Below are 113,361 nucleotides of genomic sequence, written 5' to 3' on the forward strand. Positions count from 1 at the left end.
GCCGGGACGGGCATCCGGCGGGTCCGGCTCAGCAGGTCCAGCGGCGATGTCCAGCTGTTCCGCCCCGGGCTGTCCGTTGCCGAACTGACCCAGCCGGGCCAGCCCGCGCAACGGATTTCGCTGCCCCGCCGCAGCCTGCGGGACTGCCTCGCCGAAGAACTCCGCCGCCTGGATCCTGACGAAGTCTTCGGCGAAGTGGTCCGGACATTGGAGCGGCCACGCAAGAATACCGACGCCCTCGGAACCGAACCTGCCGATCGCGAACTGGCTGACATCCTGCTAGGGCGCTTAGTCCATGCCTAGCGATCCATACGACTCGGTTATCCCAAGCGACTGGCTGCAGCCCAACGACTGCACCGAAAGCAAGTTGGTCGGAACCGGCTACTGCTACCCGGGACGGAAGCTAAAGAAGGCCATCGAAGGATGGGTGGTCGGAATTCTTGGGGCCATTGCCATATTTGGAGTGATTTTTGCGTCCTTCGCGTATTCCTGCTGGTGACGCTATGCCTGCGCAGATGCGTATATCTAATTTAAGTCTCTGATATATGAGTCCTATACTAGATCTGATCCGCTGGCGGATCGATCGTTCAACTCGATGAGGAGTGGAACAGCATGAAGCAACTCGCGCACCGGCTCGAACGTCTGGGCACGGAAACCGCCTTCAGCGTCGCCCAAGCGGCGGCCGCCTGGAAAGCGAAGGGGAACCTCGTGTACCCCTTCCACCTCGGCGACATCAACATCCCGACGGCCCCGCATATCGTCGAAGCTATGAACCGAGCCATCGCCGACGGCTATGCGGGCTATTGTCCCGGCCCCGGCATCCCGCAGTTGCGGGAGACCCTCGCCGACGACCTCGGGGCCCGCCGAGGTATCCAGTTCTCCCCCGACAACGTCGTCGTGATGACCGGCGGTAAGCCCGTCATAACGAAGTTCCTGCAAGCGGTCATGAACCCCGGCCAGGAAGTGCTCTATCCCAACCCCGGCTTCCCCATCTACGAATCGCAGATCGAGTACCTCGGTGGCACGGCCGTGCCCTACGGCTACCTGCCCACGAGCCAGGGCTTCTCGATCGACCTCGACCGGGTGCGCGCATCGATCACCCCGAATACAGTCGCAATCATCTACAACGACCTGCAGAACCCCATCTCGGCCGAGTCGACGACGGCCGAGCGTGAGGCCATCGCGCAGCTCGCCCAGGAGCACGACCTCTGGGTACTCTCCGATGAGGCATACTTCGAGACGCGCTATGAGGGTGTCTCGAGCTCGATCGCGTCGCTTCCCGGCATGGCGGAGCGCACCGTGATCCTCTACACATTCAGTAAGAAGTTCGCCATGACCGGATCCCGCCTGGGCTGCGCTGTTGCCCCGATCGAGATCGCCAAAATTCTTAGCACACTCAACACCAACGATGAGTCGTGCACGACGCATTACGTGCAATGGGCCGGCATCGAAGCGCTCCGTGGCACCCAGGAACCCGTGCAGCAGATGCTCGACATCCTGCGCGAGCGCCGGGATGCCGCATGCGAACTCGTGAACGACATCTCCGGCATGCACGTCGCCGTGCCGCAGTCGACGTTCTACCTTTTCCCCGACGTCACTGAGGTCATGGAGCGCATGGGTTACACGGCAGTTGGCGATTTCGCCTCCGCAGCCCTGTACGAAACCGGCGTCTCCTTCTGCACACGTGAACACTTCGGCCGCCGCCAGCCCGGCGAAGAGCGGCAGTACATCCGGCTCGCCTACTCGGGAATCGACGTCGCCGATATCCGCGACGGCCTCGGCCGCCTGCGCAAGTGGATCGAGACGGCATGAGCCGGGTCGTCGTCACGGGACGTGTACCCGAAGCCGCAATCGAGAAGCTGCGCGCCGAGCACGAAGTCGATGCCTGGCAGGGTCCGGAGTCGATTGGCCGCGAGGAGCTCCTGCGCCGGGTGGCCGGGGCCGATGCCGTGGTGAGCCTGCTCACCGAACGCATCGACGCCGAGCTGCTCGACGCCGCCGGCCCGCAGCTCAAAGTGGTCGCGAACGTCGCCGTGGGCTATGACAACATCGACGTGCCTGCCTGCACCGAACGGGGCATCGTGGCCGCCAACACCCCCGGCGTGCTCACGGATGCCACAGCCGACATCGCCTTCGGCCTCATCCTCATGGCGACCCGCCGGCTTGGCGAGGGGGAACGGCTCATCCGCTCCGGCAAGGCCTGGAAGTGGGGCATGTTCTTCCTGCTCGGCAGCAGCCTGCAGGGCAAGACCCTCGGCGTCGTCGGCATGGGCGGCATCGGCCAGGCCACCGCACACCGGGCTAAGGCCTTCGGCATGGAGATCGTTTACCAGTCGCGAAGCGAGATCGATCCCGGGATCGCCGCCGAGCTGGGCGCCCGGCGGGTCGAGCTCGACGAGCTGCTGGCCGTCAGCGACGTCGTTTCGCTGCACTGCCCTTACGGGCCGGCCACGCATCATCTGATCGGCGCCGGGCAACTTGCGGCCATGAAGAGCTCGGCATACCTCGTCAACACCGCGCGCGGACCGATCGTCGACGAAGGAGCGCTTGCTTCCGCGCTTCGCGAGGGGCAGATCGTGGGCGCCGGGCTCGACGTTTTTGAGAACGAGCCCAGCGTGCACCCCGGATTGCTCGAGCTCGACAACGTTGTGCTCGTACCGCACCTCGGCTCCGCCACGGTGGAGACCCGGACCGCCATGGCGATGCTCGCCGCCGACAACGCCCTCGCCGTGCTCAGCGGCGAACGGCCGCCCGCACCGATTAATTAGTGGCAACGGGCGCCGACGCGCCCAGCCGAGTTTCAATGATGGCGGGCAATGCCGAGTCTGCCGCCGGCCCTCCGTCGTGCGCGGGGGCAGACGGAGCTTGTCCACCCCCATCACGCTGCGTGACGGACACCGGCGTCGGCCGCGATAGGATCTACGCTCCAGATCCCTGCCGTCGCACCTCGAAGATCACCCGCGTCGACGGCAACGTCATGTTGTGCCCGTGACTTGGAACTATGAACAGATGTTGGCCACTCACGACCAATACGACAGAACCGAACGCGGAACCGCGCGACACACCCACAGCAGTCGGAGGGCCCACAAGCCAGGACCCTGAACCCGCCCCCACACCGAATAAGCCTCGCGGCGACCAGGCCGCAGCCCGCGAACCTAGCGTCAGAGGGACGCCACCACAAACCTTGTCCACACGTTAAAGCCAAAGACCCCTCTGACGAGGGGCCATGCTGTGCCCGAGGTGGGACTCGAACAGCCTTCCAGCCCTTGCAAACTCTGGGAACTCCCGAAAACACGCGGAATCCGAGGCCGTTCGGCCAATGTACGACCGAGTCCGACGACCAAAGTGTGCGCATTGTCCAAACCGCCTTTCTGAAAGATTTTAAGCGACTCCAAGCGACTGCCGTGCCCTCCCTTCAGGGGGCGCGGCAGTTCTTTGTTGTGCCGAACGCGCTTTCGGGTCAGCGCTGCCAGCCGCTGCGGGTCCGCAGTGCAGCCGATCACGATGTCTCAGCCTTGTGCCAAGTGGAGTTGCGGCTGGCGGAGAGTGTCTTTCCGATTCCTGTCTGACCGAAGCAGATACGGATGTGCTGGCGGCGCACCGGATCGACGAATTCAACGAATCTGCGGTGCTCGAGGCCTGGGTCGCCGGGTCGATTGAACCTTCGCCGACTCACCGACAAACGAACTGCCTTCGGTAAACCCGTCCTTTAGACTGCGCGGATCGAAATGAGCTCGTAGACGATGGCCGCGCTCATTGCCGGCCCGCGGCAGGTCAGTTGGCGCGGCGGGGCGTGGCGGGCCTGCAGTTCGACGTCGACACGCGCCGGGCGAGGCGGGGTGCTGGTGATGCGGATCCGCCAGTAATCACCGTCGCGGGAGGTCTCGACCACCCTGTAGTCATTCCGGCCGGCCGGGCCGAAACGCCTGAGCGTGGCCGCGACAGCGGCCTGCTGTGCTGGGAAGAGATCCGTGTAACCGCGCAAATACTCCGCGTGGATACGGCCGGCGAGGTGCTCTTCGATCGTGACGACGGACGACTCAGCGTCCAGATTCCCGTAGTACACGCCGTCGGGCGCGACAACGACATTGCCTGCGAACCTGTCGCCGCCTACATGCGAGCATTCCCACACCAGCTCCGGCCAGCGCTCAGTCAGCGCACGTCCCACGGGCCGTCCCCACACGGCACAGCATTGGTCATGTTGACCGTGAGTGCAGACCAGGATGACGGGCGGATGGCCGAGCGTTCCGGGGAGGCTGAGGGCTCTGGCGATCTCCGCCAGATCCTCATCCTTGCCCCACGTTCCCCATTGCTGACGATAGGCACCGGAGTTCTCGTGGTGCAGTACTGCCCAATGGCTCTGCCCCTCACGGCGGCGGGGGCCGGGCCGTCTCACCAGCAGCACCCGCGCCCGCGCCGCCTTCGCGGCGGAGAGCACGAGTGCTTTGGTCTCAGGCTCGAGATCAAGCCCTTCAAAGCTATTGAGAGGCCACCGGCCCCGGTACTCGATGAGGACCCAGACGACGCCGTGGGACGCTGTTCCTGCAATCGGGTCGCCGCGCAACCGGGCGCCTTCAGAGCAGAAGAAGCGCTCCGTGGCCGCCACTGCGGCGAACTCACTGCCTGGATCACTGTTCAACGGGAACGAGGACCCCCGCGCGCAACAGTCTTTCAACAAGTTCAACGCCGAGATCACTCGCGGTGTGAATCTCCCCGTCGAGCAGGCGCGTTACAGAAGGCCGATCAGTCGCTGGGAAGTCGAGCCAACCCACGCGCGTGGTAAGGCGCAATCCCTCCAGGCGTGCTTCCAGTGCATCGCGAAGCCGGACCACAGACTTGGGGCTTAGGCCGTCGACAGCGGCGAGCTGGGCCAACGGTCCCAGCGGTGCCGGGCGTCCCTGTCCTCGCCGGGTGCGGTGGAACAGGGCAGTGGTATCAGCGTCAGCGAGGGCGGCCGCCAGTCGCCCACGGACGACGTCGATCTCCCCTTTTGGCCCGTCCACGCCCAAGGGCAACGTACGGCGCATCTCGGGATCGTCACACAGCGCGGCGAGCGCGGCCTGCGCGAGCTGTTCGGCCAATGCGTAGCGGGTCCAACTGTGGATTCCAAGCGTGAGGTGGATGGAGACCTCGCCCTGCGCCTGGGCGGCATGCAACCAGCCACGCGGCAGGTAAAGGACATCCCCTGGCTCAAGCACCGTGTCGATATAGGCCTCGCCTTTCGCGGCCTCGGCCACGGTGGAGCGGCGATCGGTCCAGGGTTGATCACGCAACGGGTCCGTGTGAACCGGCTCATGGATGATCCAGCGCTTTGTCCCCTCAATCTGCAGGACGAAGACGTCGTGGACGTCGTAGTGATCGTCGAACCCACGGTTCTGAGGCGGCGTGATGTAGGCATTGGCCTGCACCGGATGTCCGAGCTCGGTGCTCAGCCTGCTGCTGAAGTCCGTGACGGGCTCCCAGGTGCGGTGCAGTGCCTGCAGCACGAGCGTGGCACCGTCCGCGAATTTGCGCCAAAGCGCTGTGTCGTCGAGCTGGTCAGAAATGGTGGCGCCGACGCCGGCGGGTGAGGTGAATGACGAGTCGGGAAATGTAGTGCCGCCCTTGGCAACGCGGAGAAAAGGTGTGCGCAGTCCACGGCGCGAGACCAGTTCGTCGACGGATTTGGCAGAGAACAGATCGGAGAAGTCGCTTGCGCCACGCGTGAGCAGCGCCGTGCGCCCCCAGACGTCGTCGGCGAACCTCTCACGGCCAATCTTAATCAGGCGTGTCTCCAGGACCCCGCCGCTTTCCAAGGCGTCGGGGTCCTGAAAGTCCGTGCGGGTGGTGCTCAAAATTTAGATGCCCCGTTCCGCGGCTCCCCCATCGGCTCCTCCGTCAGCTCCACCGTCGGCACCGCTGTCAGCACCCCCGTCGGCACCGCTGTCAGCACCCCCGTCGGCACCGCTGTCAGCACCTCCGTCGGCTCCGCTGTCAGCACCTCCGTCGGCACCGCTGTCAGCACCCCCGTCGGCACCGCTGTCAGCACCTCCATCGGCACCGCTGTCAGCACCTCCATCGGCTCCGCTGTCAGCACCTCCGTCGGCTCCGCCATCATGCATGCCGGGGACCCCTGCCGCGCCACCGTCCGCGGGGCCTTCCTGCTGGCTCGGATCCTGCTCTGGACTGGTCATGCTTCCTCCCGAGGATCGAATCGCTAGGATCAGCACCGTTGCCGGCGCCTGATCACCCAACCGGGCGATCCTTCACCGGCACCGCCCGTGATCACCCTAACGGCACAGGCCAGTCCTGGGAACAACCTTCTTTTACAACTCAGGTAGATTCAGAACTGGGACAGTCCTATTTGGCCGGCCGGCACGGCCATCCCGTCCCCGTTATGAGATTGACTCCAGTGCGCATCGGCGCCGGGAAACACTGCTGCCTGCAAGATTGAGCAGCTGCAAAGACATCATTTCTAATATGGACTCGATACCGCCGTCGGGGCGCCGGCCAGGTCGAACACAAGCGGTGCCGGTTCCAAAGATGCGACCCGCTTGGCGTTTTCGCCCTTGAACGCGCGGTCCATGTACCCCACGGAGTCAGCCTCTGCGCTCAGGCCTAGCGCATCCTCCCGCCACTGGGAGATGGCGTCGGCAACAAGCTGCAACCGTTGGTTTGGCTGCGCCCCAACATTGATTCCGCCGCTAAAGTCCTGGACTTCTGCGGTATCAACGCCACCGATGCTCTTCTGACATCACGGGGGCGCAGTTTCCGCCCCCTGTTGCGTTGCGAGGAAATCGATGACTGGCCGGATGCCGTTACTACCGGTACTCGGAACACGACGACAGCATCCATGAAACCCCCACCCACTCCGGCATCGGCACCGCCGACTACAACTCATCCACTACTACTGTGCAGGTCTCGGTGTGCCCCGTGCCCCCGGGCGCGATTTCGAAGCTGTGGGAACTGTGCGACCTCCGCAACGACCCCACTGAGGTCCTTAACGTAGCGGACGACCCCGGATACGTCGGAATTCGCGCCGAGCTCGAGCTGAAGCTCGCCGAGTACCAGCGTCACTACGACCCGACCGGAAGCCCCAAGTGTGGACAACGTCCACAGGCCGGTGGAAGGCATCAGGAACAGGTCGTTACTCCTCACCCACCCCTCGGACATAACAAAAGGGACGGTATCGACCAGGTTGATTGGCGATGGAAGACGCTTCAAAAAGGGCTTTGCCAAGGGCCCGCAGGTTGGCCGTGGTTCGGGAAACCGCCACGAGGCGGCGCCTGCAAAGGGCGGCAAGAGATTCCCTAATCCGGGCAAGGCGGCCGAGCTGGTCGAGCGCGACGACAGTCCTGTCCGTAAAGCCGTCCTCGCCTCCGAGGACGCCATCAACAGTGCGCCAGGAGTTCGTGTACTTCGATCATGGGTGGAAATCCGTTCAGTGGTTTTCCATCCCATGTGTGCGGCGCCGTTTGCCGCCCTCCCCCAACGTCCTTTCGGGCGCAGAAGGCCGGGGCGTGTACCGGAGGGCCCAGCTCCATACACATGAAGGCAGACATTCCCTACCCCGGAAGGACATCATGAGCACCCTGATCGCACATCCCCGGCACCGTGTCACTGAACGGGTCGACCCCTCGCTGATGACCGGGACGGACCCATACGAGTTGGCTTCTGCGTCAGCGAGTACTGCAACAACGGCCGCAGCGAGATCGCCTCCTAGGAGCTGGGCAACGGGCTAAACGCATTCATCAGCTACTCCCTGGCCCGTGGCTTCGCCGTCGTCGTACGGGACCTGAACGACCGGGAGCTGTTCGCTTCCCGGGTCGCGGACGAGGCGGAAATCCGGAGCGTCCTCAGCAACTACCTCACCTAGGCCGTCCAGCGCAGGGGGCCGGTGGTCCGACCCCCTGCGCTCTCAAATGAGCTATGGCGTCAGAATGACGAAGCCCGCTGGCGGAACGGTGACACTGATCGCGCGCCCGTTCCGTGCTTCCGCCGCCACCTCCAACCCCGGCTTCGTCTGGTCGGTTGAATAGGCGTATTTGAACTTGCTGCCCACCGCGTGCAGGCGCGAGTCGATGGTCACCCAGGCCGTCCTTGATGCACCCACGTCCGTGTTGATGGCGCACACGACCTCACGGTTTGCCAAGATTCGGCTCCATGCGACGATGGTCGTCATTCGGCCCTCACCGATCCGATCCGGATACCAGAACGCGCCGCCGTCCTCAGAGATCTGCCGCATGTACTGCCGGCCGCGGCGCAGTGCGAGGTCGCCGGTCCGAACGGCAAGAATTTTGGCCAGTTCCTGGTAGGTCTGGCCTGTCTCGTCGAAGAAGTGCCTGTTCCGGCTCATGAACGAACCGAAACCGCCCCCGAACATCGTTTCGCGGATGTATCTGTCCGCCTTGTCATTGCTTTGGGGCTGCGGATTGACAGGCGTGGGGAATTTACCGTCGAAGCGCTGTTCACTGCCGTAGTAGATGCAAGGGATCCCCAGCGTGGTTGCATTCATGGCCAGGACGGCCAGTTCCAGTGCACGACCTTCCGGGTCGGATGCGAACCGCGCCTTGTGGTTCGGGCCCATACGGATAAGATCATGGTCGTCAAAGCCGGTAACCACGTGATTCCGGAACCAGGTGTGGGATGGCTTGACGACCTCACTCGAGTTTCGGAAGAGTTCGAAGTAGTTGGCCGGGTTTCCCCATCCCTTGGCGGCGTCGACCATGAACCGCTGAACGTCCGCCAAGCCCAAGGCAGCGTCGAGCCCCGTCTGGTCACGGGTCGTGATCGCATCTTGGCGGCTGCCTCCAATCTCTCCCACCAGGAAGAACGCATCCTTGCCGATGGACTGGGCGAACTCATGCACCTCGGAGGCGAAGAACCGGGTTGCGCCATGGTCCATGTGCTTGACGGTGTCGACCCGGAAGCCGTCCGGGTCGGCGTAGGCGATCCAGTACTCATAGGCCTCGGCGAGGGTTCGAAGGGCTTCCGACGGAACATAGTCAGGCAGAGGCCCCGTCCCCTGATGAATGTCTTTCAGGCCGTTGAAGTCGCCTTCAATTGCATCCAGATTACGGTCGTTCCAGTTGACGATCTCCCCCTTGCGGGTGAAGGCATCCTCAGACTGGAGCTCCTTTGGCCACACGGCGCTGTCCACGTCTGCGACGTTGACGGGATTCGGGAAGGGCAGGGTGGCCGCACCACCGGGGTCTCGCCATCCCCGAACCGGATAAGTCACCCCACTCCATGGTGGCCTGTAAGAGTGCCCGGCCGGGTCGACGGTGTCGTACTCGAAGACGTCAGCCGAATGGTTCAGGATCACGTCCAGGATGACGTACAGCCCGGCGTTATGCGCGGCCGCAACAAGGTCCTTGAAGTCCTGGTCGGTGCCGAAGTGGGGGTCGACTTCAAGGAAGTTCTGAATCCCGTAGCCGTGATAGTCATCCACGGCTTTCCGTTGCCGCAGCACCGGGCTGATCCATAACGTCGAGACCCCGAGTCGCTTCAGGTAACCGAGTTTGGATGTGATCCCTTTGAGGGTGCCGCCCAGCCATTGGGTGCCGGCCGCCTCCCACGCTTGTATGTCGGCTGGGTTCCCAACCGCGTTGCCAGTATCGGCGGGCGTGAACGGTTGGGTGGTGCCCTGGACGACGTTGCCGGCGACATCCTTGTAGCCGTTCTCTTTGCCATTGGAGAATCGGTCGACCAGGAGGAAGTAGATCACTTGATCTGACCAGTCGCGCGGCGACGGGTGGTAGTGGTTCTGTTGCAGGATTTGTGCCCACTGGATGTCTTTGATCGAAAGCATCATTGCCTCACCATCATTTGCAAGATGTTGCAGGGGGAAAGCCGGCTCACGCCTGCTTCCCAAGGGAACGGCCCGCACCTCATCGAACGGGGTTCCGCCGCGGCAGCGGCCAGGCGCGCAAGGCGCCACTCGCTGTCACACGTCCATGCAGCTCATGGTGGCTGAGCTGCGTGGAGCGGCATGACGAGCCCAAGTATGGCGAAGAAGGCCACGGTGCGGAAGTGGCTTTCAGAAAGCCGGGAGTCCGGGACTCGGGTCGCCGCCGCCAAGGCTTTATTTTCTGGGTCGAAATCCGGAGTACCTACCTTTACTGCTCCGGCCGCAGTGGTAGGAATTCGTCGACGGCGTCCTTCCAGCCGGCGGCCTCCAGGTCGATGCCGAGGTTCTCCGGCATGGGTGTGTCAACTGGTGCGACATACAGCTTGATCTCTCCTGGCGGCACCCAAGAGCTGGCGGTGACCGTCACTTCCCCGGTGAAGATGTCTTCGGGGAGGTCCAGCCAGGCCCGGGTCTGCAGCTGCTCGATGAGGTGCAGTGTTCCGATGACGGCGAGCATTTCCCGGCTGACCGTGTGCATGGCGGCCAAGTACATTTCCTCCGGGTACATCCCGCCGCTGTAGGAGCGGCGGACTGCGTCCTCGTGGAGGAGGTGCCCGTACAGCCACGCTCCTGCGAGCTGCTTGTTGGTGAGCGTGCCGCACCCCACCGCGTCTCAACACTTTGGGCGGTTTTGTCAACACCCAAAGAGGAACAGATCCCTGACCTGCGATAACACTGTGCCCGAGGTGGGACTCGAACCGCATTCCAGCCCTTGCAAGCACTGGGAACTCCCGAAAACATAGGCAATTCCAGCCAGTCCGGCCGATGTACGACCCGGTCCGAGGCCCAAAGTGTGGACATTGTCCACACCCCCATTTCATCAACCCAAGCATTTCAGCAGGCACTCCCCAAGCCGGGGGCGCGGCAGTTCTGTGTTCTGCGCCAGGAGCCTTCCGGAACGGAACTCCGGCCACCCGCAGCATCAGATGCCCTCTGCAGAGCCGACAGAACGGCCGTTATCGGCGTTAAAAACAACCGGAGTAGAAGTAGCCGCGAGAACTCCCGTTCCTGAAGAAATCGGCATTTCCCCTCGTCAGGCAGCCTTTGCGGCGACGGGGGTACGAATGACCCCAGTCGTGCATGGCCCAAAGCCGCCCTAGTTCCGCACGTTCAGGAAGCAGGAGCCTGTCCTCAGCAACGGAAACCTGAGGCGTTACTTCACTTCACTGCAGGAAAGATTTCCAAAGCATGTCGAGGTGGAGCGCAACATGTCCGCCAACCAGATCATCGTCCGGCACGCGGCGCCTACTCAGGTGCTCGAAGCTCCCCTCAAGACGCTCGTCGACCACGGCTAGTTCTACCTGCCGTCACCGGTCAGTCGCCCGAAACCCTTACTTCGCAGCGATGACCCGGTCCAGTGGCTGAAGGAGCCCCGCGTAAAACTTCGGGGCGGACCGGCCAGTGGTGGGTTCGGCCATTCTGATGGCCCATCTTTCACCGTCGTCGAATCCAAGGACGAGCGTGAGGGCCTGCGATCTCTTGGGGACAAGTCCGGCGGCTGTGAACGGAAGTGTCGTTCCGGGAGGCAAGCCCACACGGCCCCACACCATGTCCTCAATATCCTGGACATCAGCGACGTCGTCATCCTCCGCGTCGCCGGTGAAAACGCCGAGGTCGATGACGCCGATGCGCTGGGTGGAAACAGCGAGGATAACATCCGCGACGGGATCAAGGTCTTCATCCAATGTGGTGCCGAAGTAGTATTCGATCCTGTCAGGCCGCGACCCGTTCTCGCCCAGCTGCCCTGCGGCAATTTCGCGGATTCTGAGGTCGGTTTTAGCCGTGGTGTCCAGTGTTTTACCCAAGGCCGCAGCGATGCGGACAGCATCGTCATACTTGGCCAGGACAAAATCGATGATGAACCCCTGGCTTGCTCCGATGCGGATCACCGGTATTTGGCTACCGACCGCCGAGACTCTGTCCGGCAACACAATTCCGTGAGTGGGAATCAACGCAGGCGTAGGCAACTGGACTTGGACCGCGGCTATGTCCGCCTCATTCAGAACGGCGTCCAGCTTGTGCAGCTCGGGGCCAGGAAACCGCTCCAGTCCACTCCTGCAAGAACTGAAACTGCCTGAGGGGAGACTACGAGGACCGCTTTCGTGGCCTTCAAACCAAGTGCAATCCGTCCCTCAGCTGATTCCAGCGGAGCAGCTGCCAGATCCCTACGGCCGAGGGCTTCGAACTTTCGGCGAATCATGGCCGTGTCCATCCGTGCTTCCCCCTTCACAGACCACGCATCAGGCCTCGTGCGCGGCTGGGCACCATGATAGGCCTTTCTCCTCCTGGAGGGGTAGCAATTATGGTGCCTGGCCGGCCCCGTGCACGGCTCCACCAGTCTCCGTACACATGTGGCTCATGGAATCGCCTGTGAACCCCCGCCTGATGTTCTCCCACAACGTCCCCGACACGGAGCCCGCTGTGGGCACCGTTGCTGAGTTCCGGAGCGCCTTCCTCTCAGGGGCCGGCGCCGGATCCGGGATGCTCGCGAGTACCGAGCTCGGCTGGGCGGATTCACCCAGCGGCCGCGATGCGCGCAGCCGGAAATCTTTGACGGACCTGGACACCATCAATGCCGCCATCCTGAAGGAGAATCCCGCCAGCAAGGCCAACTTCGGTGCAGTCAACGTCCGCATCATCGCCCACCCGGGCAACTTCCGCACGCGCTTCGTCGAGCTGGAATCAGCTGTCTACTCGGCCGCCGAGCGCCTGGGCATCCCGACCCGTGTGTTCCGCACAGGTATCGGCACCCAGGACGTCCACCCGCCGGCCCTGAACCGTGAACTGGAATCCCAGCTCGCCGCCTCGCGAGACCGTTGCACATCCCCCACCGGGGCCGGTGAGTAGTGGAGAGCATGATCCTCCTGACCCTGATCGCGGCCACGGCCATCATCTCGTCGCAGCTCACCACGTACTTCACGAGCCGCCGGGAGGTTGAGGATGCTCCCGGTTTCGGCGCTCTCGCCCCCGTTTGGCGCGAGGGGTACGTCCAGGGCGTCGCTGACCAGGAATACGCCACCATGGCCGATTTCAGCCATGACGGCTACGGCAGGGTTGGGCCTAATCGGGCAAACCCCTACCCCGGCAGCGAGAAGGAGTCCCTCAAGGCTTGACCTCACTCCCCGCCGCTCAATCATGGTCCAGGGCATCAATTCCGGGCAGACTCTCGCCCACGGCCGCGGCGGCAAGCACTGGACCGCCCTTGCCGACGCAGACACCAAAGATATGGTCCGCCACGGCATCACCGATGAGCCCCTCGTGGGGCTGGAAGTGCAGTGCCGACGGACTAAGCAGACCGGGCGTATACGCATCCCCTTGGACAGGACCGTGCGCATCGTGAAGGAAGCCGGACCCATCGCCGCGCAGCGGGAAAGGGCGTCCCCATGATTCGCCACAACCCGGAGTACATGCTTGCCGACGGATCGCCGCGCTACTGCATCCGCACCGCCGGCGCTGGGCCCGCTCACGTCACCACCATTCCAAGCCTCGTCCGGGTCGGGCAGACGGCGGACGCCGCGGCCCTGCTTGACGCTGCCGAACTGAAGCTGGCCGTGCAGCACCGCTTCGTCCTCGACCGGGTCAACCACGCTGACGCCGAAATTATCTCCGGGCTGCGGGAAGATCACCCCGAACAGCTCAAGGAAGCAAAGGCAATCGTCGCCAAGCGACTGGGCTCCCCGTCGCTGTGGCTGCGCGGCGCGAAGACTGCCTACACCGAGGCAGTCATCGATGAGGCCCAGATGGACGGCACTCTTGTGAACCAGCTGGTTGCGTCCCTTAAGTCCATCGGCCCCTCCGCTGCATCACTGCGATCGTGGCCGGTCTTGTGGTGACAGATGCCCCGCCCCTGCCTTCGCTGGCCATCGTCATCGGCATGATCCTGGCGAGGCGCCACATCCAGCGGAAGTTGAGCCGGACGATGGACCCCGGAAGCCTGCCGACGCGGACTGACCGGGAGGACGCCCGATCCCTTTGGGAGGACCTCGTGAACGCCACCCTGGTGGCCGTTCTGCAGCGCAAGGGAATCCCGCTCGACCAGGCCACAACTAAGGTCGCCCTCCGCGGCTGGAACCACACGTGCTACGTCACTTCCGTTGCCCAGGAACTGCGCACCGACCACGCGCAGCCGTAACAGTGCGGCGTTTACGCCGACGTCACGAGGCATGTGTTGCTTTACCCCTCGCGCCCCGCTCATCCGCTGTGGCAAATGGTTTCGATGAGCGAAGCCTTGCGCGACGCCTGTCGGCAAAGACGGACGCCTTTTGCCACAGGCCGTTATGCCGAAGCGGTTAACCGCAACGATGCATCCTACGAGGCAACTAGCAATTTGTATCCCCGGCAAATCATTTTCCAGGCGGCAATCTTGAGCAAACCTTATGCAAACGTTGGCGGATTCCTGATTCGTGTGCAGCAGGATCAACGTAGCCGACTTCTGCCGGCTCTCGGGCCATCTTTTGGCAGAACGCCACAAGTCGCTATCTGCAGACAGCCGAGGCGGACCCGAGCAATGGGGAGTCCGCGACTTTCCAGCATGTGGGTAATCGCGGACTGAGAGTAAGGTGAAATGCCATGACAAGCGATGATCGTCCGTCAGGAATCTCCGAGCATGACGGAGCAGGCTCGGCGATTCCGCCCATGGGCACGCTAGTCATCCGGACATGGTACGAGCCGGGTCAGGTGCCCGCTTTCCGCGCCAGGTTAACTTATAGCCGGGGTCCGGACGGTGAACCCAACACGGTCTCCACTGCCGATCCCGACGAGGCCTTGAGTATCGTGCGTCATTGGCTCTTTGCCCAGCCTGGCTCCCCGGGCGAAGTGACGTGAGCATCCGGAGCTTAGAAGCAGCATTGCCGGAACCAGCCGCGGAACTCCCCAAGCGTTATCGTCGTCGACCGCTGAGGATTGGCTTATGGCTATGACCCCGACCCGCTGCGCGTCTACGGCTCGGGCGGCCTTGGAAACGTGTCTTTCATTCCGCTTCAGTTGCGCTGTCACCGAACGTCCGCAACAAGTCTTCGAATCACTTCCGACGGAGCAATCCCCATATCCGCCTTAAGCTGCGCTTCATACTTCTCGAAGACCCGAAGTGCAGACGCGTTGTTACCCTGCTGTCGCTCAGCCTGAATTATGAGTCCAACCGCTCTTTCGTAGAGCGGTTCAAGTTCCAGTACTGCCTCGGAGGCTTCCAATGCGACCTCGTAGTCGCAGCGCGCCAGCGACTCGCGGGCTATGACGAGCAGGGCGTGTAGACGGTCCTGCCTAAGCCTGGTCTGTTCAAAGATGACCCAGTCGTCGTACCAGCCGGGTAGCAGATCTGCATGACGTAACTCGTGAAGGCAGGAAGCAGCGTTGCCGTTGAGCCCGACTTGGCACAGTTGCCGAATTTGCGATCGGACGCGGTGAAGGTCAACGTCCGCCAGTTCGCTGAGTGAAAGCACGGCCCCGCCGTTGATTAACAGGCCCGGCACCTGTCTAGTGACGAGATGCACGCTCACACGCAGGCTTTCCATGGCTCGCGGCTCGGAATGCTCCGGCCAAAGTAGCCCGACCAGATAGCTCCGGGGGCGCGGACCGTTTATCGCCAGCGCCGTAATCAGCCGTTGTTGGCGCGGTGCGACGTAAACGATATTGGCGCCCCAAAGAAGTTGCCATGACTGAAACAGGCTTAACTGAAAATCCCCATAGTCACCGTTGCCCATGGATACCCCCAAAGCCAGTTGCTCTAGAGATCCGGGATAGATCTACGAACGAGGATCCGGAGTTTCGTGAAGGATGTCAATGATCAACGTCATCTGGCGGTTTGGCATCATTGGGAGTTCGGCAACAATTGTCGCCTACACCTCTGAACTTACGGTCAAGACTTGGTCTGTGCTCGTCGGAATCCAGCGGTTAGCGGTCCCTGTAGACCAATGGGCCACTCACCAAAGCAGTCTGCCCACCGACTTTCGGCACTCCGGCTGGCGCACATGTTTCTACACAAGAATATTGATGAGTAGCGCGGACTAGAGGACCAATGGTTCTTCGAATAGCTTCAGCGGGCGGCGCGATGGCCGCGTGTGCCAGTTGAAGGCCCACAATAGTCAAGAGGGCTACTCTTCCGACGGCGCGTTGCAGCCCTTCGGCAAGGCTGGCTACGGGCGGCCATCGATGAGGCATGCGGGGATGCACGTGCGGACGGCGTCACTTGGGTCCCCGAGCGTTTTCGAACTAATTCAGCTTGCCAAAGGCTTGCACTTTCACGGAACCAATATCACGAAGCCCGAGGGTGGAACCTCTATCTGGATAGCCAGCCCGTTCCTGGCCTGAGCCGCAGTCTGGACCCCCGTTTTGGCCTCATCGGTAGAGAAGACATACCGATACTTATCCCCGGCGGAGTGCAGGCCGGCATCAATCGTCACCCAGACTGACCGGGCTTGGTCACAGTCGGTGTTGATCGCGCATACGGCCTCCCGGGTCTGACATGATCCGGCTCCAGGCGATGATCGATGTCATCCGCCCTGCGCCTATGCGTTGGGGATACCAGAAGGAATCCCTGTCCTCGGAGATCGGTCGCAAGTACTGGCGGCCGCGACTCAACGCGAAGTCCTGCCCCCGAATGGCCAGTATCCGGGCCAGGGCTTTGTAAGTGGGGTTGTTCCGACTGAAACATTGCCGGTCCTTGCTGCGGAAAGGCCCGAATCTTCCGCCGAACATCGCTTCGCGCAGGTAGCGGTCGTTGTCTCCGGAGCCGTCAAAGCACTGCTCGCTTCCGTAATATATGCACGGAATGCCGAGCGTAGTTGCGTTCAGCGCGAGGGCGGCGAGTTCGAGAGTCGGTCCCTCCGGGTCGGCCGCGAAGTGCCGCTTTCCGTGCCAGCGCTGGGCATGGTCGTGGTCGTCATAGGAGGTGACGACATTGCCGCGGAACCACGCGTGGCTCTCCTTCTCGACCTGAATCGAATTGGCGAAAAGGCTGAAGTATTCGTTGGGATCGGTCCAACCCTTGACCGAAGACTCAAGCTTGTCCTGTAGGTGATCCAAACCAAGAGCGGCATCCAGGCCCGTGGTGCCTTCGACAAAAACAGCGCCGATGAAGTCACTCGCGTCTGCCAAGACACGCTCGCTGATGTCTCCGCGGGAGCACGAGTCCTCTACTGGGGGCAGTCCGGCGCCTCGGATGCCAAGGGTGCGGTCACAGCTCAAGCCGACGTCGAGGTACGGAAGGACGAGTTCCCGTTCGTCTGCGCTCACGTCATCCTCACAGACCCCTCGGCTTCGCCATCGGCAACGCCGGCACCTGCGCCAGGCGCGAGCTCAGTGCCATGCCCATCTTCGACTCCTGTGCCGGAGTCCACGAACACGCCTTCCGCTACAGCTGGGACCCCGCCACTCAAACCCCAGGCGCAGGCGACCAGCCTCTCGCCATCCATGTCAGCAGCGACGCAATCAGACGCAACGGGCGAGTGCCGGCAGGTAGCGCCCGCGCCAATCCCCACCCGCGCAGGTGACCGGTTCTCTTCGGTATTCGTGGACCTTAGAAATGCACCAGCAACATCGAGCCCCACGCCTTCCGCCATTCAGTAACAACCGAAAAAACAGACGCTTCGAACGGCAGTCAGAGACTCAAAATGCAGTTATCATCTCAGTCCGCTACCCATTCCCATTCAGATATCGGCCCGCGCAGTATCAAATGCTCGTTTTGAGGCCATTTGCAGATGAGCATGATGGCTGCTTGATCCGGTACGGGCGTGGCCGCCGGCTGCGAGTAGGCATCTGAGTCGGCAGTCGGTGATGTTCCGGAAGCTGCAGGCGAATCTGCGGGTGGTTTCGATGACCCCGTTGATGGCTTCGGTGGGTCCGTTGGAAGCGCCGTTGGTGTCGAGGTAGGCCAGGATGGCGGCATTCCGGGCCCGCAGGCTCCCGCCGAGCCGGGCAACTTCCCAAAGAAGAATGTCAGATTGAACCCGAGGACCCCGCCCGCAGATGTCAATCAATTGTGCAACCGAGTCGGAAGCCGGGACAGGGAAGTAAAGCCCGTGGGAACGCCTTCCGACACCGTGCAGCGCTGCAATAACGTCCCTGTAACGGCGGCAGACTATCTTCGTTGTCAGTGTGGCGCTGAAGCGCCAGAACCGAAAGGAGAGCAAGCAATGCCTGAAAACGACGAAGCTTTTATGCGGGCGAATGCCGAGGCGAATGAGGCTTTCGGTACCCTCCTGAAGATTGTGGACGAGAGGGCGGCCAAGGGGGAAGCGCAGCTGTCCGTCCTCGAAGTCGCCCGCGCGGCTGGCTTTGAGGTTGATGACAGAGTCCTCGCCGACCTGCAGCTGCCTGAGTTCGTCCCCGTGCATCCGTTCCTGCGGCCGGAGACTTACTTCCCTTGGCGACCGTTGTGGTGCTGGTGGTGGCGCAGGTATCCGTGGTACCGGTGCTGCCCGTACTGGTGGTACCGCTGTCACTGGTGGGCCGGCTGATCTGCAGCCTGAGGAGCGGTGTGCGAGTACACCATGGGCCCGGACCATGCAGCTCCGGGCGGCGGCAGCCAGGGTGATTCGCTTGGATTTACATGCGGGCTCGTCGCACTCGGTACCTCAAGACGTTGGCCCCGGGCGAACCATCGTCTCATCCGCATGGACCGATGGAAGGCACAGCCCCTTCGGTCTGAGTCGCAGCGGTGGGAGGCGGAAAACACCATTCCGGCCGCTGATTCACAACCGTATTTATTCGGGAGCTCGCTGGCATCGGTAGAACCGATTGACCTACAGGGAGGAAGGGGACGCTCGTGGGTGCATGCCAGGAAGTACGCACGTGGATAACAAGCAAAGTGCTTGTCCCGGTGACCCAATTCATCACCGAGGCGCGGGAGAAATGTGAAGAAGTTCGGCGATGGGTAGAGGAAAAGATCAGCCGCCCAGTCGATGAGTGGGTCTCCCGGCAGGAACGAAGCTGCAGGGAGCTGCCTTGGTGGAACCCGCTGCGATGGTTCTGTGAGATCGTCACGATCCTGGTCAAGATCGTGGTATGGGTCGTCGTGACGGTCGGCAAATGGGTCGTCACCCTCGTCTGCCAGATCGTCACCATTGTGGTTGGCATCATCGTGACGATGGTTCTACGCCTCATCGCCTGGCTGGTGTCGTTTTTTGTTTGTCTCTTTACCGAGCCTCTGGAGGCGCTGAAATCTTTCCGTGACCTCTGGACGATTGTTCTGGACACGGTAGAGGACGTCTTCGGCCTTGTGACAGTGCTACTTGACGATGTCATCGGCATCCTGGAGGACATCGAGCATTTGCTAGACACCCTTGCCACCTCTTTGGGCTGGCTTGGAGTGATCTTGGGTATCCTCAAGGGGATCGTTCGCTTTGCCCGTGATCTGATCGACATCGTCAAGGATGTCGTCGTGGGAGCTAAGGACATCGTGCTCGGCATATTCGGATTCAGCCTCTGCCGTTTGTTGCGCGGCCTTACCAACCTGGGCACGTCAGCTGCACGTGCGCTGTTGGACACCGGATTTGCGCCGGTTGCACTGTTGTTCGGAGCCGTGCCGCTCGCCGCGGTGCTGCTCGCCATCAGAATCATTGGCGCCGCCGCCGCCGGCGTGCGGGACACTGTTGACTTGCGGCGTCTCCAGCAGATCATCACCGACAACGTCAACTCCGCGTTAGGCGAGGGCAGCGTCCGTGCGCTCCGCGCCATACGGACCATCGGCATCGGCGCGAATCCCATGGGGCTACCGTTCACGGTAGCTGCCCGCCGGCTCTTCATCAGTTCCGATGACCGGGAATTGAACCTCCAACAAATGCACACAGACGGGATCATCAACCTGTATGCCCTGGCAGGCAAATGGTCGGACTGCAACGGAGATATCAATGAACCTGAAGGTGAGGTCGTCTACGCGGGGAGTGACTTGAAAGTGAGCTATGCGGATCTGCAAACCTTTCTGGCGAAAGGCCCAGGATCGATTCCGGAATTCCACGTCTTTGCGATTACCCGCGCTAGATTCCGGTCGCATCTCGAAACCGCACAGCGCAAAGCCCTCGCGCTTGGAGTCCAGCTGTTCCTTCCAACCGTGGGAACCCTGCGGGCGTCTTCACCTGAGCATGTGCCACTCAACGCGGGTGAAGAAGACCCACCGGGCGACACGGTGCAGCAAGTGCTTTTCAGTGCCATCGGAAGAACAGGTAAAAACGATGACCTATCAATCATTCCCGCCATCAGCCACTTCCACTATGTTCTCAGCTCCCAAGGCAAGGAACACTTCGGTTTGACCTCCTGGTTCAGACCCTCCAGCGAGGACGAGCGGATCAGCGGTGTCACGTATCGAAACCGGACGCCGGACTGGGTGTTTCGCTGGGTTCTCATTCACGAACTGGGGCACTATCTGGGCCTAAACCACAGGAATCGCGCGGAAGGAGACCGCAGCCTGGACGAGATCATGTTTGCGCCCTCAACCGGTATCGGGCTGAGAGCATCTGCGGTTTTCGAATTTCTTCTGCTGGGCGGCGAACCCCGCTTCCCGCTCGACGACGCGCGCACTGTCTGGCAGTGGATCACTACCGATGGCGCGCAGTCATTGCTGCCGTAAGGGATCATGAATACCGTCATCCGAAGTCAGTCAGAACTGCAGGCGCTGAGACGGCGCCACCTCCGGCGAGGGCTCAGGGAAATCACCCTTGATCTCCCCGGAAACCGGGGGGAAATTCGCCGCGCTGAGAGGACCATCAACCATAGTCTGCGGGCCTGTGGGTGCGGCACGGGGGCCGTCTTCATGGTTGCCGGGCTGGCGACAACCGGTCTGGTCCATTGGCTTGGACCGCCCTTTTATGCCGTTTTCTCTGTGCAGAACCTAGCGGCCACATTCGCGTTCTTGATGGCCACCACATTCGCGGGAAAGATGACAGGTCTCGCCATTGCCGACTGGAAACTGCGGGCGGCAATTGAACGGTTAAGCTAAACGCGCAACCGCGTCTTCGAGAATGCCTTTGAATGAAGCGAAGCCCGTGCTGTGCTTGCACGCCCCTTTTTTACCTAACCGAAGCGGTACTACTGTCCCGAGGCGGGGTGCGGGCAGGCTCATTGATCCGTTGCTGAAAAGGCTCCGCTTGATACCGGTGATGTACATGAACTGGACAGTAATCATTGGGGTTCCCATCGTCGTTGATTCTGCGGTGCCCCAGCCTCGAGGCACTAGGTTGCTCCGTTCTCGTCAGGGCTGTCAATGCACTCCCGGTGATTCGGGTGAGGGAGTCGCTGCGTTCCGCATTACATGAGGGGCATGAGCCATACACCTGACCCCCGCGGCACGGCATCTCCACCATCGACTACTGCGCGCTGCTCCCCCGCCGTCGCTACTCCCACGAGGCACGCGGGCTCGTCCTGCTGATGCCGCGCACCGGCCTGACCGTTGTTCCCTTCAACGACCACAAGAACGGCTAGGACGTCGTGGTCATCCATGGCCACGGCGACTCCTACCCGGTCGGCAGAGGAAAGACGGAAATTGAAGAAAAAACCTCGTGGTCGCCAGAATGTGGTCTTCGAAATGGGTTTCTTTTTCGGAGCGCCCGGGCGCGGACACGTTGCCGTACTCTTGGACGAAGACGTCGAAGAACCTGGAGACATCAAGGGGCTCGTTTACGTGTAGTGGGCCCTGTGTTCCGAGATGTGGAACCTGCATCGAGCGGGTTAAATATGCCTTCGGCATCGGTTCTCGACGTGGCTTCAGCCATCGCTTGTTGCGTAGACGAAGGCGCACGGCGAGTCCCGCAACTGCTGATGACCATCGAATTGAAGCGCTTACGGTACATAGTTGCAAGAACCGCTGGGCCGCAAGAATCCCGCATCCCTGCAGCCGGCGCATGCTCACCCGAAGAGGCGTCGCGGATCGCTAGGGATACGAGGCGTCTCGATTGACATGGGGCAGGTTGTTCGCGGCGCTGTGTTCCTACTACTCCGCGTACGATCTTGTGGCCCGCTACAACGCAGTAGTCACTGCTATTGGTGCAGACGACTCTTGAATAAATGCACGGCAGTGCACAGGACTGCTGACAACCCAATGTCAACAGTCCTGTGCACCTGCGCCGTCCGGCCGCTTGAACTGGTGCAGATGACTCCTAAGAATGACAGTAAGCACGAGTGAAGGGAGCTTTCCTGCGACACTGGAGGTTACGCCGCATGAGCTGTGAGGTACGGTTCAGCTCTCTGCCCGGCGTGTGGCTAACGCCCGTAGGGCCAAGGTTTCTCTTGTGCGCCACCCGAGACTCTCTGCGACAGTGAGAAATCGTTCAAGGTGGTGAACGGATGGGCTGGAGTCCAGGATTGCCGTTGCCATGTGCTCAAGGAGAACCCGCTGGTCGGTGTGACGCTGCCTGTTCATTATGAAGTCGACGGTTTTTTCGAGTGCGCCGTCGAGCACTTGATAGTGCGCTGGTTTGAGCGCCGCTCTCGTCGGTCCCAATAATCACCATCACCTCGGCCATGGCGCCGCCTCCCATGATAGTAGGAACACCGTACTCCTCTGACGCAACGTCGACCAGAGTTGAATTACTTCCGCTTCCCGGGCGGTGCCACGCCCTTATTTTCCTCGTAACCACCGTTCTGCAGTTCCTGGTGGTGCTGACCAGCACCACCAGGACAGGCCACTGCCCAGTCGAAGTAAGCGCATCCCTGTATTGAACAAATTAACAGCCGACAGTTTTCGAAAAGCCCGGGTTTCAAGGGGCCAGAAACAACGACACAGACCTACGTCCAGGGCTTTGGTCCCGGAGCCTGCCGAAACCCTCATTGACTATTTGGAGACGCCACTGAGGCTAGCGGGCCTCAGAGGCGCAACAAAGTACTCCGACGATTACCACTGCCCAGAACAACCCGCCTCCCTTGGCTTGGAAATCAGACTCCGTTAGGCCCATGTCTGCCGACAGTCGGCGGACCTCCGCTCCGTCTCCTGAGAGGACGGCCTGGACAATCGAACGCACTCCCTCGGGATTGTCGCGGAGCAGCGCACTGATAATCTCCAGGTCAACGTGTGCCTTACTGATTCCACTGTCTGGTAATTCAAATGGAAACGCGATGCGGCCATATTGCCCAACTGTCAGATCCAGCTCACCACTTGGATTCTTGATGCCGCCAATCCTGACGTCAATATACGGCTGTGAGCCCGGCATTTTTTTTCCTCTCAAAGGTTGACATATCAGAAATATAAAACGTTTTGTGATGAAATCCGATTCTTCCATCCGAAGACGGAGAGGCTGTTGATTCGAAAGGCTCCTGTTGGGATCCAGAGATTGGAACCGGCTAGGTTGGGAAAATCCCACAGGAAAACATGATCGGCGCTGACGTAGGAATCAATGCTGGAGACACGATTGTCGGCACTTATCCACCCCCAAAAGAGGAAGCCACAGGCGAACTTTCTGCTGTAATTAAAGGTCAGTCCCTCCCACTCTAAAATGCGCCAGGAGCAGCCATCGAGATCATCATTGGCATACAATTCGAAAAATCCCTGCCCTGGTGGAGGGCCAGCAGTCAGAGCTTGAGAGACGCTGTGAATTTCACTTTGACGCACTCGGGGCTGGTCGTTGATAGGGGCCTCGCGGGATTCCACGTATGCTGCTGCATCCCGCCGGCTGCTGAAGATGTGCAGCATCTTCCCTGCCTGGGCGTCTCCATCGACCACGGTCGTCAGGGGCTGGCCACGTAGGTCGTACACGGAGCGCGGGTCGACCTGCTGCTCGTCGATCATGGTAGGCATGCCCGGTGGCTTGTGGTCATTGATGTTGAGCTGCGGCGTCGAGGCACTGACTCCGGCGTGCATCAGGGGTGTATCTGATAGCCATGTCGTAAAACTTAGCCAGGCTTCTCGGGCGGATGACGCATTCATGTTGCTCCTTACATATCGTTGCTTGTCAATCTTCCCGATGCATGACGAGCCAACGGATCGAACGGTGGAGAAACAGTCACTTGGAAATTGCCGGGTATAAGTCTCGACGGCAGGTGTCCTTGACGCAGAGCCGAAAGTAATAGGTTGGGATCTACCGAAAAGACCACGGACTGGGGCTCGCCGGTCATGACTGCCCGATGAGCGGCCAGCTCGAAGCTGGTCAACTCGTGGAGGTACATGATTTCCTTTCCCGCAGGGCTTCCGTTGATATGAGCTACGAAGTTGAGCGCCTCGTTGGATGCCATCTCTTCTGACGGGACGGCGTCCCAGAAGTCTTCAAGGACGTCTTGTAGCCGTTCCTCCCCGAGGGTGAGAAGGAGTAGGCGCGTCGTCAGTGTCAGGGTGTCAGCGACCTTGCCTGCCCTCACTGCCCTGACAAGCGCGTGTACGACACCGATGCCCGGATCTGCCTGTAGATCTGCCGCCAGTTCGGTCGCCGGTTCGTGGCTGCCGGTCATGGCGGTTCTGACTGCTTCTTCCCAAACATGGGGCGACGGAAGCATGGAGTCGCCCTCTATATTTTCCTTAGTCTGGACCGCAAGGCTTTTTTCAGCGTGGCGTCCTCGCAGTTCCCACAGGTCGCGAAGCTCCCAGAACTGGTCCACGAGCTGACTTTTCGAGATACCGTTGGCGACTACGTACTGCGGCATCACCTCATAAATGATTGCCTTCAGGTTTGGGAGTTGCGGCACGACTCGTCGAGCGAGATCCATCAGGGCCGCGGGGACCAGGTCTGAGTGGGCATCCACCCAGTACCCGTTATAGTCCTGGCCGCCGGCAAGATGTAGCTCTATGACCCGCTCGAGCGGCAGCTCCTCGATAAGATCGAGCACCTTCTGGCGGCCATTGCGCTCGTTGGCCCAGACGTTGTGCAGGTCAAGCAGGATGCCGCAGTCAGCTGCTTCTGCCACCGCCGCAAAGTAGGCCCCGTCAGACAGCTCACCGTCCAAGGACCTTAGATAGCTGACACCTGTCTCGAAGGCAAAAGGTACGGGGAGGCGTGCCTTCAGGGCTGTGATGTTCGCGACGGCGACTGAGACACCTTGCGGACTCTGCAGCGGGGGGAGGAGGAATCCCATGTCCACGTCGACTCCGTTGTTGGGGACCCGGCTGAAGCTCAGGTGTTCGCTGGCCCATGGAGCGCCGAGCACGTTGACGGACTCAACGAAGGCTGCAACCTGCCCAGGATGCGGCGCTACCGTGCCGCCAACCGGGAATCCTACTCCATGGATCAGTTTCGGCTGTAGCAGTTGGCGAAAGTGATCGAATGCCCGGGGATCCAGTTCGTAGGCCCCGCTGCTCGACCGAGGCGGAAACCAGAAAGGCTGAGGCTCGATTTCGAGAACGTCAATCGGCGACTCCCCGAGGTCGAGCAACCCCTCCAGGCTTGGCCAGTAAATGAAGCCAATGCCCAGCTCGGGCAGGCTTTCCAAAGCATTCACTCCAGAAGGCCAGCCGGCTGAACTTGAAGATCCGTATCAACGACGAACCTTCGTGCAATATCAAAGCGTATGTCAAAGCCCGAGCAGCAGGCAGAACATCCAAGGCGGCCGAGGATTTCTTTCTGCACCGTCTGGATGCGGTCTAGGTTAAATGCAACCTCTGCCGGAACGGTAACGTGGACGGTTCGCGCCGAAAACTCGTTTGTGAGGTCTTTCTCAGGCATGACAATCCCTTTTTGTAGTTTCCTTTTATAAAGCGTCTCTACCGCGAGCCTTTATCACTCGCTGTCGTCACTGTAGCCATCGGGCGTTACAAGAGCGTTACTGCGGCCGTGTGGACCACAGGTCCTTGTGGTAATCAACCACGGCGCAGATCCCTAATCGTCAACGACTAATCGTCACCGACGTAAGCCTCCCCGGAAGGCACTGATCCAGCTCTATCGGATCATGGCGGCGCTGTGCACAGCACCGGGGACAGCAGCCACGCGAAGACGGCGACGAGGATGACCGCGACTCCGGGGATACGTAACACTGACGGGATACTCACTCGCCGTTCAGAGGTGTTCCCCTCCAGGTCGGGCACTTCCATGACGTTCAGCCAGCTCGCCGGGTCCCTCGCCAGGACAGGGGATTCACGGATCGCTTACCACGAGTCCCACGATGAGGCCGGAAATTCCGACCTGACCTTGCGCACGATCCGGGTGGCCGTCAACGACGCCGTCCTGTTCGGGCCGACCCGGGACACTGCGGAGGCGCGGGCCAGGCTGGCCGCCGGAATCAGCATGTTGTCGGCTGGCACGCCGATGTTTTTGATGGGCGAGGAGGCCGGGGCGAAGGAACCTTTCAACACAACAAGATCCTGCAGGGCCGGGAAGACATCTTGGCCGAACGCGATCAGTTTGGAGCGAACCTCTTCCGCTACTACCAGGACCTGATCAGGCTCCGCCGTTCCGGCACGGGCTTCCGATCACGAAACATCGACATCATCCACACCTCCGATGACTCCAGGGTCATCGTCTTCACACGGAACGACGGGGCCACACGTGGGATGGTGATCGCGTCCCTGAATAACCGGCCGTTTGATGCTGGCTACATCATCCAGAGCTCGCCGGACCGCCTGAGCCCGGGAGTGTGGCAAGAGGTCTTCAACAGCGACTCAACGTTCTATGGTGGATCGGACCTGGGGAACTTCGGTGCCGCGCTGCCCAGCCAAGACGGACGGATCGAGGTGCGCTTGCCGGCGAACGCTTTGGTCGTGCGGAGCAGGATGTGACGCCGGAAATTCTTTTCGTGCGGCGGTCTTGACCGCCCCATTCGGGCTCGTGAAAACACAGCGGCCGGGCAGTACCCCAGGGGTACGGGCCACCGGCTTGGCCATCGCCAGGGAGGGCACTCGGAGTTCCGCCGGCAGGAGCTCAGACACATGCGTCACGATACTCCCCGCGGATCCGTCGCGTGATCAGAGGCCCTGCGTGGCCCCAACGCTTCGAAGCTCTAGCCCAGACGATTAGGGACGCAGTGGGTGAGAAGGCGGTGTCGGTCGAGCACATTGGGTCCACGGCAGTTCCGGGCCTAGCTACCAAGCCCATCCTCGACCTCCTGCTCACGGTTATGGACGTTGAGGATGAGGCGGCATAGTCCCGGCCCTGGAAGACGTCGGGTTTGTCCTGCGAGTCCCAAAGTGGCGGCCGACCAGGAGTGCTCCCGGCCTGCTTCGCGAAGGACGCCTGTCCGGTTGGGGCATACCCCAACCTGTGTCATTTTTCGAACCCGCCTGCACAACCGGCATTCTGTATCGAAGTCGCCTGCACCCGCTGGGAGCGCGCGCGTCTGACCGTCTCCCTGTCCGCCCACACTGATCGACGCCGCCGATCTCGCCTATCCCAACCGCGGGGCGATGGACAGCCCGCTGTCGGGCACGACCATGGTCATCTAGAGAACCGAGGCCGCCCTGCCGCTGCCCTCCCCCTCTCCAGGCCGGGCTATCTTCCCGGTATGCCGGATCCAGGATGCACCCACCGGTATAGCCTGCTGCAAGTAGATCAGGAGTGGCGCAGGTGATCCGGTCCAACTGGAGTTCCCGCCGGCACAAACAACACGGAAGGCAGATTTCACACCCCGACTCCCTGCCGGACGGAGGCGCCAGCTTGGGATATACGCCACCCGACCTCAGGAAATGCCCCTATTCGTGACTGCACGGAATGTCCGAAGTGCTCTACACTCGCCGGCGCTTCCTTATGCGTAAGCTGAACGCTGAGCGGTCGCCTTCGGAAAGTGGGGCTGGTGCCGTCAGCGGCGGCGCTGTCACTTTTTCGGGCGCTCTTACCCGGGCCCTTCCGTCGCGTCTCCTTCTGGCAGGCCGAGTACCCTGACTATTCTGAGGACAGCCGCTCGGCATGGCGTAAGCGCGGGTCCGCCAAAGGGCGCCAGAATCTCTCGATGACCAGCTCCGCGCGGGGGCGCATTGGTTCGGCCGGCGTCTCTCCTTCCGAGATTCTCGGTTCGCCCACAGTCGGACGTTCCTCACCTATTTCCGTGCGGCCGACTCAGTCCCTGAGAGATGTGGCTGGTCCAAGGCACGGTATTCGCATTGATGGCGTGGGCAACGGTCGGCAACGATGCTATGACTAGTGTCTGCACAAGCAATGTATGAGCACCGCGCGTCTCGACCAATCTGATTCACCCCCTGTAACGCTCAGGTAACGCCGGGCCTTGTTCACTATGTAGTGCCGCCACTGCCGCAATAGCACGGCGCCATTACAGAGCTAGCGAAAGCATGCGAACGAACTGCGCTGCTACGACTTACACGTCGAAGCGAAGCGGTCTTAGGAGTGGACAATGACTATCAATGAGGGTTTAGCGGACGACCGTGAGTCGAGCAGGGCTAGCGCAGCGGTGTCTGCCGCAGTCAAAGTATCTGGGATCGACCGTGCAGACGTGGACGAAAGGACTGAACCCGAATTCGCCTTTGCATTGTGGTGGAATACTACGATCCAGTGGGTGATGAACGGCACGACGGGAACACTTCTCGTGCTGAACCAAGAGACACAAGATTCCCTGCGTCTCGGCCCGGGCGGGAGGGGGCTGGTTAGATGGTACCTTCCTTGGTGCAACACATACGATGAAGTGGCGAGCAAATCGATTACATTTAGAGCTCTAGCTCCCGGACAAACCGGTATGGGTGTTCGTCTCTTCTCGATATTCCAGGACTATAGAAGCGAAACGGCCATGTGGTTGCCGTCTGGTGTTACAGACTTTGCCATGCGGGCACCTATCGAGGTTGTCGCCAGCTCCGGAAATTTTCTCCCCTCGGCCGTGGTCATTAACTTGAGGCCCACAGTATTACCTACAGGGCAAATTGTTCCTGTTGCGGACAATGTAGTTCCCAGAATTTAGAGGCCGACGTTTTTAGATTACGTCAGCGGCCTGCGGCAAAAACATCACAAATTGCCTTGGCGGAAAAGGCGGGGTTCATGGCCTGTCGTGAGGTATCTACGTGGATTACTGAGAATGTTGTGCTCATGCCCGTAGAGCAGGTTGTTACCGAGGCGCGCGAGGCTTGTGAGAACGTGGCGACTTGGGTTGAGGAGGAGGTGCGGCAGCCCGTCGAAGAATGGATCAGTACGACTGAGCGCAGATGCCGAGTTCCTCCGCGAGCTGCACAACTCAAACGTCCTGGATTTATATGTCATAGCTGGCCGGTTCACCAATTGCCGCGGCAAAGCGGTCTGGGAACAGTCCGAGGGTGAGGTCGCCTACACCGGCACTCGGACCACTGTTACGAAAACCGACCTGGATTACTTCCTCGAGTTCGGCCCTACGGCGGTTCCGTCGTTCACGGTGTACCCCATCAGCCGGGATGTGTTTCTCAACCGCCGTGGATACCTGATCTGAGCCTCGGCCCACGGAATGCGTTCAAATTGGAGGTACCCGACGCAACATCAAGGCGGCGTGTCGGACCACGCCGTTCATCTCGAACTGTGACAGACGACAAGGGCGCTACTGGTACGCGGTCCAGTTGCTTGCGTGCCTCTGGCGGAGAACGGAGGAGCGATGTGGGGCTGGGTCAAGAAGGTTGGTAGGGCCGTCGCAAAAGGTGTGCGCGGCATCGTTCGAGGAGTCAGTGAAGTATTCTCTGCAGTCAGTTGGTTCATACATCGCCTGATCGGGATTCCGGAACTGATTGCCAGCCTTGCCGGTATACGGATTACCAAAAAGCTTCGCTTGAAGGTTGTGATCCTTCCAGACGCGTCCGGGAGCCCGCTCGCCACCACCGCCGCCGTGGAGGAAGTCGTCGACGAAGCGAAGCGAGTGTTCTATCGGAACAGAATGAAGGTGCGCATCATCCCGCCAGTCGACGAAGAGACCATTGTTTCTCACTTCGCCGGATCGGTTCCAGATTACGTGCGTCGCCCGCAGTGCGGTCCTCCGGGGTGGGCCGAGCGGTACAAGGGCAAGGGTCGCTGGTATGCAAGGCATAGCGCTCCATACTCCGGTCGCGGTACCGCAACCGTATTCGTCGTCGACGATGTACACGAAGGGCCCGAGGACAAAAACGGCTGCTTCCTCGGATTGGTGGATTACGGATATATCGACAGTGGCGCGTTGCGACCGCCGGCGATGCCGACCCCGGTGCCCGTTCCCGTGGTCACCGCGACCGGATCGGGTGCGGGCGCAAGTGCCGTGAGCGTGCTAACAGCAGCGGTTAAAGCGTTCACACCTGGCGTCAAGATGACGCTGGCGCACGAGCTGGGACACGCGTGCGATCTGCTTCATCGCACCAAAGGCGGCAAGACACCTGGAAACCTCATGCGACCTGGTAAGGACGAACGGACCCACCACCTGACTGATTGGCAGATCGCATGGGTGCGTTCCAGCCACCGTGTGCGGTATTTCTGATTCTGATAATGCAGACACGGTGCGGCTGTCGCACGTACGTCAGATCGACCGTATCCGACGATGTTGCGCGACGACGGCTTGACCGGCGCTCGAGTTCTGCCTCCGACTGAATGAGATGCTGAGCAGGGAGTTGCCGCCAAACCACACGGCGCACTGTCCCTTGCGTGGACACTCGGCCACGGAGTATCCCGTTACTACCTCGTTGCGGCCGGAGGCGTAGCGCGGCCGGCTGAGCAGCCCTTCCTGGCGTGCTCGCCTGATGATTCAGTCTCGTCGATTGAAGCTGCCACGTAGGTCCGCACCTTCCGCCGAGGAATACATCTGGGCATGACCGCGGCTTGAGCGGGCGACAGGGGAACCCGGCGGCGTAGGAGCCACGCGCCGGGTCCCCTTCGAACTCGAGCCGGCCGGACGGCCAGCGCAGCCATCCAACAGGCTGGCAATGAACAGATACGAACGAGCAGCCAGGCAGCAGGTACCTCACTTCGGCAACAACGCGGTAAAAAATCCACAGCGCCATGTAGTAGTCGCCGCAGGTAACCATGAACAGGTGTCGACGGAAAAACCGTCGAGCCAGGGAAGAAAGGCGCTGCGCATCATGGGCTACATGCAGGACGACGTTAGCTCCCCGTCCGGCACGGTAACCCGTGTCAGACCGATCGTGGGAGCCCGGCGGCACCGATCCCCTGGAGATTGGGCACGAGTCATGTCGCCCTCCCCGGACCCACCATGAATAAGCAGAACAGCCACCAAAAGCCGAGCAGGAAGTACCAGGTGAACACCCAACGATGCAATAAAGAAACTCGCACCGAATTTTTCCCAGGTCATGTTGGCCGATCCATGAGCGTCCATGAACTGGCAACGAACGACAAACCGTCGCTCCAAGCAAGGGAGGAGGCCGCCGGCCACAGCACCGGCCACCAATGAAAAAGGCCCCCGAAGGGGCCCCTTCACAACACAATATGTGCACACTCAGAGCCAACAAGCCCCTGAGCAGGGAAAACACCTGCCCGAGGTGGGACTCGAACCGCATTCCAACCCTTGCAAATACTGGGAACTCCCGAAAACATACGCAATCCGAGCCAGTCAAACCGATGTACGACCAAGTCCGAAGCCAAAAGTGTGGACATTGTCCACACTTTCTTTTTTCGCCTCGAAGTACCTCCGAACTGCAGGCAAACGCACGGCTATCGTCTGACCAAGTGGGCCGCAATCGTCCCCGCGCTAAGCTCCAGCGAGACGTCGCTGGCCGCCACCCCCAACGACGAGATTGAACGCCGCATGAGTGCTGACGTCATGCCGGTAGCCCTTGATCCAGAGCATCAGAACCATCAGCGTCCACGCGGTACGTTTGCTGCCGTCGATCAGCGGGTGAAACCGCGCAACCGACTCCATGAGAGCCGCCGCCTTCATCGCTAACTGCGGATAGGATTCCACCCCCATCGCGGGTCGTTTCCGTGGACGCTGACGTGTCAGTACACGTCTTCCGGCCGGCTTCGACCCGGCCCCGGACTCCGGCGCTGCTGTGGATCCACGGCGGCGGAATGCTGCTCGGCGACGCGTCGCAGGCCAGCCGCTTCTGCCGCCGGATCGCCGATCAGCTCAACACGTCGTCGTCTCGGTGGAACCGGCTCGCACCCGAACACCCGTTCCCGACGCCGCTGGGAGACTGCTACACCGCGCTGCAATGGCTCGCCCGACACCGATCCCGCACGCATCACCGTCGGCGGCGCCAGCGCCGGCGGCGGTCTGGCCGCCGCACTGGCGCTACTGGCGAAGGAACGCGGCAAGATCCGTCTGGTCCTGCAACTGCTGTCCTACCCGATGCTGGACGACCGGACCACCACCCGCACCGATATCGACCCGCGGCGGCTACGCATCGGGAGCCCGGGCAGCAACCGGTTCGGCTGGCGTGCCTACCTCGGCGGACGAGATCGCCGGTCAAGTCGGATTCGCCGGAGGCACATCGCTACGGGAACACTTGAACGCCGCCATCGGCGTCTCGCCGCTCGCCTACCGGGGCACTTTCCGTGGCGACCCGTCCTCGGCATTGAGGACCACAGCCCCTGCCGCTATGTGAACAACCGCAACAGTCAATCAGCCGGTGGGTGTGTTCCACCTCTGCGCAAGAGAACGTAGACCTGCTCGGAGATCTCAGAGAGGATCTCGTCAACGGACCTGGAGATGTTAATGGTTGCCGCCATGCTGAGAAACATGATCGCGGACACGACATGCGCCAGCCTGGCAGCGTTCCGAGGCTCAACGCGGGGGTCACGCGTCAGTACCTCGGCAATCATCTGCTCGGTCTGAACGGTCAGGGCCAGGGCGTCACGGTGGTGAGGTTCTTCGGGGTCCCCAAACACGATTTCTCGAAGGTAGGTCCGGCCGTTGTCGATCTGCTTGCGGTTGCACTCCACCACCGGGCGAACGATCGCCATCACCGCATCAAACACATCCGGGATCGCCTCGGCCGCCGTTCTGCCCGCAACCAGCGCGTCGGCGTAGCCGGAGTTCTGAACGAGCAGGAGCAACTCCCCCTTGGACTTGGCGTACAAGAACAAAGTCCCCGCGCCAATGTCAGCCTTATCGGCGATCTGCTGAGTCGTCACTTCATCGACACCATGTTCAGCAAAGAGCTCTGCAGCAGCAGCCGTGATGCGGTCAAGCTTGGCCTGCTTGTTCCGCTCACGCCGTCCGACTGATTGAGGGGCGACCGACATTACGTGTCCTCCGGGGAATAGACTCTGACCATGCTCAGTTATGAGCATAGTCACTACCGTGTGGGCTCAGTAGATTCTATTGTCCCACAGCGGCCGAAAGGGGGCCCATCGGGGTGGCCGCTAATGCCCTATCAAATGCAAAGGACCACTCTCATGACCTTGTCCTCTCTCTGGCAACCGTTCACTCTCGGACGCCTAGACCTGCCGCACCGACTTGCGCTGGCACCAATGACGCGAAGTCGTGCCGACCTGGATGGCACCCTGGGTGACCTGGCCGCTGAGTACTACGGGCAGCGCGCTTCCCTGGGATTGATCATTACCGAGGGCACGCAGCCGTCGGAGGATGGGCAGGGCTACATGAATACGCCCGGGATCTACACCCCTGAGCACATCGAGGGCTGGCGAAAGATCACCAATGCAGTGCACGCAGGTGGTGGAGCGGTGTTCATCCAGCTGATGCATGTGGGCCGGATGTCTCACCCGGACAATACTCCACATCACCGTCAGCCTGTGGCCCCCTCGGCGATCTCCGCGGACCAGGAAATATTCACGCCGACCGGTCCGCAAATAACGCCGACGCCACGCGAGCTGAGCGCTGAGGATATCCAGGCCACCATCGCCGATTTCCGTCACGCCGCAGCGTCGGCCATCGCAGCCGGCGCCGATGGAGTCGAAATCCATGGCGCAAATGGCTACCTGTTGCACCAGTTCATCTCCCCTAATGCCAACCACCGCACCGACTCCTACGGCGGGTCCGTGGAGAATCGGTCCCGGTTCGTGATCGAGCTCGCGCAGGCTTTGGCCGACGAAATCGGAGCGGACAGAGTTGGTATCCGCCTCTCCCCTGCCATGCCGCTGGGCGGAATTGACGAAGGCGACACCCAGAGTGTCCGTGCTCAGTACCGGCACCTTGTAGGAGAGCTCGCCACCCTGAACCTGGCCTACCTGCATCTTCACCACGTTGGCGACGACGAACTGCTCCGCTCACTCAGGGACATCTGGCCGTCGGCGCTGCTTGTGCTCCGCTACGGGCGAACCCGAGAGCAGATCGCCGGTGACATCGATGCCGGCCTTGCTGACATTGCCCCGCTGGGCCGTTTCGCGCTGGCCAACCCCGACGTCGTCGAGCGGCTGCGTGCGAACGCCCCGCTCAACGAAATGGACCCCACAACCCTCTACGGCGGCGGCGCAGTCGGGTATACCGATTACCCAGCCCTTGCGCACGCCTGATCAGGTGCCCTTAAACCGTCTGCTCTGACTCCCCTGGGAGCCAGAGCAGACGGCAATTCTTATCCATCTACAGCAGCCGCGCTGACCTGTACGGATGTATATCCCATGACAAGAAAGTTCGTGAAATGCCCTCACTTAATGGAGCAGTCGTCCTCGTTACCGGAGCAAACGGCGGGATCGGGACCCACTTCGTCCACGACGCACTCGCCCGCGGCGCCAGCAAGGTCTACGCCACGGCCCGCACCCCCCGCGTCTGGGAGGACGAACGCATCGTTCCGCTCACCCTCGACGTCACCGACCCCGCTTCCATCCAGGCAGCCGTCGAGGCAGCCGGCGATGTCACGATGCTGATCAACAATGCCGGAGCTAACGTGCCGAGCCCGGGCATCCTCACCCACACCGATGAGGAAATCCGCACCAATGTCGAGACGAACTTCCTCGGCCCGCTGTTCCTCGCCCGCGCGTTCGCACCAATCCTCTCGGCCAGAGATGAGTCGGTGATCATCGACATCCACTCCGCACTGAGCTGGTACGCCGTCGCAGGCATCTACAGCGCCACCAAGGCCGCCCTCTGGTCGGCCACCAACTCACTGCGCCTGGAACTCGCCCCCGAAGGAGTCCACGTGGTGGGCGTGCACGTCGGGTGGGTTGACACGGCCATGGCCGCGCACTCTACCGATCCCAAAACGGACCCGGCCGACCTCGTATGCACCGTGTTGGACGCCGTTGAAGCCGGCGAGTACGAGGTTCTCGCGGACGAGACATCCGTGCAGCTCAAGGCCGGACTCAGCGCCCCCATCGAGGCCTTATACCCACAGTTACAGGGCACGAAGTTCGGGAGCTAGCCATGACAGCCACCCGGCAGCTCGCGCTCGTAACCGGTGCTTCCGCAGGCATCGGCAGGCATCGGCAAAGCCACGGCGATCGCACTCGCCGCCTTGGTGTCAAGCAGTAGACGGCGCGGACGCATCATCATCTGCTAGCTGGCGTGGAATGCATGAGGGCCGCAGCAAGAGCTGCGGCCCTCACTCGTGTGGCTGGCTGGTGTCAGGGTTGCTGGTTGGCGATGCCGATGTATTCGCCGAGTCGGTATTCGAGGTCGATGCCGGTCTGCTCTGCAAGCGCCTGGGTTCCTGCGGCGCGAGTGAGGAATCCAGGCAGGGTGAGGGAGTGCGCGAACTCGCCGTAGGCGGCGACGAGGTCCGCGTCCGGTGGTAGTGAAGCCCTGTTGATCATGGCCTTGGCCGATGCCAGGGAGGTGCGGTCGAAGGACGCGAGCCGAGCGACGATGGCGTCGACGTAGGAATCCAGTTCGGCGTCGGGCAAGGCGCGGGTGATCCAGCCCCATTGCTCGGCGGTGGATGCGTCGTAGTCGGCGCTGGTGAGGATGACCTCCAGTGCCCGGTCACGACCGATGGTTCGCGGAAGCCGCTCTGTGCCGCCACCGCCGGGCAGCAGACCACTGCCGACCTCGGGCTGACCGAAGATCGCCTTCTCGCGGCTGGCGTAGCGCAGGTCGAACGCGAGTGCGAGTTCATTGCCCCCGCCACGGGTGCGGCCTCTGATGGTTGCGACGGTGATGTAGGGGGCCTTGGAAAGCTTAAGGACCAGGTCGGTCCACACCGGTACTGCTCCCTCGCCTTCGGGGGCGGGAAAGTCTGCCGCCGCGGCGAGATCGAAGTGGTTGTAGAAGAAGTCGGGCACACTGCTGTCGAACACGACGACCTGGACATCGGGATCGGCCGCCAACTCGTCGACGATCCCGGTGAGACGGAGGACGGTCTCGCCGACGATGAGGTTCACGGGCGGGTTCGCGAAAGTGATCTTCGCGACCTGTGGTGAGGTGCGTTCGTAGTGGATGGTGCTCTGCTTGGTCATGTTCTGCTCCAGACGAGCGATCGATATCGCAATAGGTAGGTTTCGGTGTCGGTCAGGGGGCGAGGAAGTCGACGGCGACGGGGGCGAACTTCTCGTGGTACTGGAAGATGCCGCCGTGCCCGGAGTCGGGGTAGATGATCAGTTCGGATCCCGCGATGCGGCGGTGCATATCCTCGGAGAGGATGGAGGGCACCATGCGGTCGTTGTCGCCGTTGGCGATCAGGGTGGGCTGGGTGATCTTGGACAGGTCGGCGGGCGCCGAGCGGCCCCATTTCTTGATCGCCTTCAGCTGGGTTAGGAAGGCCTTCACGCTGACCGGGGCGTCGCGGTCGGCGGTGCGCTCCTCGAGCCGTTTTACGAATGCTTTCGCGGCGGGCTTGCCCGCCGCGTCGCGGTTGAAGAAGAGGAATTCCTTGGCGTCGGACCGGGTCAGGGCGGCGCGAAGGATGTCGTAGTAGGTGGTTCCGGCGACCTTGTCGATGTCCTTGCCACCGGCGGGGCCGGTACCGGTCAGGACGAGCTTGCGGACGAGCTCCGGGTGCTTGGCAATCAGGGCCTGGGCAACCATGCCGCCGAGGGAGAAGGAGAAGATGTCGATCTTCTCGTGTCCGAGGGCTTTGATGAACGTGTAGGCGTCATCGGCCATCGCCTCGATGCTGTCGGGCACCTGGCCGGTGGAAGCCCCGACACCTTGGTTGTCGAAGGTGATGACGTGATGGTTTTTTGCGATGGGGTCGATGATGCGGGGCTCCCAGTTGTCCAGGTTCGCGGCGAGGTGGACGAAGAAGATGACGGGGATCCCGCCCGTGGGTCCCAGCTCGCGGTAGGCGTAGCTGACGCCGCCGGCGCTGATGGTCCGGGCCGGGGCTTTGGCATAGGAGGTGATGACGGGTTCATTCAAGGTGTCGTGCTTATTCATGATGGTTCTCCTGTGAAGTGAGTTGCTGAGGTGAGTCGTTGATCGTTTGGTGAAGATGGGGCGTGGTTCCACTGTGTGTTGTGTTCAGGGGTTGCTGATGACGGCCTTGCCGCGGATGCCGCCCTTTTCCACGCCCTGAAGAGCCTGAACAGTCTGGTCAAAGGGGAAAACCCGTCCGACGACAGGGCGGAGGGCGCCGTCGTCGATGAGGGCGGTGATCTGGCGCAGCTGGTCACCGCTCGCGCGCATGAACAGGAACTCGTAGCTGACGCCCAGCTTCCTGGCCTGGCGGCGGATGCCTGCGCTCAGGGCAGTGACGATCAGGCGCACTACTGGATTCATGCCCGCCTCGCGGGCAAATGCCGGGTCAGGAGGCCCGACGATCCCGATGGCCTTGCCGCCGGGCTTGAGGATGCGCAGGGACTTCTTGAGGTTCTCTCCGCCAAGGCTGTCCAGCACCAGGTCGTAGCCGCCCAGGAGCTGTTCGAAGTCCTGGCTGCGGTAGTCGATGGCGATGTCGGCGCCGAGTTCCCGCACGAACTCCAGGTTCCCGGCACTTGCGGTGGTCGCGACGGTCGCGCCGAGGTGCTTGGCGAGCTGGATCGCGATTGATCCGACTCCCCCTGCACCGGCGTGGATGAGGACCTTCTGCCCCGGCTGGACATTGCCGCGCTCAACGAGCGCCTGCCACGCGGTCAAGGCGACCAAGGGCAGGGAGCCGGCCTCCTCCATGCTGATCGATGCCGGCTTGAGCGCCAGATCTGCCTCGTCGACGGCGATCCGCTCGGCGAACGTGCCGATCCTGCCCTGGTGGGGGCGGGCGTAAACCTCATCCCCCGGCTTGAACGCGCGCACCTTCGATCCGACACGGATGACGGTCCCGGCCACATCGTTGCCGGGGATCAAAGGAAGCTTGTAAGGCAGGATCTGTTTGAACTCGCCGGCGCGGATTTTTTCGTCGAGCACGTTCAGCCCTGCGGCCTGCACCCGCACGAGCACATCCCGCTCCCCCACTGTCGGCTCGGCGACCTCCGATTCCTGCAGCGGACCCTTGTATTCATTGATGACGAACGCTCTCATGTTTCTTGCTCCTTCTAGGCGTGTGGTGAAGTTGGTTGGATTGCCGTTAGCGGCGGAGGAAATCCCGAGCAGCGTCGACGAACGCGCGCTGGTTTTGGAAGGCGACGCCATGCCCGGAATCCGGGAACACCAGGACCGAAGCGTTCGGTAGCTGCCGGGTGAGTTCGGTCGCGTTTGCAGGCGGCACCATATGGTCGCTGTCTCCGTGAACGATGAGCACCGGGCCTGTGAACTGCGAAAGATCAGCGGGCTGCTGCAGCCCCCACCGGTGCACCGCGGCCAACTGCGCCCGATAGACCCTCGGTGTGACCGGCTTATCGCGTGCGGCGGTGCGCTCCTTCAGCCGCGCCAGATACTCGCCCGCGGCCTTCTTCCCCGCGGAGGTGCGGGTGAAAAACAGCAGTGCCTTCGGATCCCTGAACGTCAGGACCGCCCGCAAGGAAGTCGAGATGGTGAAACGGGTCATCTCGGTAAGCCCAGGTCCTCCGGCGGGGCCGGACCCGGCGAGGATAAGCCGATCAATCAGTTCCGGCACCCGGGAGGCAATCGCCTGAGCGACCATGCCACCCATCGACAGGCCGAACACGTCGACCCGGTCGTACCCAAGAGCATGGATCACCGCCACCATATCCTCGGCCATATCCTCGATCGACTCACGGATGCGACCCGTCGAGTCGCCGACACCGCGGTAACCCACAGCGATCACGCGACGGTCCTCAGCCAGGCCATCCACGATCCGAGGATCCCAGCTGTCCAGATTCGCCCCGAGATGGGTCAGAACAACCAACGGGACACCGGCGTGGGGGCCAAACTCGCGATACGCGAACTCTGCGCCCGACGCCTGGATTCTCAGCGTCGGTGAATTCCGGCCCCGAGTCCTGAGTTGCTCTGACATATTCATCTCCGCTGTTGGGTCTTTCTCGGCATACCCGAGTAGACTCAATTATGAGCATACTCAATTATCCTGTCAAGGGAGAGCCATCATGAGAGGTCCAGGAGCGCCGATAGGGCGCCGGGAGCGGTCGAAACAGGACAAGCGGGAGCGGATCAGGGATGCCGCGCGGGAATTGTTTGCCCTGCATGGCGTGGGTGGTGTGACAACCCAGCAGATCGCCGACCATGCTGATGTCGCGATCGGAACCCTGTACCTGTATGCGGCAACGAAAGCGGAGTTGTTGATCATGGTGCAGAACCAGAAGTTCGCGACGGCGATCGATGACGGCCTTGCCGCGGCATCCACAGCTACAGGCACGATCGATGAGGTGCTGGCAGTGATACGCCCCGTCGTGAGCTGCCTGCGCGAGCACGTCGAGAACGGCCGCACCTATCTGCACGAACTCATTTTCGGTGACCCCACCGAACCCTATCGGCGCGAAGGACTCACTCTAGCGGCCCGCCTGGAGGGAGGTCTCGCGACTCTGCTCGCGCGTGACCAGCGGATTAACCCCCAGGATGCAGGCACGCTGGCGCGGGTGATCACTGCCATCCTCCACCTCAGCACCACCGCAACCGTCTACATGGACCGCAGCGTCGAGGAGATTCTCGCCGACCTTGGCGAACAAACTCAGTCCATCCTGGCCCAGCGCCATCGTGGGGATGAGGTCAGGCGGCTCGGGTGATGCGTAGAGGACCACCTGGTCTGGGTGGATCCTGGGGGATGCGATGCGGACCTTTGCCAGGACGCTGCCGGGGAAGTTGGCGCCTGGACAGATCGCGTCATCTTGCGCGCTCAAGGGTCCCCTTCACGCGGGCGCCAACGAAGCCGTCATGCACACCTTTGACGAGATCGGCGTCCGTCCGGAGGAATCGCTAGAGGAGGCAGCAGCCCAGGCCAAGGCCTGGATGGAACATGCGCTGGCTAACAAGAAGAAGGTGATGGACTTCGGGCACCGCGTGTACAAGCACGGCGATTCCCGAGCACGGACACCACCGTCAGTTACCGCGACCGCTACAACTGGGATGGCACCATGTCCACGGATACTGGGCCGGCAAACATCACCGACAACATCTTGGACGCCTCTGAACTGGCGGGCATGTCCGAGGAGCTTTGAACAACGGCGTGACAGAAGAGCAGATCCAGGAGGTCCTGCTACAGACTTTCGTCTATTGCGGGGCGCCAGCGGCATTGGAAGCTTTCCGGATCGCCGAGCAAACTATTTCGGCCTACAAGGAACTGGACGTCCCCTCGGCAAATGAATACGCCCCCTAGCGAATTCAGGTTTCAACCCTTGCTCCCCTGCCCGCTCCTTTCAACCCCTCGTTATTTGGGCGACTGTGTGCATCAAGCCCTCGACCAGGCCCGCGACGGCGGAGTGATCGTGGTGCACACCCTGACCGGCTGGGCCGGGCCGTCCGCGACAGCTAAACCTCATCCACGACCTTGCAGACCGCGGTGTCAGAGTCCGGAACCTGGCTGACCCGGTCCGGGTTGATTCCGCTAATCCGGAGGATCCCATTTCGCAGTTGGCAGTGGTGATGCTCGCGCTCTTCGCTTTGAAGGTGCCGTGAGGCAATGAGTAAATTCGTTTGCTCGCGGTAGATTGAAGGACATGGTTGACTACCGGGGTTATCCGAAGTGCGGGAGTGCGACGCTGCGCATCGAGGATAAGAATGGCCGCTGCGGTGTGGGCAAATGTGGGTACAAAAGTTGCGACTTCTTCAATGAAGGTGGTCGGCCAAGGCAGCCATGATCTCCTCGTAGCCGGGAAAACCTCCGGAGTCTTCCAGTGGGCCGCGCCTAACGCCGTCGATCAGTCGGGTCGGCAGGCTGTCTTTCTCCTCGGGCCGGCGGGAAACCAGCTCGAGCCGGTGAAGCCAGCTGTCACCAAAGTCGTATTCGTAGAACGCTCCGCCCGACCCCAGCGCCAGCAGCTGATCCAGGGAACAGTCCTCCTCGGGCCTGTCGCCCGGTTCTTCGCACCACTGCCTTGGAAGCCACTGCGGGACTTCCAAGAATTCGCCGTCGACCGGCAGTAGCGGAGCGAACGGGTCGCACGTTACAAACCGGTGCAGGTGCGCGTCTTTCCAGCCAAATGCTGCCTGCAGGACCTGATGTACTTGGCTCAAAGCCAGGGAGCCCCGGCCCTCGAACCGACGCCAAATGGCAGGCTCGCTGTCGACAAGCTCCACGCGAAGCTCCAGGACCGAGTCCTGTGTAGCACATATCCCGGCCTCGAATTTGTTCATGGCACCCATTTTTACAGGCCTCACGGCCCTACAAATAAGAGGGGTGACCTCTCCCCCGCTGCGGCCCATAGCCTGACGAAGGTTCATTATCGGCGTTTGAAAATGAGTGGGGGAGTGCCCGAGAAAGGGGGCTGTCTCCCACCGACCAGGCACCAGGCCAGGAACACGGACATGGAGCCAAAGTGGCTTGCCGCCCTGATTCAAGGTGATGATCGTGCGGGCGAAATAGACCGTGTTCCAGAGGACGATGTGTGGGTGAAATGATTAGCGGTGCTGTTCGAAGCTGCGGTCGTGGTTCTCTCCAAGGCGGTTGAAGAACACCGCCCGGGCCAGGGTATTCCGGGCCTAGTCCTTGTTCCAGACTCAGACTCCGCCCCGAGAGAAAGCTGTCGACCCGGCTACGAGGATCGGCTCACTTGGCGCTCCCGCATTGGCCGGTGCCCATAATAGGTTGCGTCAGGGGGTGGTGACGCGAACGAACTCCACATCCTCGTGGGCAACGAGCGTTCCACCTGCACTGACCAAGCTTGCTCGCACACGCTCTTTGCCGTCACGAGTCACTGGAAGTACGCTCAAACCTTGGTCTCGCGGGAGGTATTCCTCGCCCCATTGCTGCATTGCTATCAGCACGACCTTCAGTTCACTACCTGCTGCGGTCAGTCCGTAGCCATCGCGCGTGCGCTGCCCTGGTTCCTGGTAGGGAATCCTCTCTAGGATTCCATGCTCCACCAGCGCGTCAAGTCGCGCGCTGAGCACGTCAGTTGCCATGCCCAAGGAATCCCGGAATTGCGCGAAAGTGCGCTTGCCAAGGTGTGCCTCGCGAAGCAGGAGAAAGCTCCATGAATCGCTGAGAACCCCCAGACTGCGTGCTATGGCACATTGGCCCGTCACTGCATCCGTCAAGGCTTGCGACATTCTGGGCATGTTCAAATCCTAACTCTGGCTCTCTACGACTAATCCAAGGGCATTCGGCCACAGCAGGCGCATGGGGCACCGACTCAGCTGCCCGGCGCGAGCTGCAGCTCTCCCCTGCCGAAGGAGAAATTCTCCTTCGGCACTGGAATCAGTGCGATGAATACGTCGTCAGCACAGATACCCAGCGTGGCGACGGTATTCTCGCAGATTGCCTTCGTCAACATTCTCTTGTCCGTCAAGGGTCGCTCGGCAGTGAAGAGCACGGTGATGATGACTGCATCGCCGCTTCGATTCATCCCCATGTATCCGGGGTCCAAGTACAGCTCGTCCGGGTGGTGCGAGGTGATTGCGACGAACTGATCCTCGGCAGGAATCCCCAGAGCCTCGTTTAGCGCCCGCGGCAGCGCCCCTGCCAGCGCACGCTTCTGGACTGAGGAGAATCGATCCTCGGGGATATGAACCTGAAATACCGGCACTGTCAAAAGCTCCTCATGTTGCCTAAATTCACGCGTTACAGCCGGATCTGGGTTGCTATAACAAAGCTAGCATCAATAGGATCATATCAACTGCCCGCGTAACCTGACTTTCCTTCCGTTAAGGAGGTGATGGGTGCGCTAACAACATCGGGGCACCGGCAACATCACCAACCCCGCCGGCACTTACCAGTTCGACCAGTGGGATAAGCCGGTCGGTGAAATCCATCGGCACGGACCAATACGACCTGGCGCCGATTTGCTTATCCCCGTCGCCTGAGAATCCCGTCTCTTATCGATCACCCGGAGGAACGCTAATGACATCACCGCCCGACCCTTTGACGAACCGTTCGCGCACCATCCGCTACCACAGCCCCGAAGAGGACAAGACGAAGCTGTTCGATCGGACCGGGCTCGAGAAGTTGCGCGCACTGGCCGACGGTCGGACCCCACCGCCCCCTATCAGCAGCCATATCGGGCTGGAATTCGTTTCCGTCGCCGAGGGCGATGTGGTGATGACGGCACAGCCTGACGAGTCGCATTACAATCCGGTCGGTTCGGTCCACGGCGGATTTTTTGCGACGGTTCTTGACTCGGTGTGCGGGTGTGCCGTGCACAGCACCCTGCCTGCAGGAGTCGGGTACACGAGCCTGGAAATCAAGGTGTCGTTCCTGCGGCCGATCACCGCCGGAACCGGCGCCGTCACCGCGCACGGTTGGGTCACCCGCCGCGGTAAGACCGCCGCCTTCGCGGAGGCCGACATCCGGGACAGTGACGGCAGGGTGTTGGCCACCGCGTCGAGCACCTGCCTGATCATCCACCCGGGTCTCGCCAGATGACCCGCCTAGGCGCGGCTCTGCCGGATTCTACGTCCCCTGCCCCCAGCCGAAACCGAATGGGCAGGCGTGGGGCGTTTTGGGCGTCGGCATCCGTGCTCGCGATGGTGCTCTGGTCCTCCGGAGCCCCGAGTACGCTGTACCCGATCTACGCGGCACAGTGGGACCTGAGCCCGCTCATCGTCACCACAGTATTCGCGACCTACCCGCTCGCACTACTCGTCGTTCTTCCGATCTTTGGGAACCTCTCGGACCAGTTCGGCAGGCGATGGGTCATGATTGCCGGCGTCGTGCTTATCGCCGCCTCTGCCGTGATCTTTGCCCTCGCCCCCAACGTGGCATTCCTGTTCGCCGGGCGCGTGCTGCAAGGCGCCGGCGCAGGATTGGCAATGGGAGCCGGGACTGCGGCACTCATCGAGAACAACACCACCGGCAGCCCCCGTTTCGCCAGCTCCATGGCGACCCTGGCCACCGCGACCGGACTCACCCTGGCCCTCATAGTCAGTGGCGCGCTCGCGCAGTTTTTCCCGATGCCACTGTTCTGGAACTACATCGTCCTGCTCATCCTGTCGTTAGCATCAATCGCGGCGCTGTTGTGCGCTCCCGACGACAGGCCGCGCCATGCCCAACGTTGGCGACCGCAGGCACCTAGCGTGCCCCGGGTAATTCGACTTCGTTTCTTCATCGCCACGTTGTCCGTAGCCCTGGCCTATTGCGTGGGTGCGATTTTCCTCTCCCTCGGTGCGCACATGATCACCGAGTTCACCCACACCGGGAACACCGCGATCGTCGGTGTCCTCCTGGGGTGCTCTGCGGCGACTATCGGCATCACCGCACTTTTCCTGTCCCGTGTCCCGGCATACGCTTCGGCCTGGGTGGGTGCATCCCTGACGGTCCTGAGCCTCGGACTCATGGCCGCCGCCAGCGCTTTCGGGTCGATTTCGCTCTTCCTCGGCTGGTGTGTCGTCGGCGGGATCGCCTACTCCTTCGCTCTCACCGGCGGTCTCGGTCTCATTAACCAAGCCGCTCCCGAACGTCACCGCGGGGCGACACTGTCTCTGCTCTATTTGATCGCCTACGCTTTCCAGGCAGGCACCGCCATCGGTGTTGGCGCACTCGCGACCAGCAACAGCCTGAGCGCCGCCGTCGGCATCGCCGCACTATCACTGGCAGGCCTGATCACCTCCCTATTCGTTCTCATGATTGTCGATATCAGGATGCGAGGATCGGCCCGCGACTCATTACCCGTCTCTCCCAAACGCACTTGACCCATCCCGGCCGATGCTTCCAGGGTCGGTTCCCGGGAAGCACTCCGTCGCCACTGCACTCCGCGGCTGGTGATACCTTGTGCCAACTCGGCGCGGTACGCTCCAGCGGCGACACCCGCTCGGCCCCTTCGCTGGCTGTCCGCAATTTCTAGCGCGCGGGACCGTCCTGCGCCTTGTCCCGGCCGGCTCCGGCCCCGGCGGTGGGTTTGCAGGCTTTCGGGGCATTCTTGGGCACTTGGACCGCCTCGCTCGGGTATTTGGCCTGTCCGCGGGCCGCTGCCACACGACCCTTGATGTCCTGCTCGCTCGCGGTGCCCTTCAGCGACGTCGCAAACGACTCGTAGTGCTCCCTGGAGCCGTAGTCCGGGCCCGTGGATTGTTCGGAGGTCGCCGCGGTGACGGTCGATGGGTCCTTCAGCACCTTGTCCTCGATGTCGCGGCCCATGGGAGCGAGCCGGGCGAACAGTTCCTTCTCCGCGTTTGTGTACCGGGCTTCGATGCCGGTGTTGCCTCTGTCCGCGAAACCGCCCTCGGCCAGGGCCCTGGACTCGTGCCAGTCACGGGCCGCGGCTACGAACTCCGCATCAGCGAAATGCGAATCCCGGGTGCCCGAATAGTTCTGCCCGATTTCCGCGTGCAGCTGCTCGATGCTCGGACCGGCGATCCCGTCCTTCTTGATCAGGTGCATTCGTTCGGCCATCGCCCGATCCGCTTCCGTGGCGGCGTCGGTACCTTCGGCCTCACGGGAGGCCTGCAGGGCCGCTACCAATTCCGGGTTGGCCAGATCCTCTCGCGGCACCTGGTGGCGTTCGAGTTGGCCCTGCAGCTCGCCGGCCAACCGGTTCAACTCCTCGGCCTGCGCCGCGGCGACCAGGGCCATCGCTTCTGCGTGTTCCTTGGCCATCCGTTGCTGCTGCTCGGCGAACCGGACCACGGCAATACGGTCCTGCAGGTAGGCGCCGTCGCCGCCCGCGTCAGCGGTGTCCATGCCGTAGCGGTTCTTTACCTCTTGGGCGATCCTTTCGGAAGCGGCCAGTGCGTCCGGGCCGTGGTCCTTCCAGGCCGTGGCCATCAGGTGGGCCTGCGCGACCTGGTCCGGCTTCGCGGACGACCACCATTCGTCCTGCGTTGTCGGCACGACGACAGCGCGCATCGTGGCCCGCTCTGCCGCGATGTTGCGCTGTGCTTCCATGGCTGCGCGTTCGCCCTCATGCTCGGCCTTTTTTAGGTACTGCGGGCGGGCGCGGGCCAACTGCTCCGCCAGTTGCGTGGCGGCCGTCAGACCCTGCCGCAGCAGACCCTCGAACACGTCGTCAATGCCTTCTCCGCTCATGGGTTTCCCTTGCTCCTTTTCCGTGGTGCCTGCGGTAGTCGGCTTACCGGCCGTAGTCCTGGTCCGGGCCCTGCTTGCTGGGCTGGTGGGTGCGCGAGGGTTCCGTCGTGGATGGGACGAGGCTGCCCGGGCGTGGTGTAGCCGGGACGGGGAAGCTAAGGCGTGCCAAGCGGAGCGAATCGTGTTCCGGCGCCTGACGGGTGACGGCTCTTCCTTCGCCGGTGAAGCAGGATCCGGCCGCGGCATCTGCGCACCGAACGCATGCAGGTCCGTCGTCAGGACCCCATACAAGTTGCGGGCCTGCCGATTGTGGCTGGACTGGTGGTGCATGTCGTAGATCGCCTGGGCGGTCCGCATTAGCTGGATGAGAAGCGCGGTCTGCGCGGCGGTCTTGCTCGTCGACCTGGAGGCCAGCAACAGCATTGTGGACCCGGCCAACGAGGGCAACGGGGCCGGCGGCTCGTGCTGACGATAGTCACGTAGCTGCGCGGTCTTGGACAATTCCGCCGCTGTCGATGCCAAGGGTCACCGCCACCATCAGTTCTAGCGGGGCGACCCAGAGAGCGAGGAACGCCATGACGGTCGGCGTGAAGTAGCCAAGGTAAGCCAGCGTGTAGTAGCGGCCGGTCAACGTGCCAAGACGCAACGGCAGTGCGATACGCTGCGTTTCCAGCAGGCCTGCTACCAGCATGAGACCGTAGCCGGCCCCCAACAGCCCCGACGCCGTTAAGCCCAACCATGGGTTCTGCGTCACCGCACTGAAAACGCCCAGAATGAGCCCTGCGAGGACTATAGATAGGGCGGTCAGGATTGCACGGACGGAGCGCGCGCTATCCAGCCGCCTGGCCAGCGGCTGGACCAGCACGCCAGCCCCTAGCGTCAGGGCCACTGCCGCCGTGGTGTACAGCAGGCGTTGCCCGCCCAAATCTGTGATGAGGCCAGGGACGACGGCGAAGCCAATGGTTCCGGAATCCAAAGACCCACGGGGCCGCGGGTGCCACCACCGCCCGGAAGCGCCGTTCGTTGCCCGTGCCCGCCCCCGCGTCGGCAGAAGAAACTACCGACCCAGGACCGCAGCCGCTTACCGCGGTCATTGTCTCTGGCAGCCGTACCAAGATCCACATCAAAGGCAGACACAGCACCGCGTGCACCAGGTAGGGCAGCATTTCCGGGGCAGGGGCCCAGTTGGCCATCAGTCCGGCGGCGACCGGCCCCAACCAAAACCCCGCAGTGGCCAGCAGCGAGGCGCGGCGCGCCCCGACCCCGGGCACCGCCTGCGTGTCCCAGGGTGGCTGTGACAGCTCCTTGACCCAACTTGTGCTCGCCGCCATGGCCAGACCGGTCGCGACCCCTGCCACCAGCCGGCCGGCGAAGAGCGGTAGCGGATGGAAGATGCCAAACATCATTACTACACCTGCGAGAGCCGAAAGTCCGACAGCGACGACCGTAATTTTCCGGCGTCCGGTCCGGTCGGAAAATGGCCCTCCGAGCAGCAAGGCTGGGATCAGACCAGCCACGTAGATGCCCAGAATCGAGGTCACGGCCAATTCGCTGAAGCCCTGCTCCTGCCGCTGCCGCATCGAGCATGTCAGGCACTACCCGTCTGACCAGCTCCCAGAAGCACTGATCAACACCCCGCAGGCTGGGGGCTCGTCCACAGGCCGATCCAGCGGCACGCCCAGCCCCCAGTAACCGGGCTCGACTTCGCCGTAACTGATGACGTACCCGTCAACGCGGACGGCGGCCACTGTCTCGGCTTCGCCCTGTTGAGAGGGGCGGGCAGTCAGTAGCGCGTGCCGGCCGACCCACGGTCGATCGGATGGCGACCCCCTTGGCGGAAGGAGACCCAGCAACGGGCATTGGCCGGTTCGATTGCAGAGATCATGATTGCCGCCGCGGAGACCGGCGCGGCCATGCACCACTGCCACGTCAACAGCACCCAGTTGCGACGTCTCCTCGAGTTCTTCCGCCGTCGGTCCGGCCAGCACGGCATTGATTTCAGCCATGACGCACCTTCCCCAGTTGTGCAGGCGCATGTGCTCGCGCCCTGTCAGCTCGACCCCGTTTTTAGCACCTGAGCGAGCCTGAGGGCGGACAGTCCCATATGGCGTCACTCCACCAGGGCAATCGCGAAGCCACCACACGCGTGCTCTCTTGGTCTCGCGACCGAGCTCATGCTGTTCGAGGAGCGCCCGCGGGATCGGAGGAGTCCGGGTTCAGCTCCCGCTCGGGGCACCTACGTTCATGTCAGCAGAGCTCATTGAGTAGCGGCTTCCAAGACGTCATGCCGCCCCGCTCCCCCGCCTCCATGAACCAGTAGAAGCAACTTCGCTGTTTGTCATTCTGATCCCCATCATCGCTGGGCGGGTGCTCCACGCAACCAGGGCGCTACGCGCCGCTCACGATCCAAAGTTTCGTTCGGCGCTCCCCCGTCGCTTATTTCCTCACGAAACTTTGGACCACTCCCGGTTCCCCAAGTTGCACTCCGGACCCTCAAACCCAGCGGTGACTCCGTGTATCAGAACGACGCACACATCTGACAGACACACCCGGTGCCCGCCAGTAGCTGAAGGAGAAGGACCATGGAACCGCTCACCATCAAAACCCCAGCCGACGTCCTCAGTTTCATCGGGCACACCCTCGGCCTCTGGCCACACGAAAGCCTCGTTTGCATCACCCTGGACGCCAACCGCATCGGCGCAACACTCAGAGTCGACCTCCCCAACCGCGACGGCGGCCTCGGGTACGCCCGCACAGTCGCCGACTACCTCGCCCACGACGCCAGCGCCGCCAGCGTGCTCTTCGCCGTGTACACCTCCGAGGCCCAGAAAACCCGGACAGCCCAAACCGCACGCAGCAACCATCGCAGCACTGACCTGTGCGCTGGCCGAACGCGGAATGACCATCCGGGACGGGCTCCTCGTAGGAGACACGACCGTCTCCCCGTACGACGGCGGTCCCCAGGACGGACTGACACTTCCGCTGAAGGCGACCCAGTCCAGCCAGATCAACGCCGAATTCGTGTACCGCGGCAGCACCATCGCACCGACCAACCGCGTCACCCTGCCGGCCTCGACAAAAGAAGGCCGCACCGCGAACGCCGTTGACGACCAGGTGAAATCCATCCACGCGATGAACCCGGGCGAGGCCCTCGAACAAGCCAGGACACTCTGGGACGGCATGCTGGACGCGATCAGTTATCCCAGTGATGATGAAACCATCAGCCTGATTGCGAGCTTCCAGGCCCCCGCCATCCGTGACCAGCTCATGGCCGATATCCCGGGAATCGACGAACCCATGGACCGGGTTCTCCTGGCCCAAACAGACGGCGGGCCCCAGTGGTCGCGGGTCGAATGGGCCCAGCAGCTGCTGCTCCACGCGTACACGCACAGCAGCACCAACACTCGGCCCCCATCCTCACCGCCATCGCCTTCGTCAATTGGTGGGAAGGCCGAGGCAGCAAAGCCCACCAGTTCCTGCAACTCGCACTCGAAGCAGACCCCGCCTACCGCTTGGCCAGGATCAGCGACCTCATGATCGGCTCCGGAATGGTCGCCGGCTGGAACATGGACAGAGACCGGGCCTTCCGGCCCTGGGGCCTAGAAGCCTCGTAGCCCCGCAGGGTCATAGGGATATGGACGACGACGGCGGGACGTTCCGGAGCCAGCTCTCCACCACCGCATCCCAACCGTCCGGGCCGGAACTCCACTCCTGCGTATGCTCCGCGGAAGGGAAAGTGAGCAGCGTTGCCAGCCCGGGCGCCAAAGTCAGGCGGATCAATCACACCAGGGCTGCCCGGAAGAAGATCCGGATCCCACACACCTGCACGCTGCCGGCCGGTCGTACGCCAGCCACTGCTATACCCAAAGGCGTTGCCGCTGAACCCGGAACGCCCTAAGAAACCTACGATCCAGGCCGCAAAGTCATATAGCCTGAACCAGAAACTGCATGAAGTGGTGAATGGACCAACATGCAGGCCGAAAAGCCGCTCGTGGACAAACATGTGGACAATGTCCACCCCCCTTTGGCCGGACAAACCCGCGAGCAGCGCACGCTGCCTGGCTCGCAGAAGCAGCCATCCGCGGGAGATCCACGAAGAAAAATCGGCTTCGTCATGTCGTCACCACAACCCCCAGCCATGAAAGAGTGACGGCCAACACCTGGCCACGGGAAACAGCAAGAAGGAGCGGCACACAGCCCTAGATCCCAGCAGGCGGAGGGCCCACAAGCCAGGACCCTGACCCCGCCACCCACACAACTTCACAGGCGACCGCGGCGCCAGGCACAGGCCGGGAACAGTGTCAGAGGGACCCTACGAGGGACAACGTCCACACATTAAAGCAAAAACCCCTCTGACGAGGGGATATGCCGTGCCCGAGGTGGGACTCGAACCCACACACCTTTCGATACCGCATTTTGAGTGCGGCGCGTCTGCCAATTCCGCCACTCGGGCGCGGAGTACACGGAGTAACAATCGTAGGCTCACAACGTGATTGTGAGCAACGCAGCCACTTCCAGTGCGCGGATTTACTCTACATGCAGATAGGCTAAATTCCAGAATCGCGCCAGTGACGCCGCAACAAGCCATGCAGATCCAAGTACAGCCGCGGGCGCACCTAAGATAGTCATGTTCCCGCCGTACCTTTTCAAGGAGATCCCGTGTCAGAACCGACGGAGTCAAACAGCACGTCCCAGCCGGCGCGCCGCGTCATTGTGGCCGAAGACGAAACCCTCATCCGCCTCGACATCATCGAAATCCTGCGCGGCGAGGGCTATGACGTCATCGGCGAGGCGGACAACGGCGAGAAGGCCGTGCAGCTGGCCGAGGAGCTCAAGCCGGACCTGGTCCTCATGGACGTCAAGATGCCGGTCATGGACGGCATCACCGCCGCCGAGAAGATCGTCAAAGCCCGCATCGCCCCCGTGGTGCTGCTGACCGCCTTCAGCCAGAAGGAACTCGTGGAGCGTGCCCGCGACGCAGGCGCCATGGCGTACGTCGTCAAGCCCTTCACCCCAGCGGACCTGATCCCCGCCCTGGAGATCGCCCTGTCCCGCCACGAGGAGATCAAGGCCCTCGAAAACGAGGTCACGGACCTGCAGGAGCAGTTCGCCACCCGCAAGCTCGTGGAGCGCGCCAAGAGCCTGCTCACCACCAAGATGGGCCTGACGGAGCCGGAAGCCTTCCGCTGGATCCAGAAGACCTCCATGGACCGCCGCCTGAGCATGCGCGAAGTTGCCGAGACCATCATCAACCAGGTCAACTAGCAACCAGAACCAAACAAAAGGAGGATCCCCGCCACGCCGCAGGGATCCTCCTTTTGTCACCGCAAATTTGTTACCGCAAAATTTGTCACCGCAAAAAGCAAAAAGGGAGGGTCCCCGCCGTACGGCGGGGACCCTCCCTTTGGTCTCTGCTACTCCGCCGGAGCAGCAGCCTTCTTCTTCTTCTTTTCCGGCCACGGGCCGAGCTTTTCCTTCTTCTCCCCTGCCTCGCCCAGGCGTGAGGTGTCGGCGAGGTCGCCTACCTTGTGCACCTTCAGCGAGTTGGTGGAACCGGCCTTTCCGGGAGGGGAACCGGCAGCGATGACCACAAGGTCACCGTCTTCCACGAGCCCCATGTCCAGCAGGCTGCGGTCAACCTGCGCGGTCATTTCGTCCGTGTGGCCCACCATGGGCACGAGCACCGGCTGGATGCCCCAGGTCAGTGCCAGCTGGTTCCACACGTGCTCCACCGGGGTGAACGCGAAGACCGGCTTGATCGGGCGGAGGCGGGACAGGCGGCGTGCCGAGTCACCGGACTGCGTGAACGTACAGATGTACTTGGCCTCCAGCTGGTCCGCGATCTCGACGGCGGCACGGGTGATGGCGCCACCGCGGGTCTTGGGCTTGGTGCCCAGCGGGGGTACGCGCTCCAGGCCGTGCTCCTCGGTGGACTCGATGATCCGGGCCATCACCTTGACCGTCTCGATCGGGTACTTGCCCACGCTGGTCTCGCCGGACAGCATGACCGCATCGGCGCCGTCGAGCACGGCGTTGGCGCAGTCGGAGGCCTCCGCGCGGGTGGGGCGCGGGTTGTCTATCATGGATTCGAGGACCTGAGTGGCCACGATGACCGGCTTGGCCCAGCGGCGTGCCAGTTCAATGGCGCGCTTCTGCACGATCGGCACTTCCTCCAGCGGAAGCTCAACGCCGAGGTCGCCACGGGCCACCATGATCGCGTCGAACGCGTCGATGATCTCGTGGAGCTGCTCCACGGCCTGCGGCTTCTCGATCTTGGCGATCACCGGAACGCGGCGGCCTTCTTCGTCCATGATCTCGTGGACACGCTTGATGTCCGACGCGTCGCGGACGAAGGAGAGGGCAACCATGTCCACGCCGCGGCGCATGGCCCAGCGGAGGTCGTCCTCATCCTTCTCGCTCAGGGCAGGCACGTTGACGGCGACACCCGGCAGGTTGATGCCCTTGTTGTTGGACACCATACCGCCCACAGTCACCTGGGTGACAACCTTGACGTCGTCAACCTCGATCGCACGCAGGGCTACCTTGCCGTCGTCGATGAGCAGTGCATCGCCCACATTGACGTCTTCGGTGAGGCTCTTAAGCGTGGTGGAGCAGATCTCCTTGGTGCCGGGCACGTCCTCGGTGGTGATCGTGAAGGTGTCACCGACAGCCAGCTCGTGCGGGCCGTCCACGAAGCGGCCGAGCCGTATCTTCGGGCCCTGCAGGTCGGCCATGATCGCGACAGCCTTGCCGAGATCCGTGGCGGCCTTGCGGACGTTCTCATAGGTGCTGTCGTGCACGGAGTAATCGCCGTGGCTCATGTTCATTCGGGCAACGTCAACACCGGCCTCCAGCACCGCGAGGGTGTTTTCATAGCTGGCAATCGCCGGTCCGAACGTAGCCACAATCTTTGCGCGTCTCATATACCTACCCTATTGGTCTCTTGCATTGGTTAAGTTGTCGCGGAGGTGAATTCCACCCCCTGGCTGCGCTACAGGACGGCGATGGCCCGATCCGTCGGGGCCACCGGAGCAGGAAGAATGGTGCTTCCCATCAGGAACTTGTCCACCGCCGCGGCAGCGGCCCGCCCTTCGGCAATGGCCCACACGATGAGCGACTGGCCGCGTCCGGCGTCACCGGCCACGAACACGCCTTCGGTGTTGGTCATGTAGTAGCCGTCGCGGGCCACGTTGCCGCGCCCGTCGAATTCCGCGCTGACCTGCTCGGCGATTCCGGCCGGTTCGGGTCCGGTGAACCCCAGGGACAGGAACACCAGGTCGGCGGGAATGATCCGCTCGGTGCCGGCCTTCGGGAGGCGCTTGCCGTCAACGAATTCGGTCTCGGCAACCTTGACGCCGGTGAGCTTGCCGTTTTCGCCGACGAACTCGACGGTCGAGGCGAGGTAGGTGCGCTCACCGCCCTCTTCGTGGGCGCTGGCCATTTCAAAGAGCGTGGGGAACGTCGGCCACGGCTGGTGGCCAGCGCGCTCCGCGGGAGGCTGCTTGCCGATGGCCAGGGTGGTCACAGATGCCGCACCGTGGCGGTGGGCGGTGCCGAGGCAGTCGGCGCCGGTGTCGCCGCCGCCGAGGATCACCACGTGCTTGCCCTTGGCGTGGATCTGGTTTTCCACCGTCTCCCCCGCCACCACGCGGTTCGCCGGTACCAGGTAGTCCATCGCGAAGTGCACGCCGTCGAGCTCGCGGCCCGGGATTCGCAGGTCGCGCGGAACGGTGGCGCCGGTGGCGATCACGACGGCGTCGTAGCGCCGGCGCAGCTGCTCCCAGGTCACGTCCGTGCCAACGGCAACGCCGGTGCGGAAGCGGGTGCCCTCAGCCTTCATCTGCTCGAGCCGGCGGTCCACCTGCTCTTTTTCCATCTTGAAATCGGGGATGCCGTAGCGCAGCAGGCCGCCGATCTTGTCGTCGCGCTCGTACACGGCCACGGTGTGGCCCACGCGGGTCAGCTGCTGGGCAACGGCCAGGCCTGCGGGGCCGGAACCCACGACGGCGACTGTCTTGCCGGTCAGGCGCGTGGGGGGCAACGGGTTGACCCAGCCGTTGTCGAAGGCCTCATCAATGATGGAGACTTCGACCTGCTTGATGGTCACCGCGGGCTGGTTGATGCCCAGCACGCAGGACGCCTCGCAGGGTGCCGGGCACAGGCGCCCGGTCCATTCGGGGAAGTTGTTGGTGGCATGCAGCCGCTCAATCGCTTCCTCGCCCTTGTCCCGCCACATGAGGTCGTTCCACTCAGGAATCAGGTTCCCCAGCGGGCAACCCTGATGGCAGAACGGCACGCCGCAGTCCATGCAGCGGCCGGCCTGGCTCTTGAGGACACCCTTTTCCTGGGCCTCGTAGACTTCCTTCCAGTCCATGATGCGGACGGGAACGGGGCGGCGTGGCTGGGTTTCACGCTGACGTACTTTCAGAAATCCGCGTGGATCAGCCACCGGTCACCTCCAGGATTCGAGACCAAACTTCTTCGCCGTCGGGGTCCAGGCCCTCTTCGATGGCGCTCAGACGGGTTTGCAGGACGGCCGCGTAATCGCGCGGCAGCACCTTGGTAATGCGGGCAACGGTGTCATCGAAGTTCTCCAGCAGACGCGCGGCCAGCTGGGATTCGGTTTCCTCGACATGCTTCCCCAGCAGGCCGTGGACGATGTCGCGGTCCTCGGCATCCAGCTCTTGGAGCTGGAGTTCACCGGATTCCAGAGCCTGCTTGTTCACGCGGGTGGTCCGCAGATCCAGCACATACGCCGTACCGCCGGACATGCCCGCACCGAAGTTGCGTCCGGTCCGGCCGATGATGAGCGTCTGGCCGCCGGTCATGTACTCGCAGCCGTGGTCGCCGATGCCTTCGACAACCGCCGTAGCGCCCGAGTTGCGGACCAGGAAGCGTTCGCCCACCTGGCCGCGCAGGAACATCTCGCCGCTGGTGGCACCGTAACCGATCACGTTGCCGGCGATCACGTTGCTCTCGGCCTGGAACACGTTGGTGCGGTCCGGGCGGACGATGATACGGCCGCCGGAGAGGCCCTTGCCCACGTAGTCGTTGGAGTCGCCGTACATGCGCAGGGTGATGCCGGCGGGCAGGAAAGCGCCCAGCGACTGTCCCGCCGTGCCGGTCAGCGTGATGTCGATCGTGTCCGTCGCCAGCACGTCCGTGCTGAACGTCTTGGTCACGACGTGGCCCAGCATGGTGCCCACTGAGCGGTCCGTGTTGATGACGTCGACGGCGATCTTCACCGGGCTGCGGTCGGTCAGCGCCTCGGCGGCCATGGTGATGAGCCGCTGGTCGAAGTGCTTGTCCAGCTCGTGGTTCTGGCCGGTCAGGTTGCGCAGTGGCGCGTCGTCGTCGAACTCCAGCCCGTGCAGGATGGGGTCGAGGTCCAGGCCTTCGGCCTTCCAGTGGTTGATCGCTTCGCGGGTGTCGAGCATTTCCGCGTGGCCGATCGCTTCCTCGATGCTCCGGAAGCCGAGCTCCGCGAGGATTTCGCGGACCTCCTCGGCCAGGAATTCGAAGAAGTTGACCACGAACTCGGGCTTGCCGCTGAAGCGGGCCCGCAGTTCGGGGTTCTGCGTGGCGACGCCGACCGGGCAGGTGTCCAGGTGGCAGACGCGCATCATGATGCAACCCTCCACCACCAGCGGTGCCGTGGCGAAGCCGAATTCCTCGCCGCCGAGCAGCGCGGCGATGACGACGTCGCGGCCGGTCTTGAGCTGGCCGTCCACCTGCACCACGACGCGGTCGCGCAGGCCGTTGAGCATCAGGGTCTGCTGGGTCTCTGCGAGCCCCAGCTCCCACGGGACGCCAGCGTGCTTGAGCGAGTTCAGCGGCGAGGCGCCGGTTCCGCCGTCGTGCCCGGAGACAAGCACGACGTCGGCCTTCGCCTTGGTCACACCGGCGGCAACTGTGCCGATGCCCACCTCGGAGACGAGCTTGACGTGCACCCGGGCCGAGGGATTGGCGCGCTTGGCATCGTAGATGAGCTGCGCGAGGTCCTCGATCGAGTAAATGTCGTGGTGCGGGGGCGGGGAGATCAGTCCGACGCCGGGCGTCGAGTGGCGTGTGCGGGCAACCCAGGGGTAGACCTTTTGGGCCATCAGCTGGCCGCCCTCGCCGGGCTTGGCGCCCTGGGCCATCTTGATCTGGATGTCATCAGCGTTGGTCAGGTACAGGCTGGTGACGCCGAACCGACCGGAGGCGATCTGCTTGACGGCAGAGCGGCGCTCCGGATCCAGCAGGCGGTCCACGTCCTCACCGCCTTCACCGGTGTTGGACTTGCCGCCCAGCCGGTTCATGGCGATGGCGAGCGTCTCGTGGGCTTCCTTGGAGATGGAGCCGTAGCTCATGGCGCCGGTGGAGAACCGCTTGACGATGCTGGAGACCGGCTCCACTTCCTCGAGCGGCACGGCAGGACGCGCGCCGTCCTTGAACTTGAGGAGCCCGCGCAGGGTCATCAGGTTCTCGGACTGGTCGTCAACGCCCTTGGTGTAGGCCTTGAAGATGTCGTAGCGGCGCTCACGCGTGGCGTGCTGCAGCCGGAACACAGTCTCCGGGTTGAAGAGATGCGGCTCGCCGTCGCGGCGCCACTGGTACTCTCCGCCGCCCAGCAGCGGGCGGTGCGGCTGCTCGATGCCGCCCTCGGGGTAGGCCATCTGGTGCCGGGCGGAAACCTCGGCCGCGATGACGTCCAGCCCCACGCCGCCCAGCTGGGAGTGCGTGCCGGCGAAGAATTCATCCACGAGCTCCTGGCCGAGGCCAAGCGCTTCGAAGGTCTGCGCGCCGGTGTACGACGCCACGGTAGAGATGCCCATCTTGGACATGATCTTCAGGACACCCTTGCCGAGGCCCTTGATGAGGTTGTAGACGCCGTCCTGCGGGGTGACGCCCACGACGTCGCCGGCGGCGATGAGCTGCTCCACGGATTCCATGGCCAGGTACGGGTTGACGGCCGAAGCGCCATAGCCCACGAGCACGGCCACGTGGTGCGTCTCGCGGACGTCGCCGGCCTCGACCACGAGTGCGGTCTTGGTGCGGTTGGCGCTGCGCAGCAGGTGGTGGTGCACGGCGCTCACCAGCAGCAGCGAGGGAATGGGCGCCCACTGGGCGTTCGAGTCACGGTCGGACAGCACCACGTACTGCACGCCGCGGTTGATGGCGCCGGAAACCTGCTCGCAGATCTCGGTCAGCCGGGCGCGGAGGGCGTTCTCGCCGCCTTCGGGGCGGTAGAGGCCGCGGACCTTCATGGCCACCCTGTTGCCGTCGGCGTCCTCGATGTTGGCGATCTTCGCCAGCTGGTCGTTGTTGATGACCGGGAACGGCAGGGACACCTGGGGCTGGCGGACCTGCTTGGTGTCAAGGAGGTTCCCGTTGGGGCCGATGGCGCACGTCAGCGACGTGACCAGCTCTTCACGGATGGCATCCAGCGGCGGGTTGGTGACCTGAGCGAAGGACTGCACGAAGTAGTCGAACAGCAGCCGGGGGCGCTTGGACAGGACGGCGACGGGCGTGTCGGAGCCCATAGCGCCGAGCGGCTCGGCACCGGTGCGGGCCATCGGGCCCAGCAGGATCTTGAGCTCTTCGGTGGTGTAGCCGAAGGTCCGCTGGCGGATGTTCACGGACGCGGCCGTGTGAACCACGTGCTCGCGCTCGGGGAGGTCCTTGAGGTCGATCAGGTTGTCCTTCAGCCACTCGGCCCACGGGTTGGCCGCGGCGACCTCGGCCTTGACCTCTTCGTCGTCGATGATCCGGCCGGCCTCGGTGTCCACGAGGAACATCTTGCCGGGCGACACACGGCCCTTCTTGACCACCTTGGAGGGTTCGACGTCGATCACGCCCACCTCGGAGGCGAAGACGACGAGGCCGTCTTCGGTGATCCAGTAGCGGCCCGGGCGCAGGCCGTTGCGGTCCAGCGTGGCTCCGACCAGGTTGCCGTCGGTAAACGACACAGCGGCCGGTCCGTCCCACGGTTCCATGAGCAGGGAGTGATATTCGTAGAACGCACGCCGTGCCGGATCCATGGTGGCGTGGTTTTCCCACGCCTCGGGGATCATCATCATGATCGAGTGCGTGATGGGGCGGCCGGAGAGCCAGAGCAACTCGGCCACTTCGTCGAAGGACGCCGAGTCCGATGCACCGGGGGTGCAGATCGGGAACAGCTCTTCCGGCGATCCGCCCAGCAGCGGGTTGGCGAGCTGGGACTGGCGTGCGCGCATCCAGTTCCGGTTGCCCTTGACCGTGTTGATCTCACCGTTGTGGGCGATGGTGCGGAACGGCTGCGCCAGGGGCCAGGACGGGAACGTGTTGGTGGAGAACCGCGAGTGGACAATGGCCAGCTTGGTCTTGAAGCGCTTGTCGGACAGGTCCGGGTAGAACGGCTCCAGCTGGGCCGTAGTGAGCATGCCCTTGTAGACGATGGTCCGCGAGGACAGTGACGGGAAGTAGACGCCGAACTTGTTCTGCGCGCGCTTGCGGATCCGCCAGGCCCGGGAGTCAAGCTCGTTGCGGTCCAGCTGCTCTCCGGTGGACGAGGCAAAGAACGGCTGCGAGAAGTACGGCATGCAGGCCCGGGCCATGGCGCCCACGAGGTCGGCCACGATGGGGACCTCGCGCCAGCCGAGGACGGTGAGGCCCTCGTCGGCGGCCAGGCCTTCGATCCCTGCCTTCGCGGCGTCGGCTTCACGCTGCTCGGCGGGGAGGAAGGCGGTGCCCACAACGTACTGCCCGGGTGCCGGGAGTTCGAATTCGGTCACGGCGCGGAAGAACTCGTCCGGCACCTGCATCAGCAGGCCGGCGCCGTCGCCCGTTCCCTCGTCGGCGCCCACAGCACCGCGGTGCTCAAGGTTGCGCAGGGCGGTGAGGGCGGCGTCGACAATGTCGTAGCCGGGCTCGCCGCGCAGGGTGGCGATGATCGCAAGACCGCAGGCGTCCTTCTCCTGCTCCGGGTTGTAGAGCCCGGCTGCCTCGGGGAGCGCCGCAAACCGCTTAAACGGTGACATGGCGGCGTCCGGCTGGTTCGCTTCGGACCAGCTGGGGCTGTGAAGAGTTTGGGTCATGGGAGACGTCCTTCCTCCTGATCGTGCGTATGGAAGGGACAACGTTGGCCCCACTCAGAGCGCCGGTGTGATGGGCACAACAAAGTGTTACTTAGTGGAAATTGTAGGGCAGGGAGACCTGCTGAACTAACAGTTACGCAGGCTCCCGGCCCGGGCTTGACCGGACCGCAGCTCTATGCTGCCCGGTATTGGCCCTGATGCCACGACGCTGTGGTGTTGGGCGCTCCAAGCGGTGGCTCTTGCTGCCCGTGTGCCGGTACTGACCTAGCGTGTGCTGTCAGCTTCCGGCGCGGTTCCTGTGGCTTTGGCGCCGGATTTCCCGGCGTCCGCTTCCACGGCGGACGCGGTGCCGCCAGTAGATGCCGGTACTGCTTCCGTTGGGGCAGAAGAGCGCCTGGAACCGCTTTGGTTATCAGGCAGATTATCACGCGATTCACTATCTGAGACAACAGCGTCCGTATCACGGACGGGCTGATTCGCGGAAGTGGCGGCCGGTTCGCCCGCGGCTCGGGCGGCGCGCCGGCCGGACGGCACGGCTCCCCCGTCGGCGTCACCGACGGCGGCAGGTGCCTTGCCGCCGTCGTCGGCCGCTTTGTCCTTGCCGACGTCGTCGGCCGCTTTGTCCTTGCCGACGACGGCAGTCTTTGCGTCAGCGTCGACGGCGGCAGCGGCTTTGTCGTCAGCGTCGGCAGTCTTCGCGTCAGTGGCGGCGGCATCGGGCTCAACCTCTGCGGCCGGCGCGCGGCCCGGGAGGTAGGGGTCCTCCGGGTTGCCGCCCTTGCGGCGGCCCAGCACGATGAACACGGCCAGAGCCCCGATGAACACGAAAATGCTGGTCCAGACGTTCAGGCGCGTGGTGATGCCGAAGAGGCTAATCTGCTCCGCGTCGTCGATGCGCATGGCCTCAATCCAGACCCGGCCCAGGGTGTAGTACATGGCATAGATGCAGAAGAGCCGGCCGCGGCGGAAGTTGAACTTGCGGTCCAGGGCCAGCAGGATGAGCACGCCCACGAGGTTCCACAGGGATTCGTACAGGAACGTGGGGTGGAACAGCGTTTCGGCCGGGAAGCCCTGGGGGAAGTTCGCGTTGTCGGCGTCCACCTGAAGACCCCAGGGCAGGGTGGTGGGGCCGCCGAACAGCTCCTGGTTGAAGTAGTTGCCCCAGCGGCCCACCGCCTGGGCGAGCAGCAGTCCGGGCGCCGCGGCGTCCAGGAATGACGTGAGTTTGACGCCAGCGCGGCGGCAGCCGATCCAGGCGCCGAAGGCGCCGAGCACTACCGCGCCCCAGATTCCGAGGCCGCCGCGCTGGATCTGCGGAATCAGGGACAGGTCGCCGGTGCCGTCGAATCCCGGGCCAAAGTACGCGTCCGGGGAGGAAAACACATGGTAGAGCCGGCCGCCGATAATGCCGAACGGAATGGCCCAGATGACGATGTCCCAGACGCTGCCTTCGGGTGTTCCGCGCTTGGCCCAGCGGACTGACGTCAGCCAAAGGCCGACGACGATCCCGGCAAGGATGCACAAGGCATAGGCGTGGATGCGCAGCGAACCCCACGGCAGCGGAATGTCGAAGCCGGACCAGTCCGGGCTCGGAATGCTCGCGGGGACCATGGCGGCCGCGGTGAGGAACGTCTGCATGTTGGAGGTTACTTCCTGGTCAGTCCGGCACTGAGGTCTTTGGTGAGGCTGGCCACGGCGTCCACGCCGCCGTCCCGGATGGCGGACACGAGGGCAGTTCCCACGATCACGCCGTCGGCGTAGGCGGCGATTTCCGCCACCTGATCCGCGTTCGAGACTCCGAGACCCACGCACACACGCTCCGCGCCGGCCTCCTTGGCGGCTGCCACCACGCCCTGGGCGGCCGTGCTCACCGAGGTCCGGGCACCGGTGACGCCCATGATGGAGACGGCGTACACAAAGCCGCGGCTGGCCTCGACGGTCCGCCGCATGCGCTCGGGCGACGAGGACGGCGCCACCAGGAACACCCGGTCCAGCCCGTACTTGTCCGAGGCTTCCATCCACTCCGCAGCTTCATCCGGAATGAGGTCGGGGGTGATCAGGCCGGCTCCCCCGGCTTCGGCAAGGCGCCGCGAGAACTCGTCGACGCCCATTCGGAGCACGGGGTTCCAGTAGGTCATGACCAGGACGGCGGCGTCGGTTTCAGCCGTGATGCCGGCGACGACATCGAAGACCTGCCGGACGGAGAAGCCCTTTGCCAGCGCCTCGGTGGTGGCGGCCTGGATGACCGGGCCGTCCATGACCGGGTCAGAGTAGGGAATGCCGACCTCGATGAGGTCCGCACCGTTGCGCGCGAGGGCGATGCCGGCGGCAATGGTGTCCTCAACGCTGGGGAACCCGGCGGGCAGGTAGCCGATCAGGGCCGCCCGCCCCTCTGCTCGGGCCTTGTCAATGGCGATCGCCGATTTGCTGGTCATCTGCGCGGTGCTCACAGCTGTTCCCCTTCCTTGCCGATGGCTGCCTCTGCGGAGTCCTTGTCCAGGAGGTCGAACCATTCGGCGGCAGTTGCCACGTCCTTGTCTCCCCGGCCGGACAGGTTGACGATCACGATCTTGTCGGATGCGTTGCCCTCGGCGGCCAGCCGCTGCCCCACCTTGATGGCACCGGCGAGGGCGTGGGAGGACTCGATGGCGGGAATGATGCCCTCGGTGCGGCACAGGAGCCGGAAGGCGTCCATGGCTTCGCTGTCCGTGATGGGCTCGTAGCTGACCCGTCCGATGTCGGCCAGGTAGGAGTGCTCCGGCCCCACGCCGGGGTAGTCCAATCCTGCCGAGATGGAGTGGGATTCGATGGTCTGGCCGTCGTCGTCCTGCATGAGGTACGAGCGGGCGCCGTGCAGCACGCCGGGCTTGCCGAGCGTAATGGTGGCGGCGTGGCGGCCGGTGTCCACGCCGTCGCCGCCGGCCTCGAAGCCGTAGATCTTGACTGAGGGATCATCGAGGAAGCCGTGGAAGATGCCGATGGCGTTGGAGCCGCCGCCGATGCACGCACAGACGGCGTCCGGCAGCCGGCCGACCTGCGCGAGAATCTGTTCGCGCGCTTCTTCGCCGATGACCTCGTGGAAGTAGCGGACCATGGCCGGGAAGGGGTGCGCGCCGGCAGCCGTGCCCAGCAGGTAGTGGGTGTTCCCGACGTTCGCCACCCAGTCGCGGAGTGCCTCGTTGATGGCGTCCTTGAGGGTCTGCGAACCGTTGGTCACCGGAACGACGGTTGCCCCGAGCAGCTCCATCCGGGCCACGTTCAGGGCCTGGCGGCGGCAGTCCTCGGCGCCCATGTAGACGACGCATTCAAGTCCGAGCAGCGCGGCGGCGGTGGCGCTGGCCACGCCGTGCTGGCCTGCGCCGGTCTCGGCAATGACGCGGGTCTTGCCCATGCGCTTGGCCAGGAGTGCCTGGCCCAGCACGTTGTTGATCTTGTGCGAGCCCGTGTGGTTGAGGTCTTCGCGCTTGAGGAAGACCCGCACTCCCCCGGCGTGCTCGGCGAAGCGCTTCGCCTCGGTCAGGAGCGAAGGCCTGCCGGAGTAGTTCTTGTTGAGGTCGGCGATCTGCGCGGTGAACTCGGGATCGGCCTTGGCCTTGTCAAAGGTGTCTTCGAGTTCGTCCAGGGCCGCGATCAGTGATTCAGGCATCCATCGGCCGCCGTAGGAGCCGAAGTAGGGTCCGGGTGCGTGGCGCAGCGACGTGCCTCCCTGCAGGAATGCATCCACCGAACCTTCGTCAGAGCCGGCTGTTGGCGCTTCGGCCATCAGTCTCACCATCCTGTTCACTTTTCGCTAATTGAGGTCATGCACCATCCCGCCGCCAATCTTTGCGGTGGGGATGGTGCCAAGGTTGGGCGGAGCTCAGACCCGGGCGGCGATCGCTGCCGCCCCGGCCGCGGTGAATTCCGCGATGCGCTCCTGCGGCGTGGCGTCGCTGACGAGCGCCTCCCCCACGAGGATGGCGTTGGCGCCGTGCGCCGCGTAGTGCGCGACGTCGTCGGCGCCCCGGACGCCGGACTCCGCCACCACCACTGCCCCGGCCGGAATGCTTCCGGCGAGTGAGTCAAAAACGGAGCGGTCGACGTCGAGCGTCTTGAGGTTGCGCACATTGACGCCGATGATCCGGGCCTCGGCAGCCACGGCGCGCTCGACTTCCTCGGGCGTGTGCGTTTCCACCAGCACGTTCATGCCGAGTTCACGGCTGAGGGCACTGAATTCGCGCAGCTGCTGATCGGACAGGGACGCCACGATCAGCAGGATGAGGTCCGCGCCGTGGGCGCGGGCTTCCCAGATCTGGTAGTCATCCAGCGTGAAATCCTTGCGGAGCAGCGGGACGTCCACCCGGGCCCGGACGGCATCCAGGTCCGCGAGCGAACCGTTGAAGCGGCGCTGCTCCGTGAGCACGCTGATGACGGCGGCGCCGCCGTCGGCGTACTGCTGGGCCAGCGATGCCGGGTCAACGATGTTCGCGAGGTCGCCCTTGGACGGGCTGCGGCGCTTGATCTCGGCGATGACCTTGAGGTGCTCGCGGGTGACGGACGGGCCGTCGAGGGCGGCCCAAGCGTCACGGGCAGGGGCCGCCGCCAGCGCGCGGTCCTTCAGTTCCGCGAGGGACACGAGGCGCTTGCGGGCCTCCATGTCCTCCCTGACACCGGCATTGATGTCGTCGAGAACCGTCACGGTTAGTGGCCGGTGTTCTTCAGCTTGCTGCCGCCTACGCCGTAGCCTGCCTTGCGCATGATGAAGCCGGCCAGCAGGCCCAGGAACATGACAGCGATGCCGCCCCAGAAGATCGGTGAGTTGGCGATGACGAAGGCGATGGAGGCGATGAGGGCGCCGACCAGCATGACGATCACGCAGGTCCAGGCTGCCGGGCTGTTGCCGTGGCCCAGGTCGATGCTGTGGTCGATGCCGTGGTGGGTCTTGGGGGCCGCGGGCTTGGTACCGGAAACAGTGGCTTTGCTCATGTGAATCTCCTCAGGATCAATACTGCTTACATTCTGCCATTTTTTGGCGCGGCGTTCGGCATCGCGGACAGGCGCGCGCTTCCGTGACCCTCCTGCTCAGGTGTGGCCGCTGCTCAGGTGGGGTCGTCGCCGCGGGAGAGCCGGTCCCAGCTGTCGATCTCGTCCACCGGGCCGGACTGCGCGGTGGAACCCTGCGCGGCGGTGTCGTACTTGGTCCGGGTCTTCCAGTACCGTCCGGCCGGAATCACCAGCAGGCCGCAAAGAGCCAGGAGGGAACCGGCGACGACGGCGAGGACCGGAAACGCCGTGACACTCACGTCAGCGCTGCTCCCGGTGACGCCGGTGGCCGCGGCGATGGATCCCTGCGCGGCTGCCAGCGGATCCGCGAGGACGGTCGCGGCGGCGGTGATGATGCCCGCAGCGGCCAGGACGATGATGGCTGTGATGACCCAGCGCGCAATCCTCCCGGCGATGGACGCGGCCAGGCCTCCTGCGAGGGCAACGAGGGCCAGGGCAGTCACCGTGGTGGCGGCCTTGCTTCCTTGGACCTGCAGTCCGCCCTGCCCTGTGGCCTGGCCCAGCTGCTGCGGGTCCAGGTTGACCGTCATCCAGGTCTGCGTGGTGGTGCCGAACACGGCCAGCGCCATCGCCGCGATGAGCAGGACCAGCGTGGACTTACGGGCCCACGCCGGCGTGCTGCTGCGGACTTCGGCCTGTGCGCCGGAACCTGCCGGAACCGCCATCAGGAATCTGTCCCGGCGGGCGCCGTTCCGGTTGATCCGGCCCCGGGAACCGACTCGGGCGTGATGTTGTGCAGCGATCCGGCGGTGTGGACGGCACGGAGCGGTGCGGCCGCCTTGTTGACGGTTTCCTGTGCTTCTGCGGTTTTGACGGAATCCGCCACAATGCCGCCGCCGGCCTGGACATAGGCCCGCCCCTCCCGCAGCAGCGCGGAGCGGATGGCGATGGCCATGTCCATGTCACCGGCGAAGTCCAGGTAGCCCACTACGCCGCCGTAGATTCCCCGGCGGTGCGGTTCGAGCTCGTCGAGGAGGCGCAGCGCGCGCGGTTTCGGCGCGCCGGACAGCGTTCCTGCCGGGAAGGTGGCCTTCAGGACGTCGTAGGCCTTCGCCGAGGGGGCCAGGCGGCCCACCACCGTGGACACGAGGTGCATGATGTGGCTGAACCTCTCCACCTCCATGAACTGGGTGACGTCAACCGAGCCCGCCACGCACACCTTGGAGAGGTCGTTCCGGGAAAGATCCACCAGCATGAGGTGCTCGGCGCGTTCCTTCTGGTCCGCGAGGAGTTCCTCGGCGAGGGCCTTGTCCGCATCCACGGTCTTGCCGCGGGGCCTGGACCCTGCGATGGGGTGGGTGATGACGTCCTCGCCCGTGACCGTCACGAGGGCCTCGGGTGACGAGCCGACGATCGAGTACTCGCGCCCGGCCGCATCTTCCAGGCTGAAGATGTACATGTACGGGCTCGGGTTGGTGTTGCGCAGCACCCGGTACACGTCCAGCGGGGAGGCGCCGCACTCCATCTCGAAGCGGCGGGAAATGACTACCTGGAAGACTTCCCCGTCCACAATTGCTTCCTTGCCGCGGTCGAGGGCGGCAAGGTAGTCGGTTTCGTCCCACCGTTCCTGGACGCTGGCGGCGAAATCAAGGGCGGCAGGTTCCAGCACGGACACCGGCTGGGCCACGGGAGTGCTGACGCGGGCCAGGAGTTCCTTGACGCGGCGGACGGCGTCGTGCCAGGCGTCGTCCACCCGTTCCGAGCTGTTGTCGAAGTTGATGGCGTTGGCGATGAGCAGGACGGTGCCGTCCATGTTGTCGTGGACCGCCATGTCCGTGACGAGGTTCAATGCCATTTCGGGGAGCAGCAGGTCGTCCTCGGGCGGGCTGGTGAGCTTCTCCCAGTGGCGGACCGTTTCCCAGCCAAGGAATCCCACCAGGCCGGAGGTGAAGGGCGGCAGGCCGTCGAACCGGTCGGTGCGCAGGGCGGCGATCGTGTCACGGATGGCATCCACCGGGTTGCCGTCCACCGGAACGCCGGCGGGCGGTTCGCCGAGCCAGTGGGCCTGGCCGTCCCTGGTGGTGAGTGTGGCCCGGGACCGGGAGCCGATGAAGGAATACCGGGACCAGGCGCCGCCCACGGCCGCGGACTCCATGAGGAACGTGCCCGGCTGGCCCTGGGCCAGTTTTCGGTACAGTCCGATGGGCGTTTCGGCGTCCGCCAGCACTTTGAGCCGGACCGGGATGACACGGCTGTGGCCGGCCAGTTCGCGGAATTCTTCGAGGCCTGGGCTGATGATTCCTAGGTCCTGCATGGCTATTGGTTCTCCGTCTGTTCTGGGTTGGATCCTGGGTTCGCAGGCGCAGTGCCTGATGGTTGGCGGCGGGGGCCGGCCCGGCGCTCCCCGTCCGCCTTGGCGGCTTCAGCCACCCGGGCTACTCTGCAGAGCCGGCCACGGCGTCCAGGGCCCGGCCGTCGAAGCACGTGCGGGTTCCGGTGTGGCAGGCCGCGCCGACCTGGTCCACCCGCACCAGAAGGGCGTCGCCGTCGCAGTCAAGAGCCACGGATTTCAACCACTGGACGTGGCCGGAGGTGTCCCCCTTGCGCCAGTACTCCTGGCGGGACCGGGAGTAAAAGGTGACCCGTCCGCTGGTCATGGTGCGGTTAAGGGCTTCGTCGTCCATCCAGCCCAGCATGAGCACCTCATGGGTGTCGAACTGCTGCACGATGGCGGCGACCAGTCCGGCGCTGTCCCTCTTGAGGGCCGAGGCTATGTCGGCGGGAAGGGGTGAACCGGAAGTGGGGCTGGGGGCGGGCTGCTCAGACATCAGATCAAGTCTAGTGCCCCTCGCCGGGCCCCGGCACAAACGGCCGCGGATCCGCTCTGGGGGGAATGCCTGTGCTCGGCGTCGATCCTTTGGTTCTATGTCGCTATGAAACTTCTCGTTCTCGGAGGCACTGCCTGGCTTGGTCATGAGGTTGCCCGCCAGGCGGTCGGACGCGGCCACGAGGTGGTATGCCTGACCAGGGGTCTGTCAGGATCCGTTCCCGACGGTGCGTCGCATGTTCAGTCGGACCGGGATAACGACGACGGTCTTGAGGCCGTGTCCGCCATGCCATGGGACGCTGTTGTGGACGTGTCCCGCCAACCTGGCCAGGTGAAGCGTTCGGTGCGGGACCTGCGGTCGGCTGGCTACTATCTGTTCGTGTCCTCGGCGAGCGTCTACGCGAACCACGGTCCCCTGGGACAGGACGAGGATGCGCCGCTGTTGGCTCCGCTCGAGTCGGAGGTCATGGAGACGATGGAGACGTACGGCGAGGCGAAGGCTGCGTGCGAGAAGGCCGTCCGCGAGGGACTGGGTGCTGACCGCTGCTTGATCGCCCGGGTGGGGCTCATCGGGGGCCCCGGGGACATCTTCGGCCGCACAGGATACTGGCCGATGCGGTTCGCCAACCCCTCGGCTGAAGACGGAACGGTGCTCGTGCCGGATGCACCGTCACTTCCCGTGCAGGTCATTGACGTCCGGGACCTCGCAGCGTGGCTTGTTCAGAGCTGCGAAAGGCAGCTCAGCGGCGTCTACAACGTCACCGGCGAACGCCACTGGTTCGCCGAGCACATAGCTGAGGCCCGGGAAGTAGCCGGCCACCGGGGACCACTCGCCACGGCCGACGCTGCGTGGCTTCGCCGGCATGGCGTGGCGGAATGGGCCGGTCCGAAGTCCCTGCCCTTGTGGCTGAGTGACCCGGAGTGGCAGGGCATGAACGCGCGCTCGAACGCGCGGGCGAAAGACGCCGGGCTGGTGCTCCGCCCGCTGGCGCAAACGCTCCGTGACACGCTGGAGTGGGAAGTAAGCACGGGAATCGAGAAGCCGCGCCGGGCCGGCCTCACCCAACGTGAGGAGGCAGAACTTCTCACCGAGCTAGCGCGGGCGGCCGCCGATGGTCGAGGCGGGCTCGCTACCGGGCAGCCGTGGAAGTCCTGATCACCAGTTCCGGCTCCACCAGCACCGTTCGAACCTGGGTAGCCGGGTCCTGCGAGCGGTCCAGCAGGGCCCTCGCCGCCCCGGCTCCGACCTCCGCGTTCCGGCCGTCAATTGTCGTGAGCCGCAGCAGGTTGGCAGACGCAAGGGGCGAATTGTCGTAGCCGATGAGGGACAGGTCCTCCGGGATCCGCCGGCCCCTGTCGCGGGCGGCGCCGGCCGCGCCGAGGGCCATGGTGTCGTTGGCTGCAAAGATCGCTGTCAGCGATGGGTTCTCATCCAGCAGTTTCAGCGCCGCCTCGTAGCCGTCGGATTCCGTGGTGAGCCCCTGGCCCCTGGCGATGTGCGGCCGCAGCCCGCGCGCCTGCATGGCGGCGTCGTATCCCAGGGCGCGGAGGCGCGCTGCGCCGCCGCCGCCGGTAACGTGCCCGATGTCCCGGTGCCCCAGTCCGATCAGGTGTTCGGTGGCAAGGCGCCCGCCCATCATGTCGTCATTGGCCACGACGTCGGCGCCCGGAACGGCCATATCACGGTTTCCGGCCACCACCGCCGGCACGTCCACGGCGGCGAACATTTCCTCTGTTGGCTCGGTGGCGATCACGATGCCGTCCACGCGCAGCGACATGAGGCCGTCCACAGGTGTCCGGTCAAGGCGGGCGTTGAACGAGGGGTCCGCGACAGCCACCCGGTACCCGAGGGGTGCCAGCTGGTTGTGCAGCCCAGCCAGCAGGTCGACGAACCAGAGGTTCCGGTAGTCATCCAGGACCACGCCAATAGTCCGGGACCTGTTGCCTGCCAGTGTCGCGGCGGCGCGGCTGGGACGGTAGTTCAGCCGTTCGATGGCCTCCTCGACGGCGGCGCGGCGGGCCGGGGAAACGCCGGGCGCACCCCGCAATACCAGTGAGACCAGGGACTTTGATACCCCGGCCGCGGAGGCTACGTCGTAGATATTCGGGCGTCTGCCGATTTCTTGCGTCACCCCTCCATTGTGTCTCAGGAGTGCATTGTGTCTCAGGAGTGCCTAGGTTTGAGATATTGACAGGACAAAGTCATCCCTATATCGTGTTTCTGGAGCGCTCCATTTCTATCCCAACCTGCTGCGGCTGAGCCGCGACAGCCTCGGCTGAGTTTCGAAGGAGAAAATCAATGCCCGGAGATATCGGCGTTGCCGTCATAGGGGCGGGCATGGCCGGCAAGGCCCACGCCGCCGCTTTCCGCACCGCTTCCTCGCTGTACCACCCCGTTCTTCCGCCCATCCGGCTGGTCTCCATCGGAGACGTGAACCCGGAGTTCGGCTCCATCGCGGCGCAGCGGTTCGGTTACGAACGCAACGACACCTCATGGCAGGCAATCGCCGAAGCCGATGACATCGACGTCGTCAGTGTGGTCATCGCCAACTCGCTCCACCGTGAAGTCGTCGAGGGCCTCCTCGCCGCCGGTAAGCACGTGCTCTGCGAAAAGCCGCTGAGCGACACCTTGGAAGACGCCCGGGCCATGGCCGAAGCCGCCCGCAACGCGTCCTCGATCGCCCGGATCGGTTTCACGTTCCGCCGCACTCCCGGCATCGCCTACATCCGCGACCTCATCCGGAACGGAACCCTTGGCAAGGTGCTACATTTCAGCGGCCGCTACTGGACGGACTACGGCTTCAGCCCCGATGCGCCCATGAGCTGGCGCTATAAGGGCGGCCCCGGCTCCGGCGCCCTGGCCGACGTCGGATCCCACCTGACGTACGTTGCCGAATTCCTCTGCGGAGACATCCGGTCCATCAGCGGCGGACGCTTCAGCACCGCGATCGGCAAGCGTCCGCTCCCCTTGGGCGCCGTCATGGGCCATGACCACGCCGCGGTGAGCGACGTCTTCGAGGCAGTCGAAAACGATGACTACGCCGCGTTCTCAGCCGAATTCGACAACGGCTCCGGCGGCTTCGAGGTCTCCCGTGTCGCCGCCGGGCACGCGAACAGCCTCATTTTCGAGGTCTTCTGCGAGAACGGTGCAGCCCGGTTTGATCAGCGCCGCCCGGCGGAAATCGAGCTGTTCCTCAACTCGGGCGCCTCCTCGGAAAACGGCTACCGCCAGGTCATTCTCGGCCCCGAGCACCCCTACCTGGCCGGCGGCCTGGCCATGGACGCCCCGAGCGTCGGCTTCGGCCAGAACGACGCCTTCGGCTACCAGGCGCGGGCGTTCCTCGAGGAAGTCGCAGGGCTCGATGAGGCATCGTCTCTGCCCCGCTGCGCCACGTTCGATGAAGGCGTGCACAACATGGAACTGCTGGCCGCCGTCGCAGAATCAGCGCTCGGCTCCGGAAAGAAGGTAACCCTGTGAAACTCGGTGTCTACAACGCTGTCCTGCACGACCGGCCGCTTCCCGAGGCCCTGAAGGTCATCGCCGACCTCGGCCTCACCGGGATCGAAATCAACACAGGTGGCTTCCTGCCGCCCGTCCACGTCCCCAACATGGACCAGATCCTCGAAAGCGACGCGGCCCGGGACGACTACCTCGCCATTTTCGAAGGCACCGGGGTATCGATCGCAGGATTGAACTGCAACGGCAACCCCCTGCACCCGAACCGCACGATCGGCGACAAGCACGCCGAGGACGTCCGGCGCTCCATCCGTCTGGCCCACCGCCTCGGCCAGCACCGCGTCGTGACCATGTCCGGACTCCCTGGCGGGGAACCCGGAGCCACGGTGCCGAACTGGATCGTCAACGCGTGGAACTCGGCGGCGCTCGATGTCCTCGACTACCAGTGGGGAATTGCCGCGGAGTTCTGGAAGGAAACCGACCGGCTCGCCCGGGACCTGGACGTCAAGGTTGCCCTGGAACTGCACCCGCAGAACCTCGTGTTCAACCCCGCGGATGTGTACAAGCTCGTCGAACTCACCGGGGCCACCCACGTGGGCGTGGAACTCGATGCGTCCCACCTGTTCTGGCAGCAGATGGATCCGGTGGCCGTCATCCGCGAACTGGGACTGCTCGTCTTCCAGGCTGCGGCCAAGGACGTGCGCGTCAACACCCAAGCGGCAGCCATCTACGGCGTGCTCGACAACCGCTTCCGAAGGTTGTCGCCCGAGGAGAACCGCACCAACCTCGGCGGCGACGAATGGGCCAACGAATGGCCCAAGAACGCGGCGTGGGACTTCGTCGCCCTCGGTAAGGGCCACGACGTCGCATACTGGACCGAGTTCCTCCGCGCCCTGCACGAGGTGGATCCCAACATGCTCGTCAACATCGAACACGAGGACGTTGAGCTGGGCCGCATCGAGGGCCTCGAGGTCGCCGCCAAGGTTCTCAAGGAGGCCGACGCCGCCCTGAGCGTCTCGGCCTGACAGGCGTTGGGCCGCCCCCAAGGGCGGCCCAACGTCGACGCCGGAAGCGGCGTCCCGAGTTTCACGGAGCCTCATAAGCTATGGAAGAAGTTCACGCACGGACACACTGCGCAAGTCCCTCGGCGACGTGCTACTTTCACAAGTGATGCATTTCGTCGATCCGTCCCGAGAAGTCCTGGCCGAAACCCTGTTGGCGGCCGGTCCTGACTCCCCCACGCTCTGCAGGGGTTGGAAGACCAAGGACCTGGCAGCACACCTGTACCTCCGCGAGCGTAAAGCTGCCGTCGGGCTTGGCCTGATCATCAAGGGTCTATCCAAGGCCTCCGACAAAGCCACCGCCAAGCTCGCCGCGAAGATCAAGACCGCGGATGACTACACGGACCTGGTGAACACCTTCCGCTCCGGTCCGCCCGTCCTGTCGCCGATGAAGATCAAGGCGCTGGACGAGAGCTCCAACCTCATTGAATACTTCGTCCACACGGAGGACGTCCGGCGTGCCGTCGACCGCTGGGCACCGCGCGCCCTCGACGAGGAATACTCGGATGCGCTGTGGGACGAACTGGTCAAGCGCGCAGCCATCCTGTACCGGGGCGTTGACCTCGGCATCGTCCTGGTCTGCCCCTCGGGCCCGCGTCACGTCGCCAAACGTGCGCCGGTGTCGGTTGCCATCGTCGGCGAGCCCGGCGAACTGCTTATGCACGCCCACGGCCGCACCCGCCATGCCCTGGTCACGTTCGAAGGCCAGCCGGACGCCGTCGCGCTTCTTCAGTCAGCCGAAGTGGGCCTCTAATCCGCTTCTGAGCCCAAACGGGTCAGCGGACTTCGAACCCGGCGTCGCGGATTGCCGCCTTGACCTGGGACATCATGTCGTCCGGGCCCCAGTGGAAGATGGACGCGGCCAGCACGGCATCCGCGCCGGCCTGCACTGCGGGCGGGAAGTGCGCGGGCTCGCCGGCGCCGCCGGAGGCGATGATGGGGACCTTGACGGCGGCCCGGACCAGCCGGATGAGCTCAAGGTCGAACCCGTCCTTGGTGCCGTCGGCGTCGATCGAGTTCAGCAGGATTTCCCCGACTCCGCGGTCGGCGGCTTCCTTCGCCCACGCGACGGCGTCGATTCCGGTGCCCTGGCGGCCACCGTGGGTGGTGACCTCAAAGCCCGACGGCGTGGGCTGGGAACCGGGGCGGGTGCGGCGGGCGTCCACGGACAGCACCAGCACCTGGGAACCGAAATGGCGGGTGATTTCGTCGATGACATCCGGCCGGGCCACGGCTGCCGTGTTGATGGAGGCTTTGTCCGCGCCAAAACGGAGGAGCTTGTCCACCTCGGCCACGCCGCGGACGCCGCCGCCGACGGTCAGCGGAATGAACACTTCCTCAGCGGTGCGCCGGACGACGTCGAACGTGGTTTCCCGATTGCCCGACGATGCGGTCACGTCGAGGAAGGTCAGCTCGTCCGCCCCGGCGTTGTCGTAGCGGTGCGCGAGCTCCACGGGATCTCCGGCATCGCGGAGCCCTTCGAAGTTGATGCCCTTGACCACGCGGCCGGCATCAACGTCCAGGCAGGGAATAACGCGGACGGCTACAGCCATGACTTCTCCTGTTGTACTGCAGAGGTGTGCTTTGGACCGCCGGCGGGGCGGCGGGGAAGAAAGCGGGTCAGATGCGGCAGGCGTGGATGCTGCTGACCAGGATGGCACGGGCGCCGAGGTCGTACAGCTCGTCCATGATCCGGTTGGTTTCCTTCTTCGGCACCATGGACCGGACGGCCACCCAGTCGGAATCGCGCAGCGGCGAGACGGTGGGCGATTCGAGTCCGGGGGTGAGCGCGGCGGCCTGTTCGACGAGTTCCTTGCGGATGTCGTAGTCCATCAGCACGTACTGGCGCGCCACGAGGACACCCTGGAGGCGGCGGATCAGGACTTCGATTTCCTTCGCCGTACCGTTTGCGGCGCCGCCCTCGCCGGTGCGGCGGATCAGGACGGCCTCGGACTTGAGGATGGGCTCGCCGAAGATCTCCATGCCGGCGGCCTTGAGCGTGTTGCCGGTCTCGACGACGTCGGCGATCGCGTCAGCGACGCCAAGCCGGACGGAGGACTCCACGGCGCCGTCCAGGCGGACCACCCGTGCCTTGATGCCGCGGTCCGCCAGGTAGTCCCGCAGGAGTCCGTCGTAGCTGGTGGCCAGGCGTTTGCCTTCGAGTTCCTCCACAGTGGCGAAGTCGCCGATCGGGCCGGCGAAGCGGAAGGTGGAGGCGGCGAAACCGAGCGGAAGCAGTTCCTCCGCCTCAACCTGCGCGTCCAGGAGGAGATCGCGGCCGGTGATGCCGACGTCGAGCGTTCCCTGCCCGACGTACACGGCGATGTCGCGGGGGCGGAGGAAGAAGAATTCAATGTCATTGTCCGGGTCCATCATGACCAGCTCGCGGCTGTCGCGGCGCTGGCGGTAACCGGCCTCGGAGAGCATGGCGGAGGCGGCTTCGGACAGGGATCCCTTATTGGGTACGGCTACACGCAGCATTGGAGGTCTTTCTGGGGTTGGAAGTCTTGGGTCAGCAATCGGGCCGCGCGGACGCGGCTAGAGATGCTTGTAGACGTCTTCCAGGCTGAGTCCTTTGGCAAGCATCAGGACCTGCAGGTGGTACAGGAGCTGCGAGATCTCTTCGGCGGCGGCGTCGTCGGATTCGTACTCCGCAGCCATCCAGACTTCGGCTGCTTCCTCCACGACCTTCTTGCCGATGCCGTGGATTCCGGACTCCAACTCGGCAACGGTGCGGGAGCCCTCCGGACGGGTGGCTGCCTTCTCGCTGAGCTCTGCGAACAGCGTCTCGAAATTCTTCACGCCCTCCAGCCTACTTGCTTGGGGCCGGACGCCGCCTGTCGGCCCGTTGCATGACGGCGGGGATGTGAGCGAATACACACGGTGTGCGCTCCCCCTCCATCCCCGCCCGGCATCTCAGTGCTGCGAGGGCGTCAGTACTGTTTGAGCAGCAGCGCGGTAGTCAGCGCGGCGGTGACTGCCTCGTGCCCCTTGTCTTCGGACGAACCGGGCAGGCCGGCCCGGTCCAGGCCCTGCTGTTCGGTGTCGCACGTCAGCACGCCGAACCCGACCGGGACTCCGGTGTTGACGCTGACATCGGTGAGTCCCGACGTCGCGGCCTGGCAGACGTAGTCAAAGTGCGGCGTTCCGCCGCGGATGACGACGCCGAGTGCCACGACGGCGTCGAAGTGCGGTGCCAGCCGCGCGGCGGCTACGGGAAGCTCGAAGCTTCCCGGCACGCGGAGGACCGTAGGCTCGCTAATGCCGGCGTCCTTGGCGGCCCGGAGGGCTCCGTCCAGGAGACCGTCCATGATCTGGGTGTGCCAGCTGGCGGCAACGATGGCCAGCTTGAGCTGCGAGGTTTCCGCAGGGTTGAGGGTGGTGAGGTCAATCTGGGGTGCGCCGTGTCCGCTCATAAAGTGATCCTGATCCGTTCAGTCTTGTTCGTGTTCGAAAGTGTTGGTGCCGCTGCCGGGCACTCCTGCGGCCTGGGCGTCCAGGGTCAGCAGGTGGTCCATGCGGTCCTTCTTGGTCTGCAGGTACCGGATGTTCTGTTCCCGGGAGGGCACCTCGGTGGGGATCATCTCCACGACATTCACGCCGGCCTTGGCCAGGCGGTTCTGCTTGTCCGGGTTGTTGCTCAGCAGGCGGATCTCATGCATGCCCATCTCGGCCAGGATCTGCGCGGCGGCGTTGTAGCACCGCGCGTCAACAGGCAGGCCCAGCTGCTCGTTGGCCTCGACGGTGTCGAAGCCCGCCTCCTGCAGGGCGTAAGCCTTGATCTTGTTGGCCAGGCCGATTCCGCGGCCTTCCTGGCCGCGGAGGTACAGGAGGGTGCCGCCGTTCTCCTCAATCATCTCAAGGGCATACGCGAGCTGCTCTCCGCAGTCGCAACGGTAGGAGCCGAAGACGTCCCCGGTCAGGCATTCCGAATGCAGCCGCACCAGGGGCGCCTTGCCGTCCTTGGGCGGGTTGGGTGAGCTGACCGCGAGGTGCTCCGCGCCGGTGACCAGATCGGTCCACGCCTGCGTCACGAAGTTCCCGAACGCTCCGGGCAGCTGGACCACGGGGCCTGCACTGACGGGATGCGGGGTCCGCCCGTTGCTGCTGGCCTCGGCTGCTTGAGATGCCGTCATCGTCTCTTCCCTTCTCCGGCCGGACTCGCTTCCGGACTGCTCTTATGTGAAGATACACGGTCCGTCGCCTCCAGGTAGGCAACGAGGTCCTCAATCGAAATCAAGGGGCATCCGTGCTCGGCGGCGAAGACCCGCAGGCCGTCCAGCCGCATCATTTCACCGTCGTCGTACACAACTTCTGCGATCACGCCCACCGGTTCCAGGCCGGCGAGCCGGCATAGCTCCACGGCTGCTTCGGTGTGGCCGGGGCGTTCACGCACTCCCCCATTAACGGCACGCAGCGGAAATATATGCCCGGGGCGTGTCAGGGTTTCCGGGCCGCTGGCCGGATCGGCGATGACCCGGGCGGTGAGTGCCCGGTCCGTAGCCGAGATTCCGGTGCTTACGCCGGTGGCGGCGTCGCAGGAGACGGTGTAGGCGGTGCCTTTCGCGTCCTCGTTCACCTGCACCATGGGGGGCAGGGCCAGGGCGTCGGCCCGCGGACCGTCCAGCGGAACGCAGATGACTCCCGAGCTGTAGCGGATGGTCCATCCCATCAGGGCCGGGGTGGCGTGCTGTGCCGCGAAGATGATGTCCCCTTCGTTTTCGCGGTCCTCGTTGTCGACCACCAGAACTGGCCGTCCCGCTGCCATGGCCCGCACAGCGTCCTCGATGGGATCGAGAGTCAGAGTGCCCGATGCTGCCGGGTCAAGCCTTGCCGCCGCGCTCACTGGTGGTCCTCCGTGCCTTCGGTGCCGCGTCCGCTGAAGGCCAGCAGGCGTTCGGTGTACTTTGCCAGGACGTCCACTTCCAGGTTCACCCGGCTGCCGGCGGCCTTTGCGCCCAGACCGGTATCGGCGAGCGTGGTGGGAATGAGGCCCACCTCGAACCAGGGCGCGGTTTCGGCGGCGGGGCTGACGGCGGTGACGGTGAGGGAGACACCGTCAATGGCGATCGACCCCTTTTCCGCGATGTAGCGTGCGAGCCTCAGCGGCACGCCGAACCGAAGCCGCTCCCAGTTTCCCTGGGCTTCACGCTCGAGGAGTTCGCCGACCCCGTCGACGTGCCCTTGCACCACGTGCCCGTCGAGGCGTCCGCCGGCCGGAACACACCGTTCCAGGTTGACGGCGTCACCCGCGGAAAGTTCACCGATGGTGCTGCGGACGAGGGTCTCTCCCATGACATCCACGCTGAAATCCTTGCCGTCGATGGCCGTGGCCGTAAGGCACACGCCGTTGACGGCGATGGAGCCGCCAAGCGGCAGTCCGTCAGCGGTTCCGGGGGCGTGCAGGCGCAGCGTTGCGCTCGTGTCGCCGTTCCGGTCCACGGACAGGACCTTCCCCTGTTCGGCGATAATTCCGGTGAACATCAGTAGCCTCCCATGGCTGTGCCCGCTGCTGAACGGGCCGGTAATGAATCGGTTGAGGTTGACTGTGCCGCTGAAGGCGGCTGGATGGTTTCTTGAGGTCCGGCTGCATATTCGGGCAGCAGGTGCAGCCGCAGGTCCTTGCCGAGCTGCTGAACCGCGCCGCCCGAGGCGGCATCCCACTCCCAGCGCTGGGCCTCGGCAAGCGTTCCGATGCCCAGGCCGTTGAGGGCGGGCGTCCCGGAGCCAAGCAGCGTGGGCGCCAGGTAGACGATGAGTTCGTCCACGAGTCCTGCGCTGAGGAAGGCGCTCAAAATCCTGGATCCGCCCTCCACCATGACGTGCCGCGCCCCTGCCGCAAACAGCTGGGCCAGGGCTTCATGGGGATCGCGCGTGGGCAGGTGCAGGATCTTGCCGTCATCACCGCGCACAGCGGCGTCCGCCGGAACGTCTCGAAGTCCCATGACGGCCCGCAGCGGCTGTTGGCCCGAGGCTTCGCCGTTGGCATCCCTCGCCGTGAGCCGAGGGTTGTCCACCATGACTGTCTGCGTGCCGACCAGAATGGCGTCAATCCGGCGCCGGATGGCGTGGTTGTCGGCCAACGATTCCGGGCAGGAAATCCATTGGCTGGTTCCGTCCTCGGCCGCTATCCGGCTGTCCAGGGTCTGGGCAATGTGCAGCGTGACGAAGGGCCGTTTGGCCTCGACGGCCTGGAACCAGCGGCGATTGCGTTCGAAAGCGCGCTCGGCTGCCAGTCCGCTGCGGACACTGACACCTGCGTCGCGGAGGGTCGCAGCCCCGCCTGCTGCGGGATCATGCGGGTCATCGACGGCGTACACGACGCCGGTTATCCCGGCGTCGATGATCGCCTGCGCGCAGGGTCCCGTGCGGCCAACGTGGTTGCAGGGTTCGAGCGTGACCACCATGGTGGCGCCGTGAAGATCGATGCCGGCGCTGATCGCCGTCGCAATCGCATCGGCTTCGGCGTGGGCGGTGCCTGCTCCCCGGTGGTAGCCCGTCACCAGATGCCGGCCGTCAGGACCGACAACGACGGCCCCCACCAAGGGATTGGCACCGCGCGGCCCCTGCAGGGCAACGTCCAGTGCTGCGTCCATTGCGGCGCCTTCGGCGGCGCTGAAGGCGTGGATCGGCTGGCTGCCCACTACGAAACCGCCCGCTCCGGCGACACGGTAGGAGTATCCATGCGAGTGTGTCGTTCCTTCCCTCTAGAACCTCTATGGCTCCGGGGGTATACGACAGCGAAATGCTGCGACGTCCGTGGGACGTCACAAAATACAGCTGTACGCGCTTCTCTCATCCAGACTTTAACTGTCGGTACCGGAATTTCACCAGTTCAACCGTCCGCCGGGCTTTCCGAGGAAAACGCCGGCTCGCGGGTCGCGGACTGTCACCGCCGGTTCGGACTTACACCGACCCCGGAGCACGTAATGTGTGTTGCTATTGTGGCACAACCTTGCGGATGGCCCGGGTATTCCCAGCCATGAACTGTTACGGAATCCGTAACGTGGGCCTTCGCGGATATGGTTTGCCGGGCCGGGACCACGGCCGGGTTCCCGGCTAAACGGTTCCGGCTTTGCGCAGGCGGTCAATTGCCTCGGAGGGATCCGCGGCACCGTAGACGGCCGAACCGGCGACGAACACGTTCGCGCCGGCCTCGGCGGCCCGGAGGATGGTGTCCTCCGTGATGCCGCCGTCCACCTGGAGCGCAACATTGACGCCGGACCCCTCGATGGCGGCGCGCGCGCGGCGGATCTTCGGCAGTGTGAGGTCCAGGAAGGCCTGACCGCCGAAGCCGGGCTCCACGGTCATGATCAGCAGCATGTCCAGCTCAGGGAGCATATCCAGGAACGGCTCCACGGGCGTGGCGGGACGGAGGGCCATGCCGGCCTTCGACCCGCGTGCCCGCAGTTCCCGCGCCAGCTTGACCGGCGCGATCGACGCCTCGGCATGGAACGTCACGGAGGCCACGCCGGCATCCGCGTAGCCCGGGGCCCAGCGGTCCGCATCAGCGATCATGAGGTGCACATCCAGGGGAACCGGGCTGACAGCCTGGATCCGCTGCACCACCGGGAGCCCGATAGTCAGGTTGGGGACAAACTGGTTGTCCATCACGTCCACGTGCACCGAATCAGCGTTGCTGATTCTCTGCAGCTCGGCTTCAAGGTTCACGAAGTCGGCGGAGAGGATGCTCGGGTTGATGCAGCACTGCGGCATGCTGGGTCCTTTCGCGGGGGTGGGGAAGTTTATGAAGGTTTCTGCGGATCAGCGCTTCTTGCGGATGAGGGCAAGGAACATGGCATCCGTGCGGTGAATGTGGGGCCACAGCTGGGCCGTGAGCTCGTGGCCGGCGTCAAGGTGCCCGGTCAGGCTGACAGCATCCAGCGCGCTTCCGGCGTCCAGCAGTTCGAGGTCATCCCGCTTGCGCAGTGCGTCGGTGACCACCGCCGTGGTCTCGGCCGGGTGCGGTGAACACGTCACGTAGGCCACCACCCCGCCTGGTTTCACCGCGTCCAGGGCGGACTTGAGCAGATCCCGCTGCAGCGGACCGAGGTCGGCCAGGTCCTTGGGCGTGCGCCGCCACCGGGACTCAGGCCGGCGGCGCAGGGCGCCGAGCCCGGTGCAGGGCACATCGACGAGTACGCGGTCGAATGCTTCCGGCTGTTCTTCGCCCACCTCCCGGCCGTCGCCAGTGCGCACCATCCACACGTCGGAGGGGACGGCGGACAGAGCCTGGCTGACCAGTTTGGCCCGGTGCGGGGCCGGTTCGTTGGCGACGAGTGAGGCGCCGCGCTCATTGGCCAGCGCCCCGAGCAGGGCGGCCTTGCCGCCGGGGCCCGCGCACAGGTCCAGCCAGGCTTCGGCGGCCCCCTGAGCGCCGTTGCCCTCCGCGCCGTCGCCGGCCGTAATGCTCAGTGGCACCGCGGCCAAGGCGCGGGCCACGAGTTGGGAGCCGACGTCCTGAGCGCGCGTGGTTCCTTGCCGAACCGAGGAAAGCCGGCCGAGGTCCCCGCCGCTGGACAGCGCGGAGCCTTCGACGAGTTCGCCGGGCGAGGCGCCGTTTTCGAGGGCCTCGTCCAGGCTTCCGAGCCCGGGAAGAGCCACGAGGTTGACTACCGGGGCGGCGTTGTCCGCCTCAAGGAGATCGTTGATTTCGGTGACCGGCCTGCCGTGGGCCACGAGGGACTGCCTGAAGGCACGCACGATCCATTCCGGATGGGCGTAGCGGACCGAGGCAACCTTGGTTGGATCCTGCTCGTCGCTGAGCAGCAATTCCAGCCATTCCTCGAGCGTGTGCGCGGAGACCTTGCGCAGCACGGCGTTGATCAGGGCGGAAGGTCCCGCGCCGATCACGGCGCGGGCCAGTCCCACAGTCTGGTCGAGCGCGGCATGCGCCGGCACGCGCATGGCCAGCAGCTGGTGCGTGCCGATGCGCAGGGCGTCGAGGACGGCGGGATCCAGTTGGTCCAGCGGCCGGTCCACGCATCGCGCCAGGACCGCGTCATACGTGCCCTGTCCCCGGAGGGCGCCGTAGCTGAGTTCCGTTGCGAAGCCGGCGTCGCGCTTGTCCAGGCCGTGATGCCTGATCCGTGCCGGAAGGACGAGGTTGGCGTACGCGTCTTCGGCGGCCACTGCGCGCAGCACTTCGAAGGCGACCAACCGGGCCGGATCGGCGCGCCGGGTGCGCTGGGACGGCGCGTTCTCGGTGTAGCTGCGCTGCGGCCCGCGGTTGCGCTCCCGGCCCTGCGCGTTGCGCCGGCTGGCACCGCCGCCGCCTTGGCCGCCCTGCCCGGCCCGCTGGGGCCCTCTGCCCCGGCCGCTGCCGCTTGTCCCGGACTCGCTCATTCGAACACCACGCTTTCAAGGGAAGCCTGTCCGCGGGCCCAGTCGGCCGCGGACATCATTTTCTTGCCTGCCGGCTGCACCCGCGTCAGCTCGACAGGGTGCGAGCCGGTTCCCACCAGCACGCTCTTGCCGTCCAGCGCGACTTTGCCCGGCACCTGCGCGGCAGCCTCGGGCCGCAGCCGCACCGGCTCAAGTTTCAGGCGCTGGCCGTCGAGGGTGGTCCACGCCCCCGGCTCCGGCGTGACGCCCCGGGCGCGCCGGCCGACGGAGAGCGCCGGCGCGGACCAGTCGATCCGGCCGTCGTCGATGGCCAGCTTGGGGGCGAGGCTCACCTCGCCCTGTTGCGGCCGCGGGGAGGCCGAGCCCGACTCGACGGCGGACAGCGTCTGGGCGAGCAGCACCGCGCCGCTGTGCGACAGCCGCTCCAGCAGCGCGCCGGAGGTGTCGTCGGGGCGGACGGATTCGGTCAGGGTGCCGATGACCGGGCCGGTGTCCAGCCCCTCCTCGAGGAGGAACGTCACCGCTCCGGTGATGTCGTCGCCGGCAATGACCGCGCGCTGCACGGGCGCAGCGCCGCGCCAGGCCGGCAGCAACGAAAAGTGCAAGTTAATCCAGCCGTGTGGCGGAATGTCCAGGGCGGCACGGGGCACGAGGCCGCCGTAGGCAACAATGGCGGCCACGTCCGGACGGACGGCCGCGATTCTGGCGGTGACGGCATCGTCCACCCGCGTGGCATGGATGACTTCAAGGCCGAGCTCGGCGGCCCGCACGGCAACGGGCGACGGCGTGAGGACGCGTTTGCGGCCGATCGGCGCGTCCGGGCGGGTCAGCACGGCGACGACGTCGAAGCCGGCGGCGATCAGCGCGTCAAGTGACGGTACGGCCACAGCCGGCGTTCCCGCGAAGAGGACCCTCATCCGGCAGCGCCAAAGCTGCCGCCGCCGAAACTGGAGCCGACCGTCTTGGCGCGCTTCGCCGTCGTCCGTTCAGTGATGGAGTCGTAGTTGGCGTTGCGGATGGAGCGCAGCGCCGCCTTGCGGTCCTCGCCCTCGAGGCGGTCCGTGTAGAGAATGCCGTCCAGGTGATCGGTTTCGTGCTGGAAGCAGCGGGCCAGCATTCCCTCTGCCTCCACGGAAACGGGGTTTCCGTCGACGTCCACTCCGGTGACGCGCGTGGCGCGGTAGCGGCGGACGGGGTAGCCCAGGCCCGGGATGGACAGGCAGCCTTCCACTTCGTCAGGCTGGAAGTCATCGCTGTTTTCCAGCACCGGGTTGATGACGTGGCCCTCAACCCCGCCGATCCGGTACGTGAACACCCTCAGGCTGACTCCGACTTGGGGCGCGGCCAGGCCGGCGCCTTCCACGTCCTCCATGGTTTCGGTCATGTCGGCAACGAGCTTGGCCAGCTCTGGCCCGAATTCCGTGACAGGGTCGGCAACCGTGCGCAGCACGGGGTCGCCGATGATACGGATATTCAGAATTGCCATGTGCAGTCATTTCCTCACGGTGGGCGTTACGGATCCAATCCAGTTTAGTTGCTGCGGCCGGGACCGGCGCCGCCCGGACCGCGGCTTAGGCGAACACCGGCGGCGCCACCGGCAGCAGCGCAGGCCCTGCACTGACGGTGTCCGCAGACATCTCCCACACCCGCCGCAGCGCGCAGAATTTCCACCAGTGGTGCCGGAGCACGTCCGGATTCGCCCGCACCGGGCGCACCTCAGTTTCACCGATGGCGACGGCGAGCAGCACCGGAGAGTCACCGTGCCCCCAGGGTTCCCACTCCCCCGCCACGGCATCCACCAGGCTTTCCTCCGCCTTCATGCCCGCGACGAGCTGCATGACCACTTTGTCGTCCAGCGCCTTGACCTGGCCGTCGCGGGTGGTTCCCTTGGTCTTGTAGTCAATGAGGCAGGTCCGCCCGTTGATCCGCGCGACGAGATCCAGGGTTCCGGCATACCCCACCGTCTTGTTCCACACCGTGATCTCCGGAGCGACCGGTTCGACCCTGAACAGCTCCCACCATTCATCGAAGCGGGCCGCGAAGGCCTCTTCACCGTTGGACGCCAGCGCCTCCCGCGTTTCCTTCATCCGGTGGGGCCGGCCCAGGGCCCGCAGGGCAACCTGTTCGCAGTAGTTGTGGACGCGGTCTCCGCGCTGGGCGGCTTCGTCGCGGTAGGCCTCGGCAGCCTTGGCCGCACGGTTCACCGCCTGCCGGACTTTGGCCGGACTGCCCAGGATTTCGGGTAGCGACGGATCCTTGGCGAGCGTGCTGGCGCCCATGTAGCCGAACCACCCGTCCAGCCCGTGGGGCTGCTGGCCGATGACTGTGGTGATGGACGGAACCGAAAACGCCTCTGTGGTGGAGCGCGCGTACATCCGGCCGTATTCCGTGGCGTGGGCGAGGAGTGGATCAGTCATGGAAAGACTCTTTCACGGGGGGCTGACAATAAGTCCGGAAACAGAAAAGTCCGCTCCGCCGGGTTTTCCCGGGCGGAACGGACCATTCATCGGTGGGCGATACTGGGTTCGAACCAGTGACCTCTTCGGTGTGAACGAAGCGCGCTACCACTGCGCCAATCGCCCCGATGCATTTGAATGCTAGCCGACGATGCGGGGTTTTCGGAAATCGGAGCTCTCCCGCGGGGCTCCCGCCGGGAATCCAAAGAGAAACCATAGGGAATCCGGCTGCATGCCGCACTCCCCGGCAGCGGAATTACAGTCCTGTAATTCAAAAGTTCCCCTAGAATTCAAGGAAGTACGGGGGTTCGCATGACCGCACAGTGCCACGATTTGGAGATTCCCTGAACCTCCTATAGAGTTTTTACTCGTTGGAACGCGAGGAAATGCCACTCACGGCAGGAATCAGCGCTCCGAAATGCGGACGTAGCTCAGCTGGTAGAGCACCACCTTGCCAAGGTGGATGTCGCGAGTTCGAATCTCGTCGTCCGCTCGCAGGACACTGTCACGGCAAGGGTTCCCCGGAATCTGCGCTTACACGGTGGGTTGGCCGAGAGGCGAGGCAGCGGCCTGCAAAGCCGTATACACGGGTTCGAATCCCGTACCCACCTCGGTGAAAACCATGGTTTCCGGTCTGACCGGATGCAATGGGCGATTGGCGCAGCGGTAGCGCGCTTCCCTGACACGGAAGAGGTCACTGGTTCGATCCCAGTATCGCCCACCAGAGCAAGGAAACTTGCTTGTTGTTGAACGTCCGGCCCCGCCGGTACGGACTTCATGCGCGGACGTAGCTCAGCTGGTAGAGCACCACCTTGCCAAGGTGGATGTCGCGAGTTCGAATCTCGTCGTCCGCTCTCTTGATCCTCCGGGATCCGAACCCAGGATTTAGCCGGTCTTCCGGTTCCGGGCGATTGGCGCAGCGGTAGCGCGCTTCCCTGACACGGAAGAGGTCACTGGTTCGATCCCAGTATCGCCCACGACTGAAGCAGCTCCCCGGAGCTGCTTTTTTCTTGCCCCCGCACCGTTTGACTATTTCTGTCAAAAGCGACCTTGGCAGCCCCCGCTCTGGCGGCTAGGATCGAATGCGGAGGAGCGAACTGGCTCCGCAATTGAAGGGAGGTGCTCGTGGGACTATTTGGCGATCTAAAGGGCAAAGCTCAGGGTCTGATCCGAGGCAACGAGCAAGCCATCAAGGACGGCATCGGAAAAGCGGGCGACTTTGTCGACTCGAAGACTGGCGGCAAGTACACCAGTCACGTAGATAAGGTCCAGAATGGCGCTTCCACCTTCGTTGACAAGAACGCAGACGGAACGCCTAACGAGGCACCGGCGGGCCAGGTAGTGCCGCCGGAAAAGGCTCCGTAACCAGGATTTGCCGGGCTTTGCCCTGACACGTCAACCGAGGTGCCGGTCCCGCCGAGAGGCGGCGCCGGCACCTTTGGCGTTTAACGCCCTCGTTTTACCGCGCTACAGAGCCGGCTCGTGGTTCTGGCCTTCACGGGCCAGCGCCGTCAGGCGGGAGACTGCCCGGAAGTACTTTTTCATATAGCCGCCGGTCATCATTTCCTGCGTGAACAGCTGGTCGAACGGGACCCCGCTCGCCAGGATCGGAACGTCTTTGTCGTACAGCCGGTCCGCCAGCACCACAAACCTCAGCGCCACGGCCTGTTCGGTGATGGTCTCCACATCACGCCAGACAACGCCGTCCACGCCGTCGATGAGTTTCCGGTAGCGGCTCGGGTGGACGCCTGCCAGGTGGGCGATCAGGGTCTTGAAGTCGTCCTCCGCAACCGTCTGGCCGTCGAACTCCGCCTTCATGTGGGCGTGAAGTTCGCTGTTCCGCAGCGGCAGCGGGGCCGCGGGCAGGCCGCGGTGCCGGAAGTCCTCGCCGTCGATCCTGAGGACATCGAACTGGTCGGCCAGGACCTGGATCTCGCGCTGGAAGTCGACGGCGGCGAAGCGGCCGTCGCCCAAGGATCCGGGCAGGGTGTTGGAGGTGGCAGCCAGTTTGACGCCGGCGTCGGCGAGTTCGCGCATGAGCCGGGACATCAGGACGGTGTCCCCCGGGTCATCCAGTTCGAACTCGTCGATGCAGACAAGCTTGTAGGAACTCAGCGCCTCAACGGTTTTCCGGAAGGACAGCGCCCCCACGAGGTTGGTGTACTCCACGAACGTGCCGAAGGCCTTGGGACCCGGCGCGGCGTGCCACAGCGAGGCGAGGAGGTGGGTTTTTCCGACGCCGAAACCGCCGTCGAGGTAAATGCCCGCCCGCGATGTGTCCTTCTTGGCGAAGAGCCGCTTGAAAAGTCCGGCGCCGTCGCCCGCGCCGACACCGCCGGCGAAAGTCTCCAGGGCATGGACAGCCGCTGCCTGGCTGGGCTGCGAAGGATCGGGCCGGTAGCTTGCGAAGGACACCTTCCCGAATCTTGGTGACGGGTAGAAGCCTTTGAGGAGCTCATCCACCGACACCGCCGGCGTCCGGGTCGCAAGCTTTTCAATCTGTACCAAGGTGGTCCGTTCTGCTGGTGACTAGTCCCCAGACAGGATACCGGCATTGACGGCGCCGCCCCGATGCGGGATCGCGGGCCGTCCCGCGGCGGTGACCAAGCACACATTTCGCCTTGTTAACAAGGGGGAGCATTCCCTACAGGCCGTGGCTAGTGTTGAAGCAGTGACCGACCGTCTACTTCGGCGGTCCGACGTGACCGTTTCAGTGAAAGGCCATACGAATGTCCTACCCAGTTGAACAGAACGAAAAGTTCACCGCCTACGCCCACCCGGAGCGGCTCGTCTCCACCGAGTGGCTCGCCGCCGCCATCGAGGGCGGCGCCCTCGGCGACGGAAAGCTCGTGGTGGTGGAGTCCGACGAGGACGTCCTGCTGTACGAGACCGGACACATCCCGGGCGCGGTCAAGATTGACTGGCATACGGACTTGAATGACGAAGTGACCCGCGACTACGTGGACGGCGACGCTTTTGCCGCCCTGGCGGCGGCCAAGGGCATTTCCCGCGACACCACCGTGGTGATCTACGGGGACAAGTCCAACTGGTGGGCAGCCTACGCCCTCTGGGTGTTCACCCTCTTCGGCCACGAGGACGTCAGGCTGCTCGACGGCGGCCGCGACAAATGGATCGCCGAAGGCCGCGAGCTGACCACCGACGTTCCGGCGCCGGCTGCCGGTGACTACCCCGTCGTCGAGCGCGATGACGCGCCTATCCGCGCGTTCAAGGAGGACGTGCTGGCCCACCTCGGCAACCCTCTGATCGATGTCCGCTCCCCCGAGGAATACTCGGGCCAGCGCACCCACATGCCCGCCTACCCCGAGGAGGGCGCCCTCCGCGGCGGACACATCCCGACGGCAGCGTCGATCCCCTGGGCACGCGCCGCGGCGGAAGACGGTACGTACCGCACCCGGCCCGAGCTCGAGGCGCTCTACCTCGGCGAAGCCGGACTGGCGGCCGGGGACGATGTGGTGGCCTACTGCCGGATCGGTGAACGCTCCAGCCACACGTGGTTTGCGCTGAAGTACCTGCTCGGATTCGAGACGGTCCGCAACTACGACGGTTCCTGGACGGAATGGGGCAACGCTGTACGCGTGCCGATCGTCAAGGGCACCGAGCGCGGCTCCGTTCCGGCCGTCGCCAGGTAAGCAGCCGTAAGAAAGGGGCCCTGCGGAGGCAAATTTGCGTAAGCTGGAAGGGATGAGTACTTATGCACTTCCCACCGCGCTGGCGGAGATTGTCGATGACTTCCAGGCCTTGACCGAGCCTGACCGGCTTCAACTGCTTCTGGAATTTTCCCGTGCCCTGCCCGAACTCCCGGAGCGGCTCCGGGACCACCCGGAACTGCTGGAGCAGGTGGTTGAGTGCCAGTCGCCGCTGTTCCTGACGATTGAAGCGGAAAAGGACGACGCCGGGTCCCCCGCCGCTTTCCGGCTGTTCTTTAAGGCGCCTCCCGAGGCACCCACCACGCGGGGATTCGCCGGGGTGCTTCATGAGGGCCTCGACGGCCTCACTGCACAGGAGATCCTGGCCGTGCCGGATGACATGCCGGAACTGCTGGGGCTGACGCGGGCCATTACGCCGTTGCGGATGCGCGGCATGACGGCGATGCTGGGGCGCATCAAGCGCAAAGTGGCCGCGTCCGCCCGGCTCCAAAGCTAAACGGCCCCGTACCGGCCGTGGCGCGCAAGAACACCTCGCAGGGAACGCCTGCCACAGCCGCACTGGCTGCGGCGGGCGTTTCCTTCGTTCTGCATCCGTACAGCCACGACCCCGCCGCTGCCAGTTACGGCTCGGAGGCCGCCGAAGTCCTGGGGATTGATCCGGCGAGGGTCTTCAAAACGCTGATGGTCGACGTCGACGGCAGGCTCGCCGTCGGCGTCGTACCCGTAAGCGGAAGCCTGGACCTGAAAGCCATCGCAGCGGCGCTGGGGAGCAAGAAGGCCGCCATGGCGGATCCTGCCGCGGCTGAACGGCGGACGGGCTACGTCCTGGGCGGCATTTCACCTCTGGGCCAGCGGCAGCCCTCCCCCACGGTGATTGATGACAGCGCGCTGGCGCTGGCCAGCATCTTCGTTTCCGGAGGCCGCCGCGGCCTCGACATCGAACTCGACCCCAAGGATCTGATCCGCCTCACGGGCGCCGTCACCGCCCCTATCGGCACGGCTCCCTCCCGCACAGCGAGCGCCGGCACGGCTCCCGCCCGCACAGCGAGCGCCAGGCAGGCCAGCCGGCCGCGCTAATCCCGCAGGTCGGGTTCGGCTCCGGGCTGGCCAGGCCCCTGATCCGGATTCAGCCCCTGCCCCGGATTCAGTCTTGGCGCGAGCTGCTGCTGCAGCCAGGCCTTGACCAGGCTCTCCCAGCGGCCCGGATCAACATTCCATTCCTTCGTGTGCCGTGCCTGCTCAAATGCCTCGAACGTGACCATCTCCGGGTTCTTTTCGGCGAGGAGAGCGGAGGGCCGGTACGGGACATATTCGTCGTCCACGCTGTGGACAATGAGGGTGGGTGTCCGCAGTTCCACGGCCCTGGACACCCAGTCCATGGCTTTCAGGTCCAACGGAGCGGCCAGCCCGGTCAGGCGGCGCCCCAGCCGGTGGCCCATCATGAGCTGGCCGTACCGGCCGACGGCGGACGGGATCCGGTTCAGTTCGGCGTGGTGGGCCAGCACATTGACCCAGTCGATAACGGGCGCGTCCAGGACCATGGCCCTGATGACCGTCCGGTGCTTCGAGAGATCCGCGGTCTGCAGGCAGATGGCTCCGCCCATGGACCAGCCAAAGAGCACCACATCCTTGGCGCCGTTCGCCAGCGCGAAGGAGATTGCGGCGTCGATGTCGCGCCACTCGGTGGACCCCAGTCCGTATCTGCCGTCAGGCGCCGAGGGCGCCAGTCCGTCGTTGCGGTAAGACACCAGCAGGCTGGTGAGTCCCAGTTCGCGGGCGGCCCGGACAGCCCGGAGCCCTTCCTGCCTCGTGGCACCGCGGCCGTGGACCATGATGGCCCACGTCTCGGCGTCGGGCTCAGCCTTGATCAGCCAGGCGGGGGCGATTCCGCCGTCGACGTCGATCCCGACCTCCTTGGACGCCAGCCCGACGGCGGCAGGATCCGGATACGCGGCGCCGCTCCACCATCCGCGCCGGGCTGTTGCCAGGTCTCCGCTGTAGACCGCCTCCACCTCGCGGAGCACCGTCCGCTCTGCCGGCGAGTAGGACACGATCTTGCCGATGCGGGCGTAGCCGTTTCCGCCGTCAAAGAACAAACCGTAGACGCCGTCCAGGGTGGCGTCGGGCGTGGCCGCCAGAATGACCTGCAGCCCGCGCCCGTCCCTGATAACCGCCAGCACTTCCTGGTCAGCCGGCCGCGCCCGGGACGGGGTGAGCACGCGCCGAGCGAAGTACAGCGCCAAGGCCGACGATCCGGCGCCAAGGAGTCCGGCCGCAGCGCCGCCGGCGATCGCTCCGCCAATGGTCCATTTCGCTCTCAGTGTCGTCTTGCTGTCCGGAGTGGCCGCCGCCACCGCTTGCTGGCCGGTGGCGCGATCCGCGTGACGCAGGAGCGTTTGGGGCAGCGGGAAGGAGGAGGAGTCCATGGCACCATTCTTGCCGGAGTCGGCTCCCAAGGCACATCGGAGGCCAAATGCATGCGGGCGCGGTTCCGCGGGACTAGGCTGAGGGCATGAGCGATCCAATCGTCATTCTCACAGAAGAGCCGCTGGGTGCGGACGACCGCGTGAACATCGAACGCCTGGTGGACGGGGGTGATGCACCCCTGGTAGTGCTCGTACCTGCCAACACGGAACGGCACCTGTTGGTGGATTTCCTTGAGAACCTCTCCATGCTGGACATCGCCAAGGCCTTCCGGGAGTTAACGTCCCACGCCCCGGATCCGGACACGGAGCGGGCGGCTGCGGCGGAGACCCTGACCACATCGCTCGGTGCACTCGCAGGCGTGGGCGGCGGAGTCACGGGTGAGGTGGTTGGTGGCGGAGCCGTCAACGGCCTCGTGGAAAAGGTGAAACAACTCGGCGCCGCGCAGGCCGTCGTCATCACCAGGCCGCACGCAGTGGCGGACACGTTCCACACTGACTGGGCCAACAAGGCCCAGGACCGGCTGGGGCTTCCGGTGCTGCACCTGTACGCGGGCTCGGGATTTATCGGGGACTCCTGAGCGTTGACCAGGCTATGAGCACTCCAGAAAAAGCTGAAAGCACCACCGTAGGCGCCGAAAATCCGTCGGCCGTCCGAAAGGACGAGGACTGGCGCAGGGAACTGACGCCCGAGGAATACCGGGTGCTGCGCCAGGCCGGCACGGAACGCCCGTACACCGGCGAGTATTGGGACACCCACACGGCAGGCGTCTACCACTGCCGTGCCTGCGGTGCCGAGCTTTTCACCAGCAACGAGAAGTTCGATTCGCACTGCGGCTGGCCGTCCTTCTGGGCGCCGCTGGCAGAGGAACGCGTCCGGTACATCCACGACCGCACGCTCGGCATGGAACGCATCGAAGTCCGGTGCTCAAACTGTGACTCGCACTTGGGTCACGTCTTTGAGGGCGAGGGCTACGGCACGCCCACGGACCAGCGGTACTGCATCAACTCGGTTTCCCTGAAGCTGGTCCCGACCGACGGCACTGCTGGCGCGGACGCCTGAGGCAATGCGCCGCTACCTCTGACGGGCTTAATGTGGGCCGCGAGCATTACAGTTGCTTACGCTAATGCGGATAATGGATTAGGGACTCTGGGTGCTTGCTACGCTCGCCGTAGAAGTTCAGGCAACCAGAAAGGCGACGCCGAAGATGACACTGACCGCTACCACGGCACCCGCAACGATTTCCGCCGACCACCCCGAGTGGCAGCGCCTGAAGGCCGCAGCGGTAGCCCTGCGCGGGCTCCAGGTGCAGGATGGCTCCGTTCCGGAACAGACCGACCACGCGGCCGCGGCCGGCCACGTCGCTGCCATCGTCGATGCCGTCCACGCCCTTGCCCCGGCCTTCCCGCACGACGCCGAATACCTTGACCACCTGGGCCGCGACTTAGGCCGCTGGATGGAGGCCGGCTTCGGCATTCCCGATTTCCTGGACTCCCTGCTCGCCTTCCAGCCTCAGGTGCACCGCGAAAACGGGCTCCAGCACCTGGTGGTATTTCCCATGTACACCCAGAACGGCAGCAACAGCCGGCTGGTGGAAGCGGTACTGATCGAGGTGGTCTGGCCCGAATTCATCGCCGGGCTGGAACAGGGCGACTACTCGAACAAGCTCTTTGTACCCATCCGCTTCATTGACTTCACCCCCGGGTACGACACCAACTCCGCCGTGCTCTTTCCGGAAACCGTAGCCGTCCGCGAAACCCCCAAGTTCACGTGGGGCGCGATCTTCGCAGACCGTGAGGCTGCCCGCTTCCGCCGTGTCCTTCATGCCGCCGCCGACATCACGGCCCTGGAACTGCCGGCCGACGCCGCCGAGCTCCTCGGGGACCAGGAGCTCACACAGGAAACGTTCGTGATGTGGGACCTGATCCACGACCGAACCCACATGCGCGGGGACCTGCCGTTCGATCCGTTCATGATCAAGCAGCGCATGCCGTTCTTCCTGTATTCGCTGGAGGAGCTGCGCTGCGACCTGACAGCCTTCCGGGAATCCGTGAAGATTGAGAAGGACGAAGAGGCGGATCCGGAGGCCCGCCGGCACGCGAAACTGGTCCAGTACGCCGTCATCTTCGACCGCATCTTCCGCTTCGCCATCACGGGCAGCCGGGTGCGCAATTACGACGGACTCGGCGGCCAGTTGCTCTTCGCCTGGCTGCACCAGCACCGGGTGCTCCACTGGACCGACAGCCGCCTCAGCATCGACTGGGACGACGTCGCCGGTGTGGTCACTGAACTTGGCGCCCGGATTGACGAGCTGTACTGGCGTTCCATTGACCGGCCCAAGACTGCCCACTGGCTGGCCGCGTATGAGCTCATTTCGGGCACCGTCACACCCAGCCCGGCCTCCGTGTGGGCCAAGGGTCCCGGCGCCCTCCCCCTCGACGGACCGCCCCGCGGGCTGACCGACCAGGTGCTGGACGATGAGTTCCCGCTGTCCATGTTCTACGAGGCACTGGAAAAGAAGATGCGGGCCGTGATCGAATCGACCGCCGGCATCACCGGAACTTCGGACCCGGGCTACTCAAGCACGGGTCCTGCGGCGACGCCGATGACGGCGGGATGACCGCCGGCAACGGCCCCACGGTAGTGGTCACGGGCGGCAGCGGCCCGTCGGGAATTGCCGTGGCCGGGGCGCTGCGGCGGGCCGGCTTCGCCGTCTTCACCGTGGGTTCGGACCAGGCCCGGATTGACGCCGCCGCCGCCCAGGCCGGTCCCGGAGTCACGCCGCTCGCGTGCGATCTCGCGAGCCTCCCGGAAGTCCGGGAGCTTCACCGAACCCTCGCCCGGGACGCGGGAAGGATCGACGGCGTCATCCACCTCGTCGGCGGCTGGCGCGGGGCGCAGGGCATCGCCGATCAAAGCGATGAAGACTGGGACTTCCTGGAACGCGGCGCCATAACGACGCTCAGGAATGTCACCCGCGTCTTCTACGACGACCTCGCGGCCTCGGACACCGGCCGCTTCGCCATGGTGACGTCGACGGCGGTCAGCCGGCCCGCGGCCGGCGTCGCAAGCTATGTGGCAGCGAAGGCAGCCGCTGAGGCCTGGACCATGGCGGTGGCGGAGGGCTTCGCCCGGGACGAGGACGGAGACGGCACCACAAAACTGCACAGTGCCGCCGTCGTCTTCGTGGTGGAGGCCCTTGTTGACGCCGGCATGCGAAGCCGGCAGCCGGAACGGAAGTTCCCCGGGTACACCGACGTCGAGGACCTGGCGGCCGCCGTCGTCGGGCTTTTCGGCCGGCCCGCAGCGGAACTGAACGGCCAGCGGCTGCCGCTGACCCCTGACCAGGCGTCAATCGCCGGAACTACCTAGACTGAAAGCGTGACCAAAGCGATGACAACCACAGTTGAAACGGCCGGCAAGGGCACCACCTCCCGGCTGCACGACGCCACTGTCAGGGGATTCGCCTCCGACAACTATTCCGGCGTGCACCCGGAGGTGCTCGCCGCACTGGCGGCCGCCAATGAGGGGCACCAGGTGTCATACGGCGAGGACGATTACACCGCCCGGCTGCAAGAGCTCATGGAGGAGCATTTCGGCGAAGGCATCGAGTGCTTCCCCGTCTTCAACGGCACCGGCGCCAACGTGCTCTCGCTGCAGTCGCTGCTCCCCCGCTGGGGTGCGGTGATCTGCGCGTCCACCGCGCACATCAATATGGACGAGAACGGCGCCCCGGAGCGCATCGGCGGCATCAAGCTGCTGCAGGTTCCCACCCCGGACGGCAAGCTGACGCCGGAACTCATTGACCGTGAGGCGTGGGGCTGGGGCGACGAGCACCGCGCCCAGCCGTTGGCCGTCTCCATCACCCAGACCACCGAGCTGGGTACCTGCTACACGCCGGAGGAGGTGCGTGCCATTGCCGAGCACGTCCACGCCAGGGGCATGAAGCTGCACATGGACGGCGCCCGGCTGGCGAACGCGGCGGCGCACCTGGATGTTCCGCTGCGGGCCTTCACCCGCGACGCCGGCGTGGACATTTTGTCCTTCGGCGGCACCAAGAACGGGCTGCTGTTCGGCGAGGTGGTGGTGGCGCTCAATCCGGACGCCGCCCACGGCCTGCTCTTCCTGCGGAAGATGAACATGCAGCTGGCCTCCAAGATGCGCTTCATGTCCGCCCAGTTCATCGCGCTGTTGGAGGGCGACCTCTGGCTCCGCTCGGCGGCCCACGCGAACGCCATGGCCACCAGGCTGCGGTCAGCGGTGGATGCCATTGACGGCGTGGAGCCCACCCAGAAGACCGAATCCAACGGCGTCTTCGCCATCCTTCCCGAGGGCGTGGCGGACAGGCTGCGGAAGTCCTTCCGCTTCTACGACTGGAACGAGGCGCTCCGGGAAGTACGCTGGATGTGCTCATTCGATACCAGCGAGGAGGACGTCGATGCGTTCGTGGCAGCCATCAAGAGGGAGCTGTCCGGCCACGGTCCGGCGTCCACGGCAGGCGCGCAGTAGCATGCGGGCGATTGCATGAGCCGACGGCGAGCCTGCCGGCGGCGGCGGACTCTATTGCGTACCCTGCGAATGTGAACGCACTTGCCCAGGTTCCCTCGGATTTTCTTCACGCCTTGGGAACGCTCCGGAAAGCACGATGCCGCAGCGAGCTGCGCCTGGACGAGATCCCGGCGCCCTCACGGCTGGCGCCGTTTGCGGTAGCGCTCGGCGCCGAGGTGATTGTGCCCAGCGGCGGTGGCGATTACGCGGCCGTCCACGGCCCCGCGGCCATGGCACTGGCCCGCTCTGCGGCCGCCGGTGACGACCCCGACGGCGACGAGCTCGCCACCGGGAGGTTCATCCTGCTGTACGACCCCGACGGCTCGGCCGTCTGGGACGGTGAGTTCCGCATCGTCACCTACATCCGCGCCCAGCTCGAGGCCGAGATGGGCAACGACGAAATGCTCGGCACGGTGGCCTGGACGTGGCTCGTGGAAGCCTTGGAGACGCACCACGCGCCGTACCGCGCAGCCGGCGGAACAGCCACCCGGGTGCTGTCGGAAAGCTTCGGCACGCTGTCCGACCGGCCGGGTTCAATCGATATCGAACTCCGCGCCTCCTGGACCCCCGCGAGTGCGGACATCCAGCCCCATCTTGAGGCCTGGTCCGACATGGTATGCACGTTTGCCGGCCTCCCGCCGCTGCCCGACGGCGTCTCCGCACTGCCCCGCAGGCTCCGGACCTAGCGGCCGCCGCCTGTGCCGAATCCGTCCGCCCGCGTGCTGCCGGTAAACTAGGGGCATCATGACCCCTCAAAATCCGGAAAACACCACAGCCGGCGCTCCGGCTGCTGAAACCGCACCCCACATCACGGTCGAGGGCTTCGACAGCCTTGTCCCCGTTGTCATTGATCTGGATTCGCCGCGCGACGGCGTGCCACTGGTCATCGAGACCCAGGCAGGACTGGAGCGCTGCGCGGCCGCAATTGCAGCCGGCACCGGCCCGGCGGGTGTTGATGCGGAACGCGCGTCCGGCTTCCGGTACGGCCAGCGGGCCTTCCTGGTGCAGATCCGGCGGGAGGGGTCAGGTACCTGGCTCATCGACCCGGAACCGTTCGACGACCTTCGGATCATCAACGATGCCCTCCAGGGCGTCGAATGGATCCTGCACGCGGCCAGCCAGGACCTCCCCTGCCTTTCCGAGCTTGGCATGTGGCCGGACAAGCTGTTCGACACCGAGCTCGCCGCCAGGCTGGCGGGACTGCCCCGTGTGGGGCTCGCCGCGGTCATCGAGCAGCTGCTCGGATTCGGCCTGGCCAAGGAACATTCCGCCGCCGACTGGTCCACACGCCCCCTGCCGGAGCCCTGGCTCAGATACGCGGCGCTCGACGTCGAGGTCCTGACGGAACTGCGCGAGGAACTCATCGAACTGCTTGAGGCGGACGGAAAGCTTGAGTTCGCCGAGCAGGAATTCGCCGCAATCCTTTCGGCCGGGCTCGCGCCGCCACGCGTCGATCCCTGGCGGAAAACGTCAGGCCTGCATCAGATCCGGGACCGCCGCCAGCTCGCCGCTGTCCGCGAAATGTGGCTCGAACGCGATGCCCTGGCCCAGAAGCGGGACGTCGCTCCGGGCAGGCTGATTCCCGATTCGTCCCTCGTGGCCGCCGCCAAGGCCATGCCGGCGACCGTGCCGCAACTCCTGGGCACCAAAGGTTTCCACGGCCGGGCCGCCCAGCGAGAGGCTCCGCGCTGGCTCCGCTGCATCTCAACTGCCCGGGCACTGGAGGAACTTCCCCCGCTGCACCTCCCCACCAACGCCCCGCCGCCGCCGCGGGTCTGGGCTGACCGCGACCTTGCCGCCGCGGAGAGGCTATCCACGGCACGCCCGCTGCTACAGAAAAAGGCCGAAGAATTCGATCTTCCGCTGGAGAACCTGCTGACCCCGGATTTCTTGCGGCGCGTCGCGTGGCGCCCTCCCACGCACATCAGCGAGGCCACCATTGCGGACGAACTCCGCGGGCTGGGTGCGAGGCCGTGGCAGGTTGAACTCGTCACGCCCCTCATCACTGAAGCGTTCCTCAACCCGCAGCCGCTGCCGCCGAAGGAAGCCAGGGCCTAGGCGACGGCTCCTGATGTTGCTTGCACGCTAGGCTCCTTGCACCGGATGTTACTCACGAGTAACATTGGGTTCACTGTCGCTGGATCGCTGCTGACCTCGGTCAGGATCCGGCATCAACGTCTCAATGAGGAGCAGCACGTGAGCCAACACCGAAGCAGCGGAAACCAACGCGTGGTCCGCGACGTCGTCTTCGTGGACGGCGTGCGCACGCCCTTCGGCCGCGCCGGCGAGAAGGGTATATACGCGGGCATGCGCGCCGACGACCTTGTGGTCAAGTGCATCCGCGAACTGATGCGGCGCAACCCCGCGCTTCCTGCCGAGCGCGTCGACGAAGTGGCGGTCGCCGCAACCACGCAGACCGGGGACCAGGGCCTCACCATCGGCAGGACCGCGGCCCTCCTGGCCGGCCTGCCGCGCACGGTGCCCGGCTTCGCCATCGACCGCATGTGCGCGGGCGCCATGACAGCCGTGACCACCACTGCCAGCGGCATCGGTTTCGGCGCCTACGACGTCGTGATCGCCGGCGGCGTGGAACACATGGGGAACCATCCCATGGGTGCCGGCGCCGACCCCAACCCGCGCTTCGTATCCGAACGCCTGGTGGATCCCGCCGCGCTCAACATGGGCAACACCGCAGAAAACCTGCACGACCGCTTTCCCCGCATCACCAAGGACCGCACCGATGCCTACGCGGTGGCGTCCCAGAACAAGCTGGCGGCTGCGTACGGAGACGGGTTGATCCAGCCGGACCTTGTTCCTGTCGCCACCATGAAGCCGGGCCAGGGATGGACGGTCAACACAGTGGACGAGCCGCCGCGACCGGGCACCACCGTGGACGACCTCGCCGCCCTGCGGACGCCGTTCCGGGCCCACGGCCGGGTGACGGCCGGAAACGCCGCAGGACTTAACGACGGCGCCACCGCCGCGCTGCTGGCGTCCTCCGATGCTGCCGCTGAACTGGGCCTGCCCGTCAAGATGCGGCTGGTCAGCTACGCCTACGCGGGCGTGGAACCCGAGGTCATGGGGATCGGGCCTGTTCCGTCCACCGAGAAAGCCCTGGCGAACGCAGGCCTGGACATCGGGGACATCGGCCTGTTTGAAATCAACGAGGCCTTCGCCGTCCAGGTCCTCAGCTTCCTGGACCATTTCGGGATTGCCGACGACGACCCCCGGGTCAACCGTTACGGCGGCGCCATAGCGGTGGGCCACCCGCTCGCGTCGTCGGGCGTCCGGCTCATGAACCAGCTGGCCCGGCAGTTCGAGGAAGATCACTCCGTGCGCTACGGCGTCACGGCCATGTGCGTCGGCCTCGGGATGGGCGCCACGGTCATCTGGGAAAACCCGCATCACGCCGATTACAGCGGCGCCGGCCGTTCCGACGCCCTCGATTCCGCCGGTATCCCCGCCTCCGCCGACCCTCTCCCCGCAGACACCGCAGCCTCCACCCCGACCGCAGGAGCCGCAGCATGAGCGCCGCAGATTTCCGCAAGCTTGCCGACCTTTTCCCGGATGAGACGGTCACCCATTCCTACGTGCAGGACATCGAACTCCCGGCCGTTGGCGGCCAGCCCAGTCCCGGCCTCTTCGCCCTGATCACGCTGGACAACGGGCTGGACCACACCAAACCCACCACGCTGGGGCCCAACACCCTCGTGGAACTCGGGACAGTGCTCGAAGGACTCCGCGAGCGGGCAGCCAGTGGCGAGATCGTCGGCGTCGGGGTCACAGGCAAGCCGCACTTCCTGGTGGCCGGCGCGGACCTGTCTGCGGTGAAGTCCCTTGACAGCCGGGAGCACGGACTGTGGATGGCGCAGCTGGGTCACGACGTCTACGCGACGCTGGCCAACCTTAGCGTTCCCAGCTTCGCCTTCATCAACGGCGTGGCACTGGGCGGCGGGCTGGAGATCGCCCTGCAGTCCACGTACCGGACAGTGTCGGCCGCGGCAGGGGCGCTGGCCCTTCCGGAGGCCTTCATCGGGCTGGTTCCGGGCTGGGGCGGCGTCTATATCCTGCCCCGGCTGATCGGTCCGGAGAACGCCGTCGAGGTGATGATCGAGAACCCGCTGAACAACAACCGCACGCTGTCCGGGCCCGAGGCCTACAAGCTGGGCATCGCAGATGCCATGTTTGAACCTGCAGACTTCGTGGAGCAGTCGATCGCCTGGGCCGCGGGAGTCATCTCCGGCGACGTCACACCGGAACGGCCCTCCGCCGTCGACCCTTCCGGCCCCGGAGTGGCTGACCGCTGGGCCGGGGCGGTGGCCGCCGGCCGCGCCTTCGTGGAATCAAAGACGTCCAACGCCTCGCCCGCGCCGGCCAAGGTGCTGGACATCATGGAGGCAAACCGAACCATGAGCCAGGCGGAGTCCGCCGAGCTGGAGTGCGAGACCCTGGCAGGCCTCATGCAGACGGACGAGTTCCGGTCCACGGTCTATGCGTTCCTGGACCTGGTGCAGAAGAGGTCCAAGCGCCCCGCCGGTGCCCCCGACCGCAAGCTCGCCCGGCCGGTGACCAAGGTGGGTGTGGTGGGCGCCGGGCTAATGGCTAGCCAGTTGGCCCTGCTCTTCGCTCGCCAGCTCAAAGTTCCGGTGGTCATGACCGACATCGACCAGGCCCGCGTGGACAAGGGCGTGGGTTACGTCCATGCGGAAGTGGACAAGCTGCTCGGCAAGGGGCGCCTCAGCCCGGATGCAGCGAACCGGACGAAGGCCCTCGTGACGGGGTCCGTCTCCAAGGAGCCGTTCGCGGATGCGGATTTCGTGATCGAGGCGGTGTTCGAGGAACTCAACGTCAAGAAGCAGGTTTTCGCTGAAGTCGAAGCCATCGTCTCCCCCGACTGCATCCTCGCGACCAACACGTCGTCGTTGTCCGTGACAGCGATGGCCGAAGGCCTGCGGAACCCGGAACGGCTGGTGGGCTTCCACTTCTTCAACCCGGTGGCCGTCATGCCGCTGCTGGAAATCGTGCGCGCGCCAAAGACGGACGATGCCGTGGTGGCCACGGCTTTCGAGCTGGCCAAGGGGCTGAAGAAGACCGCGGTCCTGGTCAGGGACGCCCCGGCGTTCGTGGTCAACCGGATCCTGCTTCGGCTCATGGGCGAGGTCACTGCCGCCTTCGACGAGGGCACGCCGGCGGACGTTGCGGACAATGCGCTGCGGCCGATGGGCCTGCCGATGACACCGTTCGACCTGGGCGCGATGGTGGGGCTTCCCGTGGCCCAGCATGTCCAGGAATCGCTGCATGCGGCGTTCGGCGACCGCTTCAGGGTTTCGCAAAACCTGCAGAAACTGATCGACAACGGGGTGCGGTCGCTGTGGTCTCCGACCGCAGACGGCGGCAAGGAAATTCCGGCATCCACGCTGGCCCTGATGTCTTTCGGAACGTCGCCGTCGACAGGGGAAGAAGTACTGCGCCGGACGCAGGACGCCCTGGCCGAGGAGATCGCGCTGATGCTCGAGGAGGGCGTGGTGGACGGGCCGGAGGACATTGACCTGTGCATGATCCTCGGGGCGGGCTGGCCCATGTTCCTCGGCGGCATCACCCCGTACCTCGACCGCACGGGAGCATCCGAGCGCGTCACGGGCAAGAGGTTCCTCGACCCGGGTGTGGCATCCCGGGCATAGATTCTGCTGCAGCCGCACTGCCAGGCGGTGCCGGTCCCGTCACCCGAAAGTGACGGGATCGGCACCGTTTTGACGGCAGGCACTAGGCCTTGCGGGAAGCCAGCCACCTGGCTGCCGATCGGCGGACCGCCGCGCGCGGTCAGTCCGCGAAAGCTGCCCGGAAGGCGGCGAGCGCTGCGTCACCCGCCGGCAGGCCCTGCCCGCCGGACGCGCCCGCCTCCAGACCGATGACCCCCGAGTAGCCGGCTTCCCTGAGGGCCGATGCAACGGCGCGGTAGTTGATCTCTCCGGTGCCTGGTTCGAACCGCCCGGGGACATCGGCCACCTGGACCTCTCCAATCCAAGGCAGCGCGGCCCTGACGAGCTCGATCAGGTTTCCCTCCCCTATCTGGGCGTGGTAGAGATCCAGCATCATCTTCACGTTCGGATGGTTCACGGCGGAAACCAGAGCCATGGTGTCCTTGGCCCGGGCCAGCGGTATGCCCGGATGGTCGAGGATCGTATTCAGGTTCTCGAGGGCAAACGTCAGCCCGTGATTCTCCCCCAGGACGGCCAGCCGCTGCAGGGTGCGCAGGCCCGTCAGCCACATCTCGCCGGTGGAACGGTGAATCGGCCGCACCGCGCGGCCACCCTCGCCGAGTTCGGCAGGGTGGACCACCATCCGCTCCACGCCAAGCTCCAGCGCGGCAGGAATGAGCTTCTCCGCCGAGGCCAAAACCTCGTCAGCGCCGTCCGGATCAATGAGGCTGCCGCCGAAGTAGCCGCTCATGGAAGAGAAGCGGGCACCGGTGGCGGCCAGGGCGGCGATGTCCCGGCCCCGGGTGTCCCACAGCTCCACCTCGAAACCCTGCCCGTGAATCCGGTGCACGCGCTCGATCAGTGGCAGCTCTCCGTAGACCATTTCGGCACAGACGGCCAGACGGAAGCTCATGCGCCGTCCCCCACCGGGTGGAGCTCGGGTTCGGCCGCCCGGAGTTCGGCGACCGAGGCAACATCGACCGGAAGCCCGGTCTCAGCTGAACGCAGGGCGGCCAGCGCCACCGCCAGGGCATTGCGGGCGTCAGTCCCGCCCGGCCCCGGCGTGGCCGGGCCCGGCACGCCGTCGCGGCGTGCTTTCACGGCGTCGACGAAGTGAGCCAGCTCAGCGGTGTAGGCGTCATGGAAGAGATCAACATTCAGCCGCACTGTGTCGGCCCCGATGCCAGCCGCGGTGTAGCTCGTCGCACTGGTGGCCTGCGGTCCGCCCGCCGTGACCATGCCGGCGGAGCCGAAGACTTCGCCGCGCACGTCGTAGCCGTAGAGGGCGTTGAAGTTCGCCTCCGCCACCGCGATGGCGCCGTTGCTGTAGGTCACGGTCACAACTGCAGTGTCCAGGAGACCCCCGGCCTTCGCATCCGGGGCAACGAGGGCGTCAGCGACCGCGTGGACGCGGACCGGAACGGCGCCGGGGTTGAGCCAGTTGAGGGTGTCAAAGTCGTGGATCAGTGTCTCCAGGAAGATCGTGCCAGGCGGAATGCGGTCCGGATTGGAGATCCCTGCTGCAGTGCCGGGGTCCCGTGTCAGAGACCTGAGAAGCTGCGGCACTCCCACGCTGCCGCCGTCAATGAGCTTGCGCGCCGCGGCGAAATCCGCGGCGTAGCGGCGGTTGAACCCGAACTGAACAACGATCCCGGCCGAATCGGCTGCCTCCAGGGCTTCATCGAGCTCCTCAATGGTGCGCCCGCCAGGCTTTTCGCAGAACACGTCCTTCCCTGCCCGTGCTGCGGCGGCGATCAGGCCGGAATGGAACCGTGCCGGGGCCGCGATGAGGACGGCGTCGATCTCCGGATCGCTGATCACGTCGGCCGGGTCGGCGCTGATCTTGCTGACCCGCAGCCTGCTCGCCAGGGTTTCGACGGCGGGAAGGGCCGGATCCGCAATGGCGGCGAGGCGGGCGTTGGGTATGCGGTGCGCAACAGACTCAGCGTGGAAACTTCCGATCCATCCTGCGCCGATGAGGGCGACGCGGACGGGCCGGTCTTCGCTGACCGGGTGCTGAAGGAAAGTCATGAATACTCCTGTGCTCGGCGTCTAGATCGTTCTAGTAACACCATGCTGGCATGAGATTCCCGGCCTGTCTAGATCGTTCTATACACTTGGAGCGGACGAGGAGGTTACATGACGGAACAGCAGCGCCGCCCAACGGTGATGGACGTGGCCCAGGCGGCCGGCGTCTCACGGGCCCTGGTTTCCATCGTGATGCGCGGCGCCCCCGGTGCCGCGGAATCCACCCGGCAGAAGGTCCTCGAGGCGGCGCGGGAACTCGGCTACAGGCCGGACAGCCGCGCCCGCCTGCTCCGCAGCAGCCGCACCAGGCTTCTTGGCCTGAGTTTCTTCAGCGCGCACGCCTTTCACGCCGAGATTGTGGATGCCGCGTACGCAGCAGCCACGTCGCGGGGGTATGAACTGGCGTTGAGCGCGGTGGCCAAGGGCCGACCAGAGACCCGGGCCATTGAGTCGCTGCTCGATTTCGGCTCCGCAGCGCTCATCCTGATCTCGCCGACCCTCAGTGCCGAGGAGCTGGCCGGGTATGCCGGCCAGGTGCCCGTCGTCAGCCTCCTGCGCGACGACGTCGGCGAACCGGTGGACTCGGTCAGCAGCGACGACCACGCGGGCATCCGCATGGCGGTGGACCACCTGACCGGCATCGGTCACCGCAGGATCGTTCATATCGACGGCGGCACGGCAGTTTCTGCAGAGCTGCGCAGGGCGGCGTTCCGCGCCGAGATGGACCGTCTCGGGCTGCCGGCCCGAATCATCCCCGGCGGACCCACCGAAGAGGACGGGCTGAGGGCCCTCCGGTCACTACGCGCGGACCTCCCATCCGCCGTCATCGCCTTCAATGACAGGTGCGCCCTGGGTGTGGTCGAGGGCCTCCGGGCGGACGGGTTGAAAGTGCCTGACGACGTGTCGGTGCTGGGCTATGACGACAGCCAGTTTGCCCGGCTCAGCTACTTGCAGTTGTCGTCCGTCAGCCAGGACGCGCCATTGCTCGCTGCCGCAGCCGTAGACCGCGCCATTGACCGTATTGAGGGAACGCAAGCCCCCGCCCACGTTGTCAGCACCCCGCATCTGGTGGTCCGCAAAACCTCAGCCCCTTTGCGCGACGATCTGCGGGAATCTGTAAGACTTGCCCCATGATTACTGAACACGCGTTGCTTCCCGTCATTCCTGGTCTGGAACGGGATTTTGAAGCGGCGTTCGACCGGGCCCGTTTGATTATTGCCTCGATGCCTGGCTTTGTCTCGTTGTCGCTCTCGCGTTCGATCGAAACTCCCAGCACGTACCTACTGCTCGTGCAATGGGACAGCCTTGAGGATCACACCGAGGGTTTCAGGGGATCCCCGGAGTACCAGCAGTGGCGTGAGTTATTGCACCGCTTCTATCAGCCGTTCCCCCTGGTCGAACACTACGAGACCGTGCACTCCGCTTCGAGATAGCGCCCGTTAGTCTCGTCGCCGGTCGGTCGTGTCAGTCACCGGCTGCCAGGACACCGTTCCTCAGCTCCACCAGCCGGTGGGCATGCGCCCGCGCGAACGCGAGGTCATGCGTCACAAGGACGACGGCGGCGCCGCGGCCGGCGGCCGCTGTCATGGCGTCGGACAGCCGCCTGAGGCCATGGGCATCCAGCGCGACCGTTGGTTCGTCCAGGGCCAGCACCTCCGGCTCACGGGCAAGGACGGTTGCAAGCGCCAGCAGCCGCTGGCCAGAGCCGGACAGCTCGTGCGGGTGGACGTTGCCGGCCGCGCTCAGGCCCACCGACGCCAGCGCCTCAGCCGCCCGGACGGGCGCTGAGGCGCCGAACCTGCGGTCCAGGCCGAAGAACACCTCGCGAAGCACGGTCCGTTCGAACAGCTGGTCGTGAGGATGCTGGAAGAGCAGCCCGAGCCGCTGGGCGATGACGCCGGTGGGAACCCCCGCTATGGCCTCGCCGCCAATGCGGACCTCCCCGCGGAGCGGGCTGAGCAGCCCGTTGAACAGGCGCAGCAGCGTCGATTTCCCCGCCCCGTTCGGACCCGTCACCGCCACGATCTCCCCGGGCCACACGTCCAGGACCACATTCTCCAGAAGGAGCGGACGGCCAAGGTATTCCGTGCCGAACCCGAAGGACACCCGGTCCAGTTCCAGCGCCGGCACACTGTCCTTGGCCGGACGTGCCCGGGACTGTGCCTGAGCAAACTGCTGTACCTGCCCTGAGGGCGCTCCGGACGGCTCGCTGACAACAACGCCGGAACTGGCCAGCTCCTCACCGGCGAGGATCCGGTCCGGCGGTCCGGCCGCTGTTGCGGCCCCGTCCTCCAGCACGAGCCAGGGTTCCGCCAAGCGCGTCAGCAGGTCTGCGCTTTGGCTCAGCACCACGACGGCGGTCCCCCGGGCCAGTTCGGCGGCCACCAGTTCCGTGAGGGTCCGGGTTCCGTCCGCGTCGAGGGACGCCAGCGGCTCATCGAGGATCAGGACGGCGGGATCCGCCACGATGGCACAGCCGACGGCCAGGCGCCGCAGTTCTCCTCCGGAGAGGGTTGCGGGGTCGCGTTCGAGCAGGCTGGCGAGGCCGGTCCGGCGGGCTGTCTCGGCGACGATCCGCACCATCTCGGCGCGCTCCATCCCCCGGTTTTCCAGTCCGAAGGCAAGTTCCTCTTCCACGGTGGCGCGGACAGCCGAGAGCATGGCGGCCGGATCTTGCGGGACATATCCCACCTGCTCGGCCCAGGCGGCGGGATCGATCTGCGGGTCACTGTCCGCTCCGAAAAAGACCAGCGGTCGCCAGGCCTCCTGCTGTCCGACGGATTCCAGCTCCAGGCGTCCCTTCAGTTTCCCGTCCCGTCCGCCCGCCAGCCAGCCGCCGAGCAGCCGCCCCAGGGTGGATTTGCCGCTGCCGGAACCGCCCAGCACCGCGATCAGCGATCCCGGTGCGGCCACGATTTCCACGTCGCGCAGCGCCGGACGGGCGTCGCCGTGGAACGCGAAGGATTCTATGGCCGCCCTGAGCGTGACCGCAGCTGATACCTGACCGTTCATGCCTGGCCTCGGGACAGGGACGCGGCAATCCGCACCGCCACGGCAGCCGCGGCCAGCAGGACCGCAACAATCCGGAAGCCCCGCTGGGCCGGCGAGTCTCGGACTTGCGTGTATGTGGTCCGGGGGCCGGTGCGCCTGAACCCCCTCGCGTCCAGTGCCTGCGCTCTGATGCCGGCATCGTGGACCAGCCCCAGCACCAGCGGCACCATCTGCAGCCGCACCGCCCCAAGGCGGTTTCCGACTCCCTTCCCCACCACCAGGCCCCGCGATTCCTGCGCCTGCCGGACCTTCTCCAGCCGGGCGGCGATGATGGGGGCGAGCATCAGCGTGGACGCCAGCACATAGCCGAACTGCGGCGGAAGGCGAAGCGTGGCCAGGGCGGCGACGAGTTCCGGCACCCTGACACTGAACGAAAACAGCAGCAGGACCAGGACAAACGCAGACGTACGCAACCCCATGTCCACAGCGAATCCCAGACCTTCCGTAGTGACCCGCGCCGGTCCCCAGCTGGCGAGCACGCTGCGGCCCTCGGGGAAGAAGAGCCCGTGCATCACGAGGAGCGACAACCAGAACGGCGCCAGGATAACGCCAGCGGCGAGGAACACGCGGCGCGCAGCGCCAGTGACGCCAGCCAGCAGCACCGCACCGGCTGCAACGGTGAGGGAGACCACCCAACTGGCGGCCGCCGTCGTGATCACCAGTACGGCTGCGGCCGCCGTCAGGGTGGTGAGCGGGTTGAGGCGGGGCGCCACGGTCAGGCGTTCCGCTTAGCCGGCTCCTTGCCTGCGAGGACGTGGTAGCGGCGGACGAACGGGAACTGGAGCGTGGTGCGCCGCGGAAGGGCGTAGACCAGCACGGCCGCGATGGTAAAGACGATGGCCTTGTCCATGGGGTCGGAAATCAGGGCCTGCTTGGTGATGGCGGCCAGCAGGGTGTCGCCCATTGCGCGGAAGGCACTCACGATCGCGCCGGTTCCGGCTCCGGAGGTTCCCCCGAACACGAAGGCGGCGATGGGCGCCGAGACGACGCCGGCCACAATGCCGGTGAGGAAACCGGCAACGGGCGCGAAGTAGAAGCGCCGGAACAGCCCGTAGCGGGCAGCGGTGCCCGCGAGGAAGCCGATCAGCGCCGCGCCCGCCGCGAACGGCAGCACGGTGGGATTGATGAGGGACCAGACAATGCTGCTCAAGGCACCGGTGGCGGCGCCTGCCGCGGGGCCGGCCAGGACGGCAATCAGCACCGTGCCGATGGAATCGAGGTAGAACGGGAGGCCGCTGGTGCCCATGAGCTGGCCGAGAACGATGTTCAGGACCAGCGCGACCGGGATGAGCACCACCGTGGAGGTGGGAAGGGTGGGAAGCACGCCCACAATCAGCAGGACCGCGCCGAGCAGGAACCCGCCCATCGCAACGAGGGCCGAGACGCTGCCGAGCCCGCCGGCGATATCGGCCGGCTGGGTGAGCACCAGGTAGATGAACGTGGCTGCGATCGCGGCGGCCCCCAGGATTTCGAGCAGCCGGCGGTTCCGGCCCGCCTGCTGACCGGGGGTGGGGAGAGTAAGGGACGGCTGTGACATGGTGGTTCCTTAGGCTGACGACGGCGGGTCCCGCACCTGTGGCGTGATGTTCCGCGTACTCAAAAGTGGGGCGCCTATGTCACCTTGGCGCGGCTACCATCCTACCGACCGCCGGCAACGCCTGCTACGCAGTGTCCCGGCCGCTTGGCGGTGTCCTTCCTGCTTCGCAGTGTTCTACCTGCTTCGCAGTGTTCTGCCTGCTTCGCAGGGGCCTAGCTGCTACGCAGGGGCAGGGAGCGCGCCAACGCGCCCACGGAAGAGATCAGCTCGTCGAAGCACTGCCCGGGATCATTGGAGGTGACGATCCGTGCGTTGGCCGGCTCTTTCCAGATGCCGCGGAAATCTGCGACCGTGGTGCCGATGAGCCGCGGCGAAGCGGTTTCCACATGGACGGTCGCGGGCCGCGTCCCGTAGGGCGTACGGCCGACCGCGACGGCGGCAGCGAAGGCGTCATGCATGTGCGCAACGAACCCCTGATCATACAGCCGGTGGAATTCCATGTAGAAGCGGATGGCGTCCGACAAGCAGGCCACGAGCGGATTCCCTGACCGGCTGCGCTGCCCTTCCGGCTGCTCCGGCAGCACGAGCTCCGGTTCAGCCTCCCCGGCCGCCTCGGCCAGCCGCTGCAGGTGCTCCGGCCGCAACTCGATCCGCTCGGTGGTCTCCAGGGCGCACACCACCGGCAGGCTGTCATGCGGAAGGCCGCTGTAGGCGGCGAAAACCTCCTGCGCCGCATGCGGATCCACGGACACGTTCCATTCCGCCGTGGGCGTGGTGTTGCCCAGGTAGTTGAAGCATCCGCCCATGATGACCAGACCGTTCAGCAGCTTGGGCAGGTCCGGCTCGCGGCGCAGGGCCAGCGCGAAGTTGGTCAGCGGGCCGGTGATCAGCCCTGTGATCTCCCCCGGATGTGCCCGGACCGTCTCCACCCACACGTCAACGGCATGCCGCGGCGATATCTCTCCTGCCGGCGGCGGCAGTTCCGCATAGCCGATTCCCTGGGGGCCGTGGGTCTCCTCGGTGGTCACCAAGGGGATTTCCAGCGGCACCTCGGCTCCGACTGCCACTTCCACGCCGGCGCGGCCGCAGAGTTCCAGAAGGGCGAGGTTGTTCAGGGCCACCTGCCGGGCACCCACGTTGCCGGCCGTGCACGTGATGGCCTGGATGGCGACCTCCGGCCGGGAGAGCAGGTAGACCAGTGCGAGGGCGTCGTCAATCCCGGTATCGACGTCCATCAGGACGGACTGCATCAGAACAGGGCCACCCTGGGCGTCTGCGGGAAAATGGCGTCCAGCTCGTCCAGTTCGGCGTTGTCCGGCACCCAGGCGACGGCCTCGGCGTTCTCGCGGACCTGCTCGGGCCGCGTGGCGCCTGCGATGACGCTACTGACGGAGGGCTGGGCCGCCAGCCAGGAGAATGCCACCTGCACTTCGCTGAGGTCCCGGGCAGCCGAGAAGGCACGGAACTGCTCCAGCTGCTGCCAGTCGGCATCGCGAACCAGGTAGGTGCGGGTGTGGCTGAGCCTCGAGCCGGCAGGTGCCTGGTCCGGCGCATACTTACCGGTCAGGAGCCCGTTGGCCAGCGGGAAGTATGGCAGTACGCCGATCCCGTAAGCCTCGGCCGCTGGGGTCACCTCCAGTTCGGCGCGACGGTCCAGCAGGTTGTAGTGGTTTTGCGACGAGATGAAGCGCGAGCCGCCCTTGGCGCGGGCCACGAATTCGGCCTCCGCGATCTGCCAGCCCGCCCGGTTCGAGTGGCCGATGTACCGCACCTTGCCGCTCGTGACCAGCTCGTCGAGGGCGTCGAGGGTCTCTTCGATGGGAGTCAGCGGGTCCGGGACGTGGAACTGGTAAAGGTCGATCCAGTCCGTGCCGAGCCGGCGCAGCGAGGCCTCCGCGGCGCGGATGATGTAGCTCCGCGAACCGCGGGCATTGAAGTCCCTGCCGTTGGCTCCGCGCATGTCCATGCCGAACTTCGTGGCCACGACCGCTTCCTCTCGCCTGCCGCCCAGCGCCTTGCCGAGCATCGTCTCGCTTAGTCCGGGCTCGCGGCCGTAGGTGTCGGCGACGTCGAACAGCGTCACACCGGCTTCAAGTGCGGCATGAACGACGGCGTCAGTCCCCTCCTGCGACTCCGTCGCCGTATTGGCCCGGCCAAGGTTGTTGCAGCCAAGCCCGACGACGGAGACAGTCAATCCGGATTTTCCAAGACGGCGGTATTCAGTCATGGAAACACCCTATAACGGCGCCGGCGGCCGCCCTGGGCACAGCTCAGGCGGACTGGAATTCCAGCCCGTGCTCATCCAAGGCATCCTGAAGCTGCGCCAGGGTCCTGGCGCACATGCCCGGGAGCGCCGCCAACTGGCGTAGCCCCAGCTGCGCCACCTGTTCCAACGTCTCCACCCCGGAGTGGGCGAGAAGCCGGCGGGCCGGCGAGGCAATGCCCCGCGGAAGCGGTGTTCGGCCTGGTTGGACTGACTTCGGTGTCATGACGTCCTGCCTTCCATCTGCTGGGAACTGCTCTTATAGGCTGAAGCTGGCTGCCTGCTTCGGTGAGTGCTTGAGTTTCAACGCAGTCGGGTCGCTGAACGGAGCCGCGCCGATGCTGAGCTTGGTGAAGTCCAGGTCCTCGCCGCGGATGCAGACCTTGATAGCGTTCACGGCCTTGTTCACGTCCGGGCACAGGCAGAAAATGTTGAGCTTGGAGTCGCTGAATTCCGAGCGGTCCACAACGCCCAGGCCGCGCCAGGCCAGGTGGCTGATCAGTGCGTCCTTCGCCTTTTCCTCAAGGTAACGGTCACGGCTGGTGCCTTCCTTGGACTTCAGCGCGTACTGCGCCACCACCCAGAACTGCTCCTCCTCCGGAATCTCGGCGTAGCCGTCCTCCGCACACTGCACCGCGAAGGCGTCCATCAGCCTCTCGGCGGCCTCGGCATCCGGAACGTCCGTCTCCTCGGTCTTGCTCTGGTGCCCCACGGCCCCGTGGTTCATGATGAACTGGCTGTAGTCCTCGTCGAACCAGGCCTCCCTGAACTGCAGGGCCCCTTCTTCATCACGCTTGTAGACCCGGATAATTCCGCTCATGCCCGTCCTTTCCTAAACCATTCACGGTCTGCGCCGTCGAACGGTGGCTGTTGTGCCTTTACGGCCTGGTAGAGCTCATCGGATGCCGGCCGGATCACAACGGGGTCCATGCCGATCACGATGCCGGGCCGCCCTGCTTCAGTCCGTGCGGATTCCTCACAGAATCGGCAGGCTGCCGGTGCTGGGATGTTCCTGCCCGGGCAGGGGGCGGGCGAAGGGCACCTTGGTTCCGAGAACCTGCGCCACGACGTCGTGCGTGATCTTCTTTGCGGTGAGGCCAACCCGTTCGAGGACCTGGCCGCGGGTGCCGTGGTCCAGGAAGTCGACGGGGAGTCCAACCTCGTTCAGCGCGGTGTCCACTCCGGCGGCGCGCATCTCCTGGCGGATCCGCGAGCCTACTCCACCGGCCCGCACGCCGTCTTCGATGCAGACCACGAGGCGGTGGTGGGAGGCGAGGGCCACGATGGACCGGCGCACGGGAAGGACCCACCGGGGATCCACCACGGTGGAGCTGATCCCCTGGGCACCGAGCCGGTTGCAGACGTCCAGCGCGAGCTCGGACATCGCGCCGACACTGACGATCAGGACGTCGTTTTCGGTGGAGCCGGCGGGACGGCGGGCGAGGACATCGACGCCGTCGCTCAGCCTTTCGAGGGCCTCGACTTCGGCGCCGACGCTGCCCTTGGAAAACCTGACCACGCTGGGAGCGTCTTCGATCGCGACGGCTTCCCGGAGCTCCTCGCGGAGGCGGGAGGCGTCGCGGGGTGCGGCGAGGTGGAGTCCGGGAACGATCTGGACCATGGCCATGTCCCACATGCCGTGGTGGCTGGCGCCGTCGGGTCCGGTGACGCCGGCCCGGTCCAGGACGATCGTCACGCCGGCCTTGTGCAGGGCCACATCCATGAGCAGCTGGTCGAACGCCCGGTTGAGGAACGTGGCATAGATGGCCACCACCGGGTGCAGTCCGCCGAAGGCCATGCCGGCCGCGGACGTGAGGGCGTGCTGCTCGGCGATGCCGACGTCGATGACCCGGTCGGGGTGGCGTGCGGCGAACTTGTGCAGCCCCACCGGTATCAGCATGGCCCCGGTGATGCCGACAATGTCCGGGCGTTCGTCCGCGATGTCCGCAATTTCGTTGGCGAAGACCGAGGTCCAAGACTGGGCACCGGCGCCTTCGGTGGGTTCGCCGGTCTCAGGATCGATGATGCCGACGGCGTGGAACTGGTCAGCCTCGTGGGCGCGGGCCGGGGCGTAGCCGTGGCCCTTCTCCGTGATGGCGTGGACGATCACCGGCCCGCCGTACTGCTTGGCCCGCGCGAGCGCGTGCTCCATGGCGTGCAGGTTGTGGCCGTCCACGGGCCCGATGTACTTCATGCCCAGGTCCTCGAACATGCCCTGAGGTGCCCACCAGTCCTTGATGCCCTTTTTCATGGCATGCAGGCTGCGGTACGTCAGCTGGCCCAGCGGGCCGCCGTTCTGGAGCTTGTGCTTCCACCAGTCCAAGGTGCCCTCGTAGGCCGGCGCGGTCCGGAAGGAATCGATGGTGGGGCGCAGCGAGGCAAGATAGTCGGCGAAGCCGCCCACCGTGGGCGCATAAGAGCGGCCGTTGTCGTTGACGACAATGACGACGCGGCGCTTCCTGTCCGCCGCGATGTTGTTGATGGCTTCCCATGCCATGCCGCCGGTCAGGGCGCCGTCGCCCACCACCGCAATGACGTAACGGTCGCCGTCGCCGGTCAGCTGCCGGGCCCGTGAAATGCCGTCAGCCCAGGACAGCGAAGAGGACGCGTGCGAGCTCTCCACGATGTCGTGTTCAGACTCGCTGCGCGCCGGATAGCCGGACATGCCGCCCTGTTGGCGCAGGGTGCCAAAGTCCTGCCGGCCGGTCAGGAGTTTGTGGACGTAGGACTGGTGCCCGGTGTCAAACACGATGCTGTCCCGGGGCGAGTCAAAGATGCGGTGCAAGGCCATGGTGAGTTCCACGACGCCGAGATTAGGTCCGAGGTGTCCACCGGTCTGCGAGACGTTGCTGATCAGGAATTTCCGGATATCGGTAGCCAGCTGTTCGAGCTGCGCTGCGGACAACTTGCTCAGGTCCTGCGGGTTCCGGATGGTCTCCAAGATTCCCAACGGCCCCTCCTTCGGTGGTAGACGTGCCTTTTAACTCTAACGCCTTTGCCGCGGCAGTCGCGCCGGAACGCGAAGGCCCCGGCCGGTCTGTGACCGGCCGAGGCCTTCTCTGCGCTACCGGAACTGGCCGGCGACTCGCCTAGTTCGTGGAGATCTGGCGCAGGACGTACTGCAGAATGCCGCCGTTGCGGTAGTAGTCGGCTTCGCCCGGGGTGTCGATGCGGAGCACGGCATCGAACGACTTGGCGGTGTCGTCCTCGGCGGTGGCCGTGACCTTGAGGGTCTTCGGCGTGGTGCCTTCGTTCAGGGCGGTGACGCCCTCAACCGCAAAGGTTTCCGTGCCCGTCAGCCCCAGTGTGGCAGCGGACTCGCCGGCCGGGAACTGCAGCGGAAGTACGCCCATGCCGATCAGGTTCGAGCGGTGGATGCGCTCGTAGCTTTCGGCGATGACAGCCTTGACGCCCAGCAGCGCGGTGCCCTTGGCTGCCCAGTCACGGGACGAGCCGGAACCGTACTCCTTGCCAGCCAGGACCACCAGCGGAGTGCCGGCGGCCTGGTAGTTCTGGGCGGCGTCGTAGACGTAGGCCTGCGGGCCGTCCGCCTGGGTGAAGTCGCGGGTGAAGCCGCCCTCCACGCCGTCAAGCAGCTGGTTCTTGATGCGGATGTTGGCGAAGGTGCCGCGGATCATGACCTCGTGGTTGCCACGGCGCGAGCCGTACGAGTTGAAGTCCTTGCGCTCCACGCCGTTGGCCAGGAGGTACTGGCCGGCCGGGGTGTCCGACTTGAAGGACCCCGCCGGGGAGATGTGGTCCGTGGTGACGGAATCGCCGAGCTTGAGCAGCACGCGGGCACCGGAGATGTCAGTGACGGGCTCCGGCTTGGCCTTCATGCCCTCAAAGTACGGGGGCTTCCGGACATACGTGGACTTCTCATCCCAGGCAAAGGTGTCGCCGGCCGGGGTGTCGAGGGCCTTCCAGCGGTCGTCGCCGTCGAAGACGCCCTCGTAGCCGCGGGCGAACATTTCCTTGTCGATCGAGGAATCGATGACCTGCTGGACCTCGACCGGGTTCGGCCAGATGTCCTTCAGGAAGACCTCGTTGCCTGCTTCGTCCTGTCCGAGGGAGTCGGTGTCGAAGTCGAAGTCCATGGAACCGGCCAGGGCGTAGGCGATGACCAGCGGCGGGGAAGCCAGGTAGTTCATCTTCACGTCCGGGTTGATCCGGCCTTCGAAGTTGCGGTTACCGGACAGCACGGCGGTGACGGAAAGGTCGTTGGCCTGGATGGCCTCGGAGATTTCGGCGTCGAGCGGGCCGGAGTTGCCGATGCAGGTGGCGCAGCCGTAGCCCACGATGTAGAAGCCGAGCTTCTCCAGGTACGGGGTGAGGCCGGACTTCTCGTAGTAGTCGGTGACTACCTTGGAGCCGGGAGCCACGGAGGTCTTGACCCACGGCTTGGAGGTCAGGCCCTTGTCCACGGCGTTGCGCGCCAGCAGTGCTGCGGCGAGCATCACGGATGGGTTGGACGTGTTGGTGCAGGACGTGATCGAGGCGATGGACACCGCTCCGTGGTCCAGCTCGAACTCGCGGCCGTCTTCGGTGACAACGTGCACCGGCGTGGACGGACGCCCCTCAGCGCCGTTCGCGGCGGAGACCACGCGTGCGGTTTCCGTGGTGTGGGAATCAGCGTGGGTGAACGAGGGCGGATCGGAGGCCGGGAAAGACTCTTCCAGGGACTCGTCCACGCTGCCGTCTTCGATGCTCACGTAGTTGTGGATGTCCTTGCGGAACTGCTCCTTGGCATCCGTGAGCTCGATGCGGTCCTGGGGACGCTTCGGGCCGGAGATGGAGGGAACAACCGTGGACAGGTCCAGCTCGAGGTACTCGGAGAACTTGATCTCGTGCGAAGGATCGTGCCAGAGGCCCTGTTCCTTCGCGTAGGCCTCCACGAGCGCGACGTTCTGCTCGGAGCGGCCGGTGAGGCGCAGGTAGTCGAGTGTGACGTCGTCGATCGGGAACATTGCCGCCGTGGA

General features: G+C 64.7%; 108 protein-coding genes, 7 tRNA genes, 5 pseudogenes and 1 riboswitch (1 of these 121 only partly in view). Of the genes and pseudogenes, 52 read left to right on the top strand and 68 right to left on the bottom strand.

The window, feature by feature from the left end; genetic code table 11:
* The 4 genes from CXQ90_RS14170 to CXQ90_RS14180 all read left to right on the top strand — a co-directional run.
* On the top strand, positions 1-303 hold a 303-nt coding region (locus tag CXQ90_RS14170; protein ID WP_181038567.1), incomplete at its 5' end, for an OpcA/G6PD domain-containing protein.
* The gene (locus tag CXQ90_RS22665; RefSeq protein ID WP_146068899.1) at positions 296-499 is read left to right on the top strand and encodes a hypothetical protein; all 204 of its coding nucleotides are present in this window, start codon (positions 296-298) and stop codon (positions 497-499) included. The genes CXQ90_RS14170 and CXQ90_RS22665, both read left to right, overlap by 8 nt.
* Positions 500-612: 113 nt before the next feature.
* Positions 613-1,812 carry a pyridoxal phosphate-dependent aminotransferase gene (locus CXQ90_RS14175; protein ID WP_104140021.1) on the top strand — a complete coding sequence of 400 codons (1,200 nt, stop codon included), beginning with the start codon at positions 613-615 and terminating at the stop codon, positions 1,810-1,812.
* A complete protein-coding gene (locus CXQ90_RS14180; protein ID WP_104140023.1) occupies positions 1,809-2,768 on the top strand; it encodes a D-glycerate dehydrogenase in 960 nt (319 codons plus the stop codon). Before CXQ90_RS14175 ends, CXQ90_RS14180 begins: the two co-directional genes overlap by 4 nt.
* Positions 2,769-3,709: 941 nt before the next feature.
* Here the strand turns inward: CXQ90_RS14180 and CXQ90_RS14190 are convergent.
* The 7 genes from CXQ90_RS14190 to CXQ90_RS14225 all read right to left on the bottom strand — a co-directional run bounded on the left by CXQ90_RS14190 (position 3,710) and on the right by CXQ90_RS14225 (position 11,778).
* The gene (locus CXQ90_RS14190; protein WP_308470553.1) at positions 3,710-4,639 is read right to left on the bottom strand and encodes a sucrase ferredoxin; all 930 of its coding nucleotides are present in this window, start codon (positions 4,637-4,639) and stop codon (positions 3,710-3,712) included.
* Positions 4,629-5,795, bottom strand: coding sequence for a cupin domain-containing protein (locus tag CXQ90_RS14195; protein ID WP_104140172.1), 1,167 nt, complete (start codon positions 5,793-5,795; stop codon positions 4,629-4,631). The genes CXQ90_RS14190 and CXQ90_RS14195 overlap by 11 nt, the downstream gene beginning before the upstream one ends.
* A 35-nt stretch (positions 5,796-5,830) precedes the next feature.
* Complete coding sequence (locus CXQ90_RS14200; protein ID WP_181038569.1) at positions 5,831-6,097, bottom strand: hypothetical protein; 267 nt, start codon at positions 6,095-6,097, stop codon at positions 5,831-5,833.
* Between the two features lie 357 nt (positions 6,098-6,454).
* Positions 6,455-6,646, bottom strand: a complete 192-nt coding sequence (locus CXQ90_RS14205; protein WP_104140027.1) for a hypothetical protein — start codon at positions 6,644-6,646, stop codon at positions 6,455-6,457.
* A 1,260-nt stretch (positions 6,647-7,906) separates the two neighbouring features.
* Positions 7,907-9,793 carry an alpha-amylase family glycosyl hydrolase gene (locus CXQ90_RS14215; RefSeq protein ID WP_219816687.1) on the bottom strand — a complete coding sequence of 629 codons (1,887 nt, stop codon included), beginning with the start codon at positions 9,791-9,793 and terminating at the stop codon, positions 7,907-7,909.
* Between the two features lie 304 nt (positions 9,794-10,097).
* Positions 10,098-10,496: a hypothetical protein gene (locus CXQ90_RS14220; RefSeq protein WP_104140030.1), complete on the bottom strand. Its 399-nt coding sequence runs from the start codon at positions 10,494-10,496 to the stop codon at positions 10,098-10,100.
* Positions 10,497-11,220: 724 nt separating this feature from the next.
* Entirely contained in the window at positions 11,221-11,778 is a 558-nt protein-coding gene (locus CXQ90_RS14225) for a hypothetical protein (RefSeq protein WP_104140032.1), read from the bottom strand.
* Between the two features lie 469 nt (positions 11,779-12,247).
* On the opposite strand from CXQ90_RS14225, the gene CXQ90_RS14230 reads away from it, so the two are divergent.
* Genes CXQ90_RS14230 through CXQ90_RS14250 form a run of 5 tightly spaced genes read left to right on the top strand, consistent with a single transcriptional unit; the run spans position 12,248 to position 14,021 of the window.
* Positions 12,248-12,736 (top strand): hypothetical protein, encoded by a 489-nt coding sequence (locus CXQ90_RS14230; RefSeq protein WP_146068900.1) that lies wholly within the window; start codon positions 12,248-12,250, stop codon positions 12,734-12,736.
* Positions 12,737-12,744: 8 nt separating this feature from the next.
* A complete protein-coding gene (locus CXQ90_RS14235) occupies positions 12,745-13,002 on the top strand; it encodes a hypothetical protein (protein WP_258064539.1) in 258 nt (85 codons plus the stop codon).
* Positions 13,003-13,024: 22 nt separating this feature from the next.
* Positions 13,025-13,276: a hypothetical protein gene (locus tag CXQ90_RS14240; RefSeq protein WP_104140035.1), complete on the top strand. Its 252-nt coding sequence runs from the start codon at positions 13,025-13,027 to the stop codon at positions 13,274-13,276.
* Positions 13,273-13,722, top strand: a complete 450-nt coding sequence (locus CXQ90_RS14245) for a hypothetical protein (RefSeq protein WP_104140036.1) — start codon at positions 13,273-13,275, stop codon at positions 13,720-13,722. Before CXQ90_RS14240 ends, CXQ90_RS14245 begins: the two co-directional genes overlap by 4 nt.
* The gene (locus CXQ90_RS14250; RefSeq protein WP_181038570.1) at positions 13,719-14,021 is read left to right on the top strand and encodes a hypothetical protein; all 303 of its coding nucleotides are present in this window, start codon (positions 13,719-13,721) and stop codon (positions 14,019-14,021) included. Before CXQ90_RS14245 ends, CXQ90_RS14250 begins: the two co-directional genes overlap by 4 nt.
* 859 nt (positions 14,022-14,880) lie before the next feature.
* On the opposite strand, the gene CXQ90_RS14255 is transcribed toward CXQ90_RS14250, so the two are convergent.
* From CXQ90_RS14255 to CXQ90_RS22985, 3 genes and pseudogenes are all read right to left on the bottom strand, one after another.
* Entirely contained in the window at positions 14,881-15,588 is a 708-nt protein-coding gene (locus CXQ90_RS14255; RefSeq protein WP_104140039.1) for a bacterial transcriptional activator domain-containing protein, read from the bottom strand.
* A gap of 718 nt (positions 15,589-16,306) precedes the next feature.
* A complete protein-coding gene (locus CXQ90_RS14265) occupies positions 16,307-16,981 on the bottom strand; it encodes a hypothetical protein (RefSeq protein ID WP_146068902.1) in 675 nt (224 codons plus the stop codon).
* A 551-nt stretch (positions 16,982-17,532) separates the two neighbouring features.
* Positions 17,533-17,814, bottom strand: a pseudogene (locus tag CXQ90_RS22985) (transposase); the annotation flags it as partial.
* A gap of 890 nt (positions 17,815-18,704) precedes the next feature.
* On the opposite strand from CXQ90_RS22985, the gene CXQ90_RS14275 reads away from it, so the two are divergent.
* Both CXQ90_RS14275 and CXQ90_RS14280 read left to right on the top strand, forming a co-directional pair.
* Complete coding sequence (locus CXQ90_RS14275) at positions 18,705-20,450, top strand: hypothetical protein (RefSeq protein WP_146068903.1); 1,746 nt, start codon at positions 18,705-18,707, stop codon at positions 20,448-20,450.
* A gap of 6 nt (positions 20,451-20,456) precedes the next feature.
* On the top strand, positions 20,457-20,819 hold the full coding sequence (locus CXQ90_RS14280) for a hypothetical protein (protein ID WP_104140046.1): 363 nt from the start codon (positions 20,457-20,459) through the stop codon (positions 20,817-20,819).
* A 308-nt stretch (positions 20,820-21,127) separates the two neighbouring features.
* On the opposite strand, the gene CXQ90_RS14285 is transcribed toward CXQ90_RS14280, so the two are convergent.
* On the bottom strand, positions 21,128-21,325 hold the full coding sequence (locus CXQ90_RS14285; RefSeq protein ID WP_104140048.1) for a hypothetical protein: 198 nt from the start codon (positions 21,323-21,325) through the stop codon (positions 21,128-21,130).
* Between CXQ90_RS14285 and CXQ90_RS23215 the strand changes: the two genes are divergently transcribed.
* Complete coding sequence (locus CXQ90_RS23215) at positions 21,318-21,506, top strand: TIR domain-containing protein (RefSeq protein WP_104140049.1); 189 nt, start codon at positions 21,318-21,320, stop codon at positions 21,504-21,506. The genes CXQ90_RS14285 and CXQ90_RS23215 overlap by 8 nt on opposite strands.
* Positions 21,507-22,671: 1,165 nt before the next feature.
* On the opposite strand, the gene CXQ90_RS14295 is transcribed toward CXQ90_RS23215, so the two are convergent.
* From CXQ90_RS14295 to CXQ90_RS14315, 5 genes are all read right to left on the bottom strand, one after another.
* The gene (locus tag CXQ90_RS14295) at positions 22,672-23,094 is read right to left on the bottom strand and encodes a hypothetical protein (protein WP_146068904.1); all 423 of its coding nucleotides are present in this window, start codon (positions 23,092-23,094) and stop codon (positions 22,672-22,674) included.
* The gene (locus CXQ90_RS14300) at positions 23,052-23,738 is read right to left on the bottom strand and encodes a hypothetical protein (protein ID WP_146068905.1); all 687 of its coding nucleotides are present in this window, start codon (positions 23,736-23,738) and stop codon (positions 23,052-23,054) included. The genes CXQ90_RS14295 and CXQ90_RS14300 overlap by 43 nt, the downstream gene beginning before the upstream one ends.
* A gap of 8 nt (positions 23,739-23,746) precedes the next feature.
* Positions 23,747-25,240: a DUF692 family multinuclear iron-containing protein gene (locus CXQ90_RS14305; protein WP_104140054.1), complete on the bottom strand. Its 1,494-nt coding sequence runs from the start codon at positions 25,238-25,240 to the stop codon at positions 23,747-23,749.
* Positions 25,237-25,464, bottom strand: coding sequence for a hypothetical protein (locus tag CXQ90_RS14310; RefSeq protein ID WP_104140055.1), 228 nt, complete (start codon positions 25,462-25,464; stop codon positions 25,237-25,239). Before CXQ90_RS14310 ends, CXQ90_RS14305 begins: the two co-directional genes overlap by 4 nt.
* A 419-nt stretch (positions 25,465-25,883) precedes the next feature.
* Complete coding sequence (locus CXQ90_RS14315) at positions 25,884-26,090, bottom strand: hypothetical protein (protein ID WP_104140057.1); 207 nt, start codon at positions 26,088-26,090, stop codon at positions 25,884-25,886.
* 30 nt (positions 26,091-26,120) lie between these two features.
* Between CXQ90_RS14315 and CXQ90_RS14320 the strand changes: the two genes are divergently transcribed.
* From CXQ90_RS14320 to CXQ90_RS14335, 4 genes are all read left to right on the top strand, one after another.
* A complete protein-coding gene (locus CXQ90_RS14320) occupies positions 26,121-26,513 on the top strand; it encodes an alpha amylase C-terminal domain-containing protein (RefSeq protein ID WP_181038573.1) in 393 nt (130 codons plus the stop codon).
* A gap of 182 nt (positions 26,514-26,695) precedes the next feature.
* Positions 26,696-26,878 carry a GrpB family protein gene (locus CXQ90_RS22670; RefSeq protein ID WP_219816688.1) on the top strand — a complete coding sequence of 61 codons (183 nt, stop codon included), beginning with the start codon at positions 26,696-26,698 and terminating at the stop codon, positions 26,876-26,878.
* 1,200 nt (positions 26,879-28,078) lie between these two features.
* The gene (locus CXQ90_RS22145; RefSeq protein WP_146068906.1) at positions 28,079-28,636 is read left to right on the top strand and encodes a hypothetical protein; all 558 of its coding nucleotides are present in this window, start codon (positions 28,079-28,081) and stop codon (positions 28,634-28,636) included.
* A gap of 630 nt (positions 28,637-29,266) precedes the next feature.
* Positions 29,267-30,139, top strand: coding sequence for a hypothetical protein (locus CXQ90_RS14335; protein WP_181038574.1), 873 nt, complete (start codon positions 29,267-29,269; stop codon positions 30,137-30,139).
* Between the two features lie 1,224 nt (positions 30,140-31,363).
* Here the strand turns inward: CXQ90_RS14335 and CXQ90_RS14340 are convergent.
* On the bottom strand, positions 31,364-31,582 hold the full coding sequence (locus tag CXQ90_RS14340; protein WP_258064540.1) for a Fic family protein: 219 nt from the start codon (positions 31,580-31,582) through the stop codon (positions 31,364-31,366).
* A gap of 26 nt (positions 31,583-31,608) precedes the next feature.
* Between CXQ90_RS14340 and CXQ90_RS23220 the strand changes: the two are divergent.
* Positions 31,609-32,278, top strand: a pseudogene (locus CXQ90_RS23220) (alpha/beta hydrolase fold domain-containing protein).
* On the opposite strand, the gene CXQ90_RS14350 reads toward CXQ90_RS23220, so the two are convergent.
* Positions 32,233-32,859: a TetR/AcrR family transcriptional regulator gene (locus CXQ90_RS14350; protein ID WP_104140063.1), complete on the bottom strand. Its 627-nt coding sequence runs from the start codon at positions 32,857-32,859 to the stop codon at positions 32,233-32,235. The pseudogene CXQ90_RS23220 and the gene CXQ90_RS14350 sit on opposite strands and share 46 nt — an antisense overlap.
* Positions 32,860-33,012: 153 nt before the next feature.
* Between CXQ90_RS14350 and CXQ90_RS14355 the strand changes: the two genes are divergently transcribed.
* Both CXQ90_RS14355 and CXQ90_RS14360 read left to right on the top strand, forming a co-directional pair.
* Positions 33,013-34,089: an alkene reductase gene (locus CXQ90_RS14355; protein WP_104140064.1), complete on the top strand. Its 1,077-nt coding sequence runs from the start codon at positions 33,013-33,015 to the stop codon at positions 34,087-34,089.
* Positions 34,090-34,214: 125 nt separating this feature from the next.
* A complete protein-coding gene (locus CXQ90_RS14360) occupies positions 34,215-34,934 on the top strand; it encodes an SDR family oxidoreductase (RefSeq protein WP_104140066.1) in 720 nt (239 codons plus the stop codon).
* Positions 34,935-35,136: 202 nt separating this feature from the next.
* Here CXQ90_RS14360 and CXQ90_RS14365 read toward each other — a convergent pair whose 3' ends face one another.
* From CXQ90_RS14365 to CXQ90_RS14380, 4 genes are all read right to left on the bottom strand, one after another.
* Entirely contained in the window at positions 35,137-35,967 is an 831-nt protein-coding gene (locus tag CXQ90_RS14365; protein WP_104140068.1) for an enoyl-CoA hydratase/isomerase family protein, read from the bottom strand.
* A 52-nt stretch (positions 35,968-36,019) separates the two neighbouring features.
* Complete coding sequence (locus tag CXQ90_RS14370) at positions 36,020-36,886, bottom strand: alpha/beta fold hydrolase (protein ID WP_104140069.1); 867 nt, start codon at positions 36,884-36,886, stop codon at positions 36,020-36,022.
* An 84-nt stretch (positions 36,887-36,970) separates the two neighbouring features.
* Positions 36,971-37,966 carry an NADP-dependent oxidoreductase gene (locus tag CXQ90_RS14375; RefSeq protein WP_104140070.1) on the bottom strand — a complete coding sequence of 332 codons (996 nt, stop codon included), beginning with the start codon at positions 37,964-37,966 and terminating at the stop codon, positions 36,971-36,973.
* A 46-nt stretch (positions 37,967-38,012) separates the two neighbouring features.
* Complete coding sequence (locus CXQ90_RS14380) at positions 38,013-38,861, bottom strand: alpha/beta fold hydrolase (protein ID WP_219816690.1); 849 nt, start codon at positions 38,859-38,861, stop codon at positions 38,013-38,015.
* Positions 38,862-38,949: 88 nt separating this feature from the next.
* On the opposite strand from CXQ90_RS14380, the gene CXQ90_RS14385 reads away from it, so the two are divergent.
* From CXQ90_RS14385 to CXQ90_RS14395, 3 genes and pseudogenes are all read left to right on the top strand, one after another.
* Positions 38,950-39,585, top strand: coding sequence for a TetR/AcrR family transcriptional regulator (locus tag CXQ90_RS14385; RefSeq protein WP_104140072.1), 636 nt, complete (start codon positions 38,950-38,952; stop codon positions 39,583-39,585).
* Between the two features lie 43 nt (positions 39,586-39,628).
* Positions 39,629-39,883 (top strand): annotated as a pseudogene (locus CXQ90_RS14390) (citrate/2-methylcitrate synthase); the annotation flags it as partial.
* A gap of 124 nt (positions 39,884-40,007) precedes the next feature.
* Positions 40,008-40,175, top strand: a pseudogene (locus CXQ90_RS14395) (carboxymuconolactone decarboxylase family protein); the annotation flags it as partial.
* Positions 40,176-40,624: 449 nt separating this feature from the next.
* Here CXQ90_RS14395 and CXQ90_RS14405 read toward each other — a convergent pair.
* The 3 genes from CXQ90_RS14405 to CXQ90_RS14415 all read right to left on the bottom strand — a co-directional run bounded on the left by CXQ90_RS14405 (position 40,625) and on the right by CXQ90_RS14415 (position 42,543).
* On the bottom strand, positions 40,625-41,152 hold the full coding sequence (locus tag CXQ90_RS14405) for a plasmid pRiA4b ORF-3 family protein (protein WP_258064541.1): 528 nt from the start codon (positions 41,150-41,152) through the stop codon (positions 40,625-40,627).
* A 456-nt stretch (positions 41,153-41,608) separates the two neighbouring features.
* Positions 41,609-42,076 (bottom strand): helix-turn-helix domain-containing protein, encoded by a 468-nt coding sequence (locus CXQ90_RS14410; protein WP_104140075.1) that lies wholly within the window; start codon positions 42,074-42,076, stop codon positions 41,609-41,611.
* A 74-nt stretch (positions 42,077-42,150) separates the two neighbouring features.
* A complete protein-coding gene (locus CXQ90_RS14415; protein WP_104140076.1) occupies positions 42,151-42,543 on the bottom strand; it encodes a tautomerase family protein in 393 nt (130 codons plus the stop codon).
* Between the two features lie 314 nt (positions 42,544-42,857).
* Between CXQ90_RS14415 and CXQ90_RS14420 the strand changes: the two genes are divergently transcribed.
* Positions 42,858-43,379 (top strand): PaaI family thioesterase, encoded by a 522-nt coding sequence (locus tag CXQ90_RS14420; protein WP_104140077.1) that lies wholly within the window; start codon positions 42,858-42,860, stop codon positions 43,377-43,379.
* Between the two features lie 56 nt (positions 43,380-43,435).
* Positions 43,436-44,644 (top strand): MFS transporter, encoded by a 1,209-nt coding sequence (locus tag CXQ90_RS14425; RefSeq protein ID WP_258064542.1) that lies wholly within the window; start codon positions 43,436-43,438, stop codon positions 44,642-44,644.
* A gap of 148 nt (positions 44,645-44,792) precedes the next feature.
* Here the strand turns inward: CXQ90_RS14425 and CXQ90_RS14430 are convergent, their stop codons facing one another.
* The 3 genes and pseudogenes from CXQ90_RS14430 to CXQ90_RS23225 all read right to left on the bottom strand — a co-directional run.
* Positions 44,793-45,977, bottom strand: a complete 1,185-nt coding sequence (locus CXQ90_RS14430) for a hypothetical protein (protein WP_104140078.1) — start codon at positions 45,975-45,977, stop codon at positions 44,793-44,795.
* Positions 45,978-46,452: 475 nt separating this feature from the next.
* Positions 46,453-46,953, bottom strand: coding sequence for a hypothetical protein (locus CXQ90_RS14435; protein WP_258064543.1), 501 nt, complete (start codon positions 46,951-46,953; stop codon positions 46,453-46,455).
* Between the two features lie 184 nt (positions 46,954-47,137).
* A pseudogene (locus tag CXQ90_RS23225) lies at positions 47,138-47,557 on the bottom strand (MFS transporter); the annotation flags it as partial.
* Between the two features lie 279 nt (positions 47,558-47,836).
* On the opposite strand from CXQ90_RS23225, the gene CXQ90_RS22430 reads away from it, so the two are divergent.
* The 3 genes from CXQ90_RS22430 (at position 47,837) to CXQ90_RS23000 (ending at position 49,591) form a co-directional block, all read left to right on the top strand.
* On the top strand, positions 47,837-48,055 hold the full coding sequence (locus CXQ90_RS22430) for a hypothetical protein (protein WP_181038578.1): 219 nt from the start codon (positions 47,837-47,839) through the stop codon (positions 48,053-48,055).
* Positions 48,056-48,559: 504 nt separating this feature from the next.
* A complete protein-coding gene (locus CXQ90_RS22995; protein WP_104140081.1) occupies positions 48,560-49,084 on the top strand; it encodes a DUF4192 family protein in 525 nt (174 codons plus the stop codon).
* 246 nt (positions 49,085-49,330) lie between these two features.
* On the top strand, positions 49,331-49,591 hold the full coding sequence (locus CXQ90_RS23000) for a DUF4192 family protein (protein ID WP_258064544.1): 261 nt from the start codon (positions 49,331-49,333) through the stop codon (positions 49,589-49,591).
* Between the two features lie 757 nt (positions 49,592-50,348).
* Here the strand turns inward: CXQ90_RS23000 and CXQ90_RS14455 are convergent.
* Positions 50,349-50,430: transfer RNA gene (locus CXQ90_RS14455), tRNA-Leu, on the bottom strand.
* 206 nt (positions 50,431-50,636) lie between these two features.
* Here CXQ90_RS14455 and CXQ90_RS14460 point away from each other — a divergent pair.
* A complete protein-coding gene (locus tag CXQ90_RS14460) occupies positions 50,637-51,242 on the top strand; it encodes an ANTAR domain-containing response regulator (protein WP_104140083.1) in 606 nt (201 codons plus the stop codon).
* Between the two features lie 149 nt (positions 51,243-51,391).
* On the opposite strand, the gene pyk is transcribed toward CXQ90_RS14460, so the two are convergent.
* From pyk to hisI, 11 genes are all read right to left on the bottom strand, one after another.
* Positions 51,392-52,900: a pyruvate kinase gene (pyk, locus tag CXQ90_RS14465; protein WP_104140084.1), complete on the bottom strand. Its 1,509-nt coding sequence runs from the start codon at positions 52,898-52,900 to the stop codon at positions 51,392-51,394.
* Between the two features lie 68 nt (positions 52,901-52,968).
* Positions 52,969-54,426 carry a glutamate synthase subunit beta gene (locus CXQ90_RS14470; RefSeq protein WP_104140085.1) on the bottom strand — a complete coding sequence of 486 codons (1,458 nt, stop codon included), beginning with the start codon at positions 54,424-54,426 and terminating at the stop codon, positions 52,969-52,971.
* Positions 54,419-59,035: a glutamate synthase large subunit gene (gene gltB / locus CXQ90_RS14475; RefSeq protein WP_104140086.1), complete on the bottom strand. Its 4,617-nt coding sequence runs from the start codon at positions 59,033-59,035 to the stop codon at positions 54,419-54,421. The genes CXQ90_RS14470 and gltB overlap by 8 nt, the downstream gene beginning before the upstream one ends.
* Before the next feature lie 264 nt (positions 59,036-59,299).
* Entirely contained in the window at positions 59,300-60,673 is a 1,374-nt protein-coding gene (gene lgt, locus CXQ90_RS14480; protein ID WP_104140087.1) for a prolipoprotein diacylglyceryl transferase, read from the bottom strand.
* Positions 60,674-60,681: 8 nt separating this feature from the next.
* Positions 60,682-61,470, bottom strand: a complete 789-nt coding sequence (gene trpA, locus CXQ90_RS14485; RefSeq protein ID WP_104140176.1) for a tryptophan synthase subunit alpha — start codon at positions 61,468-61,470, stop codon at positions 60,682-60,684.
* An 11-nt stretch (positions 61,471-61,481) separates the two neighbouring features.
* Positions 61,482-62,798, bottom strand: a complete 1,317-nt coding sequence (gene trpB / locus CXQ90_RS14490; protein WP_104140088.1) for a tryptophan synthase subunit beta — start codon at positions 62,796-62,798, stop codon at positions 61,482-61,484.
* Positions 62,799-62,894: 96 nt separating this feature from the next.
* A complete protein-coding gene (gene trpC / locus CXQ90_RS14495; protein WP_104140089.1) occupies positions 62,895-63,713 on the bottom strand; it encodes an indole-3-glycerol phosphate synthase TrpC in 819 nt (272 codons plus the stop codon).
* 2 nt (positions 63,714-63,715) lie between these two features.
* Positions 63,716-64,000 (bottom strand): HGxxPAAW family protein, encoded by a 285-nt coding sequence (locus CXQ90_RS14500; protein WP_104140090.1) that lies wholly within the window; start codon positions 63,998-64,000, stop codon positions 63,716-63,718.
* Between the two features lie 113 nt (positions 64,001-64,113).
* Positions 64,114-64,743: a Trp biosynthesis-associated membrane protein gene (locus CXQ90_RS14505; protein ID WP_104140091.1), complete on the bottom strand. Its 630-nt coding sequence runs from the start codon at positions 64,741-64,743 to the stop codon at positions 64,114-64,116.
* A complete protein-coding gene (locus CXQ90_RS14510; protein WP_104140092.1) occupies positions 64,743-66,332 on the bottom strand; it encodes an anthranilate synthase component I in 1,590 nt (529 codons plus the stop codon). The genes CXQ90_RS14505 and CXQ90_RS14510 overlap by 1 nt, the downstream gene beginning before the upstream one ends.
* Positions 66,333-66,453: 121 nt before the next feature.
* Positions 66,454-66,846, bottom strand: a complete 393-nt coding sequence (gene hisI, locus CXQ90_RS14515) for a phosphoribosyl-AMP cyclohydrolase (protein ID WP_104140093.1) — start codon at positions 66,844-66,846, stop codon at positions 66,454-66,456.
* Between the two features lie 105 nt (positions 66,847-66,951).
* Here hisI and CXQ90_RS14520 point away from each other — a divergent pair, with 105 nt between their 5' ends.
* Complete coding sequence (locus CXQ90_RS14520; protein WP_104140094.1) at positions 66,952-68,001, top strand: oxidoreductase; 1,050 nt, start codon at positions 66,952-66,954, stop codon at positions 67,999-68,001.
* Here CXQ90_RS14520 and CXQ90_RS14525 read toward each other — a convergent pair.
* Positions 67,976-68,977 carry a LacI family DNA-binding transcriptional regulator gene (locus tag CXQ90_RS14525; protein ID WP_104140095.1) on the bottom strand — a complete coding sequence of 334 codons (1,002 nt, stop codon included), beginning with the start codon at positions 68,975-68,977 and terminating at the stop codon, positions 67,976-67,978. The two genes, CXQ90_RS14520 and CXQ90_RS14525, sit on opposite strands and share 26 nt — an antisense overlap.
* 167 nt (positions 68,978-69,144) lie before the next feature.
* On the opposite strand from CXQ90_RS14525, the gene CXQ90_RS14530 reads away from it, so the two are divergent.
* From CXQ90_RS14530 to CXQ90_RS14540, 3 genes are all read left to right on the top strand, one after another.
* Entirely contained in the window at positions 69,145-70,323 is a 1,179-nt protein-coding gene (locus CXQ90_RS14530; protein ID WP_104140096.1) for a Gfo/Idh/MocA family protein, read from the top strand.
* A complete protein-coding gene (locus CXQ90_RS14535) occupies positions 70,320-71,327 on the top strand; it encodes a sugar phosphate isomerase/epimerase (RefSeq protein WP_104140097.1) in 1,008 nt (335 codons plus the stop codon). Before CXQ90_RS14530 ends, CXQ90_RS14535 begins: the two co-directional genes overlap by 4 nt.
* Before the next feature lie 145 nt (positions 71,328-71,472).
* Positions 71,473-72,117 carry a TIGR03085 family metal-binding protein gene (locus tag CXQ90_RS14540; protein WP_104140098.1) on the top strand — a complete coding sequence of 215 codons (645 nt, stop codon included), beginning with the start codon at positions 71,473-71,475 and terminating at the stop codon, positions 72,115-72,117.
* A gap of 22 nt (positions 72,118-72,139) precedes the next feature.
* Here CXQ90_RS14540 and hisF read toward each other — a convergent pair whose 3' ends face one another.
* The 14 genes from hisF to CXQ90_RS14610 all read right to left on the bottom strand — a co-directional run bounded on the left by hisF (position 72,140) and on the right by CXQ90_RS14610 (position 83,290).
* Positions 72,140-72,916 carry an imidazole glycerol phosphate synthase subunit HisF gene (gene hisF / locus CXQ90_RS14545; RefSeq protein ID WP_104140099.1) on the bottom strand — a complete coding sequence of 259 codons (777 nt, stop codon included), beginning with the start codon at positions 72,914-72,916 and terminating at the stop codon, positions 72,140-72,142.
* A gap of 67 nt (positions 72,917-72,983) precedes the next feature.
* The gene (hisG, locus tag CXQ90_RS14550; RefSeq protein ID WP_104140100.1) at positions 72,984-73,844 is read right to left on the bottom strand and encodes an ATP phosphoribosyltransferase; all 861 of its coding nucleotides are present in this window, start codon (positions 73,842-73,844) and stop codon (positions 72,984-72,986) included.
* Positions 73,845-73,901: 57 nt separating this feature from the next.
* The gene (locus CXQ90_RS14555; protein WP_056625926.1) at positions 73,902-74,165 is read right to left on the bottom strand and encodes a phosphoribosyl-ATP diphosphatase; all 264 of its coding nucleotides are present in this window, start codon (positions 74,163-74,165) and stop codon (positions 73,902-73,904) included.
* A 131-nt stretch (positions 74,166-74,296) separates the two neighbouring features.
* On the bottom strand, positions 74,297-74,779 hold the full coding sequence (ribH, locus tag CXQ90_RS14560) for a 6,7-dimethyl-8-ribityllumazine synthase (RefSeq protein ID WP_104140101.1): 483 nt from the start codon (positions 74,777-74,779) through the stop codon (positions 74,297-74,299).
* A gap of 18 nt (positions 74,780-74,797) precedes the next feature.
* Positions 74,798-75,499 (bottom strand): GTP cyclohydrolase II, encoded by a 702-nt coding sequence (gene ribA / locus CXQ90_RS14565; protein WP_104140102.1) that lies wholly within the window; start codon positions 75,497-75,499, stop codon positions 74,798-74,800.
* Positions 75,496-76,209, bottom strand: a complete 714-nt coding sequence (ribB, locus tag CXQ90_RS14570; RefSeq protein WP_104140103.1) for a 3,4-dihydroxy-2-butanone-4-phosphate synthase — start codon at positions 76,207-76,209, stop codon at positions 75,496-75,498. Before ribB ends, ribA begins: the two co-directional genes overlap by 4 nt.
* Entirely contained in the window at positions 76,206-76,847 is a 642-nt protein-coding gene (locus CXQ90_RS14575; protein WP_104140104.1) for a riboflavin synthase, read from the bottom strand. The genes ribB and CXQ90_RS14575 overlap by 4 nt, the downstream gene beginning before the upstream one ends.
* Positions 76,847-77,959 (bottom strand): bifunctional diaminohydroxyphosphoribosylaminopyrimidine deaminase/5-amino-6-(5-phosphoribosylamino)uracil reductase RibD, encoded by a 1,113-nt coding sequence (ribD, locus tag CXQ90_RS14580; RefSeq protein WP_104140177.1) that lies wholly within the window; start codon positions 77,957-77,959, stop codon positions 76,847-76,849. Before ribD ends, CXQ90_RS14575 begins: the two co-directional genes overlap by 1 nt.
* Before the next feature lie 186 nt (positions 77,960-78,145).
* Positions 78,146-78,293: riboswitch (FMN riboswitch) on the bottom strand.
* A gap of 129 nt (positions 78,294-78,422) precedes the next feature.
* Positions 78,423-79,079 carry a ribulose-phosphate 3-epimerase gene (rpe, locus tag CXQ90_RS14585; protein WP_104140105.1) on the bottom strand — a complete coding sequence of 219 codons (657 nt, stop codon included), beginning with the start codon at positions 79,077-79,079 and terminating at the stop codon, positions 78,423-78,425.
* A gap of 48 nt (positions 79,080-79,127) precedes the next feature.
* Positions 79,128-80,708: an RsmB/NOP family class I SAM-dependent RNA methyltransferase gene (locus CXQ90_RS14590; RefSeq protein ID WP_104140106.1), complete on the bottom strand. Its 1,581-nt coding sequence runs from the start codon at positions 80,706-80,708 to the stop codon at positions 79,128-79,130.
* Positions 80,705-81,625, bottom strand: coding sequence for a methionyl-tRNA formyltransferase (fmt, locus tag CXQ90_RS14595; protein WP_104140107.1), 921 nt, complete (start codon positions 81,623-81,625; stop codon positions 80,705-80,707). Before fmt ends, CXQ90_RS14590 begins: the two co-directional genes overlap by 4 nt.
* Entirely contained in the window at positions 81,622-82,194 is a 573-nt protein-coding gene (gene def / locus CXQ90_RS14600; RefSeq protein WP_104140108.1) for a peptide deformylase, read from the bottom strand. Before def ends, fmt begins: the two co-directional genes overlap by 4 nt.
* A gap of 85 nt (positions 82,195-82,279) precedes the next feature.
* Positions 82,280-83,125, bottom strand: coding sequence for a cytochrome (locus tag CXQ90_RS14605; RefSeq protein WP_104140109.1), 846 nt, complete (start codon positions 83,123-83,125; stop codon positions 82,280-82,282).
* 93 nt (positions 83,126-83,218) lie between these two features.
* A tRNA-Val gene (locus tag CXQ90_RS14610) sits at positions 83,219-83,290 on the bottom strand.
* 294 nt (positions 83,291-83,584) lie between these two features.
* On the opposite strand from CXQ90_RS14610, the gene CXQ90_RS14615 reads away from it, so the two are divergent.
* From CXQ90_RS14615 to CXQ90_RS14640, 6 genes are all read left to right on the top strand, one after another.
* Positions 83,585-83,657, top strand: a tRNA-Gly gene (locus CXQ90_RS14615).
* 47 nt (positions 83,658-83,704) lie between these two features.
* A tRNA-Cys gene (locus CXQ90_RS14620) sits at positions 83,705-83,775 on the top strand.
* A 38-nt stretch (positions 83,776-83,813) separates the two neighbouring features.
* Positions 83,814-83,888, top strand: a tRNA-Val gene (locus CXQ90_RS14625).
* Positions 83,889-83,945: 57 nt separating this feature from the next.
* Positions 83,946-84,018: transfer RNA gene (locus CXQ90_RS14630), tRNA-Gly, on the top strand.
* A 51-nt stretch (positions 84,019-84,069) separates the two neighbouring features.
* Positions 84,070-84,141, top strand: a tRNA-Val gene (locus CXQ90_RS14635).
* 148 nt (positions 84,142-84,289) lie between these two features.
* Positions 84,290-84,529 carry an antitoxin gene (locus tag CXQ90_RS14640; protein WP_104140178.1) on the top strand — a complete coding sequence of 80 codons (240 nt, stop codon included), beginning with the start codon at positions 84,290-84,292 and terminating at the stop codon, positions 84,527-84,529.
* A gap of 102 nt (positions 84,530-84,631) precedes the next feature.
* Here CXQ90_RS14640 and zapE read toward each other — a convergent pair whose 3' ends face one another.
* Entirely contained in the window at positions 84,632-85,672 is a 1,041-nt protein-coding gene (gene zapE / locus CXQ90_RS14645; RefSeq protein WP_104140110.1) for a cell division protein ZapE, read from the bottom strand.
* A 221-nt stretch (positions 85,673-85,893) separates the two neighbouring features.
* Between zapE and CXQ90_RS14650 the strand changes: the two genes are divergently transcribed.
* From CXQ90_RS14650 to ybaK, 3 genes are read left to right on the top strand one after another with little or no spacing between them, the layout of a single operon-like run.
* Complete coding sequence (locus tag CXQ90_RS14650) at positions 85,894-86,814, top strand: sulfurtransferase (protein ID WP_104140111.1); 921 nt, start codon at positions 85,894-85,896, stop codon at positions 86,812-86,814.
* Between the two features lie 52 nt (positions 86,815-86,866).
* On the top strand, positions 86,867-87,328 hold the full coding sequence (locus tag CXQ90_RS14655; RefSeq protein WP_181038576.1) for a SufE family protein: 462 nt from the start codon (positions 86,867-86,869) through the stop codon (positions 87,326-87,328).
* 17 nt (positions 87,329-87,345) lie between these two features.
* Positions 87,346-87,909, top strand: a complete 564-nt coding sequence (ybaK, locus tag CXQ90_RS14660) for a Cys-tRNA(Pro) deacylase (RefSeq protein ID WP_104140113.1) — start codon at positions 87,346-87,348, stop codon at positions 87,907-87,909.
* Here the strand turns inward: ybaK and CXQ90_RS14665 are convergent.
* Positions 87,906-89,258: a S9 family peptidase gene (locus CXQ90_RS14665; protein ID WP_104140114.1), complete on the bottom strand. Its 1,353-nt coding sequence runs from the start codon at positions 89,256-89,258 to the stop codon at positions 87,906-87,908. The two genes, ybaK and CXQ90_RS14665, sit on opposite strands and share 4 nt — an antisense overlap.
* An 86-nt stretch (positions 89,259-89,344) precedes the next feature.
* Here CXQ90_RS14665 and CXQ90_RS14670 point away from each other — a divergent pair, with 86 nt between their 5' ends.
* The 9 genes from CXQ90_RS14670 to CXQ90_RS14710 all read left to right on the top strand — a co-directional run bounded on the left by CXQ90_RS14670 (position 89,345) and on the right by CXQ90_RS14710 (position 99,485).
* Entirely contained in the window at positions 89,345-89,836 is a 492-nt protein-coding gene (locus tag CXQ90_RS14670; RefSeq protein WP_104140115.1) for a hypothetical protein, read from the top strand.
* Positions 89,837-89,850: 14 nt separating this feature from the next.
* Positions 89,851-90,318, top strand: coding sequence for a peptide-methionine (R)-S-oxide reductase MsrB (gene msrB / locus CXQ90_RS14675; protein WP_104140116.1), 468 nt, complete (start codon positions 89,851-89,853; stop codon positions 90,316-90,318).
* Between the two features lie 145 nt (positions 90,319-90,463).
* Positions 90,464-91,876, top strand: a complete 1,413-nt coding sequence (locus CXQ90_RS14680; RefSeq protein WP_104140117.1) for a DUF6421 family protein — start codon at positions 90,464-90,466, stop codon at positions 91,874-91,876.
* A complete protein-coding gene (locus CXQ90_RS14685) occupies positions 91,873-92,628 on the top strand; it encodes an SDR family oxidoreductase (RefSeq protein ID WP_104140118.1) in 756 nt (251 codons plus the stop codon). The genes CXQ90_RS14680 and CXQ90_RS14685 overlap by 4 nt, the downstream gene beginning before the upstream one ends.
* 21 nt (positions 92,629-92,649) lie before the next feature.
* Positions 92,650-93,765 carry a low specificity L-threonine aldolase gene (locus CXQ90_RS14690; RefSeq protein WP_104140119.1) on the top strand — a complete coding sequence of 372 codons (1,116 nt, stop codon included), beginning with the start codon at positions 92,650-92,652 and terminating at the stop codon, positions 93,763-93,765.
* Between the two features lie 71 nt (positions 93,766-93,836).
* Positions 93,837-94,490, top strand: a complete 654-nt coding sequence (locus CXQ90_RS14695; RefSeq protein WP_104140120.1) for a DUF3000 domain-containing protein — start codon at positions 93,837-93,839, stop codon at positions 94,488-94,490.
* 58 nt (positions 94,491-94,548) lie between these two features.
* The gene (locus tag CXQ90_RS14700) at positions 94,549-95,862 is read left to right on the top strand and encodes an HRDC domain-containing protein (protein WP_104140121.1); all 1,314 of its coding nucleotides are present in this window, start codon (positions 94,549-94,551) and stop codon (positions 95,860-95,862) included.
* 138 nt (positions 95,863-96,000) lie between these two features.
* Entirely contained in the window at positions 96,001-97,332 is a 1,332-nt protein-coding gene (locus CXQ90_RS14705) for an acetyl-CoA C-acyltransferase (RefSeq protein ID WP_104140122.1), read from the top strand.
* Positions 97,329-99,485, top strand: a complete 2,157-nt coding sequence (locus tag CXQ90_RS14710) for a 3-hydroxyacyl-CoA dehydrogenase NAD-binding domain-containing protein (RefSeq protein WP_104140123.1) — start codon at positions 97,329-97,331, stop codon at positions 99,483-99,485. The genes CXQ90_RS14705 and CXQ90_RS14710 overlap by 4 nt, the downstream gene beginning before the upstream one ends.
* Positions 99,486-99,624: 139 nt before the next feature.
* Here the strand turns inward: CXQ90_RS14710 and CXQ90_RS14715 are convergent, their stop codons facing one another.
* Both CXQ90_RS14715 and CXQ90_RS14720 read right to left on the bottom strand, forming a co-directional pair.
* Positions 99,625-100,416 (bottom strand): TIM barrel protein, encoded by a 792-nt coding sequence (locus CXQ90_RS14715; protein ID WP_104140124.1) that lies wholly within the window; start codon positions 100,414-100,416, stop codon positions 99,625-99,627.
* Entirely contained in the window at positions 100,413-101,534 is a 1,122-nt protein-coding gene (locus tag CXQ90_RS14720) for a Gfo/Idh/MocA family oxidoreductase (RefSeq protein ID WP_104140125.1), read from the bottom strand. The genes CXQ90_RS14715 and CXQ90_RS14720 overlap by 4 nt, the downstream gene beginning before the upstream one ends.
* A 108-nt stretch (positions 101,535-101,642) precedes the next feature.
* On the opposite strand from CXQ90_RS14720, the gene CXQ90_RS14725 reads away from it, so the two are divergent.
* Together CXQ90_RS14725 and CXQ90_RS14730 are read left to right on the top strand one after the other, a co-directional pair.
* Positions 101,643-102,665, top strand: coding sequence for a LacI family DNA-binding transcriptional regulator (locus CXQ90_RS14725; protein WP_104140126.1), 1,023 nt, complete (start codon positions 101,643-101,645; stop codon positions 102,663-102,665).
* Positions 102,662-102,964 (top strand): antibiotic biosynthesis monooxygenase, encoded by a 303-nt coding sequence (locus CXQ90_RS14730; RefSeq protein WP_104140127.1) that lies wholly within the window; start codon positions 102,662-102,664, stop codon positions 102,962-102,964. Before CXQ90_RS14725 ends, CXQ90_RS14730 begins: the two co-directional genes overlap by 4 nt.
* Positions 102,965-102,995: 31 nt before the next feature.
* On the opposite strand, the gene CXQ90_RS14735 is transcribed toward CXQ90_RS14730, so the two are convergent.
* From CXQ90_RS14735 to acnA, 9 genes are all read right to left on the bottom strand, one after another.
* On the bottom strand, positions 102,996-104,543 hold the full coding sequence (locus CXQ90_RS14735; protein WP_104140128.1) for an ABC transporter ATP-binding protein: 1,548 nt from the start codon (positions 104,541-104,543) through the stop codon (positions 102,996-102,998).
* Positions 104,540-105,295 (bottom strand): energy-coupling factor transporter transmembrane protein EcfT, encoded by a 756-nt coding sequence (locus CXQ90_RS14740; RefSeq protein WP_104140129.1) that lies wholly within the window; start codon positions 105,293-105,295, stop codon positions 104,540-104,542. Before CXQ90_RS14740 ends, CXQ90_RS14735 begins: the two co-directional genes overlap by 4 nt.
* Before the next feature lie 2 nt (positions 105,296-105,297).
* Positions 105,298-106,119, bottom strand: coding sequence for a glycosyl transferase family 9 (locus CXQ90_RS14745; protein ID WP_104140130.1), 822 nt, complete (start codon positions 106,117-106,119; stop codon positions 105,298-105,300).
* A gap of 212 nt (positions 106,120-106,331) precedes the next feature.
* Positions 106,332-107,369, bottom strand: coding sequence for a nucleoside hydrolase (locus CXQ90_RS14750; protein ID WP_104140131.1), 1,038 nt, complete (start codon positions 107,367-107,369; stop codon positions 106,332-106,334).
* On the bottom strand, positions 107,369-108,346 hold the full coding sequence (locus CXQ90_RS14755) for an aldo/keto reductase (RefSeq protein ID WP_104140132.1): 978 nt from the start codon (positions 108,344-108,346) through the stop codon (positions 107,369-107,371). Before CXQ90_RS14755 ends, CXQ90_RS14750 begins: the two co-directional genes overlap by 1 nt.
* A gap of 43 nt (positions 108,347-108,389) precedes the next feature.
* Positions 108,390-108,608: a hypothetical protein gene (locus tag CXQ90_RS14760; RefSeq protein ID WP_104140133.1), complete on the bottom strand. Its 219-nt coding sequence runs from the start codon at positions 108,606-108,608 to the stop codon at positions 108,390-108,392.
* A gap of 33 nt (positions 108,609-108,641) precedes the next feature.
* Positions 108,642-109,202, bottom strand: coding sequence for a hypothetical protein (locus CXQ90_RS14765; RefSeq protein WP_104140134.1), 561 nt, complete (start codon positions 109,200-109,202; stop codon positions 108,642-108,644).
* 156 nt (positions 109,203-109,358) lie between these two features.
* Positions 109,359-111,332, bottom strand: a complete 1,974-nt coding sequence (dxs, locus tag CXQ90_RS14770; protein WP_104140135.1) for a 1-deoxy-D-xylulose-5-phosphate synthase — start codon at positions 111,330-111,332, stop codon at positions 109,359-109,361.
* A 139-nt stretch (positions 111,333-111,471) separates the two neighbouring features.
* Positions 111,472-113,361, bottom strand: partial view of an aconitate hydratase AcnA gene (gene acnA / locus CXQ90_RS14775; protein ID WP_104140136.1) — the 3' portion only. The gene runs 921 nt beyond the window's last position; the window shows 1,890 of its 2,811 coding nt (coding positions 922-2,811); its start codon lies beyond the right edge, outside the window; its stop codon occupies positions 111,472-111,474.

It is taken from the genome of Arthrobacter sp. ZGTC131 (assembly GCF_002929275.1).
GTDB lineage: Bacteria > Actinomycetota > Actinomycetes > Actinomycetales > Micrococcaceae > Arthrobacter.

Excerpts from the sequence above, each read along its gene's own strand:
- CXQ90_RS22665 (WP_146068899.1), top strand. The coding sequence starts at position 296 with ATGCCTAGCGATCCATACGACTCGGTTATCCCAAGCGACTGGCTGCAG.
- CXQ90_RS14175 (WP_104140021.1), top strand. The coding sequence starts at position 613 with ATGAAGCAACTCGCGCACCGGCTCGAACGTCTGGGCACGGAAACCGCC.
- CXQ90_RS14180 (WP_104140023.1), top strand. The coding sequence starts at position 1,809 with ATGAGCCGGGTCGTCGTCACGGGACGTGTACCCGAAGCCGCAATCGAG.
- CXQ90_RS14200 (WP_181038569.1), bottom strand. The coding sequence starts at position 6,097 with ATGATGGCGGAGCCGACGGAGGTGCTGACAGCGGAGCCGATGGAGGTG.
- CXQ90_RS14215 (WP_219816687.1), bottom strand. The coding sequence starts at position 9,793 with ATGATGCTTTCGATCAAAGACATCCAGTGGGCACAAATCCTGCAACAG.
- CXQ90_RS14230 (WP_146068900.1), top strand. The coding sequence starts at position 12,248 with ATGGAATCGCCTGTGAACCCCCGCCTGATGTTCTCCCACAACGTCCCC.
- CXQ90_RS14235 (WP_258064539.1), top strand. The coding sequence starts at position 12,745 with ATGATCCTCCTGACCCTGATCGCGGCCACGGCCATCATCTCGTCGCAG.
- CXQ90_RS14240 (WP_104140035.1), top strand. The coding sequence starts at position 13,025 with ATGGTCCAGGGCATCAATTCCGGGCAGACTCTCGCCCACGGCCGCGGC.
- CXQ90_RS14245 (WP_104140036.1), top strand. The coding sequence starts at position 13,273 with ATGATTCGCCACAACCCGGAGTACATGCTTGCCGACGGATCGCCGCGC.
- CXQ90_RS14255 (WP_104140039.1), bottom strand. The coding sequence starts at position 15,588 with ATGGGCAACGGTGACTATGGGGATTTTCAGTTAAGCCTGTTTCAGTCA.
- CXQ90_RS14280 (WP_104140046.1), top strand. The coding sequence starts at position 20,457 with ATGAATACCGTCATCCGAAGTCAGTCAGAACTGCAGGCGCTGAGACGG.
- CXQ90_RS23215 (WP_104140049.1), top strand. The coding sequence starts at position 21,318 with ATGGCCACGGCGACTCCTACCCGGTCGGCAGAGGAAAGACGGAAATTG.
- CXQ90_RS14295 (WP_146068904.1), bottom strand. The coding sequence starts at position 23,094 with ATGGAAGAATCGGATTTCATCACAAAACGTTTTATATTTCTGATATGT.
- CXQ90_RS14300 (WP_146068905.1), bottom strand. The coding sequence starts at position 23,738 with ATGAATGCGTCATCCGCCCGAGAAGCCTGGCTAAGTTTTACGACATGG.
- CXQ90_RS14310 (WP_104140055.1), bottom strand. The coding sequence starts at position 25,464 with ATGCCTGAGAAAGACCTCACAAACGAGTTTTCGGCGCGAACCGTCCAC.
- CXQ90_RS22145 (WP_146068906.1), top strand. The coding sequence starts at position 28,079 with ATGACTATCAATGAGGGTTTAGCGGACGACCGTGAGTCGAGCAGGGCT.
- CXQ90_RS14340 (WP_258064540.1), bottom strand. The coding sequence starts at position 31,582 with ATGGGGGTGGAATCCTATCCGCAGTTAGCGATGAAGGCGGCGGCTCTC.
- CXQ90_RS14350 (WP_104140063.1), bottom strand. The coding sequence starts at position 32,859 with ATGTCGGTCGCCCCTCAATCAGTCGGACGGCGTGAGCGGAACAAGCAG.
- CXQ90_RS14355 (WP_104140064.1), top strand. The coding sequence starts at position 33,013 with ATGACCTTGTCCTCTCTCTGGCAACCGTTCACTCTCGGACGCCTAGAC.
- CXQ90_RS14360 (WP_104140066.1), top strand. The coding sequence starts at position 34,215 with ATGCCCTCACTTAATGGAGCAGTCGTCCTCGTTACCGGAGCAAACGGC.
- CXQ90_RS14365 (WP_104140068.1), bottom strand. The coding sequence starts at position 35,967 with ATGACCAAGCAGAGCACCATCCACTACGAACGCACCTCACCACAGGTC.
- CXQ90_RS14370 (WP_104140069.1), bottom strand. The coding sequence starts at position 36,886 with ATGAATAAGCACGACACCTTGAATGAACCCGTCATCACCTCCTATGCC.
- CXQ90_RS14375 (WP_104140070.1), bottom strand. The coding sequence starts at position 37,966 with ATGAGAGCGTTCGTCATCAATGAATACAAGGGTCCGCTGCAGGAATCG.
- CXQ90_RS14380 (WP_219816690.1), bottom strand. The coding sequence starts at position 38,861 with ATGTCAGAGCAACTCAGGACTCGGGGCCGGAATTCACCGACGCTGAGA.
- CXQ90_RS14385 (WP_104140072.1), top strand. The coding sequence starts at position 38,950 with ATGAGAGGTCCAGGAGCGCCGATAGGGCGCCGGGAGCGGTCGAAACAG.
- CXQ90_RS14405 (WP_258064541.1), bottom strand. The coding sequence starts at position 41,152 with ATGAACAAATTCGAGGCCGGGATATGTGCTACACAGGACTCGGTCCTG.
- CXQ90_RS14410 (WP_104140075.1), bottom strand. The coding sequence starts at position 42,076 with ATGCCCAGAATGTCGCAAGCCTTGACGGATGCAGTGACGGGCCAATGT.
- CXQ90_RS14420 (WP_104140077.1), top strand. The coding sequence starts at position 42,858 with ATGACATCACCGCCCGACCCTTTGACGAACCGTTCGCGCACCATCCGC.
- CXQ90_RS14425 (WP_258064542.1), top strand. The coding sequence starts at position 43,436 with ATGGGCAGGCGTGGGGCGTTTTGGGCGTCGGCATCCGTGCTCGCGATG.
- CXQ90_RS14430 (WP_104140078.1), bottom strand. The coding sequence starts at position 45,977 with ATGAGCGGAGAAGGCATTGACGACGTGTTCGAGGGTCTGCTGCGGCAG.
- CXQ90_RS22995 (WP_104140081.1), top strand. The coding sequence starts at position 48,560 with ATGGAACCGCTCACCATCAAAACCCCAGCCGACGTCCTCAGTTTCATC.
- CXQ90_RS23000 (WP_258064544.1), top strand. The coding sequence starts at position 49,331 with ATGGGCCCAGCAGCTGCTGCTCCACGCGTACACGCACAGCAGCACCAA.
- pyk (WP_104140084.1), bottom strand. The coding sequence starts at position 52,900 with ATGAGACGCGCAAAGATTGTGGCTACGTTCGGACCGGCGATTGCCAGC.
- gltB (WP_104140086.1), bottom strand. The coding sequence starts at position 59,035 with ATGACCCAAACTCTTCACAGCCCCAGCTGGTCCGAAGCGAACCAGCCG.
- lgt (WP_104140087.1), bottom strand. The coding sequence starts at position 60,673 with ATGCAGACGTTCCTCACCGCGGCCGCCATGGTCCCCGCGAGCATTCCG.
- trpA (WP_104140176.1), bottom strand. The coding sequence starts at position 61,470 with ATGACCAGCAAATCGGCGATCGCCATTGACAAGGCCCGAGCAGAGGGG.
- trpB (WP_104140088.1), bottom strand. The coding sequence starts at position 62,798 with ATGGCCGAAGCGCCAACAGCCGGCTCTGACGAAGGTTCGGTGGATGCA.
- CXQ90_RS14500 (WP_104140090.1), bottom strand. The coding sequence starts at position 64,000 with ATGAGCAAAGCCACTGTTTCCGGTACCAAGCCCGCGGCCCCCAAGACC.
- CXQ90_RS14505 (WP_104140091.1), bottom strand. The coding sequence starts at position 64,743 with ATGGCGGTTCCGGCAGGTTCCGGCGCACAGGCCGAAGTCCGCAGCAGC.
- CXQ90_RS14510 (WP_104140092.1), bottom strand. The coding sequence starts at position 66,332 with ATGCAGGACCTAGGAATCATCAGCCCAGGCCTCGAAGAATTCCGCGAA.
- hisI (WP_104140093.1), bottom strand. The coding sequence starts at position 66,846 with ATGTCTGAGCAGCCCGCCCCCAGCCCCACTTCCGGTTCACCCCTTCCC.
- CXQ90_RS14520 (WP_104140094.1), top strand. The coding sequence starts at position 66,952 with ATGAAACTTCTCGTTCTCGGAGGCACTGCCTGGCTTGGTCATGAGGTT.
- CXQ90_RS14530 (WP_104140096.1), top strand. The coding sequence starts at position 69,145 with ATGCCCGGAGATATCGGCGTTGCCGTCATAGGGGCGGGCATGGCCGGC.
- CXQ90_RS14540 (WP_104140098.1), top strand. The coding sequence starts at position 71,473 with ATGCATTTCGTCGATCCGTCCCGAGAAGTCCTGGCCGAAACCCTGTTG.
- hisF (WP_104140099.1), bottom strand. The coding sequence starts at position 72,916 with ATGGCTGTAGCCGTCCGCGTTATTCCCTGCCTGGACGTTGATGCCGGC.
- hisG (WP_104140100.1), bottom strand. The coding sequence starts at position 73,844 with ATGCTGCGTGTAGCCGTACCCAATAAGGGATCCCTGTCCGAAGCCGCC.
- ribH (WP_104140101.1), bottom strand. The coding sequence starts at position 74,779 with ATGAGCGGACACGGCGCACCCCAGATTGACCTCACCACCCTCAACCCT.
- ribA (WP_104140102.1), bottom strand. The coding sequence starts at position 75,499 with ATGACGGCATCTCAAGCAGCCGAGGCCAGCAGCAACGGGCGGACCCCG.
- CXQ90_RS14575 (WP_104140104.1), bottom strand. The coding sequence starts at position 76,847 with ATGTTCACCGGAATTATCGCCGAACAGGGGAAGGTCCTGTCCGTGGAC.
- ribD (WP_104140177.1), bottom strand. The coding sequence starts at position 77,959 with ATGGACGCAGCACTGGACGTTGCCCTGCAGGGGCCGCGCGGTGCCAAT.
- rpe (WP_104140105.1), bottom strand. The coding sequence starts at position 79,079 with ATGCCGCAGTGCTGCATCAACCCGAGCATCCTCTCCGCCGACTTCGTG.
- CXQ90_RS14590 (WP_104140106.1), bottom strand. The coding sequence starts at position 80,708 with ATGAGCGAGTCCGGGACAAGCGGCAGCGGCCGGGGCAGAGGGCCCCAG.
- fmt (WP_104140107.1), bottom strand. The coding sequence starts at position 81,625 with ATGAGGGTCCTCTTCGCGGGAACGCCGGCTGTGGCCGTACCGTCACTT.
- def (WP_104140108.1), bottom strand. The coding sequence starts at position 82,194 with ATGGCAATTCTGAATATCCGTATCATCGGCGACCCCGTGCTGCGCACG.
- CXQ90_RS14605 (WP_104140109.1), bottom strand. The coding sequence starts at position 83,125 with ATGACTGATCCACTCCTCGCCCACGCCACGGAATACGGCCGGATGTAC.
- CXQ90_RS14650 (WP_104140111.1), top strand. The coding sequence starts at position 85,894 with ATGTCCTACCCAGTTGAACAGAACGAAAAGTTCACCGCCTACGCCCAC.
- CXQ90_RS14655 (WP_181038576.1), top strand. The coding sequence starts at position 86,867 with ATGAGTACTTATGCACTTCCCACCGCGCTGGCGGAGATTGTCGATGAC.
- CXQ90_RS14665 (WP_104140114.1), bottom strand. The coding sequence starts at position 89,258 with ATGGACTCCTCCTCCTTCCCGCTGCCCCAAACGCTCCTGCGTCACGCG.
- CXQ90_RS14670 (WP_104140115.1), top strand. The coding sequence starts at position 89,345 with ATGAGCGATCCAATCGTCATTCTCACAGAAGAGCCGCTGGGTGCGGAC.
- msrB (WP_104140116.1), top strand. The coding sequence starts at position 89,851 with ATGAGCACTCCAGAAAAAGCTGAAAGCACCACCGTAGGCGCCGAAAAT.
- CXQ90_RS14680 (WP_104140117.1), top strand. The coding sequence starts at position 90,464 with ATGACACTGACCGCTACCACGGCACCCGCAACGATTTCCGCCGACCAC.
- CXQ90_RS14685 (WP_104140118.1), top strand. The coding sequence starts at position 91,873 with ATGACCGCCGGCAACGGCCCCACGGTAGTGGTCACGGGCGGCAGCGGC.
- CXQ90_RS14690 (WP_104140119.1), top strand. The coding sequence starts at position 92,650 with ATGACAACCACAGTTGAAACGGCCGGCAAGGGCACCACCTCCCGGCTG.
- CXQ90_RS14700 (WP_104140121.1), top strand. The coding sequence starts at position 94,549 with ATGACCCCTCAAAATCCGGAAAACACCACAGCCGGCGCTCCGGCTGCT.
- CXQ90_RS14710 (WP_104140123.1), top strand. The coding sequence starts at position 97,329 with ATGAGCGCCGCAGATTTCCGCAAGCTTGCCGACCTTTTCCCGGATGAG.
- CXQ90_RS14715 (WP_104140124.1), bottom strand. The coding sequence starts at position 100,416 with ATGAGCTTCCGTCTGGCCGTCTGTGCCGAAATGGTCTACGGAGAGCTG.
- CXQ90_RS14720 (WP_104140125.1), bottom strand. The coding sequence starts at position 101,534 with ATGACTTTCCTTCAGCACCCGGTCAGCGAAGACCGGCCCGTCCGCGTC.
- CXQ90_RS14725 (WP_104140126.1), top strand. The coding sequence starts at position 101,643 with ATGACGGAACAGCAGCGCCGCCCAACGGTGATGGACGTGGCCCAGGCG.
- CXQ90_RS14730 (WP_104140127.1), top strand. The coding sequence starts at position 102,662 with ATGATTACTGAACACGCGTTGCTTCCCGTCATTCCTGGTCTGGAACGG.
- CXQ90_RS14735 (WP_104140128.1), bottom strand. The coding sequence starts at position 104,543 with ATGAACGGTCAGGTATCAGCTGCGGTCACGCTCAGGGCGGCCATAGAA.
- CXQ90_RS14745 (WP_104140130.1), bottom strand. The coding sequence starts at position 106,119 with ATGTCACAGCCGTCCCTTACTCTCCCCACCCCCGGTCAGCAGGCGGGC.
- CXQ90_RS14750 (WP_104140131.1), bottom strand. The coding sequence starts at position 107,369 with ATGCAGTCCGTCCTGATGGACGTCGATACCGGGATTGACGACGCCCTC.
- CXQ90_RS14755 (WP_104140132.1), bottom strand. The coding sequence starts at position 108,346 with ATGACTGAATACCGCCGTCTTGGAAAATCCGGATTGACTGTCTCCGTC.
- CXQ90_RS14760 (WP_104140133.1), bottom strand. The coding sequence starts at position 108,608 with ATGACACCGAAGTCAGTCCAACCAGGCCGAACACCGCTTCCGCGGGGC.
- CXQ90_RS14765 (WP_104140134.1), bottom strand. The coding sequence starts at position 109,202 with ATGAGCGGAATTATCCGGGTCTACAAGCGTGATGAAGAAGGGGCCCTG.